Source organism: Azonexus sp. (assembly GCF_049652925.1).
Taxonomy (GTDB): Bacteria; Pseudomonadota; Gammaproteobacteria; order Burkholderiales; family Rhodocyclaceae; genus Azonexus.
Genome location: NZ_JBASFI010000002.1, coordinates 172,673 through 270,080 on the forward strand (window position 1 = coordinate 172,673; position 97,408 = coordinate 270,080).

Annotated in this window: 98 protein-coding genes, 3 tRNA genes and 6 pseudogenes; 41 read left to right on the forward strand and 66 right to left on the reverse strand. The window is 59.2% G+C overall.

The window, feature by feature from the left end:
* Positions 1-228: 228 nt before the first annotated feature.
* From WBK19_RS00980 to WBK19_RS01040, 13 genes are all read right to left on the reverse strand, one after another.
* Complete coding sequence (locus WBK19_RS00980; protein WP_511286104.1) at positions 229-2,715, reverse strand: MASE3 domain-containing protein; 2,487 nt, start codon at positions 2,713-2,715, stop codon at positions 229-231.
* Positions 2,716-3,132: 417 nt separating this feature from the next.
* Positions 3,133-3,522 carry a DUF6858 family protein gene (locus WBK19_RS00985; protein WP_511286106.1) on the reverse strand — a complete coding sequence of 130 codons (390 nt, stop codon included), beginning with the start codon at positions 3,520-3,522 and terminating at the stop codon, positions 3,133-3,135.
* Positions 3,523-3,541: 19 nt separating this feature from the next.
* On the reverse strand, positions 3,542-4,027 hold the full coding sequence (locus WBK19_RS00990; protein ID WP_511286108.1) for a DUF2141 domain-containing protein: 486 nt from the start codon (positions 4,025-4,027) through the stop codon (positions 3,542-3,544).
* Positions 4,011-4,379, reverse strand: a complete 369-nt coding sequence (locus WBK19_RS00995; RefSeq protein WP_511286110.1) for a NifB/NifX family molybdenum-iron cluster-binding protein — start codon at positions 4,377-4,379, stop codon at positions 4,011-4,013. The genes WBK19_RS00990 and WBK19_RS00995 overlap by 17 nt, the downstream gene beginning before the upstream one ends.
* 8 nt (positions 4,380-4,387) lie before the next feature.
* Positions 4,388-4,705, reverse strand: coding sequence for a cyd operon YbgE family protein (locus WBK19_RS01000; protein WP_511286112.1), 318 nt, complete (start codon positions 4,703-4,705; stop codon positions 4,388-4,390).
* Entirely contained in the window at positions 4,689-4,823 is a 135-nt protein-coding gene (cydX, locus tag WBK19_RS01005) for a cytochrome bd-I oxidase subunit CydX (protein WP_494647515.1), read from the reverse strand. Before cydX ends, WBK19_RS01000 begins: the two co-directional genes overlap by 17 nt.
* Positions 4,824-4,835: 12 nt before the next feature.
* The gene (gene petA / locus WBK19_RS01010; RefSeq protein ID WP_511286114.1) at positions 4,836-5,456 is read right to left on the reverse strand and encodes a ubiquinol-cytochrome c reductase iron-sulfur subunit; all 621 of its coding nucleotides are present in this window, start codon (positions 5,454-5,456) and stop codon (positions 4,836-4,838) included.
* A 10-nt stretch (positions 5,457-5,466) separates the two neighbouring features.
* Positions 5,467-6,606, reverse strand: a complete 1,140-nt coding sequence (gene cydB, locus WBK19_RS01015) for a cytochrome d ubiquinol oxidase subunit II (RefSeq protein ID WP_511286116.1) — start codon at positions 6,604-6,606, stop codon at positions 5,467-5,469.
* A gap of 36 nt (positions 6,607-6,642) precedes the next feature.
* Positions 6,643-7,104: a hypothetical protein gene (locus tag WBK19_RS01020; RefSeq protein ID WP_511286118.1), complete on the reverse strand. Its 462-nt coding sequence runs from the start codon at positions 7,102-7,104 to the stop codon at positions 6,643-6,645.
* 12 nt (positions 7,105-7,116) lie between these two features.
* Entirely contained in the window at positions 7,117-8,673 is a 1,557-nt protein-coding gene (locus WBK19_RS01025) for a cytochrome ubiquinol oxidase subunit I (protein WP_511286120.1), read from the reverse strand.
* Positions 8,663-8,863 (reverse strand): cytochrome oxidase putative small subunit CydP, encoded by a 201-nt coding sequence (cydP, locus tag WBK19_RS01030; protein ID WP_511286122.1) that lies wholly within the window; start codon positions 8,861-8,863, stop codon positions 8,663-8,665. The genes WBK19_RS01025 and cydP overlap by 11 nt, the downstream gene beginning before the upstream one ends.
* A 426-nt stretch (positions 8,864-9,289) precedes the next feature.
* Complete coding sequence (locus WBK19_RS01035) at positions 9,290-9,898, reverse strand: cytochrome b/b6 domain-containing protein (protein ID WP_511286124.1); 609 nt, start codon at positions 9,896-9,898, stop codon at positions 9,290-9,292.
* The gene (locus WBK19_RS01040) at positions 9,895-11,445 is read right to left on the reverse strand and encodes a tetrathionate reductase family octaheme c-type cytochrome (RefSeq protein ID WP_511286126.1); all 1,551 of its coding nucleotides are present in this window, start codon (positions 11,443-11,445) and stop codon (positions 9,895-9,897) included. Before WBK19_RS01040 ends, WBK19_RS01035 begins: the two co-directional genes overlap by 4 nt.
* Before the next feature lie 233 nt (positions 11,446-11,678).
* On the opposite strand from WBK19_RS01040, the gene WBK19_RS01045 reads away from it, so the two are divergent.
* Positions 11,679-11,966: a DUF3460 family protein gene (locus WBK19_RS01045; protein WP_511286128.1), complete on the forward strand. Its 288-nt coding sequence runs from the start codon at positions 11,679-11,681 to the stop codon at positions 11,964-11,966.
* Between the two features lie 383 nt (positions 11,967-12,349).
* Here WBK19_RS01045 and WBK19_RS01050 read toward each other — a convergent pair.
* Positions 12,350-12,762, reverse strand: a pseudogene (locus WBK19_RS01050) (transposase); the annotation flags it as partial.
* A gap of 282 nt (positions 12,763-13,044) precedes the next feature.
* Here WBK19_RS01050 and WBK19_RS01055 point away from each other — a divergent pair.
* Both WBK19_RS01055 and WBK19_RS01060 read left to right on the forward strand, forming a co-directional pair.
* Positions 13,045-13,264, forward strand: a pseudogene (locus tag WBK19_RS01055) (IS91 family transposase); the annotation flags it as partial.
* Between the two features lie 598 nt (positions 13,265-13,862).
* On the forward strand, positions 13,863-14,672 hold the full coding sequence (locus tag WBK19_RS01060) for a PEP-CTERM sorting domain-containing protein (RefSeq protein ID WP_511286130.1): 810 nt from the start codon (positions 13,863-13,865) through the stop codon (positions 14,670-14,672).
* Positions 14,673-15,251: 579 nt separating this feature from the next.
* Here WBK19_RS01060 and WBK19_RS01065 read toward each other — a convergent pair.
* The 4 genes and pseudogenes from WBK19_RS01065 to WBK19_RS01080 all read right to left on the reverse strand — a co-directional run bounded on the left by WBK19_RS01065 (position 15,252) and on the right by WBK19_RS01080 (position 19,773).
* Positions 15,252-16,211, reverse strand: a pseudogene (locus WBK19_RS01065) (IS3 family transposase).
* A 90-nt stretch (positions 16,212-16,301) separates the two neighbouring features.
* Positions 16,302-16,433: pseudogene (locus WBK19_RS01070) on the reverse strand (IS110 family transposase); the annotation flags it as partial.
* A gap of 135 nt (positions 16,434-16,568) precedes the next feature.
* A complete protein-coding gene (locus WBK19_RS01075; protein WP_511286132.1) occupies positions 16,569-19,280 on the reverse strand; it encodes a bifunctional acetate--CoA ligase family protein/GNAT family N-acetyltransferase in 2,712 nt (903 codons plus the stop codon).
* A gap of 88 nt (positions 19,281-19,368) precedes the next feature.
* Positions 19,369-19,773, reverse strand: a complete 405-nt coding sequence (locus tag WBK19_RS01080) for an OsmC family protein (RefSeq protein ID WP_511286134.1) — start codon at positions 19,771-19,773, stop codon at positions 19,369-19,371.
* On the opposite strand from WBK19_RS01080, the gene WBK19_RS01085 reads away from it, so the two are divergent.
* The gene (locus WBK19_RS01085) at positions 19,772-20,311 is read left to right on the forward strand and encodes a class I SAM-dependent methyltransferase (RefSeq protein WP_511286136.1); all 540 of its coding nucleotides are present in this window, start codon (positions 19,772-19,774) and stop codon (positions 20,309-20,311) included. The genes WBK19_RS01080 and WBK19_RS01085 overlap by 2 nt on opposite strands.
* Here WBK19_RS01085 and mnmH read toward each other — a convergent pair.
* A complete protein-coding gene (gene mnmH, locus WBK19_RS01090) occupies positions 20,284-21,345 on the reverse strand; it encodes a tRNA 2-selenouridine(34) synthase MnmH (RefSeq protein ID WP_511286138.1) in 1,062 nt (353 codons plus the stop codon). The two genes, WBK19_RS01085 and mnmH, sit on opposite strands and share 28 nt — an antisense overlap.
* Positions 21,346-21,349: 4 nt before the next feature.
* On the reverse strand, positions 21,350-21,952 hold the full coding sequence (locus WBK19_RS01095) for an arylesterase (protein WP_511286140.1): 603 nt from the start codon (positions 21,950-21,952) through the stop codon (positions 21,350-21,352).
* Here WBK19_RS01095 and WBK19_RS01100 point away from each other — a divergent pair.
* The 4 genes from WBK19_RS01100 (at position 21,951) to WBK19_RS01115 (ending at position 25,808) form a co-directional block, all read left to right on the forward strand.
* A complete protein-coding gene (locus WBK19_RS01100; RefSeq protein ID WP_511286142.1) occupies positions 21,951-22,625 on the forward strand; it encodes an ABC transporter ATP-binding protein in 675 nt (224 codons plus the stop codon). The two genes, WBK19_RS01095 and WBK19_RS01100, sit on opposite strands and share 2 nt — an antisense overlap.
* A 429-nt stretch (positions 22,626-23,054) precedes the next feature.
* Complete coding sequence (locus tag WBK19_RS01105) at positions 23,055-24,182, forward strand: M14 family zinc carboxypeptidase (protein ID WP_511286144.1); 1,128 nt, start codon at positions 23,055-23,057, stop codon at positions 24,180-24,182.
* A complete protein-coding gene (locus tag WBK19_RS01110; protein ID WP_511286146.1) occupies positions 24,179-24,955 on the forward strand; it encodes an alpha/beta fold hydrolase in 777 nt (258 codons plus the stop codon). The genes WBK19_RS01105 and WBK19_RS01110 overlap by 4 nt, the downstream gene beginning before the upstream one ends.
* Before the next feature lie 58 nt (positions 24,956-25,013).
* Positions 25,014-25,808, forward strand: a complete 795-nt coding sequence (locus WBK19_RS01115) for a MaoC family dehydratase (RefSeq protein ID WP_511286148.1) — start codon at positions 25,014-25,016, stop codon at positions 25,806-25,808.
* Here WBK19_RS01115 and WBK19_RS01120 read toward each other — a convergent pair.
* Positions 25,805-26,587 (reverse strand): gamma-glutamyl-gamma-aminobutyrate hydrolase family protein, encoded by a 783-nt coding sequence (locus tag WBK19_RS01120; RefSeq protein ID WP_511286150.1) that lies wholly within the window; start codon positions 26,585-26,587, stop codon positions 25,805-25,807. The two genes, WBK19_RS01115 and WBK19_RS01120, sit on opposite strands and share 4 nt — an antisense overlap.
* A 79-nt stretch (positions 26,588-26,666) precedes the next feature.
* Between WBK19_RS01120 and WBK19_RS01125 the strand changes: the two genes are divergently transcribed.
* Genes WBK19_RS01125 through WBK19_RS01135 form a run of 3 tightly spaced genes read left to right on the forward strand, consistent with a single transcriptional unit; the run spans position 26,667 to position 30,722 of the window.
* On the forward strand, positions 26,667-27,881 hold the full coding sequence (locus WBK19_RS01125) for a cation:proton antiporter (protein WP_511286152.1): 1,215 nt from the start codon (positions 26,667-26,669) through the stop codon (positions 27,879-27,881).
* On the forward strand, positions 27,874-29,025 hold the full coding sequence (locus WBK19_RS01130) for a YbdK family carboxylate-amine ligase (RefSeq protein ID WP_511286154.1): 1,152 nt from the start codon (positions 27,874-27,876) through the stop codon (positions 29,023-29,025). Before WBK19_RS01125 ends, WBK19_RS01130 begins: the two co-directional genes overlap by 8 nt.
* Before the next feature lie 29 nt (positions 29,026-29,054).
* Positions 29,055-30,722: a diguanylate cyclase domain-containing protein gene (locus tag WBK19_RS01135; protein ID WP_511286156.1), complete on the forward strand. Its 1,668-nt coding sequence runs from the start codon at positions 29,055-29,057 to the stop codon at positions 30,720-30,722.
* A 145-nt stretch (positions 30,723-30,867) separates the two neighbouring features.
* Here WBK19_RS01135 and WBK19_RS01140 read toward each other — a convergent pair whose 3' ends face one another.
* Positions 30,868-32,466 carry a methyl-accepting chemotaxis protein gene (locus WBK19_RS01140; RefSeq protein ID WP_511286158.1) on the reverse strand — a complete coding sequence of 533 codons (1,599 nt, stop codon included), beginning with the start codon at positions 32,464-32,466 and terminating at the stop codon, positions 30,868-30,870.
* 507 nt (positions 32,467-32,973) lie between these two features.
* On the opposite strand from WBK19_RS01140, the gene WBK19_RS01145 reads away from it, so the two are divergent.
* Together WBK19_RS01145 and WBK19_RS01150 are read left to right on the forward strand one after the other, a co-directional pair.
* Positions 32,974-33,300, forward strand: coding sequence for a hypothetical protein (locus WBK19_RS01145; RefSeq protein WP_511286160.1), 327 nt, complete (start codon positions 32,974-32,976; stop codon positions 33,298-33,300).
* On the forward strand, positions 33,300-34,166 hold the full coding sequence (locus WBK19_RS01150; RefSeq protein WP_511286162.1) for an HDOD domain-containing protein: 867 nt from the start codon (positions 33,300-33,302) through the stop codon (positions 34,164-34,166). The genes WBK19_RS01145 and WBK19_RS01150 overlap by 1 nt, the downstream gene beginning before the upstream one ends.
* A gap of 230 nt (positions 34,167-34,396) precedes the next feature.
* Here the strand turns inward: WBK19_RS01150 and WBK19_RS01155 are convergent, their stop codons facing one another.
* From WBK19_RS01155 to WBK19_RS01175, 5 genes are all read right to left on the reverse strand, one after another.
* Entirely contained in the window at positions 34,397-34,993 is a 597-nt protein-coding gene (locus tag WBK19_RS01155) for a peroxiredoxin (protein ID WP_511286164.1), read from the reverse strand.
* A 69-nt stretch (positions 34,994-35,062) separates the two neighbouring features.
* Positions 35,063-37,078: a HEAT repeat domain-containing protein gene (locus WBK19_RS01160; RefSeq protein WP_511286166.1), complete on the reverse strand. Its 2,016-nt coding sequence runs from the start codon at positions 37,076-37,078 to the stop codon at positions 35,063-35,065.
* The gene (locus tag WBK19_RS01165) at positions 37,075-37,887 is read right to left on the reverse strand and encodes a helix-turn-helix domain-containing protein (protein ID WP_511286168.1); all 813 of its coding nucleotides are present in this window, start codon (positions 37,885-37,887) and stop codon (positions 37,075-37,077) included. Before WBK19_RS01165 ends, WBK19_RS01160 begins: the two co-directional genes overlap by 4 nt.
* A 159-nt stretch (positions 37,888-38,046) precedes the next feature.
* On the reverse strand, positions 38,047-39,807 hold the full coding sequence (locus WBK19_RS01170) for an arylsulfatase (RefSeq protein WP_511286170.1): 1,761 nt from the start codon (positions 39,805-39,807) through the stop codon (positions 38,047-38,049).
* Positions 39,808-39,917: 110 nt separating this feature from the next.
* Positions 39,918-41,033, reverse strand: a complete 1,116-nt coding sequence (locus tag WBK19_RS01175; protein ID WP_511286172.1) for a porin — start codon at positions 41,031-41,033, stop codon at positions 39,918-39,920.
* Between the two features lie 398 nt (positions 41,034-41,431).
* Between WBK19_RS01175 and WBK19_RS01180 the strand changes: the two genes are divergently transcribed.
* Positions 41,432-42,292 (forward strand): bile acid:sodium symporter family protein, encoded by an 861-nt coding sequence (locus tag WBK19_RS01180; RefSeq protein ID WP_511286174.1) that lies wholly within the window; start codon positions 41,432-41,434, stop codon positions 42,290-42,292.
* Positions 42,293-42,384: 92 nt separating this feature from the next.
* Here the strand turns inward: WBK19_RS01180 and WBK19_RS01185 are convergent, their stop codons facing one another.
* The 4 genes from WBK19_RS01185 to WBK19_RS01200 all read right to left on the reverse strand — a co-directional run bounded on the left by WBK19_RS01185 (position 42,385) and on the right by WBK19_RS01200 (position 46,506).
* Complete coding sequence (locus tag WBK19_RS01185; protein WP_511286176.1) at positions 42,385-42,912, reverse strand: GNAT family N-acetyltransferase; 528 nt, start codon at positions 42,910-42,912, stop codon at positions 42,385-42,387.
* Positions 42,913-42,917: 5 nt separating this feature from the next.
* The gene (locus tag WBK19_RS01190; RefSeq protein ID WP_511286178.1) at positions 42,918-43,184 is read right to left on the reverse strand and encodes an acyl carrier protein; all 267 of its coding nucleotides are present in this window, start codon (positions 43,182-43,184) and stop codon (positions 42,918-42,920) included.
* Complete coding sequence (gene acsA, locus WBK19_RS01195) at positions 43,181-44,947, reverse strand: acetate--CoA ligase (RefSeq protein ID WP_511286180.1); 1,767 nt, start codon at positions 44,945-44,947, stop codon at positions 43,181-43,183. Before acsA ends, WBK19_RS01190 begins: the two co-directional genes overlap by 4 nt.
* A 392-nt stretch (positions 44,948-45,339) precedes the next feature.
* Positions 45,340-46,506, reverse strand: a complete 1,167-nt coding sequence (locus WBK19_RS01200) for a mandelate racemase/muconate lactonizing enzyme family protein (protein WP_511286182.1) — start codon at positions 46,504-46,506, stop codon at positions 45,340-45,342.
* A gap of 112 nt (positions 46,507-46,618) precedes the next feature.
* Between WBK19_RS01200 and WBK19_RS01205 the strand changes: the two genes are divergently transcribed.
* Positions 46,619-47,518 carry a LysR family transcriptional regulator gene (locus tag WBK19_RS01205; protein ID WP_511286184.1) on the forward strand — a complete coding sequence of 300 codons (900 nt, stop codon included), beginning with the start codon at positions 46,619-46,621 and terminating at the stop codon, positions 47,516-47,518.
* A 114-nt stretch (positions 47,519-47,632) separates the two neighbouring features.
* On the opposite strand, the gene pqqE is transcribed toward WBK19_RS01205, so the two are convergent.
* From pqqE to pqqA, 5 genes are read right to left on the reverse strand one after another with little or no spacing between them, the layout of a single operon-like run.
* A complete protein-coding gene (pqqE, locus tag WBK19_RS01210) occupies positions 47,633-48,778 on the reverse strand; it encodes a pyrroloquinoline quinone biosynthesis protein PqqE (protein WP_511286186.1) in 1,146 nt (381 codons plus the stop codon).
* Complete coding sequence (gene pqqD / locus WBK19_RS01215; RefSeq protein ID WP_511286187.1) at positions 48,775-49,050, reverse strand: pyrroloquinoline quinone biosynthesis peptide chaperone PqqD; 276 nt, start codon at positions 49,048-49,050, stop codon at positions 48,775-48,777. Before pqqD ends, pqqE begins: the two co-directional genes overlap by 4 nt.
* Entirely contained in the window at positions 49,050-49,841 is a 792-nt protein-coding gene (gene pqqC, locus WBK19_RS01220; protein WP_511286189.1) for a pyrroloquinoline-quinone synthase PqqC, read from the reverse strand. The genes pqqD and pqqC overlap by 1 nt, the downstream gene beginning before the upstream one ends.
* 15 nt (positions 49,842-49,856) lie before the next feature.
* Positions 49,857-50,777, reverse strand: coding sequence for a pyrroloquinoline quinone biosynthesis protein PqqB (pqqB, locus tag WBK19_RS01225; protein WP_511286191.1), 921 nt, complete (start codon positions 50,775-50,777; stop codon positions 49,857-49,859).
* A 51-nt stretch (positions 50,778-50,828) separates the two neighbouring features.
* Entirely contained in the window at positions 50,829-50,903 is a 75-nt protein-coding gene (gene pqqA, locus WBK19_RS01230; RefSeq protein WP_511286281.1) for a pyrroloquinoline quinone precursor peptide PqqA, read from the reverse strand.
* Positions 50,904-51,108: 205 nt separating this feature from the next.
* Between pqqA and WBK19_RS01235 the strand changes: the two genes are divergently transcribed.
* Entirely contained in the window at positions 51,109-52,074 is a 966-nt protein-coding gene (locus WBK19_RS01235) for an alpha/beta fold hydrolase (RefSeq protein ID WP_511286193.1), read from the forward strand.
* Between the two features lie 132 nt (positions 52,075-52,206).
* The gene (locus tag WBK19_RS01240; protein ID WP_511286195.1) at positions 52,207-52,677 is read left to right on the forward strand and encodes a hypothetical protein; all 471 of its coding nucleotides are present in this window, start codon (positions 52,207-52,209) and stop codon (positions 52,675-52,677) included.
* A gap of 1 nt (position 52,678) precedes the next feature.
* On the opposite strand, the gene hpnE is transcribed toward WBK19_RS01240, so the two are convergent.
* The 3 genes from hpnE to hpnC are packed head-to-tail and all read right to left on the reverse strand — an operon-like array spanning position 52,679 to position 55,563.
* Positions 52,679-53,911, reverse strand: coding sequence for a hydroxysqualene dehydroxylase HpnE (gene hpnE / locus WBK19_RS01245; protein ID WP_511286197.1), 1,233 nt, complete (start codon positions 53,909-53,911; stop codon positions 52,679-52,681).
* Between the two features lie 4 nt (positions 53,912-53,915).
* Positions 53,916-54,749, reverse strand: a complete 834-nt coding sequence (hpnD, locus tag WBK19_RS01250) for a presqualene diphosphate synthase HpnD (protein WP_511286199.1) — start codon at positions 54,747-54,749, stop codon at positions 53,916-53,918.
* Positions 54,750-54,753: 4 nt separating this feature from the next.
* The gene (gene hpnC / locus WBK19_RS01255; RefSeq protein ID WP_511286201.1) at positions 54,754-55,563 is read right to left on the reverse strand and encodes a squalene synthase HpnC; all 810 of its coding nucleotides are present in this window, start codon (positions 55,561-55,563) and stop codon (positions 54,754-54,756) included.
* Positions 55,564-55,616: 53 nt separating this feature from the next.
* Between hpnC and WBK19_RS01260 the strand changes: the two genes are divergently transcribed.
* Positions 55,617-55,701 (forward strand) — tRNA-Leu (locus WBK19_RS01260).
* A 7-nt stretch (positions 55,702-55,708) separates the two neighbouring features.
* Here the strand turns inward: WBK19_RS01260 and WBK19_RS01265 are convergent.
* Positions 55,709-56,047: pseudogene (locus tag WBK19_RS01265) on the reverse strand (DHHA1 domain-containing protein); the annotation flags it as partial.
* Here WBK19_RS01265 and WBK19_RS01270 point away from each other — a divergent pair.
* Together WBK19_RS01270 and WBK19_RS01275 are read left to right on the forward strand one after the other, a co-directional pair.
* Positions 55,973-56,329 carry a hypothetical protein gene (locus WBK19_RS01270; protein ID WP_511286203.1) on the forward strand — a complete coding sequence of 119 codons (357 nt, stop codon included), beginning with the start codon at positions 55,973-55,975 and terminating at the stop codon, positions 56,327-56,329. The pseudogene WBK19_RS01265 and the gene WBK19_RS01270 sit on opposite strands and share 75 nt — an antisense overlap.
* A gap of 108 nt (positions 56,330-56,437) precedes the next feature.
* The gene (locus WBK19_RS01275; RefSeq protein ID WP_511286205.1) at positions 56,438-56,692 is read left to right on the forward strand and encodes a hypothetical protein; all 255 of its coding nucleotides are present in this window, start codon (positions 56,438-56,440) and stop codon (positions 56,690-56,692) included.
* Here WBK19_RS01275 and WBK19_RS01280 read toward each other — a convergent pair.
* Together WBK19_RS01280 and WBK19_RS01285 are read right to left on the reverse strand one after the other, a co-directional pair.
* Complete coding sequence (locus tag WBK19_RS01280; protein WP_226405127.1) at positions 56,686-56,886, reverse strand: SlyX family protein; 201 nt, start codon at positions 56,884-56,886, stop codon at positions 56,686-56,688. The genes WBK19_RS01275 and WBK19_RS01280 overlap by 7 nt on opposite strands.
* Before the next feature lie 9 nt (positions 56,887-56,895).
* Entirely contained in the window at positions 56,896-57,036 is a 141-nt protein-coding gene (locus WBK19_RS01285) for a hypothetical protein (RefSeq protein ID WP_511286207.1), read from the reverse strand.
* A 101-nt stretch (positions 57,037-57,137) separates the two neighbouring features.
* Between WBK19_RS01285 and WBK19_RS01290 the strand changes: the two genes are divergently transcribed.
* From WBK19_RS01290 to WBK19_RS01345, 12 genes are all read left to right on the forward strand, one after another.
* A tRNA-Val gene (locus WBK19_RS01290) sits at positions 57,138-57,214 on the forward strand.
* A 133-nt stretch (positions 57,215-57,347) separates the two neighbouring features.
* Positions 57,348-59,264 carry a threonine--tRNA ligase gene (gene thrS / locus WBK19_RS01295; protein ID WP_511286209.1) on the forward strand — a complete coding sequence of 639 codons (1,917 nt, stop codon included), beginning with the start codon at positions 57,348-57,350 and terminating at the stop codon, positions 59,262-59,264.
* A gap of 26 nt (positions 59,265-59,290) precedes the next feature.
* The gene (gene infC, locus WBK19_RS01300; protein WP_226405727.1) at positions 59,291-59,818 is read left to right on the forward strand and encodes a translation initiation factor IF-3; all 528 of its coding nucleotides are present in this window, start codon (positions 59,291-59,293) and stop codon (positions 59,816-59,818) included.
* Between the two features lie 77 nt (positions 59,819-59,895).
* A complete protein-coding gene (gene rpmI / locus WBK19_RS01305) occupies positions 59,896-60,093 on the forward strand; it encodes a 50S ribosomal protein L35 (RefSeq protein ID WP_511286211.1) in 198 nt (65 codons plus the stop codon).
* 11 nt (positions 60,094-60,104) lie between these two features.
* Complete coding sequence (rplT, locus tag WBK19_RS01310) at positions 60,105-60,464, forward strand: 50S ribosomal protein L20 (RefSeq protein ID WP_226405131.1); 360 nt, start codon at positions 60,105-60,107, stop codon at positions 60,462-60,464.
* A 127-nt stretch (positions 60,465-60,591) separates the two neighbouring features.
* Entirely contained in the window at positions 60,592-61,638 is a 1,047-nt protein-coding gene (gene pheS / locus WBK19_RS01315; protein ID WP_511286213.1) for a phenylalanine--tRNA ligase subunit alpha, read from the forward strand.
* Entirely contained in the window at positions 61,635-64,019 is a 2,385-nt protein-coding gene (gene pheT, locus WBK19_RS01320) for a phenylalanine--tRNA ligase subunit beta (RefSeq protein WP_511286215.1), read from the forward strand. The genes pheS and pheT overlap by 4 nt, the downstream gene beginning before the upstream one ends.
* Before the next feature lie 8 nt (positions 64,020-64,027).
* Positions 64,028-64,336 carry an integration host factor subunit alpha gene (locus WBK19_RS01325; protein ID WP_226405729.1) on the forward strand — a complete coding sequence of 103 codons (309 nt, stop codon included), beginning with the start codon at positions 64,028-64,030 and terminating at the stop codon, positions 64,334-64,336.
* Positions 64,320-64,697 (forward strand): MerR family transcriptional regulator, encoded by a 378-nt coding sequence (locus WBK19_RS01330; protein ID WP_511286217.1) that lies wholly within the window; start codon positions 64,320-64,322, stop codon positions 64,695-64,697. The genes WBK19_RS01325 and WBK19_RS01330 overlap by 17 nt, the downstream gene beginning before the upstream one ends.
* A 34-nt stretch (positions 64,698-64,731) precedes the next feature.
* A tRNA-Pro gene (locus WBK19_RS01335) sits at positions 64,732-64,808 on the forward strand.
* Between the two features lie 351 nt (positions 64,809-65,159).
* Positions 65,160-66,461 (forward strand): metallophosphoesterase, encoded by a 1,302-nt coding sequence (locus tag WBK19_RS01340; RefSeq protein ID WP_511286218.1) that lies wholly within the window; start codon positions 65,160-65,162, stop codon positions 66,459-66,461.
* Between the two features lie 137 nt (positions 66,462-66,598).
* On the forward strand, positions 66,599-67,561 hold the full coding sequence (locus WBK19_RS01345; RefSeq protein ID WP_511286220.1) for a GTPase-associated system all-helical protein GASH: 963 nt from the start codon (positions 66,599-66,601) through the stop codon (positions 67,559-67,561).
* A gap of 151 nt (positions 67,562-67,712) precedes the next feature.
* On the opposite strand, the gene WBK19_RS01350 is transcribed toward WBK19_RS01345, so the two are convergent.
* Positions 67,713-67,961 carry a hypothetical protein gene (locus WBK19_RS01350; RefSeq protein ID WP_511286285.1) on the reverse strand — a complete coding sequence of 83 codons (249 nt, stop codon included), beginning with the start codon at positions 67,959-67,961 and terminating at the stop codon, positions 67,713-67,715.
* Between WBK19_RS01350 and WBK19_RS01355 the strand changes: the two genes are divergently transcribed.
* The 6 genes from WBK19_RS01355 to WBK19_RS01380 all read left to right on the forward strand — a co-directional run bounded on the left by WBK19_RS01355 (position 67,866) and on the right by WBK19_RS01380 (position 74,541).
* The gene (locus WBK19_RS01355; RefSeq protein WP_511286283.1) at positions 67,866-68,591 is read left to right on the forward strand and encodes a TRAFAC clade GTPase domain-containing protein; all 726 of its coding nucleotides are present in this window, start codon (positions 67,866-67,868) and stop codon (positions 68,589-68,591) included. The genes WBK19_RS01350 and WBK19_RS01355 overlap by 96 nt on opposite strands.
* A 9-nt stretch (positions 68,592-68,600) precedes the next feature.
* A complete protein-coding gene (locus tag WBK19_RS01360) occupies positions 68,601-69,464 on the forward strand; it encodes a TRAFAC clade GTPase domain-containing protein (RefSeq protein ID WP_511286222.1) in 864 nt (287 codons plus the stop codon).
* Positions 69,449-71,518: a GAP1-N1 domain-containing protein gene (locus WBK19_RS01365; protein WP_511286224.1), complete on the forward strand. Its 2,070-nt coding sequence runs from the start codon at positions 69,449-69,451 to the stop codon at positions 71,516-71,518. The genes WBK19_RS01360 and WBK19_RS01365 overlap by 16 nt, the downstream gene beginning before the upstream one ends.
* 134 nt (positions 71,519-71,652) lie before the next feature.
* Positions 71,653-72,072, forward strand: a complete 420-nt coding sequence (locus WBK19_RS01370) for a hypothetical protein (protein ID WP_511286226.1) — start codon at positions 71,653-71,655, stop codon at positions 72,070-72,072.
* A gap of 521 nt (positions 72,073-72,593) precedes the next feature.
* Positions 72,594-74,084 carry a Fic family protein gene (locus WBK19_RS01375; protein ID WP_511286228.1) on the forward strand — a complete coding sequence of 497 codons (1,491 nt, stop codon included), beginning with the start codon at positions 72,594-72,596 and terminating at the stop codon, positions 74,082-74,084.
* A 133-nt stretch (positions 74,085-74,217) separates the two neighbouring features.
* Complete coding sequence (locus WBK19_RS01380) at positions 74,218-74,541, forward strand: hypothetical protein (protein WP_511286230.1); 324 nt, start codon at positions 74,218-74,220, stop codon at positions 74,539-74,541.
* Position 74,542: 1 nt separating this feature from the next.
* Here the strand turns inward: WBK19_RS01380 and WBK19_RS01385 are convergent, their stop codons facing one another.
* The 22 genes from WBK19_RS01385 to WBK19_RS01490 form a co-directional block, all read right to left on the reverse strand.
* Positions 74,543-77,317 (reverse strand): conjugal transfer protein TraG N-terminal domain-containing protein, encoded by a 2,775-nt coding sequence (locus tag WBK19_RS01385; RefSeq protein ID WP_511286232.1) that lies wholly within the window; start codon positions 77,315-77,317, stop codon positions 74,543-74,545.
* A gap of 33 nt (positions 77,318-77,350) precedes the next feature.
* Positions 77,351-78,799, reverse strand: coding sequence for a conjugal transfer protein TraH (locus WBK19_RS01390; protein ID WP_511286234.1), 1,449 nt, complete (start codon positions 78,797-78,799; stop codon positions 77,351-77,353).
* Positions 78,796-79,659: a thioredoxin family protein gene (locus WBK19_RS01395; protein ID WP_511286235.1), complete on the reverse strand. Its 864-nt coding sequence runs from the start codon at positions 79,657-79,659 to the stop codon at positions 78,796-78,798. The genes WBK19_RS01390 and WBK19_RS01395 overlap by 4 nt, the downstream gene beginning before the upstream one ends.
* Before the next feature lie 8 nt (positions 79,660-79,667).
* Positions 79,668-80,042 (reverse strand): hypothetical protein, encoded by a 375-nt coding sequence (locus tag WBK19_RS01400; protein ID WP_511286237.1) that lies wholly within the window; start codon positions 80,040-80,042, stop codon positions 79,668-79,670.
* Positions 80,039-82,144: a type-F conjugative transfer system mating-pair stabilization protein TraN gene (traN, locus tag WBK19_RS01405; protein ID WP_511286239.1), complete on the reverse strand. Its 2,106-nt coding sequence runs from the start codon at positions 82,142-82,144 to the stop codon at positions 80,039-80,041. The genes WBK19_RS01400 and traN overlap by 4 nt, the downstream gene beginning before the upstream one ends.
* Positions 82,145-82,153: 9 nt before the next feature.
* Positions 82,154-82,912, reverse strand: a complete 759-nt coding sequence (gene trbC / locus WBK19_RS01410; protein WP_511286241.1) for a type-F conjugative transfer system pilin assembly protein TrbC — start codon at positions 82,910-82,912, stop codon at positions 82,154-82,156.
* Positions 82,899-83,927 carry a conjugal transfer pilus assembly protein TraU gene (traU, locus tag WBK19_RS01415; protein WP_511286243.1) on the reverse strand — a complete coding sequence of 343 codons (1,029 nt, stop codon included), beginning with the start codon at positions 83,925-83,927 and terminating at the stop codon, positions 82,899-82,901. The genes trbC and traU overlap by 14 nt, the downstream gene beginning before the upstream one ends.
* Entirely contained in the window at positions 83,924-84,559 is a 636-nt protein-coding gene (traW, locus tag WBK19_RS01420) for a type-F conjugative transfer system protein TraW (RefSeq protein WP_511286245.1), read from the reverse strand. The genes traU and traW overlap by 4 nt, the downstream gene beginning before the upstream one ends.
* On the reverse strand, positions 84,556-84,945 hold the full coding sequence (locus WBK19_RS01425; protein WP_511286247.1) for a hypothetical protein: 390 nt from the start codon (positions 84,943-84,945) through the stop codon (positions 84,556-84,558). Before WBK19_RS01425 ends, traW begins: the two co-directional genes overlap by 4 nt.
* 10 nt (positions 84,946-84,955) lie before the next feature.
* Positions 84,956-85,552 carry a conjugative transfer signal peptidase TraF gene (gene traF, locus WBK19_RS01430; RefSeq protein ID WP_511286249.1) on the reverse strand — a complete coding sequence of 199 codons (597 nt, stop codon included), beginning with the start codon at positions 85,550-85,552 and terminating at the stop codon, positions 84,956-84,958.
* Positions 85,549-85,917 (reverse strand): hypothetical protein, encoded by a 369-nt coding sequence (locus WBK19_RS01435; protein ID WP_511286251.1) that lies wholly within the window; start codon positions 85,915-85,917, stop codon positions 85,549-85,551. Before WBK19_RS01435 ends, traF begins: the two co-directional genes overlap by 4 nt.
* On the reverse strand, positions 85,914-88,481 hold the full coding sequence (gene traC, locus WBK19_RS01440) for a type IV secretion system protein TraC (protein WP_511286253.1): 2,568 nt from the start codon (positions 88,479-88,481) through the stop codon (positions 85,914-85,916). Before traC ends, WBK19_RS01435 begins: the two co-directional genes overlap by 4 nt.
* A 7-nt stretch (positions 88,482-88,488) precedes the next feature.
* The gene (traV, locus tag WBK19_RS01445) at positions 88,489-89,070 is read right to left on the reverse strand and encodes a type IV conjugative transfer system lipoprotein TraV (protein WP_511286255.1); all 582 of its coding nucleotides are present in this window, start codon (positions 89,068-89,070) and stop codon (positions 88,489-88,491) included.
* Positions 89,071-89,072: 2 nt separating this feature from the next.
* Positions 89,073-89,885: a DsbC family protein gene (locus tag WBK19_RS01450; RefSeq protein ID WP_511286257.1), complete on the reverse strand. Its 813-nt coding sequence runs from the start codon at positions 89,883-89,885 to the stop codon at positions 89,073-89,075.
* A complete protein-coding gene (locus WBK19_RS01455) occupies positions 89,872-91,254 on the reverse strand; it encodes a TraB/TrbI/VirB10 family type IV secretion system protein (protein ID WP_511286259.1) in 1,383 nt (460 codons plus the stop codon). Before WBK19_RS01455 ends, WBK19_RS01450 begins: the two co-directional genes overlap by 14 nt.
* Positions 91,251-92,060: a type-F conjugative transfer system secretin TraK gene (locus WBK19_RS01460; RefSeq protein ID WP_511286261.1), complete on the reverse strand. Its 810-nt coding sequence runs from the start codon at positions 92,058-92,060 to the stop codon at positions 91,251-91,253. The genes WBK19_RS01455 and WBK19_RS01460 overlap by 4 nt, the downstream gene beginning before the upstream one ends.
* A gap of 52 nt (positions 92,061-92,112) precedes the next feature.
* Entirely contained in the window at positions 92,113-92,679 is a 567-nt protein-coding gene (gene traE / locus WBK19_RS01465; protein ID WP_511286263.1) for a type IV conjugative transfer system protein TraE, read from the reverse strand.
* Positions 92,680-92,696: 17 nt separating this feature from the next.
* Positions 92,697-92,996 carry a type IV conjugative transfer system protein TraL gene (gene traL / locus WBK19_RS01470; protein ID WP_310491820.1) on the reverse strand — a complete coding sequence of 100 codons (300 nt, stop codon included), beginning with the start codon at positions 92,994-92,996 and terminating at the stop codon, positions 92,697-92,699.
* A gap of 29 nt (positions 92,997-93,025) precedes the next feature.
* Positions 93,026-93,376, reverse strand: a complete 351-nt coding sequence (locus WBK19_RS01475) for a hypothetical protein (protein ID WP_494650454.1) — start codon at positions 93,374-93,376, stop codon at positions 93,026-93,028.
* 131 nt (positions 93,377-93,507) lie between these two features.
* Complete coding sequence (locus WBK19_RS01480; RefSeq protein ID WP_511286265.1) at positions 93,508-94,143, reverse strand: OmpA family protein; 636 nt, start codon at positions 94,141-94,143, stop codon at positions 93,508-93,510.
* A 35-nt stretch (positions 94,144-94,178) separates the two neighbouring features.
* Complete coding sequence (locus WBK19_RS01485) at positions 94,179-94,727, reverse strand: lytic transglycosylase domain-containing protein (RefSeq protein ID WP_511286267.1); 549 nt, start codon at positions 94,725-94,727, stop codon at positions 94,179-94,181.
* A gap of 186 nt (positions 94,728-94,913) precedes the next feature.
* Positions 94,914-95,411 (reverse strand): hypothetical protein, encoded by a 498-nt coding sequence (locus WBK19_RS01490; RefSeq protein ID WP_511286269.1) that lies wholly within the window; start codon positions 95,409-95,411, stop codon positions 94,914-94,916.
* A gap of 440 nt (positions 95,412-95,851) precedes the next feature.
* On the opposite strand from WBK19_RS01490, the gene WBK19_RS01495 reads away from it, so the two are divergent.
* The 3 genes from WBK19_RS01495 (at position 95,852) to copK (WBK19_RS01505) (ending at position 97,182) form a co-directional block, all read left to right on the forward strand.
* Complete coding sequence (locus WBK19_RS01495; protein ID WP_511286271.1) at positions 95,852-96,244, forward strand: CzcE family metal-binding protein; 393 nt, start codon at positions 95,852-95,854, stop codon at positions 96,242-96,244.
* A 109-nt stretch (positions 96,245-96,353) separates the two neighbouring features.
* Positions 96,354-96,641 (forward strand): periplasmic Cu(I)/Cu(II)-binding protein CopK, encoded by a 288-nt coding sequence (gene copK, locus WBK19_RS01500; RefSeq protein WP_511286273.1) that lies wholly within the window; start codon positions 96,354-96,356, stop codon positions 96,639-96,641.
* 262 nt (positions 96,642-96,903) lie between these two features.
* The gene (gene copK / locus WBK19_RS01505; protein WP_494650460.1) at positions 96,904-97,182 is read left to right on the forward strand and encodes a periplasmic Cu(I)/Cu(II)-binding protein CopK; all 279 of its coding nucleotides are present in this window, start codon (positions 96,904-96,906) and stop codon (positions 97,180-97,182) included.
* Here the strand turns inward: copK (WBK19_RS01505) and WBK19_RS01510 are convergent.
* Positions 97,179-97,408, reverse strand: a pseudogene (locus tag WBK19_RS01510) (hypothetical protein); the annotation flags it as partial. The gene copK (WBK19_RS01505) and the pseudogene WBK19_RS01510 sit on opposite strands and share 4 nt — an antisense overlap.

Below are 97,408 nucleotides of genomic sequence, written 5' to 3' on the forward strand. Positions count from 1 at the left end.
ATCGGGCTGCATGGGGCCATCAAGAGACAGTCAGCTTCGCGCAGCGAATGAGAGTTTCAGACTGATTCCGACAAGATCGCACATGAATAGCCAACGGCCGGGCCACCCTGTCATCTGCCGTTCGGCGTCGGCATGCTCAGAGAAGGCATTGTGCAAAAAATGCCACATATAAAATTTGCATACCCATTGGCCGCAAACTTCTGCAAGCCGGCATGATTTTTCGATGGTTCAGGCCTGAGATACAGGCAACCACTTTAGTAAAATCTCGAACAGTCGTTCTGGGTCAACCGGCTTGGCGAGATGGTCGTTCATTCCTGCCTCCAGGCAGCCTTGGCGATCTTCGTCGAATGCGTTGGCCGTTATGGCCAGAATCGGGGTGTTCTGGTATCCGGGCAGGGTACGGATCACCCGTGTCGCGTCAACGCCGTTCAGGTTCGGCATCTGCATATCCATCAGGATCAGGGCATAACGGTTTTGTTTAGCCAGCGCAACGGCTTTGTTTCCGTCTTCGGCTAGATCGACCGCCATACCAACTTCTTCCAACAGTTCCCTTGCGACCTCTTGATTGATCGGTTCATCCTCCACCAACAGAATGCGTGTGTTGGCATGTTCGGTTCGCAGACGTTCTTCTGCGGAACGAATGTTTTTTGACCGTGCCGGCATAGCGACTTCTGTCGCGTTATCCATCCTGGCGGTGAACCAGAACGTGCTTCCCGAACCCAGCAGGCTCTCGACTCCGATTTCGCCAGCCATCAGATGCGCAAGCCGCTTGCTGATCGCCAGCCCCAGGCCCGTACCTCCATATTTTCGCGTCATGGAGCCATCAGCCTGCTCGAAGGCAGTAAAGAGGCGTTTTTGATCCTCTGCTGAAATGCCAATGCCGGTGTCTTGTACCTCGAAGCGCAGCATGACGTTGTCCGGGCTTTCTTCGGCCACCCGGATGCAGACGGTGACTGATCCGTGTGTAGTAAATTTGAGCGCGTTGCCTATGAGGTTGAGCAGGATCTGGCCGAGGCGAAGGGGATCACCTTGCATCGATAGATGAGCGACTTCTGGTGGTAAATCGACCCGTAGCTCGATCCCCTTCTCCTGGAACCGGTGGCCGATCAGACTCATGAGACTTTCCAGAACTTCGCCAAGCTTGAAATTTCGCTTTTCTAGCGTCAAACGGTCGGCCTCGATCTTTGAAATGTCGAGGATGTCGTTGATGACGTGAAGCAGATGATGGGAGGCGTTCGTGACCTTGGTCAGTTGGCCGATTAGTTTCGGGTCGCTCGCGTGGCGCAATGCCAGTTCGGTCATGCCGATGACGGCATTCATCGGGGTACGCAGTTCGTGGCTCATGTTAGCCAGGAAAGTGCTCTTAGCGACATTGGAAGCTTCGGCAGTTTCCCTGGCTCGTTCCAAATCGGCAGTGCGCTTTTTGACGAGCCCTTCGAGGTGGTTTCGGTGATTCTCAAGTTCGGCCTGAGCTGCCTTGAGGGGAGTAATGTCTGACACTAGGACATAAAAGCCCCGTATTTCTCCGTCCTGTGCGTCCGGAATGTAATGCGCCTGGGAATGTCGTACGATCGAGCCGTCTGGCGCGGGAATATCACGTTCGAAAATCTGCGGCTCGCCTCGCAACGCGGCCTCGATGTACGGCTGGTTGAGGTGGAAACGCTCTTCGCCGATGACGTCACGGATATGCTTGCCGGGAATCTGTTCGGGATTGATTCCAAACCAGGTGGCGTAGGCGTGATTGGCAAACCGGTTGTGTAAACTTGCATCCCAGTAGCCGATCATCGATGGCAGATTATCGAGGATCGACCTGAGGTCGTGCTCGCTCTGCCGCAGCCGAGAACGTTCTATATCGAGTTCACGATATGGTGCCCAGACTCCCGCGACAAACAAGGCGCGATAAATCATCACATAGGCGATTGCCTTGTATACATGGCCTAACAGATTGAAAACGTCGGTTACGTCTGCATAGATCGTAAAGAACATTTCGGCCAGCCCCTGAATCCAAGCGGCAGCCGCGAGCCAACGCAAATCCTTATTCTCGGTGTGACGGCTAATTACATAAAGACGAATGGCTGCGATGCTGTAGATTGCAGCAAGAAGATATTCCAAACCGATCTTTAATCCCGTTAGTCCTTGACCCTCAATAAACGTATGCGGGAGCCACTCTGCATGGGCTAAGCCAACCCACCAGATCGTGACGGCAAGGGCGAGAGCTGATCCAATAACTGCGTTGCAGGTTACAGATGGCCATTGCCTTGGCGGCAATAAAGCCACGGCGAGGAGCGCTCCTGCTGCGATATAACGGCCAGCCAGCCAAAAGTTGATTGCCTTCTCCGGACTGCTTGGTGTTAGCAGAGGCGGCATTCCCGCATAAGACAGGGCGTGAGCAAAATCAACGATGGCAACAGCTAGAAATCCGGCACCGAGTATGACTCGATGACTGTTTATTCCTTGGTGTCGGAGGTTCCACACCAGCGCAAATACCATCGCAGAAACTGCCATAGCGATGAATTCGAGAAAAGTATGCAGCGGCAAGTAATTTGAGGGGGAGTCAAAGAGCTTTGCCGCCGGAAGCATCTGGCCAAATACCAAAATGAGTGTAAGGCTGGCTACCCATAACACTTCCGGTGACCAGTCGACTAACCAGCCCCTGACTGCGGCATCCTCAATTTGCTTAATTGAAACATCGGAGGTCAGCGGTTGAATCTGCATGTGTCGATCAGTTACTCAATCTTTGTCGCTCCATTATCTCGGAAACCTTGCCGAGAGACTAGGTCATTCGTACATGAACAGAATCACGAAATTCGAACCATTTGAGTGGCAGATTGATCCCGAATACCGGCCTCTCGAAGTTGATTTGAATGACATTTTGGGTGACTGTTCTGGCTGCGGTGCTGACCTTGATTGAAAAAACCTGAACGTTTCTTCAGGGCACTCAATTTCCGCCGACACAGGTACGCCAATGATGTGATTTCGGCTGCTTATCGACGATTCGATTGGGTAGTCGAGTAATCGGGATTGCTGCAGCCAACCAGGCTTTCTACGGTCAACCGGGAAAAACATCCAAAATTGAAATGCAAAAACCCCGGCTAGACAGCGCCGGGGTTTTTGCTTGTGGCGGGTGACGACTCAGGCGTCGCGCAGGGCCAGGGTCCAGGCTTCCATGGCTTCGTTGGCCGGTTGCATCGGCGCTTCCATGAAGCTGATGACGTACTTGTCGCCCATGTCGGCGATGCCGATGGAGCGGGGGCGGACGGCGAGCATTTGCGGGGTCGGGATGGCGAAGCCGAAGCAGAAAATGACGTCGACTGCGGCCTTCATGCCTTCGACGATGGGGCCGCCTATTTTGCTGGTGTGGGCGTAGTGGTCGAAGACGTCGATGAAATGGACTTTCGGGTTCTCGGCGATCTTGCCCTTGTAGTAGGCGACAAGAGAATCGACGGTGTTGTGGGTGGTTTCGGTCTTGGCGATCTCGGCGACGAAGATGGGATATTTTTCCTGGAGCATGGTCTGTTTCATGGCTTTTCCTGTGCGGTGATTAATAAGCAAGCTTGATGTTGATGGCAGTTTCCGGCCCGGTCAGGTCGAAGGCGCTGTCGGCGAATTTGGGCGGCCCCATGACTTTCGGGTTGTTGGACAGGCCGTAGCCTTCGGTCGGGAACATGCCGAAACGCAGGTTGAGTTTCTGGTCAAGGTTGTCGTCGTGATAGGCCATGACGGCGTAGCGGCCGGGTGGCAGGCCGGTGAAGACGAGTTTGGCGTCGCCCTTGGCGGCCGGTAGTGAAACAACTTGCACGGCCTTGTCTTCCTTGCGGAAGGTGTCCGGTTCGCGGTACAGCGAGGCGCGCAGATTGCCGGTGGCGTCGCGCACGCCAAGCAGGTTGACGACCAGTCGGCTCTCGTCGGCCTGGCTATGGCCGGCGGCGAGCAGGCAGCCGAGCAGCAGGCCCTGAATGGGCAGGCGCGGGGTCGAGCGGCGGCTCAGAAGCGGGGTGATGTTACGGGGTTTAGTGGTGATGTTCATGGCCTTGGCAATGGGTGTTGTCGGGGAGTGGCAGGCGGTCGAGTTTGTTGTCCAGGAAGGCGCTGACGGCGCTGTCCGGGTCTTCTTCGAGGGTTATGACGGATAGGATACCGCGTTGCATGAGCTTGTGGTACAGGCCGTTGCCCATGCTGCCGGTGATCAGTACATTGATGCTGGCCAGTTCGTCGGCCATGCCGTGCTGGCGAGCGTGGAAACTGTCCTCGATGGGGAGTTCGACGAGGTGCTTGTCGGTGACGGCGCCTTTTTCAATATCGTAAAGCCAGAATTTGCGGCATTTGCCGGCGTGTTCGGTAATGTTTTTCCGGTTTTGGCTGGTGACAGCGATTTGCATGATGTTTCCTAGAAAATGGGGGGCAGCCGTCCGTTCTGCATCAAACGCAGGCAGGCCAGCAGGAAGAAAATGACGGTCGCCGCTCCCGAGAGCAGGACACGACCAATGAGATTGCGGGGGACGAAACCGACGCCGCGCACAAAGCCGGCGCTCATTGCGCCGAACAACAGCGTGGCGGCCGTGTGATCGGCCGCGCCAGCGGCGTCAGTGGCCATGCCGGGCAGAATCGTCATGACGACGAGGATGAGCAGGGCCAGCAACAAGGGCAGCCAGGCCAGGCCGGGTTTGTCCGGCTCGCCTGATTGCGCTTCAGTTTGGCTGGTCATCGGGGGTGGTCGGGCGCAGCGAGGCGAGACGGGCTTCTTCGTTGTCGCCCCAGAGGGCGTTGAGGATGGCGAGCAGTACGGCGAAGCCGATACCGAGCGCCCAGGCGAAATACCACATGGCTAATTCCTTTCAGGCTTTGTCCTGTTCGTCGGCACCGATGATCAGGCGCGTGTCGGTCAGGTACTGGTGGGGCGGCACTTCGAGATTGGTCGGGGCCGGCTTGTTCTTGAAAACACGGCCGGCGAAGTCAAACGTCGAGCCGTGGCAGGGACAGAGAAAACCACCCGGCCAGTCGGCACCGAGCGCCGGGTCGCCGGGGGTAAAAGCCGGTGAAGGCGAGCAGCCGAGGTGGGTGCAGATGCCGACGGCAACGAGCATTTCCGGCCGCCGGGAGCGCGTTTCGTTGGCAGCGTAGGCCGGCTGCTGGTTTCTCTCGGAGGCCGGGTCGACCAGCATGGGTTCGGCTTTCTTCAGGGCGGCCAGCATTTCCGGGGTGCGGTTGAGAATCCACACCGGCTTGCCGCGCCATTCAACGATCATCATGTTGCCTGGAGCCAGCTTGCCGATATCGACTTCGACCGGCGCGCCGGCTGCCTTGGCCCGCTCGGATGGCATCAGGCTGGTGACGAAGGGAACGATGGCCGTGACGGTGAGGGCGCCGCCGACGCCAACGGTGGCCATCAGCCACTGTCGGCGGGCCGGGCTGTCGACGGTGGTGAAGGATGGGCCCTGGCAGATGCATTCAGACATGGAAGACTCCTTAGTAAGCGGCGTGCTCGTTTTCGCGGATGTAGGCGGCGGTGACCTTGCCGGCCATCACCTTGTATGCCCAGCTGGTGTAGACAATGATGAGCGGCATGAAGATCAGGGTTGCCCAGAGCATGATGTTCAGCGTCAACTGGCTGGAAACGCTGTCCCAGACGGTGAGGCTGGAGCGCAGGTCGGTGGATGAGGGCATGATGAACGGGAACAGCGAAACGCCGGCCGTGCCGACGATGCCGAGGATGGCCAGCGACGATGCGACGAAGGCGGCCAGCGTTACGCCGTTGGCGGCGAGCAGCATGGCGGTCAGGGCGCCGGCATAGGCGAGGACCGGCAAGAGCATTGTGGCGGGATGGCGGCCGTAATTGGCCAGCCAGGCACCGGCTTCGCGCACCACGGTTTTGTCGAGCGGATTGGGCAGCGCGCCCGGGGTCACCGTCGATGTGATGGCGTAGCCATCAATCCCTTGCCACAGCCAGATGCCGGCTGCCGTGAAGCTGACCAGCAGCAGCCCGCCGAAGATCAGCATGGCGGTGCGGCTGCGTTGATAGACGGCATCCTCCGTGCGATGCATCAAATAGATCGCCCCGTGGAAGGTGATCATCGCCGTTGATACCACGCCGCAGAGCAGGGCGAAGGGATTGAGCAAACCCCAGAAGCTGCCGCTGTAGGTCGACATCAGATTGTCGGCAAAGCTGAAGGGCACGCCCAGGAACAGGTTGCCGAAGGCGACGCCGAAGATCAGCGGCGGCACGGCGCCGCCGACGAACAGACCCCAGTCCCAAGTATTGCGCCAGGTCGCGTTGGCGATCTTGCTGCGGTAATCGAAACCGACCGGGCGGAAGAACAGCGCCCAGAGCACGGCAAGCATCGCCCAATAAAAGCCGGAGAAAGCGGTGGCATAGACCAGCGGCCAGGCGGCAAAAATGGCACCACCGCCGGTGATGAACCAGACCTGGTTGCCGTCCCAGTGCGGGCCGACGGTGTTGATCACGATGCGCCGTTCGACGTCATCCTTGCCGACGAAAGGCAGCAAGGTGCCAACGCCCATGTCGTGACCATCCATGATGGCGAAGCCGATGAGCAGGACGCCAACCAGCAGCCACCAGATGATTTTCAGGGTTGGATAGTCAAGCATGTTCTTTCCTTGTGAATCGGGGTTGGGGTGCGGTGCTCAGTGGGCATCGGCGACGGCGAGCTTGAGCAACTTGCGGAACTGGGCTTCGGAAATGGCCGCCTGAATGCGGTTGACCGTGGCGATCTGCGCTTCCGTCGCTTCGCGTTTCAGCCGCACCAGTTCATCCAGCCGGGATTTGATGTCGGCCACGCCCTGGCGCTGGTAGAGAACGTCGTTGGCGATGGCCTGTTCCAGCTTTTCCGCCTTTTGCAGACGCGACATGACTTGCAGCGGCGCTTCGGCCATCAGCTCGCGGACCAGTTGCTTTTGCGCTTCATCAAGCCCCAGTTTGCCCGCCTGGCCATTGGCCGTGCGCAGGATATGCGGCAGGTTGGCCGGGAGAATCAAGGCGTAGTCCACGGTCTCCGCTTTCATGTGCGCCTCGTGCGGTGCTTCGGCCAGGGAAGGCGCAGCGTTGAGTGCGAGCAGGAGCAACAGGGTGGTGAATTGGATTTTCATTGTGGGGTTTCCTCAGGCGTGGGCGTATTCGTTGTCATAGCGACCGGTACCGAGGCTACCCGGCCCCAGCTTGGCAAACTTGAACATCAGGTACATCTCGACGACCAGAAGGACCGTGTAGAAGCCGATGAAGCCGGCCAGCGAGCCGTACAGGCTATTCACCGACAGCGTCGACACTGACATGTGGGTAGGCAGCACGCCGTAGATGGTCCAGGGCTGCCGACCGTACTCGGCGACGAACCAGCCCAGTTCGCAGGACAGCCAGGGAACCGGCAGCATCCACAGGGCGGAGCGCAGGAGCCAGGGTTTGTCGGCGAAATTGCCCTTCAGCGAATAGACCAGCGCCGCGCCGAACAGGCCGAGCATCAGGAAGCCGAAGGCGACCATCAGGCGGAAGCTCCAGAATAGCGGCGTGACGCGCGGGATGGTGTCGACGACGGCTTTTTCGATGATTTCCGGGGTCGATTGGCGAACGTCGACCACGTATTTCTTGAGCAGCAGGCCAAAGCCGAGATCCGCCTTGTGTTCCTCGAATTCGGCCTTCATCGCGGCATCGGCCGGGTTCTTGCGTAACGCTTCGAGAGCGACGACCGCTTCCTGGCCGGAAAGGATGCGCTCGCGGTTCTTCTCGCGGATTTCCCGAATGCCGGGGATCTGCTTGTCGAGCGAGCGAGTGCCGATGATGCCCATGACCCATGGAATCTCGATGGCGAAGTCGTTTTTCATCTCTTTTTCGTTGGGAATGGCGATCAGATTGAAGCCAGCCGGTGCCGGTTCGGTTTCCCACATCGCTTCCATGGCGGCCAGCTTGGTCTGCTGGGCTTCGCCGACGGTGTAGCCGGATTCGTCACCGAGCACGATGACCGAGCAGATCGAGGCGAAGCCGAAGGCGGCGGCGATGCGGAAGCTCTTTTTGGCAAACTCGACGTCGCGACCGCGCAGCAGGTAGAAGGCCGAGATCGAGAGGACGAACATGGCGCCAGTGACATAGCCGGCCGAGACGGTATGGACGAACTTGGCCTGGGCGTCCGGATTGAACAGCACGGCCCAGAAATCGACCATCTCCATACGCATCGTCACGTAGCTGAATTCGGCCCCGACCGGATTCTGCATCCAGCCGTTGGCGATCAGGATCCACAGGGCCGAGAGGTTGGTACCGACGGCCATGAGGATGGTGACCAGCAGATGCTGGCGGCGTGACAGGCGATCCCAGCCGAAGAAGAACAGGCCTATGAAGGTCGATTCGAGGAAGAAGGCCATCAGGCCTTCGATGGCCAGAGGTGCGCCGAAAATGTCGCCGACGTAGTGCGAGTAATACGCCCAGTTGGTGCCGAACTGGAACTCCATGGTGATGCCGGTGGTGACGCCAAGCGCGAAGTTGATGCCGAACAGCTTGCCCCAGAAGCGGGTCATATCTTTGTAAATCGCATGGCCGGTCATGACATAGACCGTTTCCATGATGACCAGGATCCAGGTCATGCCGATGGTCAGCGGCACGAAAAGGAAGTGATACATCGCGGTGACGGCGAACTGCAGGCGCGACAGATCGACGAGTTGCTCACTGAACATGGGGGTTTCCTGAGTGATGATTGGGGCTGGCTGCTACGGCCGGTGCCGCGAGATGCGTGGCAATCCGCTCGCTATCCACCTCGACTTTGGCGTCGCGCACGAAGGCCCACCACAGCCCGATGATCACCATCAGCTTGATGATCACGAGGAGCGTGAGTTCGTGGCGAAGATTGACGGGCTTGCGGGGCATTGGACGTAAACGGGATTTAAATATCAGTATTTACTTATCAAGACTCGTGCCAGCCTTCATCACCGAATAATTCTCCGTTTGATCAATGGGATGGAATGGGTGCGACATTCGGTCGCAGGGGCATTTTGGCTGTTTTTTGGTGGTGTGTTGCCGTATTTGGCGGGCAGATTGCCATTATTGGCAGCAAGGGGCGTTTGCCCTTGGAGCCCTTTGTTGACCGATCGGCATGGGCAATGCCACGGTCAACCAGGAAAAAGGGCGAAAATTGAAAGCGGGCAGACGACTGGCTGCTTACGCTGCTGGGGCTTTCGCCGCAAGCCGCAAGCCGCAAGGACTTGGCTGCTCCTCAGGCATTAGTTCTGGGGCTGTTAACAAAAAAAGGGCGGAGACAAGCTCCGCCCAAAACGCAAGGTCCTGCCGGATTAATCAGTGATGTTCGTCGATTTCCTCCCAGCCGGTAATCATCGCCTTGATGTGGGCGAAGACCGTATGGCCGGTTGTCGTCAGATAAACGTGGATGAAGAAGAAGGCGGTGATCATGTAGGCGCCGAGGGTGTGCAGCACTGCCACCGTTTCCAGTGACAGGTTCTGGTCGATGCCCAGACGCGCCCAGTCGCCGTAGAACAGGTAGAAGATCCCGGTGCCCCAGAGCAGCGGCGAAATGAAAGCGAGCAGGGCAAGGTAGGCCAGGCGTTGCAGCGGATTGTGCTTCTGGACGACAGTTTTGTGGAACGGATGCGGTGCGTTGGTGAAGATGCCGACCGTGTAGTACTTGATCATCGCCCCGACATTCTTCAGCGAAGGCAGGTACTGCCGCCATTCGCCGGTGGTGAATTGCCAGAAGATGGTGAAGGCCCACAGGGTGAGTAGCGTCCAGGCAGCCAGGCTATGCAATTGCACTGCCTTTTGGAAGCCGATCAGGGTGTAGCTGCCATGGACCTCGAAGCCGGTGATCATCATGATGATGATCAGGAGCGCCTGCGACCAGTGCCAGAAACGCTCGTAGCGCTTGTAGATGTAGATGCGTTCGCTCATTTTGCATTCTCCTTGCGGCGGCTGAGGATACGGACGATGCCGTGGAGCAGGCCGCCACCGATGGCGCCGGCGATCATCAGCCCGCCAAAAAGGTCGACCAGTTTGTTGTTGTCACGGCCCGGCAAATAGATGTCGGTGATTGCGCTCAGGCGGCCATCAGCGGCCCGGGTGTGACACTCCTGGCAAGGTACGGCTTTCTCTTTTGGGGCAACCATGTGGGTAATGAACCAGTTCATCTTTGTTTCGATGAAGCCGAACTTGCCGCTGTAGGGCAGGCCGGCATAGTCCATCCCCGCCTTGATCGACTTGGCATAGTCATAATTCCGCCAGAGCGAGGTGTCGTCATCGCCGAAAACATGGTTGACCACCAGGGTCTTGTTCTCGGTGTCGTAAGGCTGCTTGCCGCGCATCACTTTGAACGGCCAGATGCGCGCATTCGGATCACTGGCCGAGCCTTCGACACGATTGAGTTCGAGGACCTTGCTGTCGTCGATCTTGTCGGTGATGGCGACAGGGTGGACGATGCCGTTGTACCACTTGTATTCGGGGCGGACATTCTCGCCATATTCGAAATCACCCTTGGCCGCCGAGTACTTCAGGTGGCCGTGATCATCCTTGACGAAGAGCGGTTTGCCATCCGGACCCATCTTGCCGGCTGTGGACCAGTCCCACAGCATCTTGGTAGCGACGCCGCCCCGCGCAAATTCGGGAATATGGCAGGTCTGGCAGGCCACCTTGTTGGTGTGGGTGTTGATCTTGGCTTCCTTGTGCGGCGTGAAGCCGTGGCAGGATTCGCAAGTGGCCCGGTTGTGATCGTCCTTGGGCAGGTCGAAACCATGCTTGTCCTTGGCGGTTGCAGCATAACGGCTGCCGGATGGCTGGTGCGCATTGAACGTATGGCAGTCAGCGCAGACCAGATTGGCACCGTCCTTGGCCATGTGTACATCGAGCTCACGCGATGGATTCTTCAACGATGAATCCAGGTCGCCGTGCTTGACCGCATCGCCGCCGCCGCCATTGAAGTGGCAGGCGCCGCAGTTTGAGCGGCCTGGTTTGCCGACATGCTGGGCGATCTTGGTCAGGTCAGGGGCCTTGAACATTTTTTTGCCCGGTGGCCCTTCCATCGGCTCGAACTCCCGGTCCGCATACAGCGGGTGGCCGGCATCGGTGCTGAATTTCTTGTAGGTGCCGGTGTTGTCATGGCAGGCCAGGCAATCGACGTTGTCCTGATTCGTGAAGTCGAAATTCTTGTCGTTCCAGCCGTAACCGGCGTGGCAACTAGTGCAGCGTGCTTCGTTGGAAATCGGCGAGCCGCAGAAGTTATTGGCTGCCCATTTCTTGCCGAGGGTCTTGCCGGTGGTCGGACTCTTGGTTTCCCAGGTCCAGTGGATACTCTTCATCACCTGATGTCCGGCCGTGTTGTGGCAGGACAGGCAAGCCTTGGTCACTTCGGGGCCGGTTTTGAATGGCCCCTTCAAAGCGTCGAGCTTGCTGTGATCGGTCGTCGATTTCGATATTTCAGCCTTGCTGACGGTTGGTGGGGGCACCGGTCCTTCCGCTGCCTGAGCGAGTAATGCCGCTCCCAGCAAGGCCGCCCCAATAAGCCTGCGTACATGATCCATTGTTTAGTCTCCTCTAATTTTTGGCGGAACTGATGACCTCTCCGGAATCGGAGGCCTCATTGCTCGCAGGCGTACAACTACTACCTTAGTAAAGAATATAAGCAAATTTTAATATACATCTGATCCAGATCAAATCCCCTGTTTTCTGATGACCAGACATGAACGCTCATCTCATGGCCATGGCTGACATGCTAGAATCGCAGCATTGTCTTGAATATCTTGAGGAAAGCAGCGAAATGGCGGAAGTTAACACCAGCTACGTGTCCGATCACCAGACTTGGATGAACGAGCAGCTCGAAAAGCATCCTGAGTGGGTCGAAGACCAAAAAGTCGGTCGCGCCCTGTGGTGGGACAAGAAGCAGGACGTGGACAGCTCGGCGCGCAACGCTGGCTCCAAGGTGTCGCAGAAGCCTTATCCCTACGATGTGAATTTCTACGGCGAATAATTGCTGCTGAATTCCAGATGTAAAATCTATGGTCAGCCCGATTTTTGCATGGGGGATTGGTGTTGATCTAAAGAGGGCTTGAGCAGATCTATCCGGCGTCGAATTGGGAGATTGATGTTCCGCGCCACGATGAGAGCCACCCCTGGCAAGCCTCAAAAAAGCCTCAACATGTGATTACTGTTTTTAAGTAAGGGTTCTTTGCCAGTCCGTTGTGCCGTTTAGTTCATCACGTGATCTACCGTCGCAAAACTAGGTGAGTTACAAAATGGTGAAGCGACACGTCAGGTCGCTGTAACTGTCTGATGCGGTTGATTGGGTGTTCCCTTGGCGAGGTTGGCCCAGACGATCCTTGCCATTTTGTTGGCCAAAGCGCAAGCCATGATATTAGTGGTCAATGTTCGGTCACGCACCAGCGCCTCCCGCACCCGATACGTGGCTGAGATCGCCTGCTGGCTTTCATTGCGCGGACTGACAAAGCACATGTAGGGCGGCTTGCTGCCTCGCAGATGGCTTGGGCATCGGCCAAGTCGTTCTTGTTGCCCTGGACGAAGGGTTTCACGAATTGTGGTGAGATCAACTTCGCCTCGTGCCTCATCGCCATGAGCCGCCGCGCAATCCAGTGCGCTCCGGCGCACGCTTTCATATCGATACGACAGGCCGGAACATTCACGACGTGCGCCAGCATCTGGCTCCGCAAAAGCTTCTTGCGAAATACCATGCGACTCGATGCATCCTGACCGTGTAGGTGGAAGCAATGCTTCCCTGGAGCAATCCCAATAAGCGTATCCTTGTTCATGATCGCCTCCAGAAGGATAAATCCCCGCTCAGCTTACCGCTGGCGGTGATCGGGCTGACCATCTCATTTATAAAAAAGCCCCCGTCGGGAAACTAGCGGGGGCTTTTTCGTGGGGGCAGTGGGCGGCATGCGTGAGGTAAACCTATGTCACGATTTTCACAAACACCTGTGCATCTATGCAATTGTCCACTATCCCTGCAGCCATTGCATGTGCTGCTTCGCGCATCGCCACCGATCGTCGCCGCCAGCCTACATCGCGCGGGAATTCCACTGTTACCCCGATGCGGCATCCTTGCCCACGGTTTTGCCTGTGCCCGCTGTGCTGGCCGCGGGCGCAACTGCCTGGCTGGCTGCTTATTCCTGCAAGGGACCCGACGTCTACCAATTCTGCGATACCCGCCGCATGATTGAGATAGTCGCCTACCTTGCCCGCCACGTCATCCAGCGCTTGCCAGTTCGACAGTGGTTGCTCTCGGTTCCCAATCGCCTGCGCTACTTCCTGTAGACTGAGCCCACCATCCACAACTTGGCCCCGCACATCTTGCTCTCGGGGGTGGAGCGGGGGGGGCGCAAGGCAGCATCGCCCGCATTGGCGCAGTCGCCTTCCTCCCTATGAGAGCCTCAAGCCAAGCCCCGGCAGCAGTGTCAGCCTGCTCATGACACCGCTTGATCTGATCGACCGACTGGTCGCCCTGATTTTGCCGCCGCGTCGGCATCGGTATTGCTACTATGACCAACGGAAATCCCAGCGGGATCGTGTGTTGGCGCCGAATGCGCCGCTGCGGGCAGCGGCGATGGCAGGGACGGGGAAGGCGAGGCAAGAGGCTTGTCGTGGGACGACTCTCACCTGAGGGCTGGGTGGGCGAGCAGGGTTTCCGGGTGCAATTTCCGTTTTGCATGAAAAGCCGCACGGCAATATCCCCTATGGGAACGTTGAATTTCCTATCCTTGCTCGACCAGATTGTTCCTTGTGGTGTCGATAAATTTTACAGTCTTGAGCTAATTAACTACGCAAGTGATTGATTAAAAATATATTTATTTGAAGGCACAAATATTGCTAATTGGTTGCGCGAAGTCTAATTTTTTATAAGGGGCAAAACATGTCAACAAAATCGAAACGGTGGGTTGCGACGATGGGAACGTTATTGGCGCTTGCTGCAACAAGTAGCGCACAAGCAATGACCATCGGTTATTACGACAGCAGTCGTGAAATGTATGGTTTTGCCGGAAACGGCTATCTCTCTCAGGCGCGACAGTTCTTGGTTGATGCGGGACATACACTGGTTGCTACCAATAACGCAAACGCCGCATTCTTATCGACAGTAGATGCGTTCTATACGGGGTTGATTTCTTCCGTCAGCGCCACCGAAATTTCTGCCATGCAAGACTTCGTCAACGTGAATGGCGGTTTCTTGTTTATTCAGCAGGATCATGACTCCGGTTCGTGGCACGCACCGGCACAACAGATTCTGGCGAACTGGGGTATCACCTCTTCAGCTGGCACGTTTAGTAATGACTCCGGTCACACAACCGTCGGTTCGTCGGTTTGGGTGACCGATCCAAATGCGGTCTCCGGATTTACTGGGTCTGCGCATTCGGCGGTTGGTAATATCCCTGTTGGTTTTGAAACACTGGCCACTGACGATGCTGGCCGTATCATCCTCGGCGTATTCGATGCTGGCGCAGGTCGCTCAAGTGATGTATTGATCGCCACCGATATTAACTTCTGGGATGACAGCTTTGGCTGGAACGATGGGCGTAATCGCGCCCTGTGGGAAAACATCTGGAGTGGTGCTGCAGGCCAGATTGATCCTGAGCCGGTTGGTGTGCCCGAACCTGAGACCTTGGCCCTGCTCGGAGCTGGTCTTCTGGGTTTGGCTTTGTCACGGCGCCGTTCTAAACGAAGCTAACGTTATTTTGGCTGCGTAGCTTTCAAACCCGCTAGGTCTTTGGTGACTTGGCGGGTTTTTCGTTTGTTCTTTTGCCTCAACGATAGCAAAAATTGCCGTACTGCTTTCCGCTTCGCACCCGGCCGTGCAACTCCTCCGTGGTGCTCGCAGAAACACGAGGATGTGAAAATTACACCCCTTTCACTCAAAGCCAGCGTAGCGAAGCCTGTTGAACAGGCCGACGGTTGGTCTGAAATTCAGAAATAAAATTCGGACTCGCCTGCGGCTTATTCCAACAGATTATCTGTGATCTGACACCGAGGCGAAGTCAGGCGATTGCCTGATGATCATGTCCAACGGCGGCTTTGGTGGCATTCACGGTGGGTTTAGCCCTCGGTTCCCGCCGTTGCCCCTGTCAAAGCGACAGAGCACTGAACTGGTCGCCCTGCTGAAGAATCCGCCGAAGGGAGAGGCCCCGTTTGTTTGGACAGATTTTCCACGGCGATAACTGGAGCCCTGCGGGGGGAGCGTTATCGACGGTGACGGTTGTCGAAGGTCCGTTCAGACCGTAGGCAAGCGGCGCGGTGGGTAACGCGGGTTTCATGTGGCGAGCTTTTCCTTCGACAAGCCGGCGAAGTGAATTATGTCTGGGGTCTTGCCGGCAAATGCCTGATGAGGCCGCCGGCGGTTGTAGAACGTGATGAACTGCCCCTGGCTCGCCTTGGCGTGGGAGACCGACTCGTAGGCTTTGAGATACACCTCATCGCACTTGATGGTCTGCCAGAGGCGCTCGACGAAGACATTCGTCGCTCCAGCAACCTTTGCCATCCATGCTGATACAAATGCCATTCGCCTTGAGTTGCCCGGTGAATTCGCTACTGGTGATTTGGCTGCCTTGGTTGGTGTTGAGGATTTCCGGCGTGCCGTAACGCGTTATCGCTTCCTGCAATGCCTCAATGCAGAAGTTGGTGGTCAGCGTGTTCGACAAGCGCCAGGCCAGAACCCGACGGCTATACCAATCGACGAGAGCGACTAGATAGACGAAACCCCAGCGCATCGGGATGTACGCTATATCGGTGGCCCACACGTGATGTTGCCGCTCAATGCTCAGGTTACGCAGCAGGTAGGGGTAAATTTGATGCGCTGCGTGCAGGCGACTGGTGTTCGGCTTGCGATACAAGGCTTCAATGCCCATCTGTTTCATCAAGCGGCGAATGCGCTTGCGACTGACGGGCTGCCCCTCGTTCCTGAGCAGGTCGCGCAGCATCCGGCTCCCGGCAAACGGGTATTCCAGATGCAGTTCGTCCATCCGGCGCATCAGCACCAAATCCTCGGTTGAGGTCGGCTTTTGCGCGTAGTAGGCCGTCGACCGTGCCAACGGCAGAATCTGGCATTGCCGGACTACCGGCAGGTCGTGACTGCGGTCAATCCCCTAATCTGGTTCGGATGAACATCAAATTGCTGCGCCAGTTCGGTCAGCCTCTTGTCGCCTTTTAGCGCAGCTATCGCTACCTTGGCTTTGCATTCCGGCGAGTGATTCCGCCGCTTCCTTCTGGTCATGCTCTTGCTCCATTTTTCGGCCGCTGCGCGGCCTGCGGTTGAGCAAGGCTATCTTTTATCCATCTGTCCGAATTTCCGGTGCCGGCTCTCATTCACGAGGTGCGTCAGCATATGGCTCCGCGAAAGCTTCTTGCGAAATACCATGAGACCCGATGCATCCTGACCGTGTAGGTGGAAGCAATGCTTCCCTAGATCAACCCCAATAAGCGTCACCATGTTCATGATCGCCTCCAGAAGGATAAATCCCCGCTTAGCTTACCGCTGGCGGGGATCGGGCTGACCATCTCATTGAAGCCGGTAATTGACTGGTTTTTGTTTGCCTGCGCGCCGGACCAGCCGGCGCGAGACTGTCCGCGCCTAGCCCGTCAACGGCTTGACGACGCGTTTGACTGCGGTGTCGTCGGGATGCGGGTGGATGGTGAAGCCAAGGCTGGTCATCAGGCGGAACATCTTGGCGTTGGTCGATAGCACGTCGCCGACCACGGCGCGGTAGCCCTTCATGCGGGCACATTCGATCAGCGCCGTCATGAGCTTGCGGCCGACGCCGCACTTCTGCCAGTCGTCACCGACGGCCAGTGCGAATTCGACCGATTCGCCATCGGGATTGCCGACGTAGCGGGCCACGCCAATCTGCTCTTCCTTGCCGTCGTCTACGCCATCTTCATTCGGTTTTGTGATGGTGGCGACCAGGGCCATTTCACGGTCGTAGTCAATCTGCGTGAAGCGGACCAGCATGGTCTGGGTCAGTTCGCGCAGGGTGTCCATGAAACGGTAGTAGCGTGATTCGTCGGACATGGCCTTGACGAAATCCTGCTCCATGTCGGCATCTTCCGGGCGGATCGGGCGGATGGTGACGACCTTGCCGTCGTTCATCTGCCATTCCTGGATCAGGTGCACCGGGTACGGATAGATCGACATGTGGGCGTAACGGTCGCCCGAGGAGTTGGCCGCATGGTCGATGACAATGCGGGCGTCGGCAGCGATGGCGCCGTTTTCATCGACGATCAGCGGGTTGAGGTCGAGTTCCTGGATCCACGGCAGTTCGCAGACCATTTCGGAAATGCACAGCAGCACTTCCTTGAGGGCGGCGCGGTCGACCGGTGGCATGTTGTGGAACTGGTCGAGGATGATCGAGGCGCGGGTGGAGTCGATCAAATCCTTGGCCAGGAATTCATTGAGCGGCGGCAGGGCGACCGAGCGGTCGCTGAAAATTTCGACGTCGAAGCCGCCGGCGCCGAAGGTGATGACCGGCCCGAAAATAGGATCGCGGAAAACGCCGATCATGACTTCACGGCCATTCGGACGCGACAGGAAGGGCTCGATCGAGACGCCGTTGATCTTGGCGTTCGGATGCCGCTTCTGCACGGTGTCGATGATGTCGTGATAGGCGTTGCGAACGGCCGGCGCATTGGTGATGTTGAGGCGGACGCCACCGGCATCGGACTTGTGCGTCAGGTCGGGCGAATCGACCTTCATGGCAATCGGGAAGCCGATCTGCTCGGCGAGCAGCAGGGCTTCGGTTGCCGTGCGGGCGACCATGGTCTGGGCGACCGGCACCTTGAAGGCGCGCAGGATGGCCTTCGATTCCATTTCGGAAAGCACCTTGCGCCGTTCGGCGAGCAGCGCCTCGATCAGCATCTTGGCGCCTTCGGCTTCCGGCCGGCCGTGCTGGCGGGTCGGTTCCGGCGTCTGCAACAGGAGCTTCTGATTGCGGTAGTACTTGGAAATATGGTGGAACAGTTCGACTGCCGTTTCCGGCATGCGGAAGGCCGGGATGCCGGCGCTTTCGAGCAGGCTACGTGCTTCGCGCACCTGCTCTTCGCCCATCCAGCAGCAGATCAGCGAACGGTTGAGCTTGTCGGCGACTTCGATGATGGCCTGGGCGACGGCCAGCGGGTCGGTCATCGCCTGCGGCGAGAGCATGACCAAGGTGCTGTCGACGCCTGGGTCATGGGTGACGGCCATGATGGCGTCGCGGTAACGCTCCGGCGTGGCATCGCCACCGATGTCGATCGGGTTGCTGTGCGACCAGTTGGTGGGCAGCGCCTTGTTGAGCACGGCCATCGTTTCGTTGGAAAGCTCGGCCAGAGGAATGCCCATGTCGCCGGCGCGGTCAGCGGCCATGGCGCCCGGCCCGCCGCCGTTGGTGATGATGGCGAGGCGGTTGCCCATCGGGCGGAACTTGGAAGCCAGCGCCTTGGCAGCATAGAAGAGCTGGCCGACGTTCTGGACGCGAACCACGCCAGCGCGGCGTACGGCGGCGTCGAAGACGGTGTCGGACACGGCGGCCATGCCAGAGTGGGTGGCGGCAGCGGCTGAGCCGGCAGCGTGGCGGCCGGCCTTGAGCAGGATGATCGGCTTGATGCGGGCAGCGGAGCGCAGGGCGCTCATGAAGCGACGGGCGTTGCGGATGCCCTCGACGTACATCAGGATGTAGTGCGTGCGGCTGTCGTAGATCAGGTAATCGAGGATTTCGCCGAAATCGACGTCGGCCGTCATGCCGATGGAAATGACCGAGGAGAAGCCGACGTCGTTGGCCTTGGCCCAGTCGAGTACGGCTGAGCACATGGCACCGGACTGCGAGACGAGGGCAAGATTGCCCGGCTTGGCGGTGATCTTGGTAAAAGTGGCGTTGAGGCCGAGGTCGGGGCGGATGATGCCCAGGCAGTTGGGGCCGAGGATGCGCACGTTGTAGGAACGGGCGATTTCCATGACCTTGCGCTCGAGCGCAGCGCCGATGTGGCCGGCTTCGGAGAAGCCGGAGGCGATGACGATGGCGTTGCGAACGCCAGAGCGGCCGCATTGTTCGATCAGTTGCGGGACGGTCTGCGGACGGGTGCAGATGACCGCCATTTCGACGCGCGCGCCGATTTCCTCAATCGATTTGTAGGACGGCTGGCCCTGAATGGTGTCGTGCTTCGGGTTGATGGCGTACAGGCGGCCCTTGTAACCCGAGCTCAGGATGTTTTTGAAGATGATGTTGCCGACCGAGTTTTCGCGGTCTGATGCACCGATGACAGCGACGGATTTCGGTTCGAAAAGCGAGGTTAAATAGTGCTGTTCCAACATGGTGAACCCCTAGGCAGTTTATTTTTTGTGCAATGCAGAATTCTGGCACAACGCCCATCTATTGTCATTGAGCTTCTAGGGTTATTCCCTATGTGGCAAGGGCGCTTTCGATGACCAGCGATTGCGACAGGGCGCGGTGTACGGGGCATTTGTTGGCGATATCGAGCAGGCGCTGGCGCTGTTCGGCGGTGAGCTCGCCGGCGAGGCTGATGGTGCGTTCGATGCGGTCGCGGGCAACGCCGTCGACCGTAATTTTTTCATGGCTCAGTGCGACGCTGACATGGGTCAGCGCGAGACCCTTGCGTTCGGCGTACATGCGCAGCGTCATCGAGGTGCAGGCGCCCAGCCCGGCCATCACCAAATCGAAAGGGGCCGGGCCGGCATCGGCACCGCCGACGCTGGCCGGCTCATCGGCGATCAATTGATGCTGGCCGACGGTGACTGCCTGCTGGTATCTTCCATGACCATTTTCTGCGACGACAACACCTGACATGACCGACTCCCTCAATGAATTGCCGCAAATCATACCGCCATCGCCCTGGGTGGCGCGCCATTGCGGGCTGATAGCACAGGGTGGACGCGTGCTCGACCTGGCCTGCGGCAGCGGACGGCACGCCAGATTGCTGACCGGGCTGGGATTCGAGGTTGCTGCGGTCGACCGGAATTTTGAGGCAATTTTGAAATTGTCAGATGTGCCGGGAATCACCGCGACACAGCTCGATCTGGAGGGCGACGAGTGGCCGCTGGCCGGCCGGACATTCGACGGCATTGTCGTCACCAATTACCTCTGGCGGTCGCGCCTGCCCGATGTGCTGGCCATGCTGGCGCCCGGTGGCGTGCTGATATACGAAACTTTCATGCTCGGCAACGAGGCCTACGGCAAGCCGTCGAGCCCGGCCTTTTTGCTCCGGCCGGGGGAGTTGCGGGAAGTCGCGCAGGCGGCTGGTTTACGTGAAATCGCCTTCGAGGAAGGCTACACGGCCAGCCCGAAGCCGGCCATGCGTCAGGCCATCTGCGCCGTTCGTGAGTGAACGATGGCGGCGGCCAGCCGCTTGATGCCGTCTTCGGACAAATCGTCGGTCGAGAAATTGCCCGAATCCTGAATGCCGGCATAGTTGTGATCCTGCGAGCGCCGGTAGAGCGGGTCGTAATGCAGTTCGAGCAGCTCGCGGACCAGCGTCGGCCAGTCAGCGTCAGCGATGAACTGTTGCCAGCGCGCCATGGTTTCGCGGCTTTGCAGCGAGCGCAGGACATCGAGGCGGTTGCCGAGAAACTCGGGGCGGGTCAGAAAGTAGTCGTAATCCTTGAGCAGGAAGGCGACGCGGGCGCCGAGCGTGGCCTCGACGGCAACGCATTCGCCGCTGCGGATGCGGGCGATCATCGCTTCCGGCACGTGCAGGTTGCCGATCTTGCGGCTTTCCGCCTCGACGTAGACCGGGCGGGCCGGGTCCAGCGCGGCCATGGCCAGCATCAGGTCTGTTTCAAAGCCTTTTTGTGAAGGCTGCGGCGAATCGGGCAGGACACCAAGCACCGAGCCTTTGTGATTGGCCAGGTTTTCGAGATCGAGAATCTGTTCGCCGAGCTCGCCAATCGCTTGCAGGATGCGCGTTTTGGCATTGCCGGTAGCGCCGCAGACGACAGTAAACCGGAATTGTTGCGGCAAGGCTTCAAGCGTCGCGATGACATGGCTGCGCCAGGCCTTGTAGCCGCCGTCGAGTTGCCCGGCACGCCAGCCAATGGCCTTGAAAACGGTGGTCATCGAACCGCTGCGGTCGCCGCCGCGCCAGCAATAGATCAGCGGCTTCCAGGTTTTCGGGCGGTCAAGGAAGCGTTCCTTGAGGTGTTTGGCGATGTTTTCCGAAACCAGCGCTGCGCCGATTTTCTTGGCCTCGAAAGGTGACACCTGCTTGTACAGCGTGCCGACCTGGATGCGCTGTTCGTTGTCGAGCACCGGGCAGTTGATGGCGCCGGGGATGTGGTCTTCGGCAAATTCGGCCGGGGTGCGGACGTCGATGATTTCGTCGTAGGCGGCGAGTTCGGCTACGGTGGGGCGGGCAGGCTTCATCGGCCTATTTTAACAGCGGCGCGATGGCCGGCCAGACGTGATCGAGGATCAGCGGCTGGGCTTCGGCCAGCGGGTGCAGGTTGTCGGCCTGGAATAGTTGCGGCTTGGTGTTGAGCGGTTCGAGCAGGAAATCGATCAACGACGTTTTCTTGGTCTGAGCGATGCTTTTGAAACTGCCGAAAAAATCAGTCGCGTACGGCCCGTAGTTGGGCGGCAGGCGCATGCCGGCGAGGACGACCTTGGCGCCAGCAGCGCGCGAAGCGTCGACCATGGCGTTGAGGTTGTCGCGCATCTGGCCGAGCGGCAGGCCGCGCAGGCCGTCGTTGGCGCCGAGGGCGATGACGACGATCGCCGGCTGGTGGGCCTTGAGCGCTGGGCCGAGGCGGGAGCGTCCGCCGGCCGTGGTTTCGCCGGAGATCGACAGGTTGGCAACGCTATAATCAAGGCGCTTTTCGGCCAGACGTGCGCCGAGCAGCGACGGCCAGGCTTGTTCCGGCCGGATGCCATAGCCGGCCGACAGCGAGTCTCCCATGACCAGGATGGTCTTGGCGGCGAGGGCGGGCAAGGTGGTGAAGAGCAGGGCAAACAGGAAGAGAGCGAAGCGCATGGCAGGGAAACCGGTGATTGAAGTGGTGGGGCTGGGCAAGACCGTCGATAACGGCGGCGAACCGCTGACGATTCTGCAGGATATTTCCTTTTCGGTCATGGCGGGTGAAACGGTTGCCATTGTCGGCGCTTCCGGTTCTGGCAAATCGACCCTGCTCGGGTTGCTTGCCGGGCTCGATTCGCCGACGGCTGGCGAAGTTCGGCTCGACGATATTTCCCTGAATTCGCTCGATGAAGACCAGCGCGCCAAGCTGCGCGGCCGCCTCCTCGGTTTCGTTTTCCAGTCCTTCCAGTTGCTGCCTTCGCTCAACGCGCTGGAGAACGTCATGCTGCCCTTGGAACTGGCCGGCGTGTCGCGCGCCAACGGGCCGGCTGGCGAGTGGCTAGCCCGCGTCGGCCTGGGCCACCGCCTCAAACATTACCCGAAGCATCTGTCCGGTGGGGAGCAGCAACGCGTCGCCCTGGCCCGCGCCTTCGCACCCAATCCGCAACTGGTCCTGGCCGACGAGCCGACCGGCAATCTCGACGCGGCGACCGGCCAGCAGGTCATCGACATGATGTTCGAGCTGAACGCCAAGCAGGGAACAACCTTGCTGCTCGTCACCCACGACGAAGCAATCGCCGCCCGCTGCGGGCGCGTCCTGCGCATTCAGTCAGGGCGCTTGGCCGGCTAAAGCATTTTAATTTTGGTCGTTTTTTCCGGTTGACCGTAGGAAGCCCGGTTGCTGAACTCACCCTTTCGGCTGCGGGAGATGCCATGTTGGCGCGGGTCTAAGCGACTCCCCATAGATGCCGGATACCTCGGTCTCCCCGTGAGGGGGATACGATATTCGTTCGAAACGGCGAGGCCGTTACCGACGAGATCGATTTAGCGCAACAAATTCGATGATTCCCCAAAGCAGGGAGCTGCCAAATGCAAACACGGGGTAAGTTATCTTTTTCCGAATGATTTTGTACATCGTGTTTGTCTCGTGCAGGAAATCGGAGCCTGATCAGCCCAACATTCAGGCAAGTTCAACGACCGCCATTGGGTAATCGCAGCGCACCTTGTCATAAAAACTTCATCATCGGACGAAGGTATTGGCCTCTAACATAACAAGGGATTGTTAAGCACGCATTTCAGTCTTGTTACTCGCGCCTCCTTCCCGATTCAGGTGATTCTTCCTGCCCAGCCCCTCTTTCAAGGCGATCAGCAATTGCGCGGTGTAGCCCACTCAGAATTCAATGAATTGCTCGAATTGGAATCCATCATTCGAGATGGCGGCAGCCAGCTTGAGACACATGTAGCCTGTGAGGTTACGGTCGGCCCAAGGATATTTCCTGTACATGTTGTCGCCTTGGGCAATCCCGATCCCGACGTTCCGGTCGTCGGCTTTTTTGGTGGCTTTCACGGCCTTGAGCGAATCGGGACCGACGTTGTTCTGGCTTACCTGCGCAGTCTGGTTAGGCGACTGCCCTGGGATAGCGTTCTCCATAGGCAACTCGAATCGGTTCGCCTGGTCTTCATGCCCATCGTTAACCCCGGAGGAATGTGGCGCGGCACCCGAGCCAATCCGAACGGTGTCGACCTGATGCGTAACGGGCCTCTGGAAGCTACGGAAAAAGTGCCCTTCATGTTCGGCGGGCAGCGCTTCAGTCCCCGTCTGCCCTGGTATCGAGGACCACTGGCCGGCCAGTTGGAGCCAGAAAACGAAGCGGTCTGCGCGGTGGTCAGAAAAGAGTTCTTCGGGCGAACTTTTGGCATCGCCATCGATTGCCATTCTGGATTCGGCGTCAGCGATCGAATCTGGTTTCCTTATGCTCATACCGCCCGGCCTATTGCCCATCTACCCGAGATACACGCGCTCAAGGAAATATACGACCAGACCCACCCCAATCATCGCTATGTATTCGAGCCACAGAGTTGCCAGTATCTGGCGCATGGTGATTTGTGGGATTACCTTTATCAGCAAGCCAGTTCGCGTCCGGAGACAATTTTCCTCCCGTTGACACTCGAGATGGGCTCCTGGCTGTGGGTAAAGAAAAACCCGCGACAACTATTCTCACGCCACGGAATCTTTAACCCGCTCATCGAGCACCGGCAGCACAGAGTATTGCGCCGCCATGTTGCCTGGCTGGACTTTCTGGCGCGCGCTGCCTGCGGTTACCGGCTCTGGATTCCCACCGCGGAGAGTCGGGAGTTGTATCGCGAACAGGCGATGCAGCATTGGTATGGGAAGGCATCGTCGTGAGCAACTGGGTGTTGCTGCGTGGATTGACCAGAGAAAGGCGTCATTGGGGCGATTTTCCGGAAATTCTGAAAGGTCAGTGCAGGGATGCCGCGGTATATACGATCGACCTGCCGGGAAATGGTGGCCTGAATGTACAGGAAAGCCCGCTGCAGGTAAGCGAAATGGCAGAAAACTGTCGTCAGCAACTGCGCGAGCTGGGGATCGTCCCACCCTATTACCTCCTGGCCATGTCACTCGGCGCCATGGTTGCCGTCGCCTGGGCGACCCGGAATCCTGAGGAAATTGGCGGCTGCGTGCTGATCAATACCAGCCTGCGCCCGTTTAGCCCCTTTCACCATCGTCTCCGGCCACAAAACTATCTGAAGCTGGCCAGTCTGCTTTTGCCCGGATGCGATCCTCATTACCGGGAAAGCGTCATTCTACAGATCACCAGCAACCGCCCGATTTCCCCGGAAAGATTGTCCGTGTGGTCCGACTACGCTCGTCAGAATCCGGTTTCATCGCGCAATGCCATGCGCCAATTGCTCGCCGCAGTCCGCTACCAGCCACCTTCCGCAAAACCCTTGCCGCCGGTGCTTGTCTTATGCAGCGCACAAGACCGGCTGGTTGATTCTCGTTGTTCCCGAACGCTTGCCGCGCGTTGGCACAGCACCTTCGCTGAACACCGTTCGGCCGGCCATGATCTGCCACTCGACGACGCCCCCTGGGTGGCCGAACAAATAGGGCGCTGGATGCATGACTCGACACAAACGCGATTGCCAGGAAGCTTGTAACTTGCCGCCTGAGCTGCTTCCGCCCCTGCCAAATTTGCTGATCAGGAGCATCGCAAGCTTGTGGCGCAAGCAGGCATCAGCGCTGCCAGAGTCAGGCCTGCTCGGTCACTTCCAGATCAAAAACATCGATATGGCGCATGTTGCCAAATATCGACGGTTTTTCGGTGATTCAGGGCAACGGGTGCCACTGACCTATTTCTATCTTTTGGCGCAGCGAGCGCAGATTGCATTGATGCTGGATGCGCGCTTTCCTCATGCCATTCCTGGTCTGATCCATGTCAGCAACAAGATGCGATTTCATGACGTATTTCAGGAAGGCGTCCCCCTTGATGTTGTGGTCTCGGTCTCGCCAGTCGTCCGCACAGACGAAGCAAAATCTGTCGTCTTCAGCGTTGAGATGAGCCAGGGCGGACGACACATTATTACCTGCGTCAGCGAATACCGGGTTCCGGGAAGGCGCCGCCGCAAATCAGCAGCGCCTGCACCGCCTGAAAACCTTCCGGAAACGTTTTTGCAGGAAGGCTGGACCTTCGAGAGATCGCTCTGTCGTCGTTACGCCATGATCTCCAGCGACTTCAACCCGATTCACCTGTCGTCATTGCTGGCCCGTGCCTTCGGGTTCAAAAGGGCCATCGCCCACGGCATGCACTCCATCGGGCGTGCGGCAGTGAGCATCGAGCGCCGCACAGGAAGACCGCTGATTGAAATAACGGCTCATTTCAGACGCCCAATCCTGATCGGAAGCGAGGCGACTTTTGGTTTTGAATCGACCGCGACGACCCAAGGTGATTTCGGCGTTATTTTGGCGGAGGACTGCCAATTGGCAATCAACGGTTCCTGGTCTATCTGCTAGATCCAGTGACCTGAACGGCTGGCCTCAAGAAAACTTTCAAGCAGGGGGAGGCAGTCGAGGACATCCTCGTCGCTGGGACGACGAAATTCGGGATGCCATTGGAGGCCAAGCAAAAAACTTCTTCCTGTCCCGCGAATCGCCTCGATCATGTCGTCGCCAGTGGCGCGCGCCTCGACGGCCAGGTCGCGGCCAAGGGTTCGAATGCCCTGGTGGTGGATGGAGATGACTTTCCGCTGAGGCGCTGCCCCCATGAGCTTTTCGAGCAGGCCGCCTGGTTCCAGGACAATGTCGTGGGTGTGCTGGTCGTAGCTATCGGCGAGGTGCTGGCTGGGGCCGGGTATTTGCGACGCGATATCCTGGTAAAGCGATCCGCCCATGGCCACATTGATCAGCTGGGCTCCCCGGCAAATTCCCAGCACGGGTTTCCGACTTTCGAGGAACTCGTGCAGCAATTCCATCTCATACATATCCCTGATCCGATCACCGGCCCATTCCGGACGCATCGCCGGCTCACCGTAAGCCATTGGATTGACATCGGCACCACCCTGCAAGACAAGCCCATCGAGATGCTGGGCATAAGCACTCAGGCGAACGGCACTTCGATCGAGTATTCCATTTTGTGTAATGGAGGGAACCATGAAGACCACGACACCGCGCGCCATGATCCACTGCGCCACGGATTGCTCCAGGTACTGGAGCGTTTTGCTTTCCATTCCCTTGCCATCTGGCCTCGGATATGACAAACGTGCGGATATTCCGATTTTCAGTGTGCGTTTCATGCCGTCCTCCTTGCTCGAACTGGCGCAGCGTGTCTGGCTCTCCAGCGAGTAGACGAGACCGGGTCGGGATGCGTTCAATATGGATTTGATCGATAAACCCCTCGCTTTCTTTCTGCCGGCCTGGCCGCTGGCGCTGAGCCCGTTACTGTGGATTGCCCTGGCCGTTGCGGCGGCGGCACTGGCCGGCGAGTGGGTACGCAAGTATTTCGGAATTCCGCGAATTACCGCTTACCCGGTGGTCGGCATGCTGGCGGCCGCTGTTGCCGGTGACCGTCTGGTCGCAGAACACGACGAATGGCTGCGCTGGGGGCTGAACGTGGCATTGGCGATCCTGCTCTTTGAACTGGGTAGCCGCGTCGACCTGCGTTGGTTACGGCACAATCGATGGCTCCTGGTGACCAGCCTCGGCGAGTCGCTTGCCGCTTTTGGCGCCGTATTTGCGATCAGCCGCTATCTTGGTCTGGCGCAGGTGGATTCGGCGCTCCTCGCCGCCATCGGCATGTCCACGTCGCCGGCCGTGATCATGCGAGTCGTCACGGAGAGCAACGCGCAGGGGCAGGTGAGTACCCGGCTGCTCGTGCTGACGGCATTGAATACGATTTATTCGGTCGTCACGGTCCATCTGGTCTTGGGAGCAATGCACCAGCGTTACAGCGGTGACTGGGTGCTGGCGATTTCGCATCCGCTTTATCTGGTCGGTGCCGGGCTGATTGTCGGCAAGCTGCTGGCCATGACCGTCGGCCGCCTGCGTCGCTGGCTGGCCCTGCGCGATGAATACGCCTCGGTGATCCTGTTGAGCCTGGTTTTGATGACCATCGGCCTGATCGAAGCCTTGCGCTTGCCGGTAACGCTTTGCATGCTCTTCGCCGGCATTGTGCTGCGCAATGACGAGCGCCGCGCCTGGGTGTTTCCGGAGCATTTCGGCTCGGTCGGCGGGGTGCTGGTCGTCCTGTTGTTTCTGGTCGTCGGGATTCAGATCAGGATTGAGCATTTGATGACCGGTGGCGCACTGGCTCTGTTGTTGATCGGCGGGCGTATCCTGGCCAAGCTTGGCGGCGTCCTGCTGTTTGCTCGCCCGGCCGGCATCAGCTGGCGTCAGGGCCTGTTGCTCGGCATCGCCCTGTCGCCGGCGGCCGGACCGGTCATGGTTGCCGCGGCCGATCTCGGGCAGTTGTATCCCCAGTTGCAGGGAACCCTGATGCCGGTCGCCATGAGCGCCGCAGCGATCATGGAACTGGCCGGCCCGATCATCGTGGCGCTTTGCCTCAAATGGAGCGGAGAACGTCGTGAATAACGAGATCGAAAACGAACTGCCCGAGTTTTCGAAATCGGACGCGCTGACCCTCGGCATCGAACTGGAATTGCAGATTATCGGCGGGCAGGATTACAACCTGATCGGTGCCGCCCCGGACCTGCTGCGTGAAATGGCCGGTCGTGTGCATCCCGGCGATGTCAAACCGGAGATAACGGACTCGATGATCGAGTTATCCACCGACATCTGTCGAGATTACAAGGACGCTCTGACCCAGTTGCGCAGCATTCGCAACGAGTTGGTCCATCAGGCCGACCGCCTGGGGATCGGGCTGTCGGGCGGCGGCACTCACCCCTTTCAACATTGGGGCAAGCAGGCCATTTTCGACGCGCCGCGCTTCCTTCTTTTGTCGCAGCTCTACGGTTATCTGGCCAAGCAATTCACCATCTTCGGCCAGCATGTCCATATCGGCTGCGCCTGTCCGGATCGCGCGCTCTGGCTGCTGCACGCCTTCAATCGCTACATTCCCCACCTCATCGCGCTGTCGGCCTCGTCGCCCTTCGTCCAGGGAATCGACACCGGATTCCAGTCGGCGCGGCTCAATTCGGTCTTTGCCTTCCCGCTGAGCGGCAGGGCGCCTTTCGTCTTGAGCTGGGATGACTTCAATACCTATTACCGCAAGATGATCGCTACCGGCGTCGTCAAAAGCATGAAGGATTTTTACTGGGACATTCGCCCAAAACCCGAGTTCGGCACCATCGAGCTGCGCGTCATGGATACCCCACGGACAGTCGAGCGGGCGGCACAGATCGCGGCCTATGCCCAGGCCCTGGCCCGCTACCTGCTCGAAGAAAGGCCGACCGAGCCGCGCGAAGACGACTATCTGGTTTACACCTTCAACCGCTTTCAAGCCTGCCGTTTCGGCTACGACGGCACGCTGGTCATTCCCGGCTCCGCCGAGCAACGCAATATTGGCGATGACATCATTCGCACCATGGCGGTCATCGACGTGCATGCCTACGATCTGGGGGCAACCGAAGCGCTCAATCTGCTGCGCACCGAGGTTCTGCAATCACGAAACGGGGCCAGCGAGATACGCGCGAGCTATGCCAGCGAAGGCGCACTGGAAGAAGTGGTGCGTCAATCCAGCGAACTGTGGGCCGGGCGTATTGAGCCGCTCAACTAAGGAATTCATCAACTTTCGAGAAAAGGACAATGCCAAAACAAAGTACCCATTCCGGAAGCGCGAATTCAGTATTCAAGATTCTCGATTCGGCCGACCGGGGCTATGTCACAAAGGCTGATACCAAGGCCTTGGCTGGCTTTTCCTCGTTTTTTGATCGGCTGGATATCAAGCAAACCGGCAAGCTGGATGGTGTCCTGTTCAGAAAAGCCTGGCGTGAGTATTTGCTGGCGCCGGAGCTTGATGACTACCAGCGTTTGAAGAATGAATTGATCCTGCGCCAAAAGGAAAACTCTTTCCTGAAGAAGTGCCTGCGACAGGCGAATGGCGTGCTGGCCAACGGCGCAAGCGCTGATCTCCGCGCATCGAAGAGCGCGCTGGCTCGGCCAGCGCCGCAGGCCGAGCCAGCGCGCCGTGAGCACCTGTTGCGACGCCAGGCGGAAGCCGAGAAATCCAGGCTGGAAGGAGTGCTGGAGAGTGTTGGCGATGTTGTCGTCAACGTTTCCAGCAGCGGCATGATTACCTACTTGAACCGATTGGGGCCGCAGCGGGGCAAGCGGCCAAAAGACGAGTTGATCGGCCGGGATCTGACCGCCATCTTTCCTGGAGAAGTCGGCCGCATGGTCCAGGAGAGCCTGTCGCGCACCTCACGGGACAAGGCCCCAGATCGCTTCGAGTACTTCAGCAAGGTTCATTCTTGCTGGTTCGAGACGCGAATTTTTCCGACAGCCGATGGTGCGGTGATCATCTCGGCCGACATTTCGCGACGGAAACAGGTCGAGCAACGACTGCGCGAAGCCCTGGAGCGTTTTCGGACGGCGAGCGAGATGGCCATGCTGGGGTTCTGGGAATGGCAGCTGGCGAACGACGCAGTCTATTTTTCGCCGGAATGGAAAAAGCAGTTGGGTTATGCCGACGCCGAATTGCCCAACCGTATCGATGAGTGGAAGCGTCGCCTGCACCCTGACGACAGGGAATTTGTGCTGCAGCAGGTGGCAAGATCAGGCAAGCGGCGTTTTGCCGATTTCGAAATGGAGTACCGGCTGGCGCACAAGGACGGTGGATATCGCTGGATCAATGCACGCTGGATGGCCCTGTCCGACGATGCGGGGAGCGGCCTCAGGTTCGGGGTGACCCATCTTGACGTGACCAGCGTCAAGGAGGAGGCAGAGCACCTCGACTATGTGGCCAGCCATGATTTATTGACCGGTTTGCCTAACCGGGCGCTCCTGCAGGAATTTGCCGAACATGTGACGATCAGTGCCCGCCGCCAGCGCGGGAAGGTTGCGGTCATGTTTCTCGACCTGGATCGTTTCAAGGCAGTCAACGATACCTATGGGCACAAGGCAGGGGATCGCGTCCTCCAGGAAGCGGCTCAGCGAATAGCCAGCAGCTTGAGGGCCGAGGATCTGGTCGGTCGCCTTGGCGGCGATGAATTCGTTGCCGTCCTCAGCGAAATTAGCGGATTTCAGGATGCCACCCGGGCCGCGACGAAATGTCTTGAAGCGCTGAGCCAACCGTTTGCGTTGGGCAAACGCAAAGTGACGGTTTTGCCCAGCATAGGCATTAGCATCTTTCCTGACGACGGAGAGTCGATAGAAAAGCTGATTCACAACGCTGACATCGCAATGTATGAAGCCAAGCGAAGCGGCGGCGGGAAATTCTGCTTCTTTGCCAAGGTAGCTCCCCCCAGCCGATGAGCGCCTGGCCCGCCAGGTTATTTCAATTTTTGCCGTTTTTTCCGGTTGACCGTGGCAAGCGTGGTTGGGCCCGGCAGGCTGATTGTTCCTGGAGCGACAGGCATTTGCCGTGCTTTCTGCCGGCCGGTTGCTGGCCACCGAACCGCTAGACCTTGAACGACCCCACCGACATCTTGAGCCGCTCGGCCAGTTGAGTCAGCCCGCGCGAAGCATCCAGGCTGATCGCCAGACTGGCAGAGGTCGCTTCGAGGCCGGTGGTGATTTCTTCCATGTTGCGTGCGATGTCGTTGCTGGCTGAAGCCTGTTCCTTCACCGACAGGCTGATCTCGTCGACGCCGAGACTCGCCGCCTCGACGCGGGCGATGGTCGTTTGCAGGGCGGCAAGCGTGTTGGCCATGTTTTCCTGGCTGTGCTGCAAGGTATTGACGCCGCGATCGACCGATTTGGCGACCGACTGCGAATTCTCGGCCAGTAGCTGTGTCAGGTTTTGAATATCTGCGCCTGAGCGGCCGGACTGTTCGGCCAGTTTGCGTACCTCGTCGGCGACCACGGCGAAGCCCCGGCCGGACTCGCCAGCCCGCGCCGCCTCGATGGCCGCATTGAGCGCCAGCAGATTGGTTTGTTCGGCAATCGCCTTGACCTGCTGGGTCAATGCCGAAATCGAGCCGGTGTTGCGCATGAATGCTTCGGTCGTCTTCCGGATGTCCTCAACGGCACCCTGAATTTCCTCGATGTTGGCGCTCAGCAGCTCCATGTTCCGCCAGCCGTCACGGCTCACCGCCAGACTCTCGTCGGACAGGTTGCGGACCTCGTCAGCCCGATCGGCGACCGAAGCAATGCTCGTCGCCAGCTCTTCGATGGTGCTTGAAATGGCGGCGACCGCATCGCTCTGGTAGCGGACCTTGTCGGAACCTGCTTCTGACTGCTGACGGACCGTACTGGCGCTCTCGGCGATCAGACCCGAATCCTGCCGGGCATCGTTCACCAGCCGCGACAGGCTCTCATTCATGTTGTGCAGGGCGTTCATCAGCGCCGCCGCCTCGTCGCGCCCGACAACTGCCATATGTCCGGTCAGATCGCCAGAGGCGACCCTTTGCGCTGCTTCGATGGCGATGGCCAGCGGGCCCAGGGTGCGTCGGCGCAGGGCAAAGGCGGTTGCCACCAGGATCAGGGAGCAGAGGGCCGAAACCGCGAAAACGGAAATCTTGATGAAGCTAGCCGCATCCGCCGTCAGCGGCGCGAAGGCGATTGAGTTTTCCATCATCGCATCCATGCCCGGGCGCAGTTGCTGCGCCAGTTCGACCGGCATCGGGCCGCTCCGGGTCGGGGAAGCCGAGACAATCGCCAGCATGCCATCGACGTCGGCAATGTCTTTTTGCGGAAGATCGATCAGCGGTCCAAAGCCCAGCAGGCGCAGGAGTTGCTGCTCAAAACCGAAGACCTCGTTGTCGGCCCGAACCGCCAGGTGGCGCGCCTCGCCCAGTTGCCTGGAGATCGTATCAATGTGCGTATCGCCAGCGTTTCTCGCCGCCTGCTCGACGCGGCTCAAGGCAGCGTCGATGCGCAGCGCAAGCTCCATATGGTTGCGTTCGAGAAAGTGAAAAGTCGCCGCTTTCCCCATCAGCCGGACGCCGTACATCGTCACCAATGCGACCACGATCGCCGTACCAATCGCCACGGAGAACCGCTGTTTCAGCGACCACCGCCCCTCGCCAAAAATACTTCCAGTGTTACCAACCAACATTGTCCCCTTTGATGATTCACCGAACTTGATGAAGTCCGCTCAGCGTTTTGAGGCAAGGTCAGGCAAGCCTTCTTGACACCCAAGCGCGAACCGTTCGCCCCGGAATCGGGGCACCGATTTTGTCTTTGATCACTCTCTTGTTTCGGCGGCGCCAGTCTGCATGCTGGTCATGGCGCTTGCCGTTCGGCGCGTTGCTTCGAGTACGCCCGTATACGCAAATGGGCCGCTTGCCAGCGCCCCAAATGCGCGTCCAAAGCTTAGATAAACCCTCCCCGTCTGCCTATTAGACTTTGGTTTAGACGGCGTTCAGAACTCGAGCCGTTGCTAGTTGCTGACGACCAGGCAATTTGAAATTTCGCTTTTTTTTCCGGTTGACCGTAGCAACGCTGCGGGGAGGGCGCTTTTGCCGCAGTGGATTTACTGCACCGATGACGAGGTGAAAAATATAATTTGTCAATTTTAATACTTTTGTCTTATTATTGGCTCCTCGTTTTGAGGTGCGCATTGATGCCAACCCGTATCCGTTACCTGCCAATTGAGGATGTCACTACCGGTATGGTGCTTGGTGCGCCACTGGTCATTGCCGAGCAGGGCGTGACGACGTTTACCCTCCCGGCCGGGCATGAGCTCACCGACTCCAACATGGCGCAAATCGCCCAGCGAAATGGGGAATGGGCGTGTATCGAGGAGGATGATCCACGTAGCGACGAGGAACGAGCCGTCGATCTGGCGACGACCCAGGCGCATCTGGATAATTTGTTTGCCCAGACGGATCGCAGCCAGCCCGCAAATGCGGCCCTCTACGCCGCTCTATTGCGTTACCGGAGTCTGTGATGCCCTTGCGCCTCTCAGAAGACGAGATCATCGCGGGGGCCAGCCTGTTGCCTGCATTTCCCAAGGTGGTCACCGATATTCTTGCCACGATCGATGACGACAACGCGACGGTCAGCGGCCTGATCGAACTGGTCGAGAGCGATCCTGTATTGACCGCCCGAGTCTTCTCCCTGGCCAACAGTGCAGCCAAGTCCGGTAACTGGCGCAAGGGGTTGCGCGACATGCATGTGGCAATCTCGATGATCGGTATGTCCCGCCTGCGGCAGATCGCCATCAGCGTCAGTCTCGCCGACTTTGGCCGTGAGACACGGGTGACTCGGGGTTTCTGGGACCACAGTGTGGCAGTCGGCGTTGCCGCGCAGGAACTGGCCAGGCTTCGCACGCTGCCCGATAGTTCGCTGGTTTCAGCCGATTACGCATTGGTTGCCGGCCTGCTGCACGACATCGGCTTTCTCTGGATGGCGCGCTTCTACCCGCTGGAATACCAGATGGCGCGTCAAGCCATGGCGCAGCCTGGTGGTGAGTCGAACATTGAAATCGAGCGGCGCTACTTTGGTACAGATCATTGCCAGGTCGGCCGAATTCTTGCAATGGGCTGGGGCCTGCCATCGTCGATCATCGAGGCGATTTCCAGTCATCACCGGCCGAATCCAGCCTTGGGCCGATTGGTGGCGATTACGCACGTTGCGGAAATTCTGGTGGGGGCACTGGGTATGGGAATGAACGGCCATACGCCGTTCGTGAATCTCTCCGAAGCGGCCCGCGTCGCAGCCGGGCTGGACTGGAAGGATGACCTGAATTCATTGTTCGGGCGGATCGAAGCGCGCTCAAATCATTTCGGGCGAATTTTCCTGTCGATGGCCTAGCGTCGCCGCCGATTACAGGTGCTTTCCAGGTATTCGATACGGAGCATAGGCCGACCAGCAAATTTCAATTTTGGCCGTTTTTTCCGGTTGACCGTGGCAAGCCCGAGCCGACAGGCCGGCAATAATTGCGGCCTCGGTAAGGGGAGGGGGCAGTCAACCGGCTATGCGCCAGCCCAGAAAATATTTGTCGGCAGGCGACAGAAGGGCTGCCTCTTGACCTTCAACCAAGGCTATTTCGCCGTTAGCGATTTCAAGTCGGCGATCACCTCGCTGACGTGCTTTCCTGCATCGACCTGCAGGTAGGCTTTGGCCACCCGGCCGTCCGGATCGATCAGGAACGTGTAGCGTTTGGCGAACTTGATCACACCCCAGTTTGAATAGGCACCAAAGCTCTGCGATACCTTGCCGCTCTCATCGGAAAGCAACGGGAAGGGCAGGCGTTGCTCCTCGGCGAAATCCCGGTGGGAATTGGCCGAATCGACGCTCACGCCGACCACCTGGGCATTCAAGGCTGTGAGTTCGGGCTGCTTGTCGCGAAAATTGATCGCTTCCGTCGTGCAACCCGGGGTCTTGTCCTTGGGATAAAAGTAGAGCACGACCCACTTTCCCTGCCATTCGGCGAGCGAACGCGACTTACCATCGCCATCTGGTAGAACAAAGGCGGGAGCAACCGAACCTGCTTGAGGGGGCGCCTCGGCATAGGCTGCCCCGGTCAGCAAAATGTTGGCCCAGATAAGCCAGTGCCAGTGTTTGTTCATCGTGTCGAAGCTCCGTTTGTCATAGCCGTGACCCTTTGCGATCGGGGAACCATACTTGGTGGACAGCATTTCCGGCCAATAGATCCAGGCGAATGCAGGAAGAGGGCGCGACGACAAATGCCAATTGGTCAGTGGTCTTTATTTCCCATCCGGTTCGGTCGTCACCGCCAACTCCCGTTCACGTCGGGCTTCTTCCTGTTTGCCTTGGCGCACCAACAGATCGATCAAGGCAGCTCGCAACATTTCATCGGAACCGGGTTTCCGCATGCCCTCGCGCAATAGCGTTTCAGCTTCGTCAAATCGATGGTTGTTCGCCATCCACTCGGCCAATTCAAGGCGTGCCGCGACAAACTCGGGGTCCTGGCGCAGGGCGCGCCGATAGTGGACCAATGCCTTCTCCGGCTTTTCCTGCTGCCGGTAGAGATTACCCAGATTGAGCTGGGCGGCCGGCATGTCGGCCATGGCTTGTTGTGCCGCCACAAACGCGGCCAAAGAACGCTTCTGGCTGGCTCTCCTCCGCTCGGGTATCGCGTCTTTCCCGAAGGGAACCAGGCAACGCGCCGCTGCCATGCGAACGGCCAGCACGGGGTCGTCCAGCAGGGATAGCAACAAGGGCTGGACGCGCGCGGTCGGCGCGGCACCCAGAGCCATTGCTGCGGAGCTGCGTACAGCCGGATCGGGGTCCTTGATAACTGCCGGGGGCACACTGGACGGCGCGAGTTGTCCCAGCATCTCGGTCGCGGTGGCCCTGACGATGGCGGGCTGATCTGGGTCCAAGGCCAGCCCGGCCAAGGGGCCGAGGCTGCGCACTTCTCCCCGGCGCGCGGCGGCGAGTATTTCACCGTAGTGCAGCGAATCGGTCCGCTTTCCCGTGCGCTTTGCAATTTCGCCCGATGCCCAAGCGGCATCTCGGTGCTTGTGGCAATTGTCGCAGGCATTAGGCGTTCCCAAGGTCGCTGAAAGGTCCGGGCGAGGAATACGGATCGCATGGTCACGGCGACCGTGGACGACCATGTAGTTTTGCGACGGCATATGGCAATCGACACATTGACTGCCCGGCTTCCCTGTGGAATGAAAATGATGTTGCGGGTCGTCGTAACGGCGTGCCTTCAGGCTGGGGAATGCCGGGTTCGGAGAAGGGCTGTGGCAGCGCACACAGAGCGCATTACCCTCGGCTATCAGTTTCCCGCTGTGCACCGAATGGCAATCCGAACACACCACGCCCTTCTCGTACATACGGCTCTGGCGGAAGGAGCCGTACTCGAATACTTCACCCATTTGCTGGCCGTCTGCGTGATATAAATCCTGGCGCAGGGAATCCGGTTGATAGTTGTCGAGGAATTCACTGCCCGGCTGTGTCTCCTCCAACAGTCGGGTTCGCCGGGAGTGACAAGCCGCACACTGGTCCACCTGTCCGGCCTTGAACGGCAAACCATAGCCCGTGTACTTGGTGGGTTTATTGTCCCGGATGGTACGAACATGTTTCTCTCCTGGACCGTGGCAGGCCTGGCATCCGACGTTCGGAGCCGTCCAGGTTGTCTGATAACAATCTGCATTCTCATCGTAGGCTTTGCGGTAACCCGTCGTGTGACATTCGGCACACATGAGATTCCAGTTTTGGTAGCGCCCAGTCCAGTGAAGCGATGTACCTGGTCTGGCTGGTTCTTCAACTTGCAAGTCAAACCAGCGATTCCGGATCGTATCCCAAGCAATCGTGAATGCCTGCAGCCTGCCGCCGGCTTGCTCAACCAGATATTGCTGCAGTGGATATACGCCTAGCGTATGTGAAATGGTGTATCGGGACTTTTGTCCATTGGAGCCGATTGTCTCCACGGTGAAATGTTCACCTTTTTTGTGAAAGATGGTGTCGCCGGCAACGCCCGTAAACAGGCGATCCTGGAAATCTCCGGCTACGGTGTTTGAATTAGCTGGCTGCATGGCACGGCTGTGCTTCGATGCCTGCCAGCTTTTACCCTGTTCGGCGTGGCAACCGGTACAGGATTTTTCGGCGACATAATCCGCCGACGTCCTCGCCTTGGGATAGCCCGCCGGACAAGAGACTGCAAATGCGCCATGGGCCTGAACCAAGAGCAGGACAATCAGGATCGATTGGAGCGACCGGCACAGCTTGGTGCCAAACTCCCGGCATTTCATGAGTCGGCAACCGGAATGTCCGATTCAAGGCAAGCCGCGGCAATCAACGCAGCGGTGTTTTGCAGATCGGCCAGATGCTCACGGACGATCTTGTTTTTCAATCGGTATTTCCGCGGCCACACGAGATTCATGCAGGCGATCACATTACCCTTGCAGCTGATCGGAACGGCGATGGCATCGAGTCCGTCGTCGAATTCGTCGATGTCGACATTGCGCCCGCCAAATTGGGCATCGCGCGAACCGTAGCCGCATCTTCTGGTCTGCGCGATGATGTCGCTCAATTCATGCTGGAGAACCTGTCGGCTGCGCGCGATCGGCGATGGATTGGCTTCGATCCGCAGCAAGACGGCGTCGCGCTCTTCCGGGGAGCAAAACGCCAGATAGGCCCTGCCCGGTGCTGAGAGAATCATGTCGACACGGGCCCCGATTTCGTACAGCGTAACGCCCAGGTTGCTCTGTCGGCGCGATGACTCGCCCAACTCCAGCTGACAATCGCGAACCACGAGAATGTCGGATGGCCAGAGCACCTTTTGGCGCAATTGGGAGAGAAAGGGCGCGGCGATTTCGGAAATTAACGTGGTCAATTCATCGGAACGTTTCCGCGAAGCCAGTGAGATGCTGCGCCGATATTGGCTATCGCTGATGGCCTTCCACGCGTAACCGGCTTTTTCAAGCGTATTCAGGATGCGAAGCAGCGAGCTTTTAGGCATGCCGGTTAGCCGGTGCAGGTCGGCAAGCGACTGCCCCCGGTACTCCTCGAGCGATCGCAATACCTCCAGGCCGCGTTCCAAAGACTCGATCGTTTTCATTGATTTCCTAGCGTATTTCCCATGGCAATCGGCATTGCCAAATCGTGATCATAGTGCACCACGGGAGGTATGGATTGCCCTGAAATCAGTAAGGCTTCCCACTCAAGGCGACCCGGAATCCAGCAGCGATGGCGGCTGAATTCCGGACCGACAAACGGCTTATTTCGAACGTGGTTCCTGGGCTGCCTCAATGGCCAGATCGTCGTAATACTTGGCGCCGTTACTGTAGCCGGGACGCTCTGCCAGGTTCGGAATCTCCAGCGTCCCGGTTTCGGCCACGTAGCTATTCCAGGCTTCCAGCATCTCCTTCAACTTGGCGGGGTTGCTCGCTGCCAGATTCATGCTTTCCGTACGGTCCTTGGCGACGTTATACAACTCCCAGTCGCCGGTTCCCCACTGTTTGTTGGCATAGACGATCTTCCAGTCTCCTTTGCGCAAAGCCTTGCGTCCGCCGAGTTCCCAACCGATGGCTTCAGACTTCTCGTGAACCGCGGGCTGATTGCCCTTGAGGAAAGCCACCATTGATTTGCCGCGCATGGGCAAGACTGGCTTGCCGTTGTATTCGGTGCCGGGATGCTTCGTCCCCGCCAGTTCGTAGACGGTCGGCGCAATATCCGTTACATGCGCCAGGCTCTGCTTGACCGTCCCTTTCTGCAGTCCTGGCCCCCAGACGATCGCCGGTACGGAAATGCCACCCTCGTACATGAGCGATTTGTAGAGCTTGAATGGCGTAGAGCCGACCTGCGCCCAACCGGGACCGTACTCGGCAAACGAACCTTGTTTGCCGATATGGTTGGTGCTGTTATCCATGTCGTTGTGAATCCACTCGCGGGTATTCGCGACGTCGTATACGGAATTGCCATCGGCGCCGTTGTCGGACAGGAAGAAGACGTAGGTATTGTCTAGCTGCTTGGTTTCCTTCAGGTAATCCATGACCCGTCCGATTTGACGATCCATGTTATCGACCATTGCCGCGTAAACCGCCATGCGTTTCGCTTCCGATTCCTTTTGCGCCGTTGTCAGGGTGTCCCACTTGGGCCAACTCGGATGACCTTCATAAACCTTCGTATCCTTGGGCAGCAGGCCCAACTTCTTCATCCGATCAAGGCGTTCCTTGCGTAATTTGTCGTAGCCTTCCTTGTAACGTCCCTCGTACTTGGCGATATCCACGTCGGGCGCATGCAACGGCCAGTGCGGCGCGGTAAAGGCGAGATAGCCGAAGAAGGGCTTCCCGCTGTCTTCGCCACTTTTCAGGTAATCAATCAGCTTGCTGGCAAAGAATTCCGAGGAGTAGAAGCCCTTGGGGATATCGACCGCTTTGCCGTTCTCCCGATAAACGGCGCGAATTGGCTTCTTCGGATCGATGGCGATGATGCCTCCCTGGTCGTCCCAATGGCTTGATCCACCCATGGTCAGGACATACGATTGATCGAACCCGCGATTGGCCGGGCTGAATTGTTCGGGAACGCCGAGGTGCCACTTTCCCGCCATGGCGGTTCGATAGCCGGCATCCTTGAGGACTTGCGCCATCGGCACGACGCGATCGTTGAGATAGCCCTCATAACCCGGCTTTCCTTTCTGCTCGGCGGTCATCAGTTCCGCCATGTCGCCGAAGCCGGCCAGGTGATTGTCGGTACCCGAGAGCAGCATGGCTCGGGTCGGTGAACAGAACGGCGAGGCGTAAAACTGGGTCATCTTGACGCCCGTTTTGGCCAGCTTGTCGATGTTCGGCGTGGCAATTTCACTGCCGAAACTACCCAGGTCGGTATAGCCCAGGTCGTCAGCCAGGATGAGCAGAATGTTCGGTTGTTTGGCCGCCTCGGCCGGGGCATTCCAGGCAGCCGAGCCGACGAATACGGCGCCGGTCAGAAAGGCCGAGAACAACTTGTTGCGGATGGGGTTTGCGCGTTTGGGGTTCATGATCGTTTTCCTTTGCACGTTACCGCCAGACAGGCCCACGGGGGCAGAGCCGGGGTAAAAATGGAATTTTTCTGCCTCGTCAGCGAGGCAGGTTGTCGAGATGCCTGCTGTCAGAATCGGTGGAGCATTCCGAAAGCAAATCGGTTGTAGTCGGAGGTGGCGGGACCAGCCGAGTCGAATCTGGCGAAGGCACCGTACAGTGCTGAGCGCTTGGACAGATTGTGTTGATACATCAAGGTGTAGGCCTTGGCGTCGGGCAGGGACTCCATGTTGGCCTTGGCGTATTCGCCGACAATCTTTCCGGTCGAAACGGGGACGACCACCGAAATGACGTTCTTCTTGTCTTTGTAATTTCGCATCGCCGTCGGCGCAAAATTGTCCATGGTCTGGTGGATCGCCATGACCTTCACGACCCCGAAATCGTAGCCGGCACGGAGTCCGATTTCCGTCAGCGCATGGCCCTGAATACTGCGGCCATATCCCGCGGAGATGCCATCGACGGTGGGCGCGCTTGTCGTGCCGACGATATATCCGGGGCCGAGCGTTCCCGTCTCGCCCAGAGTCCAATCGGATGCTCTCGACCAGGCAAACCCCGCAGTGAACGGACCATTTTTGTAACTGATGGCGGCCTGATTGATCGCCGAATCGGAATTGCCGGTGATTGACGCTCTTTCCGTCAGTCGGCCATGCGCCAGACCGACCGTTATTCCGGCATAGGCGGGAGATGTATAGCCAATGGCATTGTTTAAACGTCCCGTGGCGCTGAAAAATCCGCCGTTCATGCCGACCAGGTGGTGGGCGCCAAGGGCTGGCGATCCGACCAGTTCCGTCGCCGGGCCCAGGCCGCCCAGCCATTGGAAAACCGCTGCCTGGAGGCGGCCGGCAACCAGCGTACCGAATCCGCCGGTCAAGCCGACATATTGCTGGCGGGCGACCACCCGGGTTGGATTGTCCGAGCCGATGCCGGTGTTGCTATCCAGATCGACCCGATACTCCAGAGCAAAAATGGCCTTCAAATCGTTGCCGAGATCCTCCGAACCGCGAAAGCCGATGTGCGAGCCATCGAGCACCGTGGAGTCGATGGCATTTTGGGTTTTCTTGTTGCCCCCGTAATTGGTGTTGACGTAGGCCACATCGGCCAGTCCATAGATTTGGACATTCGATTGAGCCAGCGCCTGACCGATCGGCACGGTCGCCACGGCCAGGGCGAATAATTTTTTTCGCATTAAAAACTCCTCCATTGGATTCGACGTTCAGCACTGTCTTGTTGCTGCGGGCTGATTGATTTCCTGCTGTGCAGGTAGTGCAATACTAGTCAGCGAAATGCGTTGCACAATGTTTAACCAATGGCTGTGCCGCCTGGTGAAACGAATGAAAAATTCTCCGTAACGGATTGCGATTGGTTGAAAATCGTGGTATTGGAGTCTTCTGTTTCAATACCTTTTAGGTATCGACGTGTTTCGCTTTAGGTATTCGATTTGGAGACTTGATAGGCCTAAGGTTGCTCGATTCCCAACCGATTGCCGCCATCCATGCGGGCCGGCACATGGGTCAATGCAGGGGCGACCCTTGAGAGGAACTATCAACCCGGCCCGTGAATACGGACTATTCGAGGAATCGCGATTTGCAAACCTTGCTCTCGGCCTGTGTCTTCATGATGATGTTTTGCATAGGCCTGGATTTCTCGTGTGCCCAGTGGCTTCGCTTGATGCGCTCGCCCCGACCGATTTTCGTCGGACTATTGATTCAAAACGTCGGCGTCCCGCTCGTGGCCTTCGGGATCGCGCGGTTTCTGAAGGATTCGCCGGAAGTCGCCTTGGCGATCATCCTGATTGCTGCCAGCCCGGGCGGGCCGGTGGCCAACGCCATCGTCCATTACGCCAAGGCCCGGATCGATCTTTCAATATCCCTGACGGTGATCAACGGTCTACTTTGCGTCTTTACCGCACCGCTGATTGCGGATTTGGGCTTTATTCTGATTTCGGGAAAAGACAGCGGTTTGGCGCTTCCTTTTGCCGACACGGTGAATCACTTGTTATTCATCATCCTTATTCCGATTGTGATCGGCATCACCCTTAACCAGTTTGCGCCGCGCGCCGTTCAGCGGATACGTCAGGCCACGCACCACAGCACCTTGTTTTTGCTGGTCGGAACGATTCTGATCATTCTGGTTGTGAATAGGGATGCCGTCTATGCCGGTTATCAGGATGCGATTCCCGCCCTGGTCGTGTTTTCGATAGCCATGGTTTTTCTCGGTGTGTATGCGTCGAGACTATCGAATCTGGCAGACGATTTCGGATTTGCCATTGCCAACGAGGTCAGCATCCACAACGTGCCGCTGGCTTTGCTGATGGCCAATTCGATTCTCAATAAACCCGAATTGTCCGGCGCCATCATTCTTTACGTGCCCGTTATCTTTTCGACCACCCTGTTGAATGCCTATTTATACAAAAATCACCGGGGGTATTCGAAAGTCGAATCCTGACGTGCGTGGCTTGTCTCGCCGTTTATTTTCGGCGGATTTGAATTTTGGCCGTTTTTTCCGGTTGACCGTGGCAAGCGCTGATGACCGCGTTTTTACAGCGAGCGCACGGCGTGCATCATGCCCGGGTCGTCGGCGTCGCGGCGGACGTCGAAGCCGAGCTGGCGGGCGAACTTGATCATCTTGTCGTTGGACGAAAGGATGAAGGCTTCCATCTTTTTCATGCCGCGCGTCCGGGCGGCGTCGATCAGCGTCAGCATCAGGATGCCGGCGACGCCGCTGCCGTGCCACGCGTCGTCGATGGCGATGGCGAACTCGCAATCCTCGCCATTCGGGTTGGCGACGTAGCGCGCCACGCCGATCTCGACGTCCTGCCCGTCGCGCTGGATGATGGCGACTAGCGCCAGATGGCGGACGTAGTCGATTTCAGTCAGGTACTTGAGCTTGCCGGGTGGCAGTTCCTTGAGCGTCGACATGAAGCGCTTGTAGCGCGAGTCGGCGGAAAGATGCTGGACGAAATCCTGTTCCATCGGCTTGTCATCGGCGCGGATGGGGCGGATGGTGACCGGGCTGCCATCGAACAGAAAACGGTTGCGGACGAGTTCGGCTGGATAGTCGGCCACGGCCTTTACTCCAGCGAATCGGCGGGGATTTTCCCGGCCAGGTAGGCGACGATGCTGTCCAGCGTCTGAACCTTGCCGTAGTCGGATTCGGGAATGTCGACGCCCAGCTTCTCGTGGATGGCGGCCAGCACGTTGAGCCAGTCCATCGAATCCAGATCGATCTGGGTGCGCAGGGGCTTGTCGGCGATGATCTTCGTCGGATCGACTTCCGGGGCCAGGCGCTTGACGATGGCGAGCACTGCCGTGCGGATTTGTTCTTGCTGCTGACTCATTTTTTTTCCCCCTGCGCCTCGGCTTGTTCCAGTGTCGAACTGTCCCCTTCGGGCAGTCCGAGTTCCCTTGCCTTGAGGAGCCGGCGCATGATTTTTCCACTTCGAGTATGTGGCAGCGCTGGCGCGAATGCAATTTCCTTCGGTGCCACCGCTGCCCCGAGCCGCCGACGGGCGTGGCCCATCAGTTCCAGACGCAGCTCTTCGCTCGGCTCGATCTGCTGCTTGAGGACGACGAAGGCCTTGATCACCTCGCCGGCCAGCGCATCGGGCTTACCGATGACGCCGGCTTCGGCGACCGCCGGGTGTTCCATCAATACGCTCTCGACCTCGAACGAGCCGATCAGATGGCCGGACGACTTGATCACATCGTCGCTGCGGCCGACGAACCAGAAGTAGCCATCGGCATCGCGCCGCACCAGATCGCCGGTCAGGTAGAGATTGCCGGCAAAGCAGTCGCGGTAGCGCTCAGGCTGGCCGAGATAGCCGCGAAACATTGACGGCCAGCCGGTTTCCAGCGCCAGTTCGCCGACCATGTCGGGCGTCTCGATTACCGTGACTGGCTTGCCCGCCTGGTGGCGAACGACATGGGCGGTGATGCCCGGCAGCGGGCGGCCCATCGATCCGGGCTTGATGTCCAGCGCGGCCGTGTTGGCGATCATGATGCCGCCGGTTTCGCTCTGCCACCAGTTGTCGTGGATCGGCTGGCCAAACGCTTCCGGGCCCCAGCACACCGCTTCCGGGTTGAGCGCCTCGCCGACACTCGCGATGAAGCGCAAATCGGGAAAACGGTGGCCGGCAAACAGTTCCGGGCCGGCTTTCATGAGCAGCCGGATCGCCGTTGGCGCGGTGTACCAGACATTGACCCGCTCGTTTTCGAGAATGTGAATCCAGCGCAGCGGGTCGAAATCGGCCTCGTCGACGATGCTCGTCACGCCCAAGACCAGCGGGGCAATGATGCCGTAAGAGGTGCCCGTCACCCAGCCCGGATCGGCCGTGCACCAGAACACGTCATCCGGCCGCAGGTCGAGTGCGGTCCGCGCCGTGGCGTAGTGCGTCAGGACGGCGCCGTGGACGTGGATGGCCCCCTTCGGCAGGCCGGTCGTGCCGCTCGTGAAATGCAGCAGGGCCGGGTCTTCCGGGCCGGTCGGCACCAGCGTCGGGGTATCCGGGGCGGCGCGGAGCAGGGCGTGGAGGTCCAGCGTATCCGCAAATGCGCCGGTGCCGAGGTCATCGACCAGCAGAACATGCTGGAGCGAAGGGAGCTCCGGGCGAAGTGCCGCGACCTTGCGCTGATAGGCGCTGGCCGTGGTGACCAGGACCTTGCCGGTTGCCTGGGCGATGCGGCTGCGAATCGGCTCTGGGCCGAAGGACTGAAACAGCGGCGAGACCACGGCGCCGATCTTGAGCGCGCCGAGCACCGCAACATAAAGCTCGCAGATGCGCCCGCAGAGCACGAAAACGCAATCACCTTTCGCCACGCCGAGCGCCTTGAGCGCATTGCCGAAACGGTCAGTCAGCTCGGCAAGTTCGCGATAGCTGACGTCGCGGGTGCTGCCGTCGGCGCCCAGGAAGCGGAAGGCTGTTTTATCGGCATGGGCCGAATGGGCGTGCCGGTCGACGGCCAACTGGGCAATGTTGATCTCGCCATCGGGGGCGACGCCAAGTTCACGACCAATGTCTGCCCAGGAGAACGCAGCATCGCCGGTCTTGTCACCGGCGGTACGCGCATCAGCAAACTGTTTTCGAATTAACGCCGGCTTCATCGGGGATTCCGCAGGAGGTATGCCGCCCGATTCTGCGCTGCGCTGTCGCTATCCGCAATGATGCGGCTCAAGCGGGCGCGAAATGAAGAACGCTTGGACGTGATGGTGAGCGACGCCGCCATCGTGACGTGTGCCTCGCCACCATTGAGATCCGGGAAGTCGCCATTTCAAATTCGGGCGTTTTTTACGTTTCACGTAGTAAACCCGGTTAACCGCAGGAATGGTCGGGCGTTGGCTTGGGATTGCTGCGGTGCTTTTTGGGTGGGGCATCGGTCAAAAACAGTAGATTATTCCGTGAACAGGTATCTTCGACGTTGGCCACAGTCCTTGTTCTTGAAGCGTTATAGCGCCGCCCTGATCTGACCTAGGGCGGCGCTATAACGTCCGGTTGCTTACGCGGTCAGCTTCAGCATCTCTTGATAGAGGTCTGATTTGCCTTCGAAGCCAATGCCAGGCAGGTCCGGCAAGGTGACGTAGCCGTTATCAACCTTCACTCCATCCGGGAAACCACCGTAGGGCTGGAAGAGATCCGGGTAGGATTCATTGCCGCCCAAGCCCAGGCCTGCCGCAATATTCAAGGACATCTGGTGTCCACCGTGCGGAATGCAACGGCTCGGTGACCAGCCATGCTCCTTGAGCATATCCAGCGTGCGCAGGTATTCGACCAGGCCGTAGCTCAGGGCACAGTCAAATTGCAGCCAGTCGCGGTCGGCGCGCATACCACCGTAGCGGATCAGGTTGCGCGCATCCTGCATCGAGAAGAGGTCCTCGCCGGTCGCCATCGGCTTGTCGTAGTAGTTGCGCAGCGTGGCTTGCAGTTCGAAGTCCAGCGGATCACCCGGCTCCTCGTACCAGAACAGGTCGTACTGGGAGAGCGCCTTGGCGTACTGGATGGCGGTATCAAGGTCGAAGCGCCCATTGGCATCGACGGCCAGCTTCTGGCCATCTTGCAGCACGCTCAGAATCGAATCGATGCGGCGCAGGTCTTCGTCCAGGGAGGCGCCACCGATTTTCTTTTTGACCACGGTATAGCCGCGATCAATGTAGCTGCGCATCTCGTCCTTGAGCTTCTGGTGATCCTGGCCCGGGTAGTAGTAGCCACCGGCGGCATAGACAAAAATGCGACGATCCGGCGTGCCGTTGCCATAGCGCTCGGCCAGCAGTTGGAAGAGCGGCTTGCCTTCGATCTTAGCGACCGCATCCCAGATGGCCATATCGATGGTGCCAATAGCCACCGAACGCTCACCATGGCCGCCCGGCTTTTCGTTGGTGAACATGCAGTTCCAGATCTTGTGCGGGTTCAGGTTGTTGCCTGTGGAGTCAACCAGGCTCTCTGGCTCGGCTTCCAGCAAACGCGGGATGAAGCGTTCGCGCATCAGGACGCCCTGACCGTAGCGGCCGTTCGAATTGAAGCCGTAGCCGATGACCGGCTTGCCATCACGAATTACGTCGGTGACGACGGCAACAACACTCAGCGTCATCTTGCTGAAATCAATATAAGCATTGCGGATCGGCGAGCTGATCGGTACAGTTTTCTCGCGGATATCAACTATTCTCATGGAAGCGTCTCCTGTTGGTTTTCAGGGCAGACCATTCAGCCCCGGTGATCAAAGAGTAAGTTGAAGCTCCCGGCCCGTGTTTCACGCCAACTGACATCACTATTAAGTTTTTTTGAAAACTGCCAGCTCCTCCGAACTTGAATTCTTTGTGCTGATGGCGCGACATGGCAGCCTGTCGGCGGCCGCCCGTGCTCTCGACATCACACCTCCCGCCGCGACCATGCGCCTGGCTGCGATCGAAGAGCGCCTCGGTGTCAGGCTCGTCAATCGCAATACACGCAGGATCAGCCTGACCAGCGAAGGCGAGATCTACCTGCTGCATGCAACACGCCTTTTGGCAGAGCTGCAGGAAATGGACGATATTGTTTCCAGCAGCAGGCAGGCGCCACGCGGCTTACTGCGCGTCAATGCGCCGCTCGGATTTGGTCGGACCGTGATTGCACCGTTGGTCTCGACCTTCACGGCAAGATACCCCGATGTCGAAATCCAGCTTGAAGTCACGGATCGACCGATTGATCTGATTGATATGGGATTCGATCTGGCGATCCGATTCGGCGAGCTACCCGATAACCGAATCAATGCCCGGCGAATCATGTCGAACCGGCGCTATATTTGCGCTTCGCCGCTCTATCTGGAACAAAAGGGCACCCCCAAAAAGCTGGAGGATCTGGCCAGCCACCGCTGCATTGTGCACCGGCAGAACGACGACGCTTATGGCGTTTGGCGCTTCATACAGGATGGTCGGACGGAGGTCGTCAAGGTTCATGGCGCACTCTCCAGCAATGATGGGGACATCGTTCTCGGCTGGGCGCTCGACGGTCAGGGGATTGTTATTCGTTCAGAATGGGATTTGGCCAAGTATCTTGATAGCGGCCGCCTGAGGCGAATTCTTCCGGAGTTTTCTTTGCCGAGTGCTGATCTGTACGTTTACTACCCGAGCAAACAGAATCTGGCGGCTAGGGCGCGCACATTCATAAATTTCCTGGTTGATCAGCTAGCAACGGATAGGTAAGCAACGACCTCCTGTCTCTCGTTTGCGACCAGGGAAACCCCATTTCAAATTTGGCCTTTTTTTTACGTTTCACGTAGTAAACCCGGTTGACCGTGGGAATGGCCAACTGGCCTATCAAGCATTTGATTCTGACGCTTCGGATTCCTTGATCAGTCGCCGGCTTTCCTTTGGATCGCGGAAAATGAGTGGCTGTGTCTGGCGGTCCGGGTTTTCAGCATTTTCCAGCGCGCTGCTGACGATTTTGTGGTGCGGGCTTTTCGGGCAGACGGGGTCGGCCGCGTCGGCGTCGCCGGCCAGCAGGTAGGCTTGGCAGCGGCAGCCGCCCAGGTCTTCTTCCTTGTGGTCGCAGTCGCGGCAGGGCTGTTTCATCCAGCCGGTGCCGCGGTAGTGGTTGAAGCCGTCCGATTCGTACCAGATGTCGTGCAGGCTGCTGTCGCGGACGTTCGGGAAACTCAGGCCGGGCAGCATGCGGGCGGTGTGGCAGGGTAGGGCAGTGCCGTCCGGCGTCACAGTGAGGAAGACGTCACCCCAGCCGTTCATGCATTTCTTCGGCTTGCCTTCGTGGTAGTCGGGAACGACGAAGAGGATGCGCATGCGCTCGGCGAGTTTGGCCTTCCATTCGTCGGTGATGGCTTCGGCGCGGCGCAGTTGCTCGCGCGACGGCATGAGCTGGTCGCGGTTGAGCAGCGCCCAAGAGTAATACTGGGCGTTGGCCAGTTCCAGGTATTCGGCGCCGAGGGCATCAGCCATCTCGATGATGCGGCCGATGTGGTCGATGTTCAGGCGATGGATGACGACGTTCATGACCATCGGCCAGCCGCGCGCCTTGATCATTTCGCCGACCTTCTGCTTGAGGTCGAAGGTGCGGGTATGGGTTAGGAAATCGTTGACCTCTTTGGTCGAATCCTGGAAGGACAGCTGGATGTGATCGAGGCCGGCCGCCTTGAAGGCATCGAGTCGCGCTTCGGTCAGGCCGACGCCGGAGGTGATCAGGTTGGTGTAGTAGCCGAGCTGGCGGGCTTCGCCGATGAGGATTTCCAAATCGTCGCGCAGCAGCGGTTCGCCGCCGGAAAAGCCGCATTGCACGGCGCCGAGCTCGCGCCCTTCGCGCAGCACGCGCAACCAGTCTTCAGTGCTCAGTTCGGTTTCGTGTTTGGCGAAATCGACCGGGTTGTAGCAGAACACGCAGTGCAGCGGGCAGCGGTAGGTGACTTCGGCGAGCAGCCACATCGGCGGGCCGATCTTGGCCGGGGCGTTCATGCTTTGGCTCCCGTTTCCAGTTTCAGCCAGCGTTTTTCGACAGCCATGGCGAGAAAGGCTTCGACGTCGCTGCGCAAACCGCTGGTTGAAAAGGCCGCTTCAAGATCGGCAACGATGGCCGCGATGTCGCGCTGGCCATCGCAGCGGGCGAGGATTTCGCCGCCGCTCTGGTTGAGCTTGATCATGCCTTCCGGGTAGAGCAGCACGTGGCATTGCTGCGCCGGCTCCCACTGAAAGCGGAAGCCGTGGCCGAGGCGCGGCGTGCCGTCCATCAGGCGACTTTCCGTTCGGCGGTGACCCCGTTGGTGCCGTAGTGCTGGCCCATGACGTCATTCATCGACCACAGGATGTCGAGCTTGAACTTGAGAATCTGCACGGCGCGTTCCTGCATGGCGCGGGTGCGGAAATAGTCGAGTGTGACATTGAGGCCCTGAATCACGTCGCGCGGCGCCTGGCTGGTCCGGTTGCGGAAATACTGCAGGCCGGACGACTCGATCCACGGGTAGTGGCCGGGCCAGGTGGCCAGGCGCTGCAGGTGGATGACCGGGGCGAACAGTTCGGTCAGCGACGAGCAGACGGCCTCCTGCCACGGGGCGCGGCGGGCGAAGTTGATGTAGGCGTCGACGGCGAAGCGCACGCCGGGCAGCACATGGCGCAGGTCGACGATTTCCTCGCGCCTCAGGCCGACGGATTCGCCGAGGCGTATCCAGGCTTCGATGCCGCCGGCGTCGAGCATTTTTTCGCCATTCGGCAGGCCGTATTCGAAGCCGTCATGGTCGAGGATGCGCTGCACCCAGCCGCGGCGTACTTCGCGGTCCGGGCAGTTGGCCATGATCGCTGCGTCCTTCACCGGAATGGCGATCTGATAGTAGTAGCGGTTGGCGACCCAGCCACGGATCTGCTCGGGCGTGGCGTGGCCGGTGTTGAGCATGACGTTGAACGGATGATGGATGTGATAGGCCTTGCCGTTTTCGCGCAGCTGCGCTTCGAACTCCTCGCGGCTCCAGGCCGGGCGGCCGTCGTCGGCGTCGTGGGATTCGGCAAGGATGTCGGCTCGGATCATGGTTGTCTCTCTTTGTTAGATGGTGATGCGGGTGCCGTCTTCGGCGACCTCGATGCCGCGCCGGGTCAGTTCGGCGCGCTGCGGTGAGTTTTCGTCGAGGATGGGATTGGTGTTGTTGATGTGGATGAGGATTTTGCGCACGTGTTTCGGCAATTCATCCAGCCAGTCCATCATGCCGCCGGAGCCGGATTGCGGCAGGTGGCCGATGTCGCGGGCGGTCTTGGTGGACAGGCCGGCAGCGATCATTTCGTCGTCCGTCCAGAAGGTACCGTCGACCATCACGCAATCAGCTTCGGCCATGCGGGCGAAGACTTCCGGCGTGCGGGCGCCGAGGCCGGGGGCGTAGAACAGCTTGGCGCCGCTCGCCAGATCGGTGATGCTTACACCAACATTGTCGCCATCCACCGAGGCTTCGCGGTGCGGCGAGTAGGGCGCCGCCTTGCTGGACAGCGGCAGCACGGAGAATTCGATGCCTGGCACCCCGGGCATGGCAAAGGGCGTGCCGTCGAGCGGGATGTCGTGGCGGTCGACACCGCAATAGTGCTCAAGCACGCGCAGCACCGGGTTGCCGGTGGTCAAGTCTTCGTAGACCGGCTCGGCGCACCACAGGGGCATCCTGGATTTCTGCTCGCGCAGCATGAAGAGGCCTGTGGCGTGGTCGATCTGGCCATCGACGAGGAGGGTGCCGCCGATGCCGGTGTCGCGCAGGGCGCGGTTGGGCTGCAGTTCAGGCGTCGCCTTGATCTGTTGCAGGATGTCGGGCGAGGCGTTGAGCAGGGTCCAGTCCTGGCCGTCGTCGGCGCTGACGCAGATCGATGACTGGGTGCGCGGTTTGGCGCGGACGCTGCCGTCGCGCAGGCCGGCGCAATTGCGGCAGTTGCAGTTCCACTGCGGAAAGCCGCCACCGGCGGAGGCGCCGAGAATGATCAGTTTCATGATTGAGTGGAGCCGTCATCGCCAGCCGGGGCCGCGATGACGGCGGGTCCCTTAGCGGGCGGCGATGTACATCGTGATTTCGAAGCCGAAGCGGAAGTCACAAGCGGTCGGGGTGTCCCATTTCATTTCGATAGTCTCCGTTATGGATTGAATGTCCGGCGGCACAGTCTGCCGGTTGTCCGCCGTTTTCAGCGATGCGGCGGACTGGAATGAACTATCGCGTGGCAGCCGATTTGGCGCCCCGGGGGAATCATGAAGTGGCCATCGTGATTTTCATGAGATTCGGCTAGCGCTCGTCTGGCGGGCGTTGGCGGTGGTTAGAATGGCCGGCATGACTGCCTCTCCCTCCGCACTGTATTGCCCGTCACCGCCGTTCGATAGCGGCTGGTTGCCAGTCTCTGGCGGCCATCGTCTTTACCATGAAGAGCGTGGCGCGCCGACGGGCATTCCGGTGCTGATCCTGCACGGCGGCCCGGGTTCCGGCTGCTCGCCGCTGATGGCCGGCTTCTTCGATCCCGAGCGCTATCACGTCATCCTGCTTGACCAGCGCGGTGCCGGGAAAAGCCTGCCGGTCGGATGCTGCGAAGAAAACACGACGTCTGTGTTGATCGACGACATCGAGGTTTTGCGCCGGCATCTGGGTATTGATCGCTGGCTGGTGATGGGCGGTTCGTGGGGTGCCACGCTCGGTATTCTGTACGCCGCCGCGCATCCCGGGCAGCTCAGCGCTCTGCTGCTGCGCAACCCTTTCCTGGCGCGGGTGGCTGATCTCGACTGGTTCTTTGGCGGCGCCCGCCTGCACCATCCAGAAGCGTGGCAACGCTGGGCAGCGCTCGGCGCGCCGGAAGCGCCGGGCGCCATGCTGCGCTGGCTGACTGAGTGCTTCCGCAGTACGCCACCATCAGCATTGGCGGCGCACGTCGCCGCCTGGCATGTCTGGGAGTGCGCCCTGGCCAGAACGCCGAGCCGGGACTTGAGACCGGCCGATATCGATTTGCTGCAGCTGCGCTACTGCCTGCAACTCCATTATTTCGGCCACAACTGCTTCATTCCGGAAGGCGGCGTGCTGGCCGCTGCCGAGCGCGTCGCGGCGGTGAACGTGCCGATCCATGTTGTGCAAGGCCTGTCCGATCACGTTTGTCCGGCCAGCGCGTCGACCGTCTTGCTGGAGAAACTGCAGAATGCCGGCTGCACCTGGGTCCAGGACGTCGGGCACGATCCCTATGCTCCGGCCATGCTGGCAGCGACACTTGGGCTGGTCGAATCCTTTGCGGCGCTTGGACGGTTCACACCCTGATCCGGGACTGCGACAAAAATCTCGTCGCGATCTTGAAAAACAGCCTTCCTGTCATCATATCGGAGCAATGTATGCCTCTCGGAATCAGGAGGCATTTAGCTGCGTCGCCTTGATTCAACTGGAGGCAGTACCTTGAAAAACTTGCTCTCGATCTTGCTGTTGTCCGGTGCTGCCTGCGCCTTCGCTGACACGAATCCTCGCCTGCTGGAACTGAAGGCCGAATACAGTCAGTTGCATGAGGAACAGCAATCGATGTACCAACAGTTCGAAATGGCCCAGGAGTTGCGTCGCAACGAACTGCGTGAGCGCCAGCCGCCGGCGGTCCAGGGATTTTCGGCGCAGGGTGGCAACCCCGATGGCCAGGTATCGATCGATTTCAACGAAAACGCTCGCCGCCAGCTCGAAAAGCAGGACCGCCTGCATGCCTACGACCGCGAGATCAGCCAGACTCACGCCCGGTACATGGAACTCGCCGCGCGAAAGAAGGCGCTGCTCGACGAAATCAACGAGTTGGCGAAAACGCCTCCTGAAGCCGTTGAAGAGCCGGCGCCGGCAAAGTCACCGGCTCGCGCCAAAAGCTCGCGCTCAAGCCGCGAGAAATAGCTTAGTCGGCGGGGCGCATTGCCATCGCCCATTGCCCGGCGCGCCGACCGCTGCGCACGGCGCCTTCGAGGGTCGCCGGGTAGTCGGCCCAGGTGTAGTCGCCAGCCAGGAAGAGGCGCGGGTTTGAGGTTTTGAAATCCGGACGATGCAGGCCGGGAATGGCCGCGAAAGTGGCGCGTTTTTCGCGGATCACCTTGTGCCAGCCGGTCGGGTTCGGCCAGCCGAGTTCTTTGTCGAGAGCGCCGGCTAGCGCCGCGTCGTCAAGTTTTTCCCAGTCGCCATGTCCGCTCAGAACGCAGGCCAGCATGCCTTGGCCGCGGTCGACAACCCACTGGCAATGGCCGCCGAGGCGGTTGCTCAGCGGGAAAGGAGATTTCATTTTTGGCTCAAAACTCCGGTAGACCGTGGCAATTGGCTCGTAGGCGTAATTTGTTGCCGCGGCGGGCCACAGGGCGCCGACATGCTGCGGCGCGGTGGCGATGATGGCCGCAGCGAAGGTTTCACCGTCGATGGCGATGCCGTTTTCAGCTTCCATGATCTGGCTGACCCGCGTGCTCAGGCGGATTTGTGCGCCGTGCGCCTGCAGCCATTGTCCAGCAGGTTTCGGTAGCAATTGGCTGAGGTCGACGCGGGGCAGCAGCAGGTCGGTGTCTGCGCGACGCGAACTGCCCAGGCTGTCGCGCAGCACGTTGGCGAACAGTTGGGCCGAGGCGCGTTCGGCCGGCAGGTTGAGTGCAGCCAGGCAGAGCGGCTCCCACAGGTGGCGGCGCAGGGCACCGGTTTGGCCGGCGGCGTCCAGCCATTCGGCTACGGTCGTTTCGCCGGCCAATTTGAACCCCCTGCGCTTGATGCCATCCATCCAGAGCGCTGTTCGCAGCTTTTCACCACGGCCGACCCCGTGGGCGCTGAGCAGTCCCCAGGCGAAGTTGAGCGGGGCGGGCAGGTGGGGCAGGGCGAGGCGAAAGCCGGTGTTGTCGATGACTTGCAGCGGGCGGCGGTCGAAGAGTTCATCGGGATCGGCGCCGACCTGACGCATCAGCGCCAGCGTGTCGCGGTAGGCGCCGAGCATGATGTGTTGGCCGTTGTCGAGCTGGTGGCCGTCGACGTCGACGGTCCTGGCTCGGCCACCCAGCACGCGGCCGGCTTCGAATAGCGTTGTTTCAGTGCCGGCGGCAGTTAGCTCGACGGCGGCGGCAATGCCCGCCCAGCCGCCACCGATGACGGCGATTTTCAAGGAATTAGGCCTTGATCCAGGTCTTGACCGCCAGCCACAGCTTGCGTGTCGGCGGCAGCGAAATGCGCTGGTGGAGTACCTGGAAATTTTCGCGTTTGATCTCGTCGAGCACGGTGCGATAGATCGCTGCCATGATCAGGCCGGGGCGCTGGCTCTTGCGGTCGACGGCCGGTAACTGGGCGAAAGCCTGCTCGTAGTACTTCTCGGCGCGTTCGTACTGGAACTGCATGAGGGCCGTGAAATTGTCCGAATACTTGCCGTTCAGGATGTCGGCGGCCGGCACGTTGAACTGCTTGAGTTCGTCCATCGGAATGTAGATGCGGCCGCGCCGGGCATCTTCGCCGATGTCGCGAATGATGTTGGTGAGCTGGAAAGCCATGCCCAGATCGTGGGCGTATTTCTGCGTCTGGCGGTCGGTATAACCGAAGATTTCAGCGGCGAGCAGACCGACGACACTGGCCACACGATAGCAGTAGAGCGACAGGCCCTTGAAGTCGAGAAAGCGCGACTGCGTGAGGTCCATCTCCATGCCGTCGATGATTTCCAGCAACTGCTCTTTGGGCAGGTTGATGCTCTTGTCGAGCCCGGCCAGTGCCAGACCGACCGGGTGCTGCGGCTGGCCTTCGGCGACGCGTTCGATTTCCTGGCGCCACCAGGCGAGCTTGGTCGAGGCGATGGCCAAGTCGTTGCATTCATCGACGACATCGTCGACTTCGCGGCAGAAGGCGTAGAGCGCCATGATGGCGCGCCGGCGTTGCAGCGGCAGGAACAGGAAGCTGTAATAGAAGGAGGAGCCGCTTTTGGCGCACTTCTCCTGGCAGTATTGGTCGGGATTCATGGGGTCACATTCTAATGGAACGGCCAGCCAGAACGAGCCAGTCCCATTTGCCAAGTTTCGGGCGGCGCGTGAAAACGTCGCCGCGCACCTGGCGGATACGCTCAAGAATGCGCAGGCCGCCCTGCATGGTCAGGCGAATTTCCCAGCCGAGGCGGCCGGGCAGGGCATGGACGAGCGGAGCGCCGCGCTTCATGAGCGTCGTCGCCCGGTCGATCTCGAAATCCATGAGCGCGGCCCAGTTGGCCGACCAACGGCTCCGCGCGATGTCGTCTTCGCTGAGGCGGAAATGCGGGAAGTCGGTCAGCGGTATGTAAATCCGGTCTTTTTTCCAGTCGACCGCAACATCCTGCCAAAAATTGATCAACTGCAAGGCTGTGCAGATGCAGTCGGACTGTTCGAGGTGATCCGGCTCGATCCGGCCGAAAAGATGCAGCACCAACCGCCCGACCGGATTGGCCGAACGTCGGCAGTAATCGAGTAATTCCGGGTAATCGGCGTAGCGCGTCTTCACCACGTCCTGCGCGAAGGCATCGAGCAGGTCGCGGAAGAGCTGGATGGGCAGTTTGTACGCGGCAATGACTTCGGCCAAGGCGACGAACAGCGGCGTCTGCGGCACGCTGCCGGCTGCGATGCGATCCAGCTCGGCCCGGTAAGCGTTCAGCCCGGCCAGGCGCTCCTCAGACGAAGCATCACCCTCGTCGGCAATGTCGTCAGCGCTGCGGGCAAAGCGGTAAATTACTTCAATCGGACGGCGCAGTTTGGCCGGCACGAGCAGCGAAGCAACAGGAAAGTTTTCGTAATGATCAACGGACATCGTGGTCTGCTCTGGAGATTGCGGCTCAGTCGGTGCTAGAATTCGCCCCGCCTGCCCAGGTGGCGAAATTGGTAGACGCACCAGATTTAGGTTCTGGCGCCGAAAGGTGTGGGGGTTCGAGTCCCTTCCTGGGCACCATTTTCAGCACTTCGCTGAAAAACTGGTCGGCTGGCATCCGGAAACCGGCCGCATTTGGATGGCCGCCACCACCGTAACGCGTGGCGATCACCGAAACATCGAGGGTCTTGCCCTTCGAACGCAGCGAGGCCTTCACTTCGCCATCCCCCGATAGTTGCCAGATCAGCCCGAAACTGCCGCTTTGCTCGGCCAGCGCGTTGCCCAGCTCCGAGGCGAACAGCGCATTGGCGTTGATGGCAATGCCGGGAACGGTTAGCCAGGCCTGTTCATCATGGGTAACGATCGCTTGACCGTGGCGCTGCGCCTGCAATGGATCGACCGGTTCGCCGCGCAGTTGGGCCGGCATGCGCAGTGCGCTGAGCGCCAAACGTGCAATTTCCTGCTGATAAAACTGCTCGATGGCTCCACCTTGCCCGAGCATGTCGAGATAACGCGGGGCGCTTTCATCGGGTGTGTCGAGCACAAGTTGATGCCAGACAGGAAAGTCGAAAGGCAGCAGGCGCAGGGCGCGGCAGAAGGGGCGGGTGCTCGGAGTAAAGCGCCACATGTCCTGCTCTTCGACGTGCCGGAGTGCCAGCGGCGTCGGCGTGCTGGGGTGAAAATGCTCCCACGCCAGTCGGGCGCCTGACTTTTCCAGGTCGAACAGGATGCTGAGCGGCAAGTCCGGGTGCTGGTAGCTGCGCAGACCGTTCTCTCCGGACTGCAACTTGTCGCCCCAGGCCTTCAGAGCTGAGGCGTGATGGTCGATCTGGGTGACCGAGGCAGCAACAGAAGTCATCGTTTCGAGAAATTCAGGCGGAAACGAGAAATCGAGGATGAATACTGCGTGGCCGGCAACGTCGGCCAGCGCCCAAGGCTCGCCGTGATGCATCGGCCGATAGGTGGCTGCATCGCCGAAATGGCACCAGGCAGCATAAGCGGCGCCGAAGCCATCAAGGCAGTCGGCGTGGTAGATAACAAAAACCGGGGGCTGAGCCGACATGCTCAGTAATGCGGCGGAAGGTCGTCGCGCAGGCTGCGCTGTTCGTGCGGCTGGGCATTTTGTGCCTGTTCGCGCAATGCACGAATTTCACGGAAGAGCAGATCGATCTGCTCTTGCTGGCGGAAAACCAGGCGATTCAATTCCTCGACGAGGTCTTCGGTATAGCTGATCTTGATTTCAAGTTCGGTGATGCGCGATTCCACAAATAGTCCTTATTTTTCGCTGCGCCAGTCGCGCAGGGTTTCCTTGGGTGGCGGCGGGGGCACGTCGTTACGCGGCGACCGGAGCAGCGGCAGGGCAGCCCCCAGCACGAATATCAGACAGATTCCGAGAATAATCCAGCCTTCGTTCATGGCTTTCTCCGTTGCATAAGCAGCAAGTGTACTTGGCTTCGCAAAAAATCGCGAAGGGCTGTTGACATCGGCTTTTACGTCTGTAAAATGCGCGCTTCTTTAGGCGGTTAGCTCAGTTGGTTAGAGCGCCACGTTGACATCGTGGAGGTCGTTGGTTCGATTCCAATACCGCCTACCAAAATTCCCAACGGAGCTGAATTGATGATTTTCCGAACTTGCACTGCAGTTCAGAAACACTAATCGAGTCAGCCTTCGTTTGACCAAAAAAGTGCGGCTCACCCCCGCACTTTTTTTTCGCCTGGATATTTGCCATGCCTGATATCAAACTGCCTGATGGTTCCATCCGCTCTTTTGAACAGCCGGTAACAATCGCCGAAGTCGCGGCCAGCATCGGCGCTGGCTTGGCCCGCGCGGCGCTGGGCGGCAAGGTTGATGGCAATCTGGTCGATACCTCGTATCTGATCGAAAAAAATGTCGATCTGGCCATCATTACCGAGCGCGACCCTGAAGGCCTTGAGCTGATTCGTCACTCGACCGCCCACCTGTTGGCCTACGCAGTCAAAGAGTTATTCCCGGATGCGCAAGTCACCATCGGCCCGGTCATCGAAAACGGTTTCTACTACGACTTCGCCTACAAGCGTCCTTTCACCCCGGAAGACCTGGTGGCTATCGAAAAGCGCATGGCCGAACTGGCCAAGAAGGATATTCCGGTAACCCGTGAAGTCTGGGCGCGCGATGATGCGGTCAAGTTCTTCCTCGACCTCGGCGAAAAGTACAAGGCCGAACTGATCGGTGCTATTCCGGCCGATCAGCAGGTTTCACTCTACCGCGAAGGCGATTTCATCGACCTTTGCCGCGGTCCGCACGTGCCGACGACGGCCAAGCTCAAGGTCTTCAAACTCATGAAGGTGGCCGGTGCCTACTGGCGTGGCGACCATCGCAACGAACAGCTGCAGCGCATCTACGGCACGGCCTGGGCCAAGAAAGAAGATCTCGACGCCTACCTGTACATGCTGGAAGAGGCTGAAAAACGCGATCACCGTCGCCTGGGCAAGCAATTTGACCTCTTTCATATGCAGGACGAAGCGCCGGGTCTGGTTTTCTGGCACCCCAAGGGCTGGGCGATCTGGCAGGAAATCGAAAGCTACATGCGCGCCGTTTACCGCAACAACGGTTACCAGGAAGTGCGTTGCCCGCAGATTCTCGACAAGGCCCTGTGGGAAAAGTCGGGTCACTGGGAGCACTACAAGGACAACATGTTCACGACTTCGTCGGAAAATCGCGATTACGCGGTCAAGCCGATGAACTGTCCGGGGCATGTCCAGGTCTTCAATGCCGGCTTGCGTTCTTACCGCGAGCTGCCGCTGCGTTACGGCGAGTTTGGCTCCTGCCATCGCAACGAACCGGCCGGCGCCCTTCACGGCCTGATGCGCGTGCGCGGCTTTGTGCAGGATGATGGTCACATCTTCTGCACCGAAGACCAGATCGAATCCGAAGTTACGGCCTTCAATGCGCTGGTCAAGAAGGTTTATGCCGATTTCGGTTTCAGCGATGTGGCCGTCAAGCTGGCCTTGCGTCCGGATAGTCGCGTCGGTTCCGACGAAGTCTGGGACAAGGCCGAGGATGCGTTGCGTCAAGGCCTGCGGGCTTCCGGCCTGGAATGGACCGAGCTGCCGGGCGAGGGCGCCTTCTATGGTCCGAAAATCGAATTCCACATCCGGGATGCCATCGGCCGTTCGTGGCAGTGTGGCACCATGCAGGTCGACTTCTCGATGCCGGGTCGTCTCGGCGCGGAATATGTCGGCGCTGACGACACGCGCAAGGTCCCGGTCATGCTCCACCGGGCGATCCTTGGCTCGCTTGAGCGCTTCATCGGCATTCTGATCGAAAATTTCTCCGGAGCCTTGCCACTGTGGCTGGCGCCGGTTCAGCTAGTTGTCCTGAATATTTCCGAAAAGCAGGCCGATTACGCCGCGGATGTTGCGCAAAAGCTGCATCAGGCTGGCTTCCGCGCCGAGTCCGATTTGCGTAACGAGAAAATTACCTATAAAATTCGGGAACATAGCTTGAACCGGCTGCCTTATCAGCTCGTTGTGGGCGATAAGGAAAAAGCGGACGGACTGGTGGCCGTGCGGACTCGCGGTGGTCAGGATCTCGGACAGATGTCTGTGGATGACCTGATCAAGCAGCTTCAGAATGAAGTTGCGGCGCGGAGTGGCACGGCTTAATTTTTGTTGTTTTCGGGGGTTTCACCATAGCTCAGAACAAGGCGCATCGCCTCAACGAAGAAATTACGGTTCCGGAGATTCGTCTCCAGGGTGCAGAAGGCGAACAGCTCGGCATTGTCAGCATTCGCGAGGCTTTGCATATGGCTGAAGAAGCCGGTGCTGATCTGGTCGAGATTGCGCCGACCGCGAAGCCGCCAGTCTGCCGCATCATGGACTACGGCAAGTTCAAGTACCAGGAACAGAAGCGCGCTCACGAAGCCAAGTTGAAGCAGAAGCAGGTGCAGGTCAAGGAAATCAAGCTGCGCCCGGGCACCGACGAAAACGATTACCAGATCAAGCTCAGGAACATGACGCGTTTCCTGGAAGAAGGCGACAAGGTCAAAGTGACCCTGCGCTTCCGGGGCCGCGAAATGGCGCACCAGGAATTCGGTATGCGCCAGCTGGAACGGATCAAGGCAGACCTCGACGAAGTAGGGGCAGTCGAGCAGATGCCGAAGATGGAAGGTCGTCAGATGATCATGATCATCGGGCCGGCCAAGAAGCAGCAAAAGTAGTTACATAAGTGCTTTCGGGTAGTCAAAGCGTTTCCGTAGTGGGAACCACCTGACGGCATGTCATTAAGGAGCATTAAATGCCCAAAATGAAGACCAAGAGCAGCGCCAAAAAGCGTTTCTCGATCCGCGCCGGTGGCAGCATCAAGCGCGGTCAAGCCTTCAAGCGTCACATCCTGACGAAGAAGACCACCAAGGTGAAACGCCATCTGCGCGGTTCCGTCACAGTCAATGCGAGCGATTCAGCATCCGTTCGCGCCATGATGCCCTACGCATAAGGAGATAGAAGATGCCTAGAGTTAAACGTGGTGTAACGGCGCGCGCGCGTCACAAGAAGATTCTCGTCCAGGCCAAGGGTTACCGCGGTCGTCGCAAGAACGTCTATCGCGTCGCCAAGCAGGCGGTGATGAAGGCCGGTCAATACCAGTACCGTGACCGTCGTCAACGCAAGCGTCAGTTCCGTGCTTTGTGGATTGCTCGTATCAATGCCGCTTCTCGTGAGCTGGGCATGAAGTACAGCACCTTCATGAATGGTCTGAAGAAGGCCAACATCGAAGTCGACCGCAAGGTTCTGGCCGATCTGGCAGTGTTCGATCAGCCGGCTTTTGCCGCTCTGGCCGCCCAGGCCAAGGCGCAGCTCGGCGCCTGAGCGATAGCGTAATTAAAAAAAGGAGGCGCAAGCCTCCTTTTTTAGTTTCTGCCGCCGCTTTGCGGCTTCACGTCGGCTACGCCGACATGAGCCTTCACTGAAACGTGCGTTTTGTTGGTGGACGTCTATGGACAATCTCGATCAAATCGTTAGCGAAGCCCAGTCGGCTTTCGCTGCCATTTCTGACCCCGATGCACTGGAGCAGGTAAAAGCCCGTTTCCTCGGCAAGAGCGGGCAGATCACCGAACTTCTCAAGGGTCTGGGCAAACTGCCGCCGGAAGAGAAGAAATCTGCCGGTGCCGCGATCAACGTCGCCAAGACGGCCGTTGAAGCTGCGCTCAACGAACGTCGCGAAGCGATCCGCAAGGCTGCGCTGGAAGCGCGCCTGGCTGAAGAGGCGCTGGACGTCACACTGCCCGGTCGCGCCGAAGTGCGCGGTGGTCTGCATCCGGTGACACGCACCCTAGAGCGTATCGAGTCGTTGTTCCGCTCCATTGGTTTCGAAGTGGCCGACGGCCCCGAGATCGAGGAAGACTTTTTCAATTTCACAGCCATGAACACGCCCGACGATCACCCGGCGCGTTCCATGCACGATACCTTTTACCTGCAGAACCCGGACGGCACGGTGGCTGACAAGGTGCTGCTGCGGACCCATACCAGCCCGATCCAGGCGCGCTACATGAAGGCGCACGTCGAACGCTACGGTCAACTGGAAAAAATGCCCGAAATCAGAATCATCGCGCCGGGCCGCGTCTATCGTGTCGATTCCGATGCGACCCATTCGCCGATGTTCAATCAGGTCGAAGGCCTTTGGGTGGGCGAGGGGGTTTCGTTTGCCGACCTCAAGGGCGTGATCGCCGATTTCCTGAGAAGCTTCTTCGAGACCGATGACCTCAAGGTTCGCTTCCGTCCGTCTTTCTTCCCGTTTACCGAGCCGTCGGCCGAAATCGACGTCGCTTTCATGAGCGGTCCGCTTGAGGGTCGCTGGCTGGAAATTGCCGGTTGCGGCATGGTGCATCCGGATGTGCTGCGCATCGCCGGCATCGATCCGGAAAAATATACCGGCTTCGCCTTCGGCTTCGGTCAGGATCGCCTGACCATGCTGCGTTACGGCGTCAATGATCTGCGCCTCTTCTTTGAAGGCGACCTCCGTTTCCTGAGGCAATTCGCATGAAATTTTCCGAATCCTGGTTGCGTACCCTTGTCGACACCAAGCTGTCGAGCGAGGAGCTTTCCCATCTGCTGACCATGGCCGGCCTTGAAGTCGAAGGTCTGGAGCCGGTCGCGCCCCAATTCAACGACGTCGTCGTCGCTCAGGTGCTCGAAGTCGTCAAGCATCCCGATGCCGATCGTCTGAACGTCTGCAAGGTCGATACCGGCCGTGATGAGCCGACGACCATCGTCTGTGGAGCGCCGAATGTCGCCGTCGGCCTTCGCGTTCCTTGCGCCTTGCCCGGCGCCAAGCTGCCCGGCGATTTCGTTATCAAGATCGCCAAGGTGCGCGGCATTGAGTCCTCCGGCATGCTTTGTTCTGCCAAGGAACTCGGCATTGCCGAAGAGGCCTCCGGCCTACTGGTTTTGCCGGCCGATGCACCGGTTGGCCAGTCGATTCGCCAATATCTCGATCTCGACGACAATCAATTTGAACTCAAGCTGACGCCGAATCGTGCTGACTGCCTGTCGTTGACTGGTGTGGCGCGCGAAGTGGCGGCCATTGCCGGCGCCCAAGCCAGGCTGATCGAGGTGCCGGAAGTAGCGGCAACTATCGCCGATCAGCGTGTCGTTGTGCTCGATGCACCAGCTGCCTGTTCGCTTTACTACGGCCGCGTCCTGAAGGGTGTCAACGCCAAGGCGCCGACGCCTGAATGGATGAAGCGTCGCCTCGAGCGTAGCGCTATCCGCTCGATTTCCGCGCTGGTTGATGTCACCAATTACGTCATGCTCGAACTCGGCCAGCCGCTGCATGCCTTCGACAACACCAGGCTCGAAGGTGCTGTGCATGCCCGCATGGCCAGAACCGACGAAAAGCTGTTGCTTCTGAACGAGCAGACCATCGCCATCGATGCCGACATTCTGGTCATTGCGGACGATGCCAAGCCGCTGGCCATGGCCGGCATCATGGGCGGCGAAGAGAGTGGCATCACGCTGGAAACCAGCGAATTGTTCCTCGAATCGGCCTTCTTCGCACCGAAAGCGATTGCCGGTCGTGGCCGCCGCTACGGCTTCGGTTCCGATGCTTCGCATCGCTTCGAGCGCGGCGTCGATTTCGGCGGCACGCGTCGTGCCATCGAGCGTGCCACGCAACTGATCATCGATATCTGTGGCGGCGCGGCCGGTCCGGTCAGCGAGGCCAGGGCCGAAATGCCGGCACGCAAGCCGGTACGTCTGCGCACGGCGCGCGCCTGCGCAGTGATCGGCATGGCTTTTTCTCCCGAACAGATCGCCGGTTTGTTCAGTGGTCTCGGCTTGCCCTTCGTTCGCGAAGGCGATGATTTCCTGGTGACTCCGCCAACCTGGCGCTTCGACATCGAAATCGAGGAAGACCTCATCGAGGAAATTGCTCGCCTGCACGGCTACGACAATATCCCGGCCCCGGCGCCGCGTGGCAACATGAAAATGATGGTGCAGCCCGAAGCGCAACGTCCGGCGGCCCGCGTCCGCCAACTGTTGGTCGATCGCGGCTATCAGGAAGTGGTCAATTTCGCCTTCGTCGAAGAAGCTTGGGAGGCCGATTTCGCCGCGAAGACCGCAGAAGCTGATCTGATTCGTCTGGCCAACCCGATCGCCAGCCAGATGGCCGTGATGCGCTCGACGCTGTTTGGCGGACTGATATCCAATCTGCTGACCAATCTCAAGCGCAAGCAGAACCGTGTCCGCCTGTTTGAAACCGGCCGTGCGTTCGAGCGCAATGCCGCAGCAACGCCGGTTCCCGGCTTTGCGCAATCCTGGAAGCTCTCCGGTCTGGCCTACGGTAGCGCCTTGCCAGAAGGCTGGGGGAGCGCTTCGCGCAAGGTTGATTTCTTCGACGTGAAGGGCGATCTGGAAGCCTTGCTGGCACCGGCCCAACTGCGTTTTGAAAAGCTTGTCCATCCGGCCCTGCATCCGGGGCGTTCTGCGCGCGTGTTGCTCGATGGCCGAGAAATCGGCAGTCTGGGAGAACTGCATCCGGAATGGGTGCAAAAATACGACTTGCCGCAGGCACCAGTTGTCTTCGAGCTGGATTTTGATGCCGTCAAGGCGGTGCAGGTTCCGGCTTATGCCGAGGTCTCGAAGTTCCCGCCAGTGATTCGCGATCTGGCCATCGTTGTTGATCAGAATGTCACTTTGCAGACCTTACTTGACGGCTTGACGGGACAGGTTTCTGACCTTGTTCAAGACATCCAGTTGTTCGATGTTTACGTCGGCAAGGGCGTTCCCGAAAACAAAAAAAGCCTTGCGTTCCGGATAGTTATGCAAGATACTCAACGCACTTTGCAAGATTCGGAAGTTGATGCTGCGATGCAGCAACTGGTGTCCTGTTTCGAACAGGCATTCGGTGCTCAACTGCGTGCCTGACGGAAATAATAACGATGACGCTAACCAAAGCTGAGCTCGCGGACCTGCTTTTCGAAAAAGTCGGTCTTAATAAGCGTGAGGCCAAAGACATGGTCGAAGCTTTTTTTGAAGAAATCCGAAATTCCCTGGAAACCGGTGACGGCGTAAAGCTCTCTGGCTTTGGCAATTTTCAGTTGCGCGACAAGCCGCAACGTCCAGGCCGGAATCCGAAAACAGGTCAGGAAATTCCCATCACGGCGCGTCGCGTTGTGACTTTTCACGCCAGCCAAAAGCTGAAATCCGACGTTGAGCTTGCCTTCGATGGAACCGCGGCATAAAACACTGGGCGGCGAAGAATTGCCGCCCATCCCCGCCAAGCGCTACTTCACGATTGGTGAAGTCAGCGAGTTGTGTGGTGTCAAGCCCCATGTGCTGCGTTACTGGGAGCAGGAGTTCAATCAACTCAAACCAGTAAAGCGGCGTGGCAATCGTCGCTATTACCAGCATCACGAAGTCTTGCTGGTTCGGCGTATTCGTGAGCTTCTTTATAATCAGGGTTTTACCATCAGCGGTGCGCGCAATCGGCTTGACGAGGGTGGTGCTGTCGAAGTTGCTGCGGTCAACTCGTCCGACGTTGGAAAGATGCCGGGTGGCCTGCGTGGCGAGCTACAGTCCATTATCGAGATCTTGCGGCTATGAATCCGGCTGTTTTTGGGTATAATGGCGGGCTTGTCGGGGCGTAGCGCAGCCTGGTAGCGCACTTGCATGGGGTGCAAGGGGTCGCGAGTTCGAATCCCGCCGCCCCGACCAAGAGAATCAAGAACTTAGGCCAATCTTCGGATTGGCCTAAGTGCTTTATAGGTCCGAATTTTGAAAATTCCCCCCACATTTCCCCCCACAGATTCGTGGGCTGTTATGAGACTACTTTCGTAGCACCCGTGGAGTTTTCTAAATTTCCGGAGAAAATCGATCTCACAGATTCCAAATATATCGAGGCTTCAACTGGCCATATTTGTCTGGGCTTGCTCAATGGCGTCAAGAAGCGTTGGCCAGATCACTGCGACAAGGCTTTAGCTTGGCTATGCGCTCTGGCTAAATGACTGTGAAAGCGGCACCAAATCGGCTACATTTTGCGATTCGGCATTTCCGGACTGAAGGACCATGCAACTGCTCCATATCTCTGATATTCATTTCCGAACACCGGATTGCAGGACTCCGGACATGGATCCAGAGCGCCCTTATCGGACCTTATTAATGCGGGATGCCCGTGATCGTGTCCGTACGTTGGGTTCCGTGGATGCGATCCTTGTGGGGGGGGACATTGCGTTCAAGGGGCATCGCGAAGAATATGAAGCAGCCTACGCGTGGCTAATGGAACTGGCTCAAGCGACTGGGTGTCCGCCGGAGAGGATATTCGTGGTGCCGGGAAACCACGATGTGGATCGGAACGTAATCACGTCGACGCCCGCAGTTCGAAACGCCCAAAAGGCAATTTATTTGGCACAACCGGAAAAACGGGAGCGTGAGCTTCGAACCCAATTTACCGACACCCAGACGAGTTCGTCACTTCTCGCCCCTCTGGCCGCATACAACGACTTCGCCAAGCTCTTCAACTGTCAAGTCTACTCACCAGACCGATTGTTCTGGAAACAGGATATGGATCTTAACGGCGGTGTGATGCTCCGCCTTTACGGACTAACCTCCACTCTTCTGTCTGGGATGGACGGAGAAAACGACAAGTGCGGTGAACTCTACCTTAGTCCCCTTCAGGTTCTGCACCCGCTGGATGACGTCGTTAATCTCGTAGTGATCCATCATCCTCCTGATTGGCTTATGGACGAACAAGACGTCAATGACATGGTCAACAACCGTGCGGTAATTCATTTGTTCGGGCACAAGCATCTGCAGCGAGTCGTGACAGACGACGGCTATATGCGCTTCAGCGCCGGTGCCGTCAATCCGGATCGGCAGGAAAAGGGATGGGAACCAGGGTACAACCTGATCAGCCTCCAGGTGGTAGGCTCTGGACGGGAAAGGGCCCTTGAGATCGAGGCTCACCTGATGGTGCTGCAATCTACTCCGGAGCGCTTTAACCCGCGGCGAACCCGGGGTGGGGAAGAGGTTTTCCGGCATCGTATTTCGATTCCCGGATATGTCTCGGAGATTGCTGCCGCTACGTCACGACCTGCAGTGGCAGTCGAAGTGCCAACGGCGACTGCGTCTGCCGCCCGTGATGATGTGGAGGCCTCTATGAGCGAAGAGCATACTAGGAACCTGATTTTCCGGTTTTGGAAGCTGACCGGCAGTCAGCGCCGGGAAATAGCTCTGGGACTAGGCCTTATCGAGGAAAAGGACCTTGCGATACCGGAGCCGGAGCGCTATGGGCGGGCTCTGCTGGTTGCCCGTGAACGGGGGCTACTTGATCAGGTTACCAATGAAATTGCAAAAAGGGAGACAAAATAATGGTTACTGAGGCATCCACGCCGGTACATCCTGACTTCGCACGCTGGTATAGCAGCGTTGGCCTTGGTGATGAAGAGACACGGCGTAAAGGCCGCTGGATAGGTGTTTGTTTGATCGTTGAGCGGGCTGAGACTCCCATGGTTGAAGCGCTGATCCGCCTGGCTTTCAAGTCCAAGCAGTTGGCGCAAGAAGCGTTAGTGAAACAGGTTCGCGCCATTTTTAAGGAAGCTGACGAGACGTTCGAAATGCAGGGGAACGACCGTGAGTTGCAGATTCTTGCGGGCTCTAGCCTTGCGGTACTCATGGATAGTGAATCCGACTCCGCAGCATATGCCGCTTTGGCAGTGACGACCACGGCTTTTGCCGGTGCGAGGATGTCGGACTTGCCGATGGATCTGGTGAAGCTGGCGGAGGACGCACTTGTCCACATGGCAGTTGCCAATCGCGAACGACCGAAGCTTGACAGTTTGTTGGCAGACGATGAGGAAGAGCTCGAATTCGACGAGCCAGCGGAGCACGTACGACAAAACCAAAACTTCCCCGAAGTCGCTGCGGCCTTCGATATGGTTGCGGAGACCATGGGGAATGCCATCAAGCAAATTGCCGAGCGGCAAACCGGCGCCCTGCAAGCGATGGATACCTTGATTCAAATCCAGGACGAGGAACTGCAAATGCTGTGGTGGCTTGTTGGCCAGCGCAGCAAGGATTACAAGTGCTCCTTTGGCGACCTGCCGGCGGACGCCCAACCCTTAGTTTTTGCTTCAGAATTGGCCGATGCCACTCGAATTTTGCCAGGGCCACCGTCGGCGCCCGCCATGCTTTCGCGGGCGGGGGTCAAGGACAGGAAGAAAATTGCCATTTCCGATGCGATCAATGGGGCGGATCCGGCGTGGTTACGACAGCTTATCGGTGACTTCAATCCGTCGCCAGTCACGATGCCGCTACACTACGCAATTGTCCGCCAACTGGAGACCGGGCCTGGGGACGCTTGGCTTCCCGGATGGGCTGCGGCGACCGGCGTAGGCAACAATCTGACGTTGCCGGGGCTTACTCTGGGCACGCTGTTTTATCGCGAACGTTTGTTGATCCTCCTCGGGTGACCCCATGACTGAAGTTGACCGGGAAGTCATGGAGGAAGTGACTTGCTCCAATCCAGACTGCCGGGTGGCGCAGACCGGAAAATGCGTCGAGGGTTTGGGCCTATCGGAGTGTTCCCACTACGGGCGCCGGCCACGCGCTATAGCGGATGAACTAACCAGCGATAGCGAGGCTCCACAGGTAATTGGCGTCCAGATCGCTGGCGCGGATTGCCTCACCCCCGAACAGGCCTCGCAGCTTCTGCGCGCTGGCAGTGCAAGGGTCATTGCTGTCATCGGCCCCAGCGATGCCGGGAAAACCAGCCTGATCGCCAGCCTCTACGACCTCTTTCAGGATGGCCCAGTGGCGGGTACAGAGTACGCTCGGTCCCGAACCCTTCATGCCTTCGAGCGAACCTGTCACGATGCGAGGGCCGCTTGTCGTCGGGGAACACCACATAGCAACCGGACGCCCTTGGGTGAAGTACGGTTCTACCATCTGGACTTGGGCGGTGGTCCCGCGACGGACGGCTTGGCGCTTATCCTCGGTGATCGCGCCGGCGAAGATTACCGAAACGCCACCGACGATGTCTCTACCGTCACGGGCTTCCAGGAAGTCCGACGCGCCGATTCGATCACCATTCTGGTTGACGGCGACCGCCTTCTGGATAGTGGCAATCGGCACAATGCTCGCAGCGAGACTCTCCTTTTGCTTCGGGCTCTTGTTGACGGCGGATCAATTGAATCTGGCCAGCGCCTTGCCTTGGTTCTCACTAAATTTGATTCTGTCCTGAAATCTGATCGGAGGGACAGGGTAGAAACAGATTTCACTTCAATGCTCGAAAAGATCCGTGATTCCTTTGGCGGTAATTTCTCAGAAATCGCTCCCTTCCGGGTCGCGGCTTCACCCAAGAATGACTTGGTGAAACGTGGGGTAGGTGTGGCGGAACTGCTGGCCTTCTGGATCCAGCCTCGGCCGCCTGCTACCGCCGTGCCCCGGGAAATGCCGGAGTTTGAGCGGTGCTATGCGCGGTTGACGGTGCTTGAGGAATGAGGAAGAAAGATGTCTGAGCGCTCTATCGTTATCATCGGTCTGCCGGAATCAGGGAAGACTACCTTTCTTGCCGCCCTTTGGCATCTTGTTACGGAAGAGGATGTGGAGGGCATGGCCTTGCGCTTCCACACCCTAGCAAAGGGCAACGTGTCCCATCTTAACCAGATCGCGGCCCGCTGGCGGGATGCCAGGGTTCAAGAGCGAACTGGCATCAGCGGAAATCGCCTAGTGAGCATGAATCTTCTGGATGCGGAAGGTAACCCTGTGCGCGTCACCTTTCCGGATGTACCCGGCGAAGCTTACCGGCGCATGTGGGAGGAACGGGATTGCGAGCCGGAAATTGCGGAAATTCTCAATGCCGGTGGTGTTTTACTGTTCGTCCATTCCGACACCATCGACTTGCCAGCCTGGCTGGTGGACGAACTCGTGCTGGCTAAAAAGATGGGCATCTCGCTACCAGAAGGCGGAGAAGTCCATTGGCACCCCCGGTTGGCGCCAACCCAGGTGCAACTAGTGGACCTTCTCCAGACATTGCGGCAACCGCCACTCGATATCGGTCCGCGCCGGCTGGTCATAATGCTGTCGGCTTGGGACAAGGCAGAAGGGGAAGGGCTGGCACCCGTGGCTTTTCTTGAGGCCAAGCTTCCCCTGCTCGCGCAATACCTGCGGCAGAACGCGGATGGGTGGACCTGGCGCGTCTGTGGATTGAGCGCCCAGGGAGGCGAATACGATCCTGCCGAATCAGGCAAGGATTCTGTGCCCGAAGCAGAAAAGCTGCGGCAGATGGACCGTCCGTCGCAACGCATCCGTTTGAGTGCAGGTCCCAGTGAAAGCCACGACCTAACGGAGCCCCTCGCATGGCTCATGCGTTAACTGAGCGCCTGAACGTCCAACAGACCCTACACGGCTACGCTGAGGGTCACCGTCTGCTGGCAGGTTCCGTGAACCTGTCACCGAAGGACATGCGGACGCTGCTCACGATGAGTGATATTTCAGGCTCAGGCGTGCGGGTTGACGAATCGGGGTACCTAACAGGGTATCCACTGACAGAATCGGGTGTCTATGCACTGGCGCGTACCTGGGCAGCACCGGAGATGCCTCGTCCCGGCTGCGTCTGGACTCATACGCTCCTGGTCGAGTTTGCCGATCTGGCCACCCTGGCGTCTATGACGGAGTTAGATTCGCTATTCCGGAGACCGGTGTTGCCAGCATACGGCGATTACACCAAGCCTCTGGGTGTATACGATGTTCCGGCAACTCAGGCGTTGCTGGGGGATGAATTGGCATGGTGCCGGCGGTTGTTGGCTGCCCTCTACGGCAAACCCGGTGAGCGCGTGATCGCAGCGCGACCGGTAGGTGTTGCCGTTGATACCGTCGTCCTAGCCATCTGGAGCCAGCAATGGCCGCGGCTTCGGCGCGGGTTCCGGTTCTGCACTCTAGTTGCAGCAGACCGGTCATTCGAAGGCAATGTCTTCGACCTGCAACTCTTGCATCCCGCAGACCGTGGTGTCAGGACGCGGTTTCAGAAGGCAGTAGACGCCGACAGCGTTGCTGGCCTTGACGCTCCCTTATTCGATGAGGCGATGTTGGACTTGGCGAATCCGGACGGGTACGGCCTGCGCTCTTTCCTCCACGCCACAGGCGGAGATATCGATCGTGGTCGGTTGGTATTCGGAACCCTTTGTCGCCTCCACCGATATCTCAGAGAGATACCTGACTCTTCGAGTGCTTTGCGCTCGAGCATCGATATCCTCACGGCGGAGTTTCCGTCCAGCCAAGCGCGTTCGGTAAGAGTGGCGATCGCGAAGATGGGATTGCTGCACGCCAATGAGTTTGACGATGTGGTGGTCGACTTCATTCTTCGGCATCTGGAATTGGTGGATCCAGATGCTGTGCGCTCCGGGGCCACGCGTCTGGGGGTGACCATCTGGAAGCAGGACCCGAGGCGGCTGACCTCTTTGCTGGAGAGAGAAGGCGCGTCACAGATTGTAGCGGAGTGCACCTTAGCTGAACTCAGCATGAGCGAGTTGCTTGAAGGGTTGGACCGTTTTCCCTCTCTATCTGCTGTCTTGCTGCGACACAAGCCGGATATGGCCAGCGAACCCGAATTCTGGGCGGTCGATGGGATCGATATTGATGCAGCCTTTGCAGCATTAGACAGTGACGGGGACACAGTTCATAGAGCCTTGCGGGCAGTCATTGCAGCCGGGCGCAGTTCCCTGATAAGGCGATGCGCCAACTTATGGGGAAGGCGCATGTTGCTGGAGGCATGTATTGGTCAGTTCGAGTCTGGAGTCGGGCTACCGATACTTTCTCCTTGGGTTGTCGAGGCGGCCCAAGATTCAAAGGCCGTTGCCGAAATACTGACGTCTGGCAATCAACTTCCATGGGATATCCTGGTAATGTTGGCACGCACCGTTGAGGCCGATTGGGTTCCCAATGAAATTGGGGAAGATCCCTGGATAATGGCCGTCCGTGATGCGACCGGACGGCTGTCGGAGAGCGACCAAACTTTCTTTTTCGCCTATCTACTTTGCCGGGCCTTGGGTAATCGGTCTCGCAACCCTGGAGAACTGGCCCGTTTGGGGTTTGAACTCACCTACCGGGCAGTCGAACATAACGCATTGCCAGACCATATTTGGCGAGCGCTGGAACGTCGGCTTCCAAACTCCTTCTTTTGGTTCGATTGGGACCGTTGTCCCCGACTTCGGGCAGCCGTCGTCAACTTATTTGCGCGCCGGTCTCTTGCCCCGGAGGCTTTCATTGGGCTTGTAGAAAGCGATGAACTATTCATGCAACTTGTGGAAGCAGCGAGCGTGTCTTGGGAGGGTCGCGAATATCTCAGTCGGGTATCCTTGGCAAATATAGACTCGGTCGGTCATCCGTTTGGCTACCGTATTGCTACCGTGGGGCGCTACAGGGCCTAGCAAGAGGCGAATAAAGAAGGCAGGGAATGGTGCGGCCCGATTGGCCATTGATTCTTTAGAGAGAATCCGCTGGTCAAGATGCTCCCAGGAACCGCATATCCACCGGTGGTCGTTGCGCACGTTAAAATGTGCGTATGCGCAAGAAAAGCAAACGGACCCTCCGGCCGGTCGTCAAGCCCCTGACTGCGAAGCAGAAAGCCGACATTGTTATTGCTCCCCGAATGCATCTCCAGATGCTGCTGGCAGGGCAATATGACGTCGACTACGCCTGTTCGTTGGCCGGTGTATTTAATCTTTCTGGTGTGCTGAGCCACATGTATGAGCGCAATGACCTTGAGCAAACCTTCGACTTGGCGCAAGAAATTATCGTGTGCCTGATCCGGGAGGGACGAGCCCCAACTGGTGACGAAGGTCAATCGTTGGCTGAGGCCTTCAATCTGGCAGATGCCTGGATCACCATGCAGAACACGGTGAACTTGATGAAGGCAGTCGACTACATGGATAGAGAGTTGGTTAAAAAAGACTGGCTGGGGGATGTGAATGCCGTAGGGTGATCGGCAAGGTAATCGAAACTCGTTGCCTTGATCGTGCTGGACCATTTTTTGGGTATGTCCGGAATATGTCTACAGTTTTCGGACATGCTTTGAATTGTTGACGCTCGTTGAACACTGACCAGAAGGTCAAATTTAAACGCGCGCCGACACTTGGGGTCTCCAGTTGAGATCTCTCGGTGCTTGGGCTTTCGTGTTACTTCTCCCTGATCATATGCAAAAACATTGGATTTCTGACGGTTTTTGCATGTGATCTGGGTATGGTAAATCTTGAGCAGAGCCGGAGGCTTACCTCATGCTGAGTTATACGGTGATGCAATTGCCCGCAACCCTTTGGCAGATGACCTTAAGAAAATCCGTGCCAAGGATGGTTAGATTAAAGAAATCTTCAGTATGTGAAAAATTTCCGTTGTTTTACGCTTCGCCATAGCCTTTGGTGAAACCGAGTAAAAAAATATTGACGGATTGGCAAATAAATAAAAAAATCCATGGTCAGTTAAAATTTTCCGTGCAGGAGTGCAATCATGGATGCCATCGGATACGAATACCTCCGGACCCAACTCGGGCTCTCGGTGTTTCCCGTCGCTCATCCCGCCAGTATCCGTCCGGTGAGCCGGATACTAGACGTCCAGGACGAACTACAGGTACCCAAGGGGGTCGCTCCGAAATCCGGCCACCCCATTGAACACTTGATGTTTGCCCTCCGTTATGAGGGAATCAATCTGCAAATACTCGCCGAAACCATGCCGAAAATTGCCGGGGAGGATCTCATCGCCCGTTTGCGGGAATCGCCCTCCGGCTTGTTCATCCGGAAAGCGTGTTATCTCTGGGAGTGGTTCGCCAACGGCGAACTTTCCAACCTGCCAGCCATTGCCGGGCCGTACGGTGATCTGTTCGACCCCGCGGATTACGTCACTGGAATCGTGCGCAAGGATGCCAAGTGGCGAATCAACTTCAACGGCCTCGGCTCTGCCGAGTACTGTCCGGTAGTCCGCCTTACCCAACTGGTCAAGGATGGGATTGCAAGCGACGTCCTTGGACGGACGAAAGCATTTCTGGAATCCTTGGGTCCGACTAATGCGGACCGGACCCTCTCCTGGGCGTACCTCAGCGAGACCGATAGTTCTTTCGCTATTGAGCGGGAAGCGCCGAGCCAGAGCAAGGCAGAGACCTTTGTCGCCCTTCTCCAGCAGGCCCACGAAAAAATTGAGTTGACCGAGGAATACCTGGCCGACTTGCAATCCGCGACAATCAGCAACCCCTATGAAAAAGCGACCTGTTTTCGCCATGAACAAAACTGGCTGCGAGGGGGGGGGCTCAGGGGGGCGGGTAGTGTGACCTACGTTCCACCTTCGCCGGAATTGCTTTCCAAACTTATGCCTGCGTTCATGGACATGGCCAACTCCCTTCCACGTCAGAGCGACCCGGTCGTAGCCGCCTCCGTGGCCTCGTTCGGGTTCGTCTACCTGCACCCATTCATGGATGGGAACGGACGTCTGTCGCGCTTCTTATTCCACCATGCCCTATGCCAATCAGGAAGGCTTGATCAAGGCCTGCTGTTGCCCGTATCCGTCGCGATGAAACGCCATGAAACGGAATACCTGGAGGCGCTCCAATCGTTCTCGAAGCCCGCACGGAAGTTGTGGGATGTCTACTGGGCCGACGAGGACCTGTTTGATTTCAAATTCAAAGGCGCCGATTCTATCTACCGTTTTTGGGACGCGACACAGTGCGTGGAATTCGGTTACCGAATGGCGGAGCAGGCGCTGGGCGTCGATCTCCGTCAGGAAACCGAATTCTTGGCGAGCTTTGACCGGATCAGTAAAGCCGTCAACGACGAGTTCGATATCCGCGGAAACGATCTGCACCTCCTCATCGTTTCCGCGCTACAGAACGGAGGCAGGGTATCCAACAACCGCCGGAAAAAACTGGCAGGCCGGGTGCCAGAGGAAGCGTTTGATTTTGTCGAACGCCTGGCCAAGACCGAATTGACTGAACTCACCGACGTCGAATGATTTGCTGCATACCATTCCGCACATGAAAGACCTGCTGGGGTGGCAGGCCTTGGTAGTGGAAATGTTGGCTGGATAGTTCGCGATAGGCTTGCAACCTGCGCCATCGGAGGTAGGCTGAATCCAGGAGGTCGAAATGAGAAAACTCATCTTCGTGGGATTCATTGCAGTGGGCGCCCTGATCGGTTGGATCTCGGTTATGCATGGCGACTGGGGAACCCGCCTTGTGATGATGGGCGTTGGCGCACTTTTCGCGGCGCCCGTTGGCGGGGCTCTGGCCGACATCGGAAAGAAGAGGCGATCCCTCGCGTGGAGTGATAGTCGCTTACCAAGTGATGGCACTTCATCGAAAGATCTGGCGGCAAACTACTGGCGTGACGAAGGGCATTCACCGTTGGCGAAACCAGAAACCAGCGATGGCGAAATGCATCGGTGGGATCGAGGCTCCGCCGGCAGATGAATTACTTTTTCTTGAGCAAGTCGTTCACCACTTCTTTGGCATTGTCGAATGTCGCTCCTGCGTCTCTGCCTACCTGTTTGCCCGATTGCACCAGCAGCGATTTCTTCGATGCGAGCGTTCCGTCATCCGTCTGGATGATCTCTGCCTTGGCGTCGAAGTCAGCGCGGTGTGATGCAGCGTCTGAGCGAATTTGATTGCCGCGGGCATGAACTTCATCTCGGATTGGTGATGCCGCCGGTGCGCTCCCTCGGGTTGGGGCGGCATTTTCAAAGTGAGAGATTTGATCCCGGTTGGATTGATGCTGACCGATGATCTCGGGTGTTAGAGCAGTATTGTCCCGCTGCTGTATATGTTGATCCCGAACGTTCCCAAAGGAAGTAGGCAGTGCCGTTCCGTCGGAAAACACCCGGTTCGGGCGCAGGGATTGCCGTGCCAACTCCGATTCCATCAAGGCATGAGCCGCTGCGCTGTCGCCGCCGTATTCCTCAGCGTAGCGCATAAACATCTCAAGATTATGGGGATCCTGTGCAATGTCGATGGAAATGGACTCGCCTTTTTCATAGGCTGACGATACTCGCTCGGCAAAGCTGGTGCGCTCGGCAAGGCTCGCTTCGGCTCGTTCTGATCGCGCGACAGTTGAACCAAGCCGGGACGACATTTCATGGGCGTCGTGGGAGTCGCTGGAGACTGCATTCAAGAAACTGCTATCTCGGGATACTCGGTCGCCGAATTGCTTGAATGCTACCAACTGCTCTCCGCTCATGCTGGCCAGCGCTTTCTGCTCCTGTGCCGATAAACTCGACAGATAGGATTTCTCTGCACTAGCCCTCAACTGGCCTCCAGCGAAACCTGTGTTGATGCCGAAATGCCCGGCTGCACCGAAAGCGATGCGTGCGACCTGCGCTTGGCTCAGCCCTGTGTTTTCCGCGATGCTCTTGGTAATTTGATTCATCTCGTTCAACGTTTCTCCCATTTGCTCGAAGCTGCTGGATGCGGAGCCGCTGCTACTGCGCGATGAGCGCAATTTGCTCAATCCTCGCGAGAATGCCTCTGACAGAATGGCTGAGCGTTCGGTATTGGCTGCGACACTCTCGTTTTGAGCTGCATCGACCTGCTTGCTGGCTTGGGCCACATCCTGCTCAGACACTCGCATCGAAACCATCCGGGAAGCAAACCCCTGATTCCGCAACAGGCTGACGGCAGTGCGACCAGTCAGCGCGTTCGACGAGAAGGTATTTCCGGTGATGTCGTTTTGCCAACTGCCCATGAATGCCGACGTACGGTTGGGCGCCAGTTGCATCTGGTCCATGCCGACATTCCCCATCGAGACGTTACCAACGGTGGCGGCTGAGGTTCCAGCCGAGATCATTCCTTGTAGCCCCGACAAGCCACCGACCAGTGCAGTCCCGAAGTTTTCCATGCGCTTTAGGGCGGCCCACGCAATGAAAGGGATACTGATGGCGAGGTAACCAACGACGGCCTCACCCGAAATCGCCCGCGAATAAATCGTCGACGCAGTCTGCAATGCCAGCGATTTGCTCCCCGTCCCGAGGTCAGCCGCAGCGGCGAGGTCGTAGGCTGCGTAGATCGAGGCCATGTAGTTCAGGATGGCGTAGAGCGGCGGCCACAACTGAATCCAGATCAGTACGGCCGCATAGCCCTTGAAGGCGAGCATTGTCTCTCGTCCACTGGTGAGCAGCAGGAGCATTACGAAGAGCGGGAACATTGCATAGGTCACCGCCTCGACCACGTTTCTAAAAACGGGCAAGGCCTGTTCGGCCACTTTGCCGTAATTGAGCCAGGAAGCGTTCTGCTGGGCCACCGCCTGGGCGCGGCCGACCGCCAGCACCATGGCGGCGGGATCGTTAACCTTCTGACCGACGATCTTGCTGGTGTCCTCAAGCGCGTTGAGCATGGCATTCTGCCGGATGATGTCAGCCGCCGTCGCCGCTGCGGTGGCGATGCTGTTTTTCAGATAGGCCTGCTGGATTTGTCCGGCGATGACGGCTGCGGCAGCCACACCGGGCAGTGTCGGATTGAGCTGAAAAGCCAGACGCCCCTGGATGCGGCTGATCTGGGCCGGCAAGCGGCCATTGAGGCTCAGATAGACATTGGGGCAGGTATCGACGCCGACACTGCCGCCGGCGCCGGTCAGCGTACTGAAGCGCGCCGGATTGGGTGAGGCCATCAGCGGCCAAACATCATCCGATGCAGAAAAGACTGCCGGATCGAGCGTGCCGTCGATCAGGTCGTAGGTCGTGCAGTTGTGGATGAAGTTGATCAGGTCGGTGCGGAAGGCCGGGTCCTGGAACACCACGTTGCCGGTCTCGCGGATCAGCCGGTTACCGAACATCAGTCCATTCTGCTGGTAGCTCAGTTCAACCGGCAGGGCACCGACGCCCGGAATAACCTGGAAAGCCGTTTCAAACAGGCTGGTCAGCGTGTTGCCGATCGTACTGGTGATGCCGCCCAGTACGGCCACGCCGAAGGGTACGTTGCCGACGATCTTGACTGCCGAACCACCGGTCTTGTCCACGATGCCCACCGTGACCTTGGGCACGATCAACACCGAGAAGACCAGAACGACTGTGCCCAGCCACTTCCAGCCCTGCAATTTCTCAGGGGCAAAAGCGTAGGCAATCAGGGCCGCCACAAAGCCACAGAAGGCAACGGCCGCCAGCGCAGCGGCGTAGTCGCCCGAGGCGTGAATCGCCGCCGCGGCATTGAAGACGCCGAACAGGCTGTCGGCGTTCTGGTAAGCGTAGATTTCCCACATGGCGCTTTCTCCTGTCGCGCTACTGTTTCGTCTCTATTGCGACAGATAGGCGGCTTGCTGGCCGAGCATGTCCATCACGTGTTGCGGCATGCTGGAGCGCAGTTGGCGTTCGAGTTGCTCCAGGTGATTTGATACCGCCCGGAAGGAGCCGACCTTCTGGTAGAGCAGGTTTTTTTCCTGGGAGAGTTGCATGAGCATGGCCTGCGCCCGCTGACGGATCTGGTTGGCTTGCTCCCGTTGCGACTGCTGCAGGGTGTAGTTCTTGTCCAGCGCGGCCATGCCCAGACGCAGATTGCGTTCAAGGAAAACATAGGCGTAGTCGGCGGCAATCACATCGCGGTACTGGGCGATCAAGCTGTCGGCCAAGCCCGATCCCGGGATACTGGTACCGATCGACAACATCTTGTAGACCGGCTCGGTGGTCTGGTTAACGAAGCCGACCTCGGTCGAGTTATTGGGGATGGCGGTGCGCGTTGTGATCTTCTCGGCAATGGAGCGCATGATCGCCTCGACCTTGGCGGTAAAGGGCGTGTGGGTGTAGGTGGTATTCAAGGTGACGATGTCGCAATTGCTGTAGTCGTTGCACTTCAAGACATGCTGCACGACATCCGTACCGGCGGCTGCGCCCTGGCCGTAGAGCAACTGACTGATCGAGGTCAGCGTCGGGGCAATCGGCTCGGGGTCACGGGCCGATTCTTCCGGGTAATAGATGACCGTGCCGACCAGGCTCATGATCAGTTCGCGTTCCTGGTCGTCGAGATAGGCGCCGGTGTACTGCAAGGCCTTCCAGGTCAGGTTACCGACGAAAGGCGCCTTGTTTTTCACCTTCGGGTCGCCCGAGGAGCGTGCCGTGGACAGAATGCTGGGCCGATCCGTCGCACAGCGGCGACGCGCTGCGTCACGATCGCTTTCCATGCCCATCTCGATGGCCAGGTCGGCACAGGTCTCCTGGGAACTGTAGCCAATCGATTCGGCCGCCGTGCTGACTATGGCCTTGGCGGTTTCGCAGGAATTGATGCGGGCATTGTTGATCCAGGTCTCCAGTCCCTTGGCCCACTTGGTCAGTCCGCCGAGCAGCGGCGAGACCGCCTCCAGAGCGAGTTGAAAAGCGATCCCCGGCAGGGCAGCCGTGATGTTCTTCAGCATGTTCTTGAACTCGGTCGCCGAAATGTGCGAGAAGGAACCGCCAAAGACATCGATGCCGCCGCAGCCAGCCTTGGCGCTGGGGAACTGGATGGCGGCCAGCTGATAAACCTTGTTCGGTGAACGCATCATCAAGTTGCCGCCGGTGTAGGTATTGAAGGTCTGACCACGGAAGGCACCCGGTGCCGTGTAGTTGCCGATGGTGCCCAGATTGTTGAACATGTTGTTCACCTCGCTATTGAGGTCGCCGGCCTGCAATTGAAAGGACGGGATCGCCAGCAGCAGCGCCATGAGCGTCGCAGCCGTCCGCCGAAATGGGGAATGGTCGTAATGATTCATGGCGCCTCCTGGGTTAGGGCGAGACCTTGCGTTGTCGTGGGCAGCATGACCTCGGCTTGCGGAGCGGAGACCGTGGCGATGCGCTCAAGCAACTGGGATTCCGAGAGCACGCCGAAGCCGATGGGAGAGATCTTTCCGGTGAAGGGCTGAGCCAGAAAAACAGCGGGCACCTGGCTGACCTTCAGGGCGGTGGCAATGCCGTTGTCCGGGCGGGCATCGGGGAAGCCCGGCAGCGGACCACCGTCCACGCTAATGGCGACGACCTGGATGCTGTGTCGGGCCTGGAAGGCTTCCAACGTCGGCGCGAAGGCATGGCAATACGGGCAATCCGAGCGGTAGAAAAAGAACAGCACGTGATCCTTGCCGAGGTCGGCGATGGCGCGCGAGCGATCCACCAACTCGGCCTGGTCGAAGACTTCCAGGGCCTTGGCATTGACCGGGCGGCCCTGCAGGGTCGGATCGAGTTGCGGCGTGGCCCAGGCAACGCGCTGCGCGACGTCGGCGAAATAGGAAGCGCGGGCGACGACCTGGGATTCCAGTTCCATGTAGCGCCGAACATTGGCTTCGCTCGGTCGCATGATGGCGATGTTGCGCGTCTCCTCCAAGGTTTTCTGGAGACGTTGGAATTCGACCAGTTCCGGTGCGCGCGGGGGTTGAATCGGTGGCGCAGTTGGCGTGGCTTTGCCTGGCGGTGATGGATGTTCACGTTCTTCCGGTGCTGGCGCTTCATAGAAATGCCAGCCGCGCCAACTGTCGGCCCAGTAGCGGGCGGCAGCATCCTGGGCCACTGCGCTGTGGCTGCCGAGCATCACGGCAAAGGTCAGCAGCAGGGGGAGGGCGGGGCAGTTGCGGATCGTCATGCGTGACCCTATTTCAGGGATTGCGGTGGCTGGCCATCGAGGCAGTAGTTGATGCCGAAATCCATGGTCTGGCGGCGCGGGCTCGAGGCGCCGGGTAGTAGAACCCCGTCCTGCCAGAACCTGACATTCAATCGGGCACAACCGGCCTGGGCGTAGCGTTTCTCGGTCGTGACGTCGATGTAGATCGGCGAAGTGGCAGCAAAGCGCTGGGTAAGCGCATCGGCAATCTCGCCGCTGAGGATGGCGTGGGCCTCGCCATTGACTGATTGGAGGGCGGCCAACATAACCGGCCGCGGATCCGATACCGGGGCTCTGGGCACCTCGTCGGCAAGGGCGAGCGACGCGAATCCGGCGAGCAATGTAGAGGCGTAGGAGATCTTCATTGGCACTTCCCCTGTCCGTAGTAGCAAGTCGTCAGGCGGGAGGCATTGCTGCCTTGCAGCGCGCCGGTATTGGGCAATGTCGGGACGATGGAGGCGTAGAACTCGCTCAGGTCCATGGCCGCAAAGTTCAGGCTCTGGAGTTGCGCGATGGTGAAGCCCGAGCAGTCGGGACTTTCTCCCGAGCCCCAGCCCTTGCCGACCTGCACGCGGCCCTGCTCATTGACGATGCGGGAGAGTTTGCTGTTGAAGCAGCACTTGCCGGTGCTGTGTTCGAGGCAAGAGACGCACTTGCCAAAGAGGCGGAAGCAGGAGGAGCACCAGGTGCCGACAGTGTGGCACAGGCCGGCTCCTTCCTTCATGGCGAGTTTGCCTTCTTCCTCGTTGCAGGACGACATCGACATGATGATGTAGATGACGATCGCGATGACCAGCGACCAGGGGTCGAAGGCGACGACCAGGCTTTCACCGGAATAGAGCACGGCCGAACTGGCCGGCAGTGCCGTACCGTTGACCGCGACGGTGATGCCATAGGTGGTGAAGCTGCCGCTGAAACCGCCGCCTAGCAACAAGGCCTGCATGCCCTGATAAAGGAACTCGCGGTTCTGGGAATTCATCAGCACGTCGTAAACCAGACTTGAGCCGGTGCCGAACAGGCTCTGATTGGTCATGCCGGCGCCAGCCGAGTCGGAACTGCAACAGTTCTTCAACAGGCGGTGGCGGCAGCGGTTACCTTCGCCCTTGAAGACCTGCATTTTGGTGGTGTCGAGGTAAACGCCGGCCTCACGTCCGGCTTCCATCATGGACATCGAACGGGCAAAGTCGGCATCGTTGGTGTAACTGGTATTGAAGCAGTTCGCACCCAGGCAATAGACGTTGGCCGGGCAGTTCGAAACGGTGGTTGCGGTCTGCGCGGCAACCGGGCAGGTATAGGTGTCCTGGGTAATCTCACACAGTCCGCTGCCGACATTCATCTGCTTGCAGGTGCTGCTAGCCGGGGTGCAGCCGCTGCTGACCAGCGGCGCGCACTCGTCGATCGGGGAGCCCGAACTACAGGTCAGGGTGCGTTCATAGGACCAGCAGGCACGGGTCACGGGGCGGCCTTCGATGGCCTTGGTCGCCGGGCCGTCGACGCAGGTGTCGGCAGTGGTGATGGCGCAGCGCCCACCCGCATTGAGCGCCGCACTCTTGTCGACCCAGACATCGGTCTCGTGTTGCACCATGGCCGGTTGGACGAACGACAAGGGTAGGCTCCAACTTGAACCAAACTGGAAGGTGTAATTGCAGGTCCCGCTCGTGCAGCCGGAACCCGGCATCATGTTGACCGTGAACGGGCTCCAGCAGTGGCCCTCCCAATGGGGAGCGAGGTTTGTGACATAGGTGGCCTGGCTGGCCGGTGTGGTCGGAAGGTCCACGGTCTGCCAGCCGATGCAGGCCCCTTGTCCACCCGCCGCATAGAAACGAAAACGTTGCAGCCCATCGCTGCGCAGTTGGCATTGAGCTTCCGCCACCATATAGTCGGCGCCATTGCGGTTGACCTGGCCGTGGGCGATCCAGGTGCCTTCGATGCAACTGGGCTGGAGATCAATCTCAACCGTCAGATCGCGCCGCGTCGTGTAGTTGCCGACACCGCTGTAGCGGTTGCAGACCTTGGTCGTGGTGCCTGCTGCGGTGCTGACCTCGGCAGTCGTGCAGCCGGAGTAATAGTCAGCCAGGATGCCCAAAGCACTCGATGGATTGCGGGCGATGTCGCGGGCCGCAGTGACTGCCGGATCGTAGACGGAGACGGCCGGGCGGGGCGTGTTGGCCGAGGTCAGCGCCCCATCCTGGGCCTGGCAGACCGGATCGTTGGTGCTGGCCGCACAGGTACTCAGACGGACATTGGCCGCGCCCGACAGGTTGGGCTGGCCGTAATACGCCGTTTCCGGTGGCGTGGTGGTGTACTCGGGTACGGCACTTGAGGCGCTGGGCATGTTAACCGTGCCGCGAATGACCGGGTTGGCCACCAGGCCGGCGGCGGTGCCCTCTTCAAATGGTCCGGCGATGGCAGCGCTTTGCGTCGTGACGAAGCAGAACAGCGTGATCCAGATGATCAGGCGGAGCATGGGGATCACCTATCCTCTGATGCGTTTCAGAAAGAGTTCGGCGGCTGGAGCAAAGGCAGGCGCCGAGCGCTGCATGTGTTCCAGCGCGTAATCCAGGCTGACGTCACCAGTTGACCGCAGGAAACTGTCGGCAGGGGCGCAACTGCCGCTGGCGCAGGCGATGGGACGTGTGCGGTCACGCACCAAGACGAAGCTGGGTACCTTGCTGATGGCGAAGCGGTCGAAGGCCAGCGGATCGATCTGGATTGCCACCTGCTGTTTGCCGATCAAGTCCTGGACCTGAGCTACAGTGTCGCGCAGCGAGCCCTTGGCGAATCCGCGGATGACGATGGAGGCCTTGGCCCGTGCTGCCTGGTCGACCAGACCTTGCAGCGTGGCGCGGGGCATGGTCAGACTGACGAATATGAAAAGCCCTGGACCCGTAGCGAGTCCCTGAGCCTGTGTCATCGCATCGGATTGCGCGGCATAGCCGCGAGCCAGTGCTTCCAGATCGACCGGCACGGACGTTGCCGGTTGGGGTAGCGCCTCAATGTTCGGGCTGTTCAGCGGCGCGGATCGGTGCCCTGCGTTGCGTGGCAGGGCGTATTTCTGCCGCGCCAACTCGACGTCTTGCTCGGTGACCGTGGGGGTCTCACGCCGGGCTCGTTCGATGTCCGCCTCGGTGACGACCGGCGAAATCTGGGCCTGGGCCGGGCTTCCGGCAGCGAGTGCCGCGCTGAGGCTGAGGATCAAGGGAGCGAGGAAGCGATGGAAGTCAGTAGCCGACACAGCAATTCCTTTTGCGAAACAACATGAAGGCGAAGTCCTCGCCGCGCACCGGGTATTCCTTGCCGGCCCCCCAGAGCACGGTGGTCCGTCCGAAGGGCTGGCAGCAGCGGCCGCCTTCCTTGTCGGTGTTGGGAATGGGATAGGTGAGTTGGGTTTTGTAGGCGGTCTTGTCCATCACCGGTTCGAAGTACGGCCCGCACAGCCCGTCTTTGCCATGCCAACCCCAGGCCACCAACTCGCGGTGCATCTTGGCGCTCAAGCGCTGGGCCATCAGCGCGGCAGTCCGGACGCCGCCCAGGTGGTAGGGGACGTGCCCGTTGAGCGGATAGATGCCGCCTTGGCAACCGGCGCACCAGAACATCTCGCGTATGCCGAAGCCGACCGAGGCAGCGACGCAATCGGCGGCGCACGCGGCAATGGCGACCGGATTGGCGAACAGTACGGCATCGGGATTGAGGATCAGGGTGAGTTCGTCGTCGGCCCACAGGGGATCGACTTCGGTCATGTAGGCCAGATCGAAGGAACTCTTTTCGAGGCAAGGGAAGTCGGTGACCACTTCCAGCCAGTACATCACCGGGTTCAGGTAGTAATGCGCCTGATAGAAACCGCCACCGTCGCCATCACCTTCCGGACGGGTAAAGCGAGCCGCCTCGGGGGCCGGGATACCCGGGTCGAGGTCAACGCCGCCGAGGGAGACGAGGCAGAAGGGTTTGCGCACCACTTCGACATGGCGCGCCGGCTCCCAGAAGCCGATGGACAGACCGACGATCGGATTGACCAGGCAACTGCAGACGGGATTGGGTGGATTGTCGGTATCCTCCTGGTCGCCAAAGTTGGCGATGCGCGCACTGCCAATGCTGATCGGCAGGATGCAGGACCAGCAGATATCGGTGATCGGATTCGGAAACTTGCCGGTGCAGGTGGCGGTACCGGCGGCCAGGGCCGGCGGAGTGGAGAGGCCGAGGAGTAGCGCCAGGAGGATAGGAAGTCTGGCTACGAAGCAGCGTTGGCTCATCGCACGACCTCCAGTTCGTCGATGCGCAGGCGCAGCCCTTCCTGCGATACCAGGGCAGGAACCCGGGTAATGCCCAGGCGGCGGGTAAGCAGACCATGCTGATCGAAGTAGACCGGCATACGCCATGACTTCATCAGGTCAAGGTAGGAACCGCCGACCAGGATCGGCTTGACCAGCCCTTGGTAGAAGGCAATCAACTGCCGGGCGCGGCCGACCTGGCGCGCGTCACGCCCATCGAAAAACAGCAGATGCCGGGACAGCGACACCACTTCCAGCGGGTTCTTGCGGGTGCCGGCGGCAAATAGCAACTCGCCCCGGGGGCCGAGGATATTGCGGTCGAGCGTGAAGCTCGGGTCGAAGTAGAAGGTCCTGGCCATCTCGGTCAAATGCAGGCCGGCGACCGGTGGCGGGTTTCTCACGGTGGCGATACCGCGTTCCCGGGCTTGATCTTCGAGGCGCTTGAGTTCGCCGCTACGCTCCTTGGCGCGTAGGCGCTGTTCGATCATTTGAAGCAGATGCGGTTCGCTGATCTCATAGCTTGGCCCGATGACGCCCAGATCAAGGGCTCTCGCGCCTGGCGTGACCAGCAGCAGTGCGGAGAGCAGGGGCGGGATAGTGACCAGGCGTTTCATCGTGCTGCCTTGCCCGGACAGTGGATCTGTCCGGCGAGTTGTTCTCGGCCGGCGAGTTGTTCTCGGCCGGCGGTGTCGCCCAGATGGTTCGCCCGGATCAGTGCCATCAGCACCGGATCGCCGTCACCGTCTGCCATGGCCCGGCGCAATTCGTCCGGCGTCAGGGGGCGACCGCAGCGCCGTGCGAAAGCGGCGAGGTAATCTCGGGCCCCGGTCTCGGCGGCTGGAGCAATCTGCCGGAGCAGGCCGAGATAGTCGGCCAGTGGCACGTTTTCAGGGGGCTGAACGCCTTGTGTCACTGGCGTGCCGACCAGAGGGCTCCGGGCCCATACGGCGGAATATGCCAGAAGGCCGAACAAGCCGAGGGTAAAGAGGGAGCGGGTCATAGCTGGCGTCTCAGAACAGCGGGACCACAACGCCGATCACCTGCTCCGCCCGGACCAGACCACTTTCCTGGTAGCGCGAGTCGAAGGAGTCGGGGCTGGTGCCCTGCACGTAGTAGTAGCGAGGCGGGATGACGATCGGGGCGATTGGCGCCAGCGGCCTGTGGTCGTAGGCTTGTGTCTTGGCGGCACCAACGTCCTTACCGTTGATGGCCACCTGCCGGCCGGTGACCGTGACGGTATCGCCCGGCAAACCGCGTACGATCTTGAAGAAAGGCTGACCGAGTAATCCCGGATAACTCCGCTGCGCCTCGCCGGCAAAGGAAAAAACGATGAAGTCGCCCCGCTGCAGGGGGTGCGGGCCGTGCTCCAGCCAAGCAACGCGATACGGCAGGCTCGGTGTCCAGTTGAAAAGGATCGGCACGCGCGGTGTCGCGTCGACGAAGAGACGGACATAGGCCAGGCTCCAGATGGCGACGATCGGCAGATAGAGGTACCAGCGCTGGCGGGCATGGCGCAGGAAGTCGGCAACCCAACCGAAGATGCGTTGCCCGTGGCCGGGGCGTGCTGCAGGTATGGCGACTGCCTGTTGAAGCGGATCGCTGTTCATGGTGCAGTCACCTTTCTGCGCAGTGTGGCCGTCAAATCAACGGTGTTCGGGGTCGGTCCGGCCACTGCCGTTTTGAGGACGACCAGGCAGCCGCACTCGCGCGGCAATTCCTCGAGGGCGAGCGGCAGGCGCTGGGCGAAGGTACGTGCCATGAACAGTGCTTTTTGCCGGTCTTCCTCGGAGCTGGCCTTGGTCAGGATCTGGGTGAATTCGGCTTCCTTGGCGCGGTACACCTCGGCCACGTCGACCACGCCGATGACCAGCGCGGGACGCAGGACGAAACGGTCGTAGGTGGTCAGGGCGGCGCTCACCACAAGTAACGTCAGCAAGCCGTGGCGCAATAACTGGGCGGTATTCGGCTTCATACCGTATGCCCCCGATGCCGCAGCAACTCGCTGATCGCCTCGTCGATGGACAGGCCCTGGGCGCGCAATTCGTCGATCGGGGCGTTGTCTTCCAGCTTGTTGGAGAACAGCAGATGGGTGGCAGGATCGAGGATGTTGCGGGCGACGCCTTCGCCGACCGGCGACGAGATGTACAACTCGGAGAAGACGCCGGCCTCGGTGCGCAGGGAATTGAGCAGGCGCTTCTTCGGTTCGTCCATGGTCAGTCGGCCCTTGCGGTCGAGCATTTCGATGGACTCCGGTTTCTGGCGCAGCAGGAAAACCCAGTCCGAACAGTTGAAGGCCGCTTCCATCTGGGTCGAGCCGTAGAAGTCGTCGGCGCTCTGGGTCGCCGTGCCGAGTGCGCCGCCATACTTGCGGGCGCGCCGGGCGGCTTCTTCGATGACGGCAGCCTTGACCGGATCGTCGGCGCCGATATCGCCCAGTTGCTGTTTCAGCTCGTCGACGAAGAGCACCTTGCGCCGGTTGCGGGTGAGGTACATCTCGCCGGTGATCCGGTGCAGCAGCAGAATATTGACGACTGCGTGCAGGTCGGGCCGGCGTTTGAGTTCCTCGTTCTCGATGACGATGAAGTCATTGGAGAAGTCGATGTTGTTGCGGCCTTCGAAAAAGCGCTCGTATTGCCCGCCGCGGGAATAGGGGTTGAGCATGATGGCGAGGTCCTTGATGCGCTGGTCGCCAACGACGCCCAGTTCTTCGATGCTCCCGCTCTTGAAGGCATCGCGTAGCCCCGTGATGCGCAACTCATTGCCGTATTCGCGCCAGAGCTTGAGGACCATGGCCGAGATGGCCTTGTATTGCACCTCTTCCAGGGTGTGCTGCATCGAGCACATCTTGGCGATGCCGGGCACCAACATGTCGATGTCCTCATTGATGTCGACGATGTGGGTGAACGGGTCCAGGCAGATATTCACGTCGGGGCGGAACTCGATATAGGTGCCCTTGGCCTTGCGGCACAGCTTCTCGAAACTGCGACCGAGATCGAGCATCCAGACCTTGGCGCCGATGGCACGGTAGGACCAGGCCATTTCGTTCATCAGTACCGATTTGCCCGAGCCGGGGGCACCGATGATGGCAAAGTTGTAGTTGCCCAGGTCGTTGTCGAAGATGTCGAGGGTCATCAACTGGCCGCGCCGTCCCCCGAAGACCAGGGCCGGGGTGCGCGTACCGCGCCACTCGGCAATCAGCGGCGCCATGTGGATGGCGTTGGCCATGGTCTTGCGCGTGACCCGACGCATTTTGACGAGATCCTTGTGGAATTTCTCGGTCAGCGTCATCGGCAGGCTGGCGAGCAAGGCCTGGCGGTGCATGTAGGCATCGGCATTGAGCTGGAAACCGCGGCCGCGCCAGATCGCATTGGCCGCTTCGTGGGCGGCAACCGATTTGTTGGGTGCGGTGAATATCGCCAGCTGGTGGTAGAGGCTAACCAGGTTGCCGCCGGTGTCGATGGCATCGGCCGCCGCCGTCCAGTCCTGGAGCTTCTTGTTGACGTCCGGCATGACGTCGGCCATCTTCGATTTGGCGTTCTGCGTCGCCCGTACATGGTTGGCGGTGACCACCGACTTGGTGAGGTTGGGGTCGAGGACCTGGACGCCGAGGGTGAGCAGAAACGGTGCGCTGTACTGCAAGGCCGGCTGCATCAGGTCGCCGATCAGCGATCCCATCTGCCACAGGGCGAAGCGTTCCGGAAAACTCTTGATCGAGTAGAAGCGCGCCTCCAGCACGTCGGGACTGGCTTCCTTCCACAAGGTCAGGCCACTCGGATGCGGATCCTGAATGGTGTCGAAGTCGACGATCTGGTCGCGCAGTTCGCGGCCGTCGTCATAATTGAGGTCCGGCGCATCGGTCTGCGAGATGCGGTCGGGATTGGTGAACAGCGCACACCAGTTGATTAGATCGGCGGCATCGCAGACGCGATTGGGCAGCGAGGCCGAGCGCAAGCTGGACGACATCGAGTCACGCAGGGCGAGCAGTTCGTCGCGCTTGTTGAGGTCTTCCGGATTGCCCGGAAAGGCAACGCTCAGCATCAGGCGGAAATCCCGGATCGTGTAGTGGAAGCCGGCAGTCAGCGACTTCTGTGCTCCCTGCAACAGGTGGTCGACGCGCTGGCGGGCCAGTTTGCGGAACAGATTTCCGTTGCGGGCCGGGCGGCCCCATTGTTTGGCCTGCTCGGCCTGATCCTCATCCTCAACGCGCAGATTGGCGTACTGGCGCAACTGGCTGCGCACCTGCGGCGAGGCGAACAAATGGAACTGGATGCCGGTGCCGGGTGGGCAATTGGCGTAGAGCGAGATCAGTACTTCCGCCATCCGCTCGTCGGCCCCCGACTGCGGCATCAATTCGAGCATGACGCCCATGCTGTCGCGATTCACGAAAATTTTCTCAGTAGCAAGATAGCCAGAGTAGGGCAGCCAGTTGGCGAACTGTTCGGCCGGTGTGTCCGCCGGCTCGCCAAAGGGAAAGCGCGGCGCATGGGCGTGGTCGCGCTGACCGGTAAAATGGTGATCGCGGTGGGCGGTGTTCATCTTGACCTCACTGCGTAAGGTTGGTGCCGGCCCCGGGCAGCGGCGGGCGTTGCAACATCGGTAGAGGCGACGACGTACTGGCGCCAGGTTCGGTGGTCGTCTCAGCGGCCGGCTTGGGTGGCTGCTTCAACGGTGCATAGCGATCACGGATCTGGCGTTGCACGTGGTCGATCTGCCACTGACCGTTGTCCACCTGAACATAGACGTAGCCCTGATCGTAGAGATCACCGTCGGCATCTTCCCAGGGCTTGATCCACAGCCGCAGGATGCGGGCCTGGGTACGCAAGGGACTGGGCGTTACGGCCATCCCGGAAGTGTTGGCTGTTGTCGAGGAAATGGGGCGTCCAACCACCAGGGTGGAGTTCTCTTCGGATGTCTCTTTCTGGCGGTGTGCGGAGCGTTGGGCCTGCTGGCTGGGCAGATTGTTGTGAAGGGCGTTGGCGTAGGTGCCGGACACCGAGTCGCAGGCAACGCCATCGGGAGCCTTGCAGGCATACTTCGAGTCGCCGCCCAGGCCGGACATGTTCATGCAGGCGCCCAAGGGGAGAAGCAGGCAGACGGCACCGAGTCGCAAGATCAGCGTCTTCATGGCTATTTCTCCGGGCCAACTTGTGGAGTAGTCGCTGCGAGCCGTGATTCGATCAAGCTCCGTCCGACAAACCCTTCGCTACGGGTGCCATCCGCCCAGATCAGCGTGGGCGTGCCCTGCACGCCGAGTTGGCGGGCCAGCGCCAGGTTGCGACTGATCGGGTGGTCACAGGCAGTGGCGGTGTTGAGCAAGCTGTTGTCGCTGTCGAGCATCAGGCGCCGCCAGGCCGCCGCACGATCCGCTGCACACCAGATGGCGATCGGTTTGGTCTCACCGAGGAAAGGTAGCAGGAAGGTGTAGATGGTGATGTTGTCGAGGTTGGCCAGCTCCGCTTCCAACTGTTTGCAGTAAGGGCAACTCGGGTCGCTGAAAACGGCTAGCCGGTGCTGGCCGGCGCCGTGCACGGTCTTGATCGCATCGCTCAGGGGCAACTGTTCGAAGCGGATCGGTGATGCTGTGGTTGGCTGATATTGCTGGGGCGCTTCATCGGGGCTTTTTGCCTTGCCGGCCTGCGCCAGTTTCGGGCCGGTCAGGTCGCTCATGCTCTTGGTGTCGAACAGATGACCAAAGAGAAAGTAGCGCGGCTGCCTGGCCGACACGTAGGCCACATTGCCGTTCATCCAGACCTCGTAGAGGCCGGCGACGGGCGTGCGGGCGATGCTGGAGAACTGCGTTCCCGGATGGGCTTTCTGCAAGGTTGCCAACAACTGGGTCTCGTCGGGTGTGGCCGCATTGACGGCGAAGCAGATGCCCAAAAGGATCGTGCTCAAGGCGGCGACGAGCGCATGCCGACGCAAGGTTTTAGTAGTTGCCATCGTCCGAGGTCTCCAGATAACGGGTTTCAGGGGAATTGGCGAAGCGTGCGGAAGCGGGATCGTCTGTTGTCATCGGCACATCGATGCGCACGCCCTTGGTGATCACCACGTCGATCTCGCGACCGGCGTCCACTTCGATGACCGGGAAGGTGTTTTCGGCGAGCTTGATGTAGTACTGGGCCAGCCGGTCGAGGGCCTTGCCGACACCTGAGCCGAGGCCGGCGCGATAGGCTTCGGATCCGGTGGCACTGGCGACCGTGCCGAGAGCCGAGGTGCTGTACTCGGTCGACGAGGTGGCCAGGCCCTGGCCGATGCCGCTGACTACACCGGCCAGCAAGGCGTTGGCGAGCATCTGCCCTTGCTTGGTGACCAGCCGCCCACGCATGCCGACCTTGCCATCCTCGCCGTAGATCGAACCCTGAATCTTGACTTCCAGCGTCGCGCCATCGGTCCGCACACAAGACAGACTCTCGGTCCGCAGGTAGGCGCGCTCGGAACTGATGTCGCCATAGCCGGCGGCCACTACAAAGCACTCCCGGTATTCGGCGCGGAAACGGTTGGGCAGGAAGGAGTTGTCTGAGAGGCGGATCAGGACCGGGTGCGGATTGGATTGGGATTGACCGCCGGTGGGCGCATCCAGGCCGCCCAGCAGCGTGCCGCGGGTAAAGCTGACGGGCAGGAAGGTGGATACGGTCCGGGCAGATGCTGGCGATCCAGCCCCTGTGGTGCGCTCGGATTTTTCGCCGTTGTTGGCAAGGAGGGTACGCTCGGCCACCGTAATCCGGGTGATCCCTGGGCTTGGCGCCTGCATGGAGGTCGGTGCCAGCAGGTCGCCAGGCGTGCCACTCGGCATTGCTCCGGGCGAGCCCTTGGACGGCGGCGGCGCTGGGGGCAGGCTCGCCGCTGGCGGCATGCTGTTTGGCATGGTCGGGGTTGGTATGGGCGGTTGGGGTGTGGCGGCGGCCTGCTGGGTCGATGTCAGTCGCTGTTCCAACTCGGCAAAGCGCTGCATCGTTTTCGCTTCGAAGGTCTGGCGATCCTTGTTGAGTCGCCCCTGTTCTTCGCGCTCGTTCTCGTACTGGGCGAGTTTGCGCCCGGCCGTGCCGACCCATTGATCGACCGGATTGACCTGAGCGCCGGGCGACATGACGCCGATGTTGGTGACCGAACTGGCTGGCCCGGCGGTAGGTTGCGTGCTGCTCGCTGGTGGGCTGCTCGCCGTGAATGCGAAAATCGACCATAGCAGCCCGACGCCGCCGGCCAGCAGGGCGCCGAGCATGGCGTACTGGCGTTGCCGCGGGGACAGGTGCCGTAGCAATTGCTGCGGTAAGCCCCGCAGCGTCTGCATCCACTGACGGGGTATCGTCATGGCATCTCTCCGCGGCGGATTACATAGACGCTGGTGCTCTCACCAGGGCGAAGATTGTGGTGCTCGACGGCAATGCCAACGACGTTGCCTTGCTCGCGATCAAATTCCTGTTCGGCCAATACCATGGCTGCATCGCTGATGTTCTGCAGCAGGTATTTCTCGCCGACCAGGCCGCGCCCCTCGTACTGGCGTACCCGCGAAAACCGCGCCTCGTTCCACAACGGAAGCGTGCCGTGGGTCTCTTCGACCCGGATATCCGGCGACACCCGATCCGAAGCCATCGCCACCAACAGCGCCTTCATGGCCCGTACCTGGTTGGGTGACGGACCGGCTGGAGTCTGAGCCGCTGTCGCATGCTTCAATGCCTTCGGTGTCCTGTCACGGATGACGATCGTGTCGGCCGGTGTATCCGAGCGGCGCAGCAGCAAGGTGTAGGTGGCGTTGGCCGATGCGACGAAGAGATTGATCGGTTTGGCGGAATCGCCGACCGGACGGACATAGATTTCGCCCTTGTCGCGATCACAGGTCAGCGCGATCTCACCGGCCGGATTGATCGGTGATGAACCCGTACCGGCGGGTGTCATGCCTGGGCTGGCGGGAAGCGCAGCCGCCATGCCGCATTGGCTCGAATGGATATTGCCAAAGACATCAGTGATCGATGCGCCTTCGATGCGGATGCGGGTCGGTTCGCGGATCGACAGGATGGCTTCGACCGAAGCGCCGTCGCTGGCCTCGACGAGTTGCAGTGCCTGGGCGGGCAGGGCCGTCAGGGCGGCGAGACAGGCGATGACTTGAACAGCGCTCATCGTCCACTCGCGCCGAGGCACTGGAACTGGACGGGATAGGGCCTGGCAGGTATCAGTTGCCGACATTGGGTACCTCCTTGAAACTTTTCAGATGCATGCGTGCGCCGGCGTAGTTGAACTCGACCCGATAGGCCTTGAGGTCGTTGGCCGTCTCGAACCCGTTGACCAGGGTGCGCAGGCGGCCGCGAATGACGACGCTCTGTGCTTCTTCGCTCGGGACCAGTTGTTGGGGCGCGAAGACGGTGGCGGCGTTGATCCGTTTCAGGCGTTCGGCTTCGACTTCCTGTCGGGTCTTCAGCGGGCCGTACTGCTCTGGTTCGACGTAGCCGAGCAGGATGTCCTTCTTCCAGTCGATCGAGGCCGGCGTTACGTCGAGCACCAGCCAGGCGATGAAACTGCCCATTTGCTCAAGGTATTCGCTGCTGGCCTTGTCGCGGGTGACCCAGAAGGTCTTGTCGATCGAGGGCGGCACGACGACGGTACGAACTGTGCCGAGCAGGTTGAGGATGACTAACAAGGCGAGGATCTGGCCGGCGGCCAGGACCCCGACAGCCAGACCGAGCCCGCGGTTGCGGCGGCGCATTTCCTTGATGTCGCCGTTGAGTCGTTCGAAGTCCATGGATTTTTCCCCTGGGCTCAGCCGACCATGCGGCGGATGTGGGACGGCGGCGTGGCGCGCATCGCGGTCAGCGGACTGGCCGGCAGGTGCCAGTACAGCCAGTGGATGGCGAAGGCGGGATGCTTGTCCGCCTTGATGCGCGATATCCAGCGCGAGACGAAAATGCCCGCCGCCATGCAGACGGCGAACGAGGTTTTGCTGCCGGACATATAGCCCACGAAAAACATGAACAGGATCGGCGCGGCGACATCGACATCCCAGAAGCCGATCTTCCATTGGTCATCGAGACGCCGCGGGATATAGGTGTCTGCTTGCATGTCGGACTCCTGGTGTCGATGTCGGCGTTTCAGATCACCGCGCCCATGATCGCGCCGGCGATCACCAGACCGACGGCGGCAAAGATGGCGAGGCCCACGTAAAACAGGACTGGACCGAAGTTGCGCAGCGCGGAGAGCGAGATGAGCGCGACCACGAAACCGACGAAGCCGACCAGGGCCTTGATGCCCGGGCCGAGCGCGGCGATCTGGGTCAGCGCCGAGGTCAGCGGGCCGGTGATGCCGGTAAAGGCGACCAAGTCCAGGGCGTAGCCGGGAAAGGCGATGCCGAGGCCGAGAGCGATCGTCGCCAGCAGCATGGCGACCATGATCGGCTTGCGTGTGGCAAGACGGGGGGAAGAAACCAGCACAGCAGTGTTCATGAGTACCTCCGGGGAAGAGTCGAACGTTGAATGGGAGTGGAAAAGGCAGGTAGGCATCGGGATGCCCAGCGGGTGGGAGCGCATGCTCAGCGGGTGAAAAATTGCGAATGCGGAGATCGGGCCGCCCGGCGTCATGGCGGCAGGCCCTCGTTCATCTGAAAGACCACCTCGACTCGGCGGTTTTTCGTGCGGCCAACTTGGGTATCGTTCGGGGCGATGAAGCAGCACCCGCCTTGCGCCTTGATGGTCAGGGCAGGCGTCAGTCTCGGATGGGTCTTGAGCAGGTGGTCGCGGACAGCCAGGGCGCGCGCCAGAGCCAACGAATCATTGAAGGCCAGCGGCCCCGTGTTGTCGGTACGGCCGAAGATCGTGATACGGCGTGTCGACTTGAGGTCAGCCATCGCCTCATTCAATTGGGTGCGAGCGGCAGGGCTCAGTTTGGCGCTGCCCAGGCCAAAGCGCAGGGTGAGCGTGCGGGAGACTTCCTTCTTCGGTGCCGGGGCTAACGGAACAGCGGGCGGGGCGGGCTCGGTTGGGATGGACGCATCAGTGCGCTTGATCGATGGGTCAGGCGTTTCCAGCGCGAGCGTCTTGGGGGTACGGATCGGGCAGGCTGGCGGGATGCAGCGTGCAAACGTCGCCTGCCGGCCGAAATCGAGTTGGGCCAACTGTGCCGGTGCCGCGCGCTGCAGGATTGCCTGGTGATCGGGCGATGGCTGCGTGGAGAACAGGCTGCACGACGCTGCCAAGAGGGTGCAGCCACTCATGAGGCTGAGTGTCCAATGGCGTATTGAGCCAAATCTCATGGCGCCACCCGCACCGACATCAGGGCAAGCATTTCGCCCGAGGCCGCCTGCTTGACCACGTTCGGTGCCCTGACGAATTGGCTGCTGCGTTGTGCCGGCAATTGGCGGTAAACCCGCCAGGCGTATTTGGCGCGGGTCCTGGCGCAAGCCTCGCCTTTAAGCTGCGAGCAGGCTGCGTTGTAGGCACCAACCGTATCCCATGTCGTTCCGCGCCGGGAAAATAGATCGGACAGCAGCCAGGCACCGACCTGAATGTTGGTGCAAGGATCAAAAAGGTCTGATTCCTGTATGCCGTGACGGGACAGCATCGAGAGATGATGGCTGTTGATCTGCATGAGTCCAATGTCGTAGGACCCGGTGCGTTGAGCGTGCGAGCGGTTGACGGCCTTCGGATTCAAGTTCGATTCGACCCGGGCGATCGCATAGAGCAGGTCGGCTGATACGCCGTAGCGTTGTCCTGCCTCACCCCAACAGGCCAATGCCTGAGGGGCAAGCATTGCCATGAAAGCCAGGGTAGCCAGTGAGATAAAGGACGACGAACGCATGGATCACCTCTCGAACGGAATTGGGACAGACCGCCAGGCGGGTAGCCAGGTCTGGGTAGTCAGCGGTGAGCGGACTGCCTGGATGGGATTCGGGTCGGTCCGGGTTTAACCGGGCAAGGTGACGATGAGCGAACGGCTCAGCGTGGGTGGGGTGCGGCTGGGTGCGGATTTGAGGTCAAGTGGCCGTTAACCAGACGCGGTTAGACGCTCGAGTTGGGAACGGTCCACCATATTGAGGCGGGCCTGCAGCAAGACGCTCGTGCCTGCCGGGTCCTGCATCTGGCACAGCGCCACGCAGGCCGTTGTCAATTGGTCGAGTTGGAACTTGGGGTTGGGGTGCCGGTTGGGGGGAGAGCGTTGCAACTCTAGCAACAACTGATATTGACTTCGCCACATCGATTCGCGGCGGCGTGGGGTCTGTGGCGAGCGCAGCACCAACTCGGTACCGAGGAACCGGAAGATACATGCGGACGCATCCGGCTGGGCGAAGACCTGCGAGACGCAGGCGCTGATGAGGTCGGGGAAACGAAAGGTCGGCGACACGTTGGTCTCACTGCGCAGCAACCAGTACAGCCAGTCGTGCTCCTCGAGCCACAGGCGGGTTTCGATGATTTCCTGCAACCCGTTTTCATGCGGACGGGGGAGCGTGTTGTTCCGGTGCGTCGTCGATATTGCAGTGAACATGGGCCTGACCTCGATTCGGTGACGTATTGCGCTTGCAAGCGCATGGTCGAAGAGTAGGCGGTGCCACCTGGGGCGTCTCCCGGGAATGGGAAGCTTATGAGGGGGATTTCGCCATCGAGGTCGGGAAAGGTGGGCTTACGTTATCAGTACATGGGTATGAAAGGTTGCAAGATCATCTGCGGTAAGTTTCATGAGGGCTTCTCCAATAAATGTGCTGACCACGTAAATTTTTTCAGGCGCATTTCATGGTTAATTTTCGTGATGGCCCAATCTGGGTATTTAGCTTTGCGGCATCTGGAAACCTGTCAGGAAATTACATATTGGCTATCAGAAACGTAATCTCCAGGTCAGCGTCCTGTTGGTAGCGCACTCCTAAGATGACATCACGGTTGGACGAAATAGGTCCGACACGATTAACCCGATGTCACAAGGAGAGAATCATGAAAGCAAATATTTCCCAACTTATCCTGGTCGTTGCTCTTGGCTTTGCTGCCACAGGAACTAGTTATGCCCACGAGGATTACTCGGAGGCGGGCACCAATCATTGGCTGAGTCATGTCTCGGAATCCAAGAGTCAGCCGACCACCAATCAACTCGCGCCCTACGGCTACGCAACCTCCAGCGCAGCCGCTCGGGTGGTGAATATCGACAGCGGCACCAAATACCTGAATGTCACACGCCTCGAAACCATCCGGATCAATGTTGGCAGCAAGAGCGTCACCTGGACGTTCGATACCCTGGGCACTGCGTCGTTTCCACTTGCCAAGGTTATTCCGGGGGCTGAGGGCGTGTCGGTGTATGTCACGGAGAACCCAGCCTACACCGGCGGCTGAGTGAAAGATTACGAGGCGATGACACCAATGTCATTGCCACGTCGGGGAACTGACAGGTTCTCGTAGGTAGTATTTGAAATGCAAGTCCATAACTCTAAAGGAGAAAGAAATGCTGAAAAAACTGTTGATGGTTGTCGCGATGAGCGCCGTTACTGCTACTGCATTCGCTTCTGATGAAGCCCGTGCTGCTGCCAAGCAGGTGATCGATCTGAAAGACGGTTCAACGGTCTACATCTTCAAGGACGGAAAAATGGGCATGGAGGATAAATATGGTCGCGCCACGCGTATGAAAAAAGATACCGTGATGGAAACCAAGGATGGTCAGAAGATCATCATGCACGGCGACGAAGTCATGCGTCTCGATTCTCTGCTCAAGAAAGGGCACGAGGGAGGTTAATCGACCGACTCTCCAGAGCGTGAGGTGGCTCCTTAGGGGGCCGCTTCCATTTTGAAGTAGCGGGAAAGCAACTTGCGAATTGCTTGTTGAAGTTCAAACCCTGCCAGTTTGATTCTATCGAAGAGAGGCTTCCTGCAGCGTGTGCGACAGCGCATAGGGCACGTTCGGTCAATTTGGCAAAATCAACTATCAAGCAAGTTGAACGCTTGTAAGCGTTGCAAACAGAAGTATCACCAGTGCGTTAAATTAGTGGAGAAACAAAATGCTGAAAAAATTGTTGATGGTTGTTGCGATGAGTGCCGTTACGGCGACCGCATTTGCCGTGGATGCGGCACAGGTTGAAAAATCGATTGAGTTGAAAGATGGCTCCACGGTCTACATTTTCAAGGACGGAAAAATGGGCATGGAAGACAAACTTGGCCGCGCGGTGCGCATGAAGAAAGACACCGTGATGGAAGCCAAGGATGGCCAGAAGATCATTATGCATGGTGACGAAGTCATGCGTCTCGACAGTCTGCTCCATAAGGATCACCGCGGCTAAATCACCGACTGTGTCGTTACGAAAGCGGCTCCTTCTTCGGGGGCCGTTTCTGTTTTGAAATAGCGGGAAAGCAACATGCGCATTCCCTGCCGCAATTCGGCATCGCCAACCTGCACCGCATTGGCGTACAAGCCAGGCGCAATCTTGATGAATACGACAACGACCACCGGGTCGAAATGTCGGCCGGCATCGCCCTCGATAATGCTCAGCGCTTCAGCGAGGGTCA

What these genes read in the sequence shown, in the direction of transcription:
- rplT (WP_226405131.1), top strand. Translation starts at nt 60,105, where the DNA reads ATGCCTAGAGTTAAACGTGGTGTAACGGCGCGCGCGCGTCACAAGAAG.
- WBK19_RS01385 (WP_511286232.1), bottom strand. Translation starts at nt 77,317, where the DNA reads ATGTGGGAAATCTACGCTTACCAGAACGCCGACAGCCTGTTCGGCGTC.
- copK (WP_494650460.1), top strand. Translation starts at nt 96,904, where the DNA reads ATGCTGAAAAAATTGTTGATGGTTGTTGCGATGAGTGCCGTTACGGCG.
- WBK19_RS01485 (WP_511286267.1), bottom strand. Translation starts at nt 94,727, where the DNA reads ATGCGTTCGTCGTCCTTTATCTCACTGGCTACCCTGGCTTTCATGGCA.
- acsA (WP_511286180.1), bottom strand. Translation starts at nt 44,947, where the DNA reads ATGAAGCCGGCGTTAATTCGAAAACAGTTTGCTGATGCGCGTACCGCC.
- WBK19_RS01425 (WP_511286247.1), bottom strand. Translation starts at nt 84,945, where the DNA reads ATGACCCGCTCCCTCTTTACCCTCGGCTTGTTCGGCCTTCTGGCATAT.
- WBK19_RS01175 (WP_511286172.1), bottom strand. Translation starts at nt 41,033, where the DNA reads ATGCGAAAAAAATTATTCGCCCTGGCCGTGGCGACCGTGCCGATCGGT.
- WBK19_RS00985 (WP_511286106.1), bottom strand. Translation starts at nt 3,522, where the DNA reads ATGAAACAGACCATGCTCCAGGAAAAATATCCCATCTTCGTCGCCGAG.
- WBK19_RS01495 (WP_511286271.1), top strand. Translation starts at nt 95,852, where the DNA reads ATGAAAGCAAATATTTCCCAACTTATCCTGGTCGTTGCTCTTGGCTTT.
- WBK19_RS01140 (WP_511286158.1), bottom strand. Translation starts at nt 32,466, where the DNA reads ATGTTGGTTGGTAACACTGGAAGTATTTTTGGCGAGGGGCGGTGGTCG.
- WBK19_RS01170 (WP_511286170.1), bottom strand. Translation starts at nt 39,807, where the DNA reads ATGAACCCCAAACGCGCAAACCCCATCCGCAACAAGTTGTTCTCGGCC.
- WBK19_RS01395 (WP_511286235.1), bottom strand. Translation starts at nt 79,659, where the DNA reads ATGACGATCCGCAACTGCCCCGCCCTCCCCCTGCTGCTGACCTTTGCC.
- WBK19_RS01235 (WP_511286193.1), top strand. Translation starts at nt 51,109, where the DNA reads ATGACTGCCTCTCCCTCCGCACTGTATTGCCCGTCACCGCCGTTCGAT.
- WBK19_RS01155 (WP_511286164.1), bottom strand. Translation starts at nt 34,993, where the DNA reads ATGCTGTCCACCAAGTATGGTTCCCCGATCGCAAAGGGTCACGGCTAT.
- WBK19_RS01000 (WP_511286112.1), bottom strand. Translation starts at nt 4,705, where the DNA reads ATGACCAGCCAAACTGAAGCGCAATCAGGCGAGCCGGACAAACCCGGC.
- petA (WP_511286114.1), bottom strand. Translation starts at nt 5,456, where the DNA reads ATGTCTGAATGCATCTGCCAGGGCCCATCCTTCACCACCGTCGACAGC.
- WBK19_RS01455 (WP_511286259.1), bottom strand. Translation starts at nt 91,254, where the DNA reads ATGACGATACCCCGTCAGTGGATGCAGACGCTGCGGGGCTTACCGCAG.
- WBK19_RS01390 (WP_511286234.1), bottom strand. Translation starts at nt 78,799, where the DNA reads ATGAATCATTACGACCATTCCCCATTTCGGCGGACGGCTGCGACGCTC.
- WBK19_RS01450 (WP_511286257.1), bottom strand. Translation starts at nt 89,885, where the DNA reads ATGGCAACTACTAAAACCTTGCGTCGGCATGCGCTCGTCGCCGCCTTG.
- WBK19_RS01025 (WP_511286120.1), bottom strand. Translation starts at nt 8,673, where the DNA reads ATGTTCAGTGAGCAACTCGTCGATCTGTCGCGCCTGCAGTTCGCCGTC.
- WBK19_RS01085 (WP_511286136.1), top strand. Translation starts at nt 19,772, where the DNA reads ATGACCGACTCCCTCAATGAATTGCCGCAAATCATACCGCCATCGCCC.
- WBK19_RS01095 (WP_511286140.1), bottom strand. Translation starts at nt 21,952, where the DNA reads ATGCGCTTCGCTCTCTTCCTGTTTGCCCTGCTCTTCACCACCTTGCCC.
- pqqE (WP_511286186.1), bottom strand. Translation starts at nt 48,778, where the DNA reads ATGAACGCCCCGGCCAAGATCGGCCCGCCGATGTGGCTGCTCGCCGAA.
- traF (WP_511286249.1), bottom strand. Translation starts at nt 85,552, where the DNA reads ATGAACAGCGATCCGCTTCAACAGGCAGTCGCCATACCTGCAGCACGC.
- WBK19_RS01365 (WP_511286224.1), top strand. Translation starts at nt 69,449, where the DNA reads ATGGCTCATGCGTTAACTGAGCGCCTGAACGTCCAACAGACCCTACAC.
- WBK19_RS01080 (WP_511286134.1), bottom strand. Translation starts at nt 19,773, where the DNA reads ATGTCAGGTGTTGTCGTCGCAGAAAATGGTCATGGAAGATACCAGCAG.
- thrS (WP_511286209.1), top strand. Translation starts at nt 57,348, where the DNA reads ATGCCTGATATCAAACTGCCTGATGGTTCCATCCGCTCTTTTGAACAG.
- traV (WP_511286255.1), bottom strand. Translation starts at nt 89,070, where the DNA reads ATGAAGACGCTGATCTTGCGACTCGGTGCCGTCTGCCTGCTTCTCCCC.
- WBK19_RS01150 (WP_511286162.1), top strand. Translation starts at nt 33,300, where the DNA reads ATGCCCTTGCGCCTCTCAGAAGACGAGATCATCGCGGGGGCCAGCCTG.
- traW (WP_511286245.1), bottom strand. Translation starts at nt 84,559, where the DNA reads ATGAAACGCCTGGTCACTATCCCGCCCCTGCTCTCCGCACTGCTGCTG.
- WBK19_RS01165 (WP_511286168.1), bottom strand. Translation starts at nt 37,887, where the DNA reads ATGAAAACGATCGAGTCTTTGGAACGCGGCCTGGAGGTATTGCGATCG.
- WBK19_RS01145 (WP_511286160.1), top strand. Translation starts at nt 32,974, where the DNA reads ATGCCAACCCGTATCCGTTACCTGCCAATTGAGGATGTCACTACCGGT.
- WBK19_RS01400 (WP_511286237.1), bottom strand. Translation starts at nt 80,042, where the DNA reads ATGAAGATCTCCTACGCCTCTACATTGCTCGCCGGATTCGCGTCGCTC.
- WBK19_RS01375 (WP_511286228.1), top strand. Translation starts at nt 72,594, where the DNA reads ATGGATGCCATCGGATACGAATACCTCCGGACCCAACTCGGGCTCTCG.
- WBK19_RS01490 (WP_511286269.1), bottom strand. Translation starts at nt 95,411, where the DNA reads ATGTTCACTGCAATATCGACGACGCACCGGAACAACACGCTCCCCCGT.
- WBK19_RS01190 (WP_511286178.1), bottom strand. Translation starts at nt 43,184, where the DNA reads ATGAGTCAGCAGCAAGAACAAATCCGCACGGCAGTGCTCGCCATCGTC.
- WBK19_RS01360 (WP_511286222.1), top strand. Translation starts at nt 68,601, where the DNA reads ATGTCTGAGCGCTCTATCGTTATCATCGGTCTGCCGGAATCAGGGAAG.
- WBK19_RS00980 (WP_511286104.1), bottom strand. Translation starts at nt 2,715, where the DNA reads ATGCAGATTCAACCGCTGACCTCCGATGTTTCAATTAAGCAAATTGAG.
- WBK19_RS01200 (WP_511286182.1), bottom strand. Translation starts at nt 46,506, where the DNA reads ATGAGAATAGTTGATATCCGCGAGAAAACTGTACCGATCAGCTCGCCG.
- traN (WP_511286239.1), bottom strand. Translation starts at nt 82,144, where the DNA reads ATGCTCCGCCTGATCATCTGGATCACGCTGTTCTGCTTCGTCACGACG.
- hpnC (WP_511286201.1), bottom strand. Translation starts at nt 55,563, where the DNA reads ATGTCCGTTGATCATTACGAAAACTTTCCTGTTGCTTCGCTGCTCGTG.
- WBK19_RS01075 (WP_511286132.1), bottom strand. Translation starts at nt 19,280, where the DNA reads ATGTTGGAACAGCACTATTTAACCTCGCTTTTCGAACCGAAATCCGTC.
- WBK19_RS01135 (WP_511286156.1), top strand. Translation starts at nt 29,055, where the DNA reads ATGCCAAAACAAAGTACCCATTCCGGAAGCGCGAATTCAGTATTCAAG.
- WBK19_RS01125 (WP_511286152.1), top strand. Translation starts at nt 26,667, where the DNA reads ATGGATTTGATCGATAAACCCCTCGCTTTCTTTCTGCCGGCCTGGCCG.
- WBK19_RS01475 (WP_494650454.1), bottom strand. Translation starts at nt 93,376, where the DNA reads ATGAACACTGCTGTGCTGGTTTCTTCCCCCCGTCTTGCCACACGCAAG.
- pheT (WP_511286215.1), top strand. Translation starts at nt 61,635, where the DNA reads ATGAAATTTTCCGAATCCTGGTTGCGTACCCTTGTCGACACCAAGCTG.
- WBK19_RS01370 (WP_511286226.1), top strand. Translation starts at nt 71,653, where the DNA reads ATGCGCAAGAAAAGCAAACGGACCCTCCGGCCGGTCGTCAAGCCCCTG.
- hpnD (WP_511286199.1), bottom strand. Translation starts at nt 54,749, where the DNA reads ATGAATCCCGACCAATACTGCCAGGAGAAGTGCGCCAAAAGCGGCTCC.
- WBK19_RS01480 (WP_511286265.1), bottom strand. Translation starts at nt 94,143, where the DNA reads ATGAGTGGCTGCACCCTCTTGGCAGCGTCGTGCAGCCTGTTCTCCACG.
- cydX (WP_494647515.1), bottom strand. Translation starts at nt 4,823, where the DNA reads ATGTGGTATTTCGCCTGGGCGCTCGGTATCGGCTTCGCCGTACTGCTC.
- copK (WP_511286273.1), top strand. Translation starts at nt 96,354, where the DNA reads ATGCTGAAAAAACTGTTGATGGTTGTCGCGATGAGCGCCGTTACTGCT.
- WBK19_RS01045 (WP_511286128.1), top strand. Translation starts at nt 11,679, where the DNA reads ATGAACGCTCATCTCATGGCCATGGCTGACATGCTAGAATCGCAGCAT.
- traL (WP_310491820.1), bottom strand. Translation starts at nt 92,996, where the DNA reads ATGCAAGCAGACACCTATATCCCGCGGCGTCTCGATGACCAATGGAAG.
- WBK19_RS00990 (WP_511286108.1), bottom strand. Translation starts at nt 4,027, where the DNA reads ATGAACATCACCACTAAACCCCGTAACATCACCCCGCTTCTGAGCCGC.
- WBK19_RS01330 (WP_511286217.1), top strand. Translation starts at nt 64,320, where the DNA reads ATGGAACCGCGGCATAAAACACTGGGCGGCGAAGAATTGCCGCCCATC.
- WBK19_RS01270 (WP_511286203.1), top strand. Translation starts at nt 55,973, where the DNA reads ATGGGTAACGATCGCTTGACCGTGGCGCTGCGCCTGCAATGGATCGAC.
- traE (WP_511286263.1), bottom strand. Translation starts at nt 92,679, where the DNA reads ATGGACTTCGAACGACTCAACGGCGACATCAAGGAAATGCGCCGCCGC.
- WBK19_RS01160 (WP_511286166.1), bottom strand. Translation starts at nt 37,078, where the DNA reads ATGAAATGCCGGGAGTTTGGCACCAAGCTGTGCCGGTCGCTCCAATCG.
- pqqB (WP_511286191.1), bottom strand. Translation starts at nt 50,777, where the DNA reads ATGAAACTGATCATTCTCGGCGCCTCCGCCGGTGGCGGCTTTCCGCAG.
- WBK19_RS01460 (WP_511286261.1), bottom strand. Translation starts at nt 92,060, where the DNA reads ATGAGCGCTGTTCAAGTCATCGCCTGTCTCGCCGCCCTGACGGCCCTG.
- pqqC (WP_511286189.1), bottom strand. Translation starts at nt 49,841, where the DNA reads ATGATCCGAGCCGACATCCTTGCCGAATCCCACGACGCCGACGACGGC.
- rpmI (WP_511286211.1), top strand. Translation starts at nt 59,896, where the DNA reads ATGCCCAAAATGAAGACCAAGAGCAGCGCCAAAAAGCGTTTCTCGATC.
- WBK19_RS00995 (WP_511286110.1), bottom strand. Translation starts at nt 4,379, where the DNA reads ATGCAAATCGCTGTCACCAGCCAAAACCGGAAAAACATTACCGAACAC.
- pheS (WP_511286213.1), top strand. Translation starts at nt 60,592, where the DNA reads ATGGACAATCTCGATCAAATCGTTAGCGAAGCCCAGTCGGCTTTCGCT.
- WBK19_RS01435 (WP_511286251.1), bottom strand. Translation starts at nt 85,917, where the DNA reads ATGAAGCCGAATACCGCCCAGTTATTGCGCCACGGCTTGCTGACGTTA.
- cydB (WP_511286116.1), bottom strand. Translation starts at nt 6,606, where the DNA reads ATGCTTGACTATCCAACCCTGAAAATCATCTGGTGGCTGCTGGTTGGC.
- WBK19_RS01120 (WP_511286150.1), bottom strand. Translation starts at nt 26,587, where the DNA reads ATGAAACGCACACTGAAAATCGGAATATCCGCACGTTTGTCATATCCG.
- WBK19_RS01340 (WP_511286218.1), top strand. Translation starts at nt 65,160, where the DNA reads ATGCAACTGCTCCATATCTCTGATATTCATTTCCGAACACCGGATTGC.
- WBK19_RS01035 (WP_511286124.1), bottom strand. Translation starts at nt 9,898, where the DNA reads ATGAGCGAACGCATCTACATCTACAAGCGCTACGAGCGTTTCTGGCAC.
- cydP (WP_511286122.1), bottom strand. Translation starts at nt 8,863, where the DNA reads ATGCCCCGCAAGCCCGTCAATCTTCGCCACGAACTCACGCTCCTCGTG.
- pqqD (WP_511286187.1), bottom strand. Translation starts at nt 49,050, where the DNA reads ATGGACGGCACGCCGCGCCTCGGCCACGGCTTCCGCTTTCAGTGGGAG.
- traC (WP_511286253.1), bottom strand. Translation starts at nt 88,481, where the DNA reads ATGAACACCGCCCACCGCGATCACCATTTTACCGGTCAGCGCGACCAC.
- WBK19_RS01380 (WP_511286230.1), top strand. Translation starts at nt 74,218, where the DNA reads ATGAGAAAACTCATCTTCGTGGGATTCATTGCAGTGGGCGCCCTGATC.
- WBK19_RS01060 (WP_511286130.1), top strand. Translation starts at nt 13,863, where the DNA reads ATGTCAACAAAATCGAAACGGTGGGTTGCGACGATGGGAACGTTATTG.
- mnmH (WP_511286138.1), bottom strand. Translation starts at nt 21,345, where the DNA reads ATGAAGCCTGCCCGCCCCACCGTAGCCGAACTCGCCGCCTACGACGAA.
- WBK19_RS01100 (WP_511286142.1), top strand. Translation starts at nt 21,951, where the DNA reads ATGGCAGGGAAACCGGTGATTGAAGTGGTGGGGCTGGGCAAGACCGTC.
- WBK19_RS01020 (WP_511286118.1), bottom strand. Translation starts at nt 7,104, where the DNA reads ATGAAAATCCAATTCACCACCCTGTTGCTCCTGCTCGCACTCAACGCT.
- traU (WP_511286243.1), bottom strand. Translation starts at nt 83,927, where the DNA reads ATGAGCCAACGCTGCTTCGTAGCCAGACTTCCTATCCTCCTGGCGCTA.
- WBK19_RS01345 (WP_511286220.1), top strand. Translation starts at nt 66,599, where the DNA reads ATGGTTGAAGCGCTGATCCGCCTGGCTTTCAAGTCCAAGCAGTTGGCG.
- WBK19_RS01285 (WP_511286207.1), bottom strand. Translation starts at nt 57,036, where the DNA reads ATGAACGAAGGCTGGATTATTCTCGGAATCTGTCTGATATTCGTGCTG.